Consider the following 97,708-nt stretch of genomic DNA (forward strand, 5'->3'; position numbering starts at 1 on the left):
GCCCCCGCCAGCCCCGAGCCGCCCGCCGCCGAGCCCTCCCCCGCGCCCACCGAGGCCGACCGCCGCCGCTGGTCCGTCTCCCTGTACCGCCTGCACGGCGCCAGCGGCCGCCCCATCGGCGTCGCGGCCCTCGCCGCCGATGTGACGGGCCGGCGGCGCGCCGAGCGGGAGGCCGCCAGCGCCCGCCGCAACCTGGCCCTGCTCAACGAGGCCGGTGCCCGTATCGGCAATTCCCTGGACCTGGAGACCACCGCCCGCACGCTGCTGGACGTGGCCGTGCCGCAGTTCTGCGACCTGGCCTCGGTGGACCTCTACCAGGGGTTGCTGGCCGGTGACGAGGCGCCGCCGGGGATGGCCGACGGCAGCGCCGAGCTGCGCCGGGTCGCCTTCGCCAGCGCCGTCTCGGATGCACCGCTGGCCACCACGGCCTGTGGCGTCCCCGAGGGGGAGTGCGGACCGGTCGAGGTCGGTGCCGTCCACCGCTACCCGTTCAACTCCCCGTGCGCGGGCGCGCTCCGTACCGCCCAGGCGCAGATCATCCCGGGCCGGGAGGGCGAGGAGCGGGCCGAGCTGGGCGCGGTGGTGCACTCGACGCTCGCGGTGCCGATGGTCGCCCGGGACACGGTCGTCGGGCTGGTGCAGTTCTCCCGTACGAAGGGCAGCGAGCCGTTCGGCGAACGGGACACCGCCCTCGCCGTCGAGCTGGCCGCGCGCGCCGCGGTCTGTATCGACAACGCCCGGCTGTACCGCCGGGAGCACGAGCGCGCGCTGATCCTCCAGCGCAGCCTGCTGCCCCCGGGCGACCCGGAGGCGGCAGGTCTGGACATCGCCTGCCGCTATCTGCCGGGGACCACCGCGACCGAGGTCGGCGGCGACTGGTTCGACGTCATCGAGCTGCCCGGCCACCGCACGGCACTGGTCGTCGGCGACGTGATGGGGCGCGGGCTGCGCGCCGCCGTCGCGATGGGCGAACTGCGTACGGCCGTACGCACCCTGGCGCTGCTCGACATGGAACCGGCCGAGGTGCTCTCCGCGCTCGACGAGATCGCGCGCGGGCTCGGGGCCACCGGAGGCGGCGCCCGTACGGCCGCGCGCGCCCCCCGCAGCCGTACCGCGGCCTCCGCCGAGGCATCCGCTGACTGCTCGGCCGAGACGCCCAGGCCGGGCCCCGGCACCGCCGACCTGTCCGAGGTCTACCTCGCCACCTGCGTCTACGCCGTGTACGACCCGGTCACCCGGCGCTGTACGTTCGCCAACGCCGGCCACCTGCCGCCCATCCTGGTCGAGGAGGGCGAGGACGCGCTGCTGCTGGACGTGCCGCCCGGCATGCCGCTCGGCGTCGGCGGCGAGCCGTTCGAGGAGACCGAGGTCGAACTGCCCGACGGCGCGCTGCTCGCCCTCTACACGGACGGCCTGGTCGAATCCCGCGAACACCCGCTGGACGAGGGCCTGAGCGCCTTCCGTACGGCCCTGTCGGAGACCGGGCGCCCCCTGGAGGACGTCTGCGACCACGTACTGAACGCGCTGGACACCCGGCACGGCGAGGACGACATCGCCCTGCTGATGGCGCGGGTGCACGGTCTGCCCAAGGACTCCGTCGGCGACTGGAACCTCGCCCCCGAGGCCCGCTCGGTCTCCCGCGCCCGTGAGCTGGCCCGCGACCAGCTCACGGACTGGGGCCTGGAGGCCCTGGTGGACACCACGGAACTCCTCGTCAGCGAACTGGTCACCAACGCGCTGCGGCACGGCCACGGCGAGATCCGGCTGCGGCTGCTGCTGGACCGCACGCTGGTGTGCGAGGTCTGGGACGCGGACCTGGCGCAGCCCCGCCGCCGCCGGGCCCGGGACACCGACGAGGGCGGGCGCGGCCTGCAACTCGTCGGTCTCCTCAGCGCCGGGTGGGGCAGCCGCCGCACGCCCCGCGGCAAGACCGTCTGGTTCGAGCTGGCGCTGCCCGACGGGGACACCGCCATCCCCGATCCGGCGGACGCCCTGCTGAGCCTGTTCTGAGCGGGGGCCGGAGCCGTACGGGCCAGGACCTCAGTCCGTACGGTTCCGCCGCCGGATCTTGCTGCCCAGCCAGACCAGCGGGTCGTACTTGCGGTCGACCGACCGTTCCTTCAGCGGGATCAGGGCGTTGTCGGTGATCCGGATGTGCTCGGGGCAGACCTCGGTGCAGCATTTGGTGATGTTGCAGTGGCCCAGGCCGTGGTCCTCCTGGGCGGTGCGTTTGCGGTCGAGGCCGGTCTCCGGGGCGGCGTCCAGCGGGTGCATGTCGAGTTCCGCGATGCGCATCAGGAAGCGCGGCCCCGCGAAGGCGGACTTGTTCTCCTCGTGATCGCGCACGACGTGGCAGGTGTCCTGGCACAGGAAGCACTCGATGCACTTGCGGAACTCCTGCGAGCGGCCCACGTCCTCCTGCCGCATGCGGTACTCGCCCGGCTCCAGGCCGGGCGGCGGGACGAAGCTGGGGATCTCGCGGGCCTTGGCGTAGTTGAAGGAGACGTCCGTGACCAGGTCGCGGACGACCGGGAAGGTCCGCATCGGGGTGACGGTGACCGTCTCGTCGCGCTCGAAGACCGACATCCGGGTCATGCACATCAGCTTCGGCCGCCCGTTGATCTCCGCGCTGCACGAGCCGCACTTGCCCGCCTTGCAGTTCCAGCGCACGGCCAGGTCGGGCACCTGGGTGGCCTGGAGCCGGTGGATGATGTCCAGGACCACCTCGCCGTCGTTGACCTCGACGCGGAAGTCCTCCAGGCCGCCGCCGTCCGCGTCGCCCCGCCAGATCCTGAAGTGCGCCTTGTAGGCGTCGGACTGCGCGCTCACCGGCTCGTCTCCTCGTCGTCCGTCGTTCCGGCGGCCGGTGCCGCCGGTCCGGAAGGCGCGGCCTCGGCCGCCAGTTCCTCTTCCGCCAGGTACTTCGCCAGCTCGTCCCGCTCGAACAGCTCCAGCAGGTCGGGCCGGATCGGCGGGGTCTCGCGGCGGACGAGGCGGATCTGCCCGGTGGCCGGGTCCTGCGGCGGGGAGTCCGGGCCGCCGTCGGCCAGTTCGCAGACCAGGTTGACCCGGCGCCAGCGCCGGTCCATCTCCGGGTAGTCGTCCCGGGTGTGCCCGCCGCGGGACTCCGTACGCTCCAGGGCCGCCCGCGCCACGCACTCGCTGACCAGCAGCATGTTGCGCAGGTCGATGGCCAGGTGCCAGCCGGGGTTGTACTGCCGGTGGCCCTCGACACCGGCCCGGCGGGCCCGTACCCGCAGGTCGGCGAGGCGTTCCAGGGCCTCTTCCATCTCGCCCTGCTTGCGGATGATGCCCACCAGGTCGTTCATCGACTGCTGGAGTTCCTGGTGGAGGGTGTACGGGTTCTCGGCGGGGCGCCCCGCGTGGTCGGCGTCCGGCCCCTCGGCGCTGAACGGACGCAGTGCCTCCGCCTCCGCCGCGTCGAGCTGGAGCGGGTCGGCGGCGGGGCGCGCGGAGCGGGACCGCGCGTACTCGGCCGCGTACAGGCCCGCCCGGCGGCCGAAGACCAGCAGGTCGGACAGGGAGTTGCCGCCGAGCCGGTTGGAGCCGTGCATACCGCCGGCCACCTCGCCCGCGGCGAACAGGCCCGGCACGCCGGTGGCCGCCGCGGTGTCCGGGTCGACCTCGACGCCGCCCATCACGTAGTGGCAGGTCGGCCCGACCTCCATCGCCTCGGCGGTGATGTCCACGTCCGCCAGCTCCTTGAACTGGTGGTGCATGGACGGCAGCCGCCGCCGGATCACCTCGGCCGGCATCCGGGTGGACACGTCCAGGAAGACGCCGCCGTGCGGGGAGCCGCGGCCGGCCTTGACCTCGGCGTTGATGGCCCGCGCGACCTCGTCGCGGGGGAGCAGCTCGGGCGGGCGGCGGTTGTGGTCCGGGTCGTCGTACCAGCGGTCGCCCTCGGCCTCGGACTGTGCGTACTTCTCCTTGAACACATCCGGGATGTAGTCGAACATGAAGCGCTTGCCGTCGCTGTTGCGCAGCACCCCGCCGTCGCCGCGGACCGACTCGGTGACGAGGATGCCCTTGACGGACGGCGGCCAGACCATGCCCGTCGGGTGGAACTGGACGAACTCCATGTTGATCAGCGGGGCCCCGGCGAGCAGCGCGAGCGCGTGCCCGTCACCGGTGTACTCCCAGGAGTTGGACGTCACCTTGAAGGACTTGCCGATGCCGCCGGTGGCCAGCACCACGGACGGCGCCTGGAGGACGAAGAAGCGGCCGGACTCGCGCTCGTAGCAGAACGCGCCGGCCACCCGGTCCCCGTCCTTCAGGACGCGGGTGACGGTGCACTCCTGGAACACCTTCAACCGGGCGTCGTACGCGCCCAGTTCGCGTTCGTCCTCCTGCTGGAGGGAGACGATCTTCTGCTGGAGGGTGCGGATCAGCTCCAGGCCCGTACGGTCGCCGACGTGCGCCAGGCGCGGGTACTCGTGGCCGCCGAAGTTGCGCTGCGAGATCCGGCCGTCCGGGGTGCGGTCGAACAGCGCGCCCCAGGTCTCCAGCTCCCAGACCCGCTGCGGCGCCTCGCGGGCGTGCAGCTCCGCCATCCGCCAGTGGTTGAGGAACTTGCCGCCCCGCATGGTGTCGCGGAAGTGCACCCGCCAGTTGTCGCCCTCGTTGACGTTGCCCATGCTGGCCGCGATGCCGCCCTCGGCCATCACCGTATGCGCCTTGCCGAACAGCGACTTGCAGATCACGGCCGTCCGCATGCCCTGTTCCCGGGCCTCGATGGCGGCGCGCAGCCCGGCGCCGCCCGCGCCCACCACGACGACGTCCCACTCCTGCCGGTCCAGCTGCGTCATCACCAGGCACCCTTCCTAGAAGAACCGCGGGTCGTCGAAGACCCCGGTGGCGAGCAGGAAGACGTAGAAGTCGGCGGCGGCCACGCTGATCAGCGAGGCCCAGGCGAGCGCCGCGTGCCGTGCGTTGAGCTTGCCGACCCAGCCCCACAGGCGGTAGCGCACCGGGTGTTTGGAAAAGTGCCGCAGCCGGCCGCCGATGATGTGCCGGCAGGAGTGGCAGGAGATCGTGTACGCCCAGATCAGCGCGATGTTGACGAGGAAGACCAGGGTGCCGAGCCCCATGTGGCCCCACTCGTAGTCCGCGTTCCTGAAGGTGAGCGCCGTGTCGTAGGTGAGGATGCCCGCCACGAGCACCGCGAAGTAGAAGAAGTAGCGGTGGATGTTCTGGAGGATCAGCGGGAAGCGGGTCTCACCGGTGTACTTCTTGTGCGGCTCGGCGACCGCGCAGGCCGGCGGCGAGGCCCAGAAGCCGCGGTAGTACGCCTTGCGGTAGTAGTAGCAGGTCAGCCGGAAGCCCAGCGGGAAGATCAGGATCAGCAGCGCGGGGGACAGGCCCCACCAGGCGCCGAAGATCTCCCAGTTGGGGCCGCCGCGCATCGGGTGGCAGTTCTCCGCCAGGCACGGCGAGTAGAACGGCGAGACGTAGGGCGCGGAGTAGTAGTCCGCGTTCGCGAACGCCCGCCAGGTCGAGTAGACGACGAAGGCGAACAGGCCCGCCGCGGTCGTGGCGGGGTACAGCCACCAGCGGTCGGTGCGCAGGTGGCGGGCGGAAATCGCGGCGCGCGAAGGGGCGCGCACTCCGGCGCTGTACGGGCCGGCCGCGCCGTTCGCGCCGCGTGCGTCGGTATGCGGTTGGGGTTCGGTGCCAGTGGCCAACGTCGGTCTCCGTGGACGGCTGTCTGGGGGGTGGGACGGGTGGCGCTCGGTGGCGGTACGGGCGTGTGCCCTACGGCGCCCGGCGGCCGAGCGCGCCGAGGCCCTCGTCCTCCGCGCCGGCCCACAGGGCGGTGTCGTACGGCGTGTCCGGGATGGTCACCATCTCGGGGCCCGGTGCGGGGGCGGACCCGCCGCCTGCCGGACGCGCGCGGGACGGTCCGGCGGCGCCCTCCCGCAGCAGTTGCAGGCTTTCGCGCAAATGATCCGTGTCGCTGCGCACGCGGCGTATGTCCAGGCCGCCGCCGACCCGTCGCTCCAGCTGGCCGACCGACCGTTCCAGATCGTCCAGGTTGCGCTGAACAGCCGTCAGGTCGTCCTGAAGTGACATGACTTGCCTCACCTCCGCGGGTGTGGTCGGCACCGTTCCGCGCGGCCCCGGACACCGGCCCGGGTGCAGCGGCGTGCGCCTGCGAGTGTCGCGCGTCACAGTCGCGATTGGGAAGGGATCTGCCGCGATTGCGGAACCGGACCGGCGTGTTTCGGCAGGTGTGCGCCGTCGGTCCGTACCGCGGGGCGTGCGTTTGTACGGCGGCGCGTACGCCAGCGGGCGCGGGCCCGTACGCTCTCCCCGCGCGCGGCCCGGACGGCCGGGGCCGGACGGTCTCGCGTACGAGGTCCCGCGCGCACCGGGACCACCGGCACAGCGCGCGCGGTTGGGCCGGGCGGGTGGCCTTCCCGGCCGTGGCCGACGTGTCGCCCGCCCGCACGGGGGCCGGTCGCCTTCAGTGGTGGAGCCATAGATGTGATGAGCCGCAAAGTCGGCCGAACGTGATCCGTGGCCCCGCGGCCCGCCGCGGTGGTCCGGCGCGGGCGAGCCCCGGAGGTAACCGTGATGACCCACCCCGTCAGGCCAGGCGGTACGGCCTGCCGCAGGCGCCGCCGCGCCGCGCTCCTCGCCGCGGGAGTGCTGCTGCCGCTGCCGGTGCTGACCGGCTGCGGCGGGGGCGACGACGCCGAGGAGGCCGCCCCCGGCGCCCAGGACATCGCCGCCACCGCCCGCGACCGGGTGCGCCAGGGCGGCACGCTGCGCTGGGCGGTGGACGCCGTGCCCGGCACCCTGAACGCCTTCCAGCCGCGCGCGGACGCCGCCACGCGGCGCGTCACCGAGGCCGTACTGCCCCGGCTGTTCACCCTGGACCAGCGCGGCCGTCCGCAGCGCAACCCGGACTACCTGGCCGCCGCCGACGTCACCGACCGCGAACCCCGCCAGACCGTCGTCTACAAGATCAACCCGAAGGCCCGGTGGAGCGACGGACGCGCCGTCGGACCCGAGGACTTCGCCGCCCAGTGGAACGCGCTGCGCGGCAAGGACAACGCGTACTGGAGCGCGCGCAACGCCGGGTACGACCGGATCGAGAAGGTCGAGCAGGGCGGCAGCGCACGCGAGGTCAAGGTCACCTTCGCCAAGCCGTACGCCGACTGGAAGTCGCTGTTCACACCGCTGTACCCGAAGAGCGTGATGGGCGACGCGCGCGCCTTCAACGACGGCGCGCGCGAACAGCTGAAGGAGACGGCCGGGCCGTTCGCGGTGCAGGGCCGTGACGAGCAGGCGGGCACCCTCACCCTCGCGCGCGACCCGAAGTGGTGGGGCGCGCCCGCCAAGCTGGATAAGGTGGTGCTGACGGCGGTGCCGCGCGAGAAGCGGGCCGCCGCGCTGGCCGCCGGGACGCTCGACCTGGCCGAGGTGGACCCGGAGGACGCCCGCAAGATCACCGCGGCGGGCCGGCCCGCGCCGTCCGCCCCGGCGGGCAGCGCGTCGGGGGAGGCCGGGTCGCCGGGCACCGGTTCGTCCGGCGCCGGCTCGCCCCACGCGGGCTCACCGAGCGCCGGGGCGCCCGACGCGGCTTCACAAGCCGGGCGCGCGGAGGGCGCGGAGAACGACGCCGAGCGCTCCCCGGCCCCGGGCGGCGACGACGTACCGCCGCACCGCGCGGCCACCGCCGAGCAGCAGGCGCTGCGCGCCTACACCGTCCGCAAAGCCCTGGAACCCGCCTACACCCAGCTCGCCCTCAACGGCAGCACCAACCCGCTCAGCGACGAACGGGTACGCCGCGCAGTGGCCCGCGCCATCGACCGGCAGAAGCTGGCCGACAGCGTGCTCAAGCCCCTCGGCCTGCCGAACCGCCCGCTCGGCAGCCACCTGCTGATGGCGGGCCAGCCCGGCTACGCGGACCACAGCGGCGCTCTCGGCGGACCGGACACCGGGGCCGCGCGGGCGATGCTGGCCGACGCGGGCTGGCGGGCGCCCGGCGGTGCGGCCCAGCCGCAGCAGTCGGACAAGAAGGTGGACGCCGGGCACGACGACAAGGGGGGCGACGTGGTCCGGGTCGGCACCGTACCCACGACGCCGCTGTCCTCGGCCGGCGTACGGGCCGCCGACCTCCAGCGCTCCACGCTGCTGCGGCAGAGCGCCGTCTTCTACAAGACCGCCGCCGCCGACCGGCGCACCACCGCCGAGGGCAACACGGCCACCGCTGCATACGCGGACTACCGGCGCTACGAGATGCTGGCGGCCAACGCGCTGAGCGCCGCCGAGATGATCGAGGTGGCCCCGGCGCCCGGCGGCGTACGGACCCCGGACGGGCCGGGCCGGGCGGCCGACGGCAAGCCGGTCGGCGCGGACGTCCTGGCGCTGGCCGGCCCGGCCGATCCCGCCGCGGGCGGCCCGGCCGCCGTGAAGAAGGACGGCAAGCCGCTCGCGCTGCGCTTCGTGCTGCCGGACGGCCCCGGCTCCGAGCGGCTGCGCACGGTGGCCGACCGGATCTCCGCGATGCTCGCCCGGATCGGGGTGCAGACCGTCGTACGGAAGGTGCCGGACAAGAGCTACTTCGAGGATCACATCGCCGCCGGCGACTTCGACCTGGCGCTCTACACCTGGCCCGGCTCCGCCTACCCGGCCACCGACGGCCGCCCGATCTACGCCAAGCCGCAGCCCGCCGCCGACGGCAGCCTGACCGTCGAACAGAACTACACCCGGGTCGGCACCGACCACATCGACCAGCTCTTCGACCAGGCGGCGGCCGAGCTGGACGAGGACGCCTCCCGCGAGCTGGTCGAGCGCGCCGACGCCCGGATCTGGGCGGCGGCCGGCTCGGTACCGCTCTATCAGCGCCCCGAGGTCGTCGCGGCGAAGAAGAACCTGGTCAACGCGGGTGCGTTCGGCTTCTCGACGCCGCGCTACCAGGACATCGGCTTCAAGAAGAGCTGACAACGGGCTCCACACGGCGGGACGGCCGCCCCGGACGATCACCGGGGCGGCCGTCCCGCTGCCGTACGGACCGGTGACGCGCACCCGTCGGCCACCCGGCCGGGCGGGGGACGACAGGTGCCCAACCGGTGCACGATTCCCGTTCGGATTTGCATCGCCGCAGGTCAGAGGCGGTCCGTGCGACCTGGGGCGGCCGAGTCCGCCCCGGCCACGTACGATGAGGTGAGGCCGTGGCGTCTTCATGCCCGGCAGGCACACGTACCGGACCGTACGTGCAGCCATCCACGATCCGGGAGAAGCGCCGCAGTATGCCCACGCGCCACGACATTCGTAACGTCGCCATCGTCGCCCACGTCGACCACGGCAAGACGACCCTCGTCGACGCCATGCTCAAGCAGGCCGGCTCGTTCGCCGCGCACGCCGCGGAGAACCTCGACGAGCGCATGATGGACTCGAACGACCTGGAGCGTGAGAAAGGCATCACGATCCTCGCCAAGAACACGGCGGTGAAGTATCACCCCAAGGACGGCGGGGACCCGATCACCATCAACATCATCGACACACCCGGCCACGCCGACTTCGGCGGCGAGGTCGAGCGCGGTCTGTCGATGGTGGACGCGGTCGTGCTGCTGGTGGACGCCTCCGAGGGCCCGCTGCCGCAGACCCGCTTCGTGCTGCGCAAGGCACTGGCCGCGAAGATGCCGGTCATCCTGTGCATCAACAAGACCGACCGCCCGGACTCGCGCATCGCCGAGGTCGTCGACGAGACCTACGACCTGTTCCTGGACCTGGACGCGGACGAGGACCAGATCGAGTTCCCGATCGTCTACGCCTGCGCCCGTGACGGCGTCGCCTCGCTGACCAAGCCCGAGGACGGCACCGTCCCGCAGGACAGCGACAACCTGGAGCCGTTCTTCTCCACGCTGCTGGAGACCGTCCCGGCCCCCGAGTACGACGAGTCGGCCCCCCTCCAGGCGCACGTCACCAACCTGGACGCGGACAACTTCCTCGGCCGTATCGCGCTGCTCCGCGTCGAGCAGGGCGAGCTGCGCAAGGGCCAGACCGTGGCGTGGATGAAGCGCGACGGGTCCGTCCAGAACGTCCGCATCACCGAGCTGATGATGACCGAGGCGCTGACCCGCAAGCCGGCCGAGGTGGCGGGCCCGGGCGACATCTGCGCCGTCGCCGGCATCCCCGACATCATGATCGGTGAGACGCTGGCCGACCCGGAGAACCCGGTCGCGCTGCCGCTGATCACGGTCGACGAGCCCGCGATCTCGATGACCATCGGCACCAACACCTCCCCGCTGGTCGGCCGCGGCGGCACCGGCAAGGGCGCGGACGCCAAGGCCGCGGTCAAGGACCGCAAGGTGACCGCCCGCCAGGTCAAGGACCGCCTGGAGCGCGAGCTGATCGGCAACGTCTCGCTGCGCGTGCTGGACACCGAGCGCCCGGACGCCTGGGAGGTGCAGGGCCGCGGTGAGCTGGCGCTGGCCATCCTGGTCGAGCAGATGCGCCGCGAGGGCTTCGAGATGACCATCGGCAAGCCGCAGGTGGTCACCAAGGAGGTCGACGGCAAGACCTACGAGCCGGTCGAGCGCATGACGATCGATGTGCCCGAGGAGCACATGGGCGCGGTCACCCAGCTCATGGGCGTGCGCAAGGGCCGGATGGACAACATGTCCAACCACGGCTCGGGCTGGGTCCGCATGGAGTTCGTCGTGCCGTCCCGCGGCCTGATCGGCTTCCGTACGGAGTTCCTGACCAACACCCGCGGTACCGGCATCGCGCACTCCATCCACGAGGGCCACGAGCCCTGGTTCGGCACCCTGACCACCCGTAACAACGGTTCGCTGGTCGCCGACCGGGCGGGCGCGGTCACCGCTTTCGCGATGACCAACCTCCAGGAGCGCGGCGTGCTCTTCGTGGAGCCGGGCACCGAGGTGTACGAGGGCATGATCGTCGGTGAGAACTCGCGCTCCGACGACATGGACGTGAACATCACCAAGGAGAAGAAGCTCACGAACATGCGCTCCTCCACGGCCGATGTCGCGGAGTCGATCGTGCCGCCGCGCAAGCTCTCTCTGGAGCAGTCGCTGGAGTTCTGCCGCGACGACGAGTGCGTCGAGGTCACCCCGGAGGCGGTCCGTATCCGCAAGGTCGTCCTGGACGCCCGCGAGCGGGCCCGGACGGCGTCGCGCGCCAAGCGCTGATCCGTCACGCCGGGTGATCCCCGGCGTACGAGCGGCGATTACGCTCCGAGAGCGCCCCACCGGATTCTCCGTCCGGTGGGGCGCTTTCCGTTTCCCGCCATGGCGCAGCCGATATCGCAGATGAACGCAATGAGTCAACAAGATTTCGATTGCGATCCGGCCATGGTGAGTCCGAATTGCGGACGAAGATCGCGATGTGGTGCGCCGACAGTCCGTTTCGTTACCGTCTGGATGGTTTGGTTTGTCCGGATTCCGAACTTCCGGAAAACGGATGTGACCAAACCGAGACCCCTTACACGTGGTTTATGGGGCGAAGGTGACTGAGACTGGGGGGCATTGAGCTCGGGTCAATGGGTCACGCGCTGTGGGGAGCGCCGACTCACGAGCAGCAGGGGCTGGTCGCTGGCTGTCAGGGGTGTCAGCTGCGGGCAGCTCCTTTCCATGAAGTGAATGGACTCATGAGGAGGCAGTCCCATGCGCGGTGCCAAGAGCGCCACCTGGATCGCAGGGGCGATAGCCATCGCCCTGTCGGCGACGGCGTGCGGTGGAAGCAGCGGTAGTTCGGGTGCCGAGGCCGGCTTCGTCCGGGCCAACTGGGGTGACCCGCAGAACCCGTTGGAGCCCGCGAACACCAATGAGGTGCTCGGCGGCAAGGTGCTGGACCAGATCTTCATGAATCTGAAGGAGTACGACCCGAAGACCGGCGAGGCGAAGAACGCCGCCGCCGAGTCGATCGAGACGTCGGACGCCCAGAACTTCACCATCAAGATCAAGAAGGGTCTGAAGTTCTCCAACGGCGAGGCGATCACCGCCAAGTCGTTCGTGGACGCCTGGAACTACGCGGCGCTGGCCACCAACAAGCAGAAGAACGCCTACTTCTTCTCCGACATCGAGGGCTACGACAAGACCTCGCCGGAGGAGGGCAAGCCGACCGCCCAGACGCTGTCCGGCCTGAAGGTCGTGGACGACACCACCTTCACCGTCAAGCTGAGCAAGAAGTTCGGCACCTGGCCGGTCCGCCTGGGCTACAAGGCGTTCGCGCCGCTGCCCAAGCTGTTCTTCGACAAGCACGAGGAATACCTGAAGAAGCCGGTCGGCAACGGCCCCTACGCCGTCGAGTCGTACGAGCGGGGCAAGCTGATGAAGCTCGTCCCGAACAAGTACTACGCCGGTGAGCACAAGCCGCAGAACAAGGGCGTGCTGCTCCAGGTCTTCACCGACTCCAACGCCGCGTACGCCGCCCTCCAGGCCGGCAACCTCGATGTCGACGACGACATCCCGGCGGAGCAGATCAAGAACGCCAAGAACGACCTCAAGGGCAACTACTTCACCCAGCCCGCCGGTATCTACCAGGCCGTCACCTTCCCGTTCTACAAGCCGGAGTGGAACAAGCCGGGCATGGAGAAGGTCCGTAAGGGCATCTCCATGGCGATCGACCGCAAGAGCATCACGGAGAAGATCTACAACGGCACCCGTACGCCGATGGTCGACCTCACCGCCCCGGTGCTCGGCGAGGCCAACGGCTACGACAAGAACATGTGCGGCGACGTCTGCACCTACAACCCGACCGAGGCCAAGAAGCTCATCCAGGAGGGCGGCGGCATCCCCGGCGGCAAGCTGACCATCAGCTACAACGCCGACAAGGACTCCCACAAGCAGTGGGCGGACGCGGCCTGCAACAGCATCAACCAGGTCCTCGGCGACGACAAGGCGTGCGTCGGCAACCCGGTCGGTACCTTCGGTGACTTCCGCAACCAGATCACCAAGGGCGAGATGAACGGGCCGTTCCGTGCCGGCTGGCAGATGGACTACCCGCACATCGAGAACTTCCTCACCCCGCTGTACAAGACGGGGTCCAGCTCCAACGACGGCAAGTGGAGCAACAAGGAATTCGACAAGCTGATGGACGAGGCCGCCGCCGAGACGGACATCAAGAAGGCCACCGACATCTACAAGCAGGCCGAGAAGATCGTCATCCAGGACGCGGTGAACATCCCGCTCTTCTACCAGAACGGCACCGTCGGCTGGTCGGAGAACGTCTCCGACGTCGCGCTCAACCCCTTCAGCGTCCCCGTCTTCAGCAACATCAAGGTCAAGGGCTGATCCGACGCAGCCGCCCCTGAGCGGGGCGCGAAGAACATAACCGCTTACGGCGGCAGGGGGCAGTCGGAACCCGTGCGAGACGGGTCCGGCTGCTCCCGCGTCGGCGCTTTCCTGGAGGACACATGGGGCGCTACGTCATACGACGACTGCTCCAGATGGTGCCCGTCTTCATCGGCACCACTTTCCTGATCTTCGTCATGGTCTACGCGATCGGCGATCCCATCGCCGCCATGTTCGGAGACCGGACACCGGACCCGGCCACCGCCGCGGCGATCCGGGAGTCCCTGCACCTCAACGACCCGTTGTGGAGCCAGTACCTGCAATACATGGCCGGGATCTTCCAGGGCGACTTCGGTACGTCCTTCAACGGCACCCCGGTCGTGGAACTGATGGGCAACGCCTTCCCGAACACCATCAAGCTGACGCTGGTGGCGTTCGCCATCGAGCTGGTGGTCGGCCTGACCCTCGGCGTCATCGCGGGCCTGCGCCGCGGCCGGTTCGTGGACACCGGCGTGCTGGTCTTCACGCTGCTGGTGATCTCGATCCCGACGTTCGTCACCGGCTACGTGCTGCAGTACTTCATCGGCGTGAAGCTCGGCTGGGCCGCCCCGGCGGTCTCCATCGACGTCACCCTCGACCAGCTGCTGCTGCCCGGCATCGTGCTGGCGGGTGTCTCGCTGGCCTACGTCTCCCGGCTCACCCGTACCTCGATCGCGGAGAACCTGCGCTCGGACTACATCCGCACCGCGACGGCCAAGGGCCTGCCGCGCCGCCGGGTGGTCACCGTCCACCTGATGCGCAACTCGCTGATCCCCGTCGTCACCTTCCTCGGCACCGACATCGGCGGCCTGATGGCCGGCGCCGTCGTCACCGAGCGGATCTTCAACATCCAGGGCGTCGGCTACCAGCTCTACCAGGGCATCCTGCGGCAGAACTCACCGACCGTGGTGGGCTTCGTGACCATCCTCGTGGTCGTCTTCCTCGCCGCCAACCTGCTCGTCGACCTGCTCTACGCGGTCCTGGACCCGAGGATCCGTTATGCCTGAGACTGACACCTCCTTGAACACCCAGGCTTCCGTGGCCGCGGCCGAGATCGTCAACGTGGAGCTGAAGGCGGACAAGCCCCGCAGCCTGTGGGGCGACGCCTGGCGCGACCTGCGGCGGAACCCGATCTTCTACATCTCCGCGGTGCTGATCCTCTTCCTGATCGTCGTCTCGATCTGGCCGAGCCTGCTGACCAGCACCAGCCCGTACGCCTGTGACATCACCAAGTCCAAGCAGGGCGCGACCGACGGCCACCCCTTCGGCTTCAACACCCAGGGCTGCGACGTCTACGCCCGCACCGTCTACGGTGCCCGGGCCTCGGTCGTCGTCGGTGTGTGCACCACCCTCCTCGCCGCCGTCTTCGGCTGCTTCATGGGCGGTCTGGCCGGCTTCTTCGGCGGCTGGTGGGACTCGATCCTCTCCCGGGTCGGCGACATCTTCTTCGGCATCCCGATCCTGCTCGGCGGCATCGTCTTCCTGTCCGTCATCAAGGGCGGCTCGATCTTCACGGTCGTGCTGCTGATGGCGATCCTGGGCTGGCCGCAGATCGCCCGTATCGCCCGCGGTTCGGTGATCACCGCCAAGCAGCAGGACTACGTGCAGGCCGCGCGCGCCCTGGGCGCGAGCACCTCGCGGATGCTGCTGCGGCACATCACGCCCAACGCTCTGGCGCCCGTCATCGTCGTGGCGACCATCGCGCTCGGTACGTATGTCTCCCTGGAGGCGACGCTGTCGTTCCTGGGCGTCGGCCTGAAGCCGCCGACGGTCTCCTGGGGCATCGACATCTCCACCGCCGCCACGGACGTGCGCAACGCGCCGCACATGCTGCTCTATCCGGCGGGCGCCCTCAGCATCACCGTGCTGGCGTTCATCATGCTCGGCGACGCGGTGCGCGACGCCCTCGACCCCAAGCTGCGCTGAGGGAGGCGTACGTGACCACCATCTCCAAGCCGGCGGACGTTCCCGCGCAGCGGGCCGGGGACAAGAGCGAGGGCACCCTCCTCGAAGTCCGCGATCTGCACGTGGAATTCCACACCCGGGACGGCGTCGTCAAGGCCGTCAACGGCGTCAACTACAGCGTCAGCGCGGGCGAGACGCTCGCCGTGCTCGGTGAGTCCGGGTCCGGCAAGTCCGTCACCGCGCAGGCCATCATGGGCATCCTCGACATGCCGCCGGCCAAGATCCCGCAGGGGGAGATCCTCTTCCGCGGGCAGGACATGCTGAAGATGTCCGGCGAGCAGCGCCGCAAGATCCGCGGCGCCAAGATCGCCATGATCTTCCAGGACGCACTGTCCTCCCTGAACCCGGTGCTCAGCGTGGGCTACCAGCTCAGCGAGATGTTCCGGGTCCACCAGGGCCTCGGCAAGAAGGCGGCCAAGGCCAAGTCGGTCGAACTGATGGACCGGGTGAAGATCCCGGCCGCCTCGAAGCGGGTGGACGACTACCCGCACCAGTTCTCCGGCGGTATGCGCCAGCGCATCATGATCGCGATGGCGCTGGCCCTGGAACCGGACCTGATCATCGCGGACGAGCCCACCACCGCCCTCGACGTGACCGTCCAGGCGCAGGTCATGGACCTGCTCGCGGACCTCCAGCGCGAGTTCAACATGGGCCTGATCCTGATCACCCACGACCTGGGCGTGGTCGCGGACGTCGCCGACAAGATCGCGGTGATGTACGCGGGCCGGATCGTCGAGCACGCTCCCGTGCACGAGCTGTACAAGACCCCCGCCCACCCGTACACCCGCGGTCTGCTCGACTCCATCCCGCGCCTGGACCAGAAGGGCCAGGAGCTGTACGCGATCAAGGGCCTGCCGCCCAACCTGCTCAACATTCCGCCGGGCTGCGCGTTCAACCCGCGCTGCCCGAAGGCGCAGGACATCTGCCGTACGGAGGTGCCGGCGCTGCACACCGTCGCCGACGCCCGCGGCAGCGCGTGCCACTTCTGGGAGGAGACGATCAATGGCTGAGCCGAAGAACGACGCGCGGCGCGAGCCGATCCTCGAAGTCCGCAACCTGGTCAAGCACTTCCCGCTCACCCAGGGCATCCTGTTCAAGAAGCAGGTCGGCGCGGTCAAGGCCGTGGACGGCATCTCCTTCGAGCTGTACCAGGGCGAGACGCTGGGCATCGTCGGCGAGTCCGGCTGTGGCAAGTCCACCGTCGCCAAGCTGCTGATGAACCTGGAGCGGGCGACCTCCGGCGAGGTCTTCTACAAGGGCCAGGACATCACCAAGCTGTCGGGGCGCGCGCTGAAGGCCGTACGGCGCAACATCCAGATGGTGTTCCAGGACCCGTACACCTCGCTCAACCCGCGGATGACGGTCGGCGACATCATCGGTGAGCCCTTCGACATCCACCCCGAGGTGGCCCCGAAGGGCGACCGTCGCCGCAAGGTGCAGGATCTGCTGGACGTCGTCGGCCTCAACCCCGAGTACGTCAACCGCTATCCGCACCAGTTCTCCGGCGGCCAGCGCCAGCGCATCGGCATCGCCCGCGGCCTCGCGCTCAACCCGGAGATCATCATCTGCGACGAGCCGGTCTCGGCGCTGGACGTGTCCGTCCAGGCGCAGGTCATCAACCTGATGGAGAAGCTCCAGGACGAGTTCAACCTCTCCTACCTCTTCATCGCGCACGACCTGTCCATCGTCCGGCACATCTCCGACCGGGTCGGGGTCATGTACCTCGGCAAGATGGCCGAGATCGGCACGGACGAGCAGATCTACGACCACCCGACGCACCCCTACACCCAGGCGCTGCTCTCGGCCGTCCCCGTCCCGGACCCCGACGCGCGCGAGGGCCGCGAGCGCATCATCCTGACCGGCGACGTCCCGTCCCCGGCCAACCCGCCGTCCGGCTGCCGCTTCCGCACCCGCTGCTGGAAGGCCCAGGACAAGTGCGCCGAGGAACTCCCGCTGCTGGCGATCCCCGAGCGCTTCGCCGGCTCGGACTCCCTGGCCGCCCACGAGTCGGCCTGCCACTTCGCCGAGGAGAAGGACGTGGTGGGGGCGGCGTAGGGCCGTCTCCCTCCTGAGTGCGCGGGCGCCCGGACCGGATCGGTCCGGGCGCCTTCGCGTTCGGGTACGGGTACGGATTCGCGGTGTGGGGCGGACCGGATATCCGTCGATGAGGCGAGCTCAGGAAGGCGGAGTACGGTGATCCGCCGGCCGCAGCATTGCCGCAACGGCGGCATCACCCGCCGCCCGCTGCGGCCCGCACACTGCGCCTCACCCCCAGTCCCCGAACGCCCCCGTCGGCTTCCGCTGCGCCAGCGTGAACCACACCGCCTTGCCGTTCGGATAGTCCCGCACTCCCCAGCTGTCCGCACAGGCGTCCACGATCCCCAGCCCCCGCCCGTACTCCTCGTCCACCGCCGCCTTCTGCTGCTCCGGCACGCCGGGTCCGGTGTCCCATACGGCGATGGTCAGGTCGAACGGCGAACGGTCCACGCTCACGTACGCGTCGGTCCTGCCGTACTGGTACGAGTTGGTCACCAGCTCCGACACCATCAGCTCCGCCGTCTCGACCAGGCAGTTCAGCCCGGCCCCGGTCAGGATGTGCCGCAGTGCGGCTCTGACGACACCGACCGCCCGGGGGTCGTGCGGAATGAACAAGCCGTAGGACCAGGTCTCGCTGGGCGTGCTCATGAGGCAGCCTCCAGGTGAGTGCAGTCTGTGACTGGCGCCATACGTAAGGTAAGGGGGTGTGGCGTATACGTGCAACCGGCTCGGGGAAATGGCGAGTTGGGCCATACTGCCGATGGGAGAACTGGGAGGGATGCATGGGCCTGAGGGCGAACCCCACGTACCGGCAGCGGCGTTTCGGGGCCGAGGTCCGCAGGCTGCGCGAACGGGCCGGCCTGACCGTCAGCGAGGCCGCGGACGTGATGGGCATGCGGCAATCGCACGTCAGCAACGTCGAAGCCGGCCGTACGTCGCTGGCCCCGGCGAGGCTGCGCGAATTGGCCCAGACCGCGAGTGGTACACGTTCCACCTATCTTGAAGCGCTGATCGAGATGGGGGAGGCCCGGGGGAAGGGATGGTGGAGTACTTACAGAAGCGCTGTCCGGCCATCGCTCCTCGATCTCGCCGAATTGGAGTCCGGAGCTCGACGTCTGCTCGGTTACGAACCGATGTTCATTCCGGGGCTGTTGCAGACGCGCGAGTACGCAGCAGCCATCCACCACGGTGGCTACACGCGGGAGGCGAGGCGCGAACGGGACCGCGCGATCGAGTTCCGAATGAGGCGTCAGCAGGTGTTGCACGGCAACGGGGCGCCGCAGACGCACTTGATCGTCCACGAGGCGGCTCTCCACGTCTCCTTGGGGCAACGCCATGTCATGCGTGATCAGTTGATCCAGTTGATCGAGATCGCACGGCTCCCGCACGTGACCGTTCAAGTGCTGCCGTTTGCCGGACCGGTTCCCTTCGGCACGTCCTTCACGGTGTTGGAGCCACAGGTCGAGGAATTGGGCACTGTCGTCGTGTCCCACGTCGAGAAGTCCCTGTACCTGGGCGACCCGGATGCCCTTGCCAGGTATCACGCCACGTTCGCTAGGCTCAGTGAAGTGGCGTTGCCTCCGGTTGACGCTGCTGTTCTGCCGGAGTCGCACGCGGTCAAGGACTCGCTGGGGATCATCCAGCGTGTCCTGTATCCCTTGCTCTAGGAAGGCGTGCATGTCTCAGCTCGCGTGGCAGAAGTCCAGCTTCAGCGAAGGCGGCGCCGACACGTGCGTCGAAATGGCGCTGGACCCGACCGGGGCCGCACACCTCCGTGAGAGCGCCGCTCCCGCGGCGACGGTAAGAGCCGGCTGCGCTGCGGTTCGATGCTTCGTGCAGGTGGTGAAAGCGGGGGCGTTCGACGGCCCATAGAGCAGCGGGTGCTGGAGATGGGGCGAGCGGTGCGCGAAACGTGGCAGAAATCCAGCTTCAGCGAGGGGCACACCGAAGCGTGTGTCGAGGTGGCGGCAGGGCCCGGCGCCATTCGGTGGGTGCGGGAGAGCGCGGAGCCCGAGGTGGTGATGGGAGTTTCCGTGGGGGCTCTGGGAGGGCTGGTGCGGGTGGTCAAGGGCGGGGTGTTCGGGCGGGGCGGCGGGTGATCCACGGGCGGTGAGCTTGTGGGCGGCGCAGACTGGGGGCGTAGGGACGTTTCGCCTGTGGGGTGAGACCGATGCGGCGTTGCTGCGTGATGACGGGGGCCGCCTTGCTGGGGGCCGTTCTGGCCGGGTGTGGTTCATCCGGCGGCGACGGGACGGGGACGACGGTTACGAGTACTCGTACGGTCACCGAGGCGCCCTCGCCTTCCGGTACGGGGACGGGTGCCCCCAGTGCCGCACCGGAGGGGTCGGCTGCGTCGCGGGACGCCGCATCCGTTGTCGAGGATTACTACGCGGCCATCAATGAGCGTGACTTCCGTCGGGCCTGGGACCTCGGCGGCAAGCATCTCGGGGGCTCCTATGACGCCTTCGTGGCGGGTTTCGCGGACACCGCGCACGACAGCGTTCACGTCACCGGCGTACGGGGGGACACGGTCTCGGTCGCGCTGGACGCGGAGCAGCGGGACGGGTCCGTGCGGTCCTTCGCCGGTACGTACACCGTCCGGGACGGGGTGATCGTCGCCGCGGACATCCGTGCGGTGGCGGGTCCGACGCCGAGTGGCGGGGGTACCGGTTCGCCTTCGCCGGGGCCGTCGTCGGACGGGCCGCCCGACATCGACTGTTCGGATCTTCCCGGGCCGACGTCGGTCGGGCCCTCCGATCCGTACCACCTCGACCGTGACGGCGACGGCATCGGCTGCGAGCCCTACGACAAGTGACGCCACGAGCGGCCGGCGTCGCTCATACGGGCGGTTCTGGCCCGTGTTCAGCCCGGGCAACGGGTTCCGGCGGGTCCGGGATGTCAGGTTGGGGCTGATAGGCCGGGTGGGTGCGGGCGCCCGGGCCGCAGCTCTGAGGAGGCAGCTCGTTGCGCGGAGCCTCGCGTGTCGGTTCGGCGTTCTTCGCGGCCGCCGCGGTCGCCCTGGCGGGCGCCGGGTGCGGCGGGGGCGGGCAGGACCCCAGCGTCGTACGGGCGTCCTGGGGCGACCCGCAGAACCCGGTGGAGCCGGCGAACACCACCGACGTACAGGGCGGCAAGGTGCTCGACCTGGCCTTCCGGGGACTGAAGCGGTACAACCCGCGCACGGCCGTGGCCGAGAACATGGTGGCCGAGTCGGTCGAATCGCCGGACGCGCGGAACTTCACGGTGAAGCTCAAGCCGGGGTGGTCCTTCAGCAATGGGGAGAAGGTGACGGCCCGGTCTTTCGTCGACGCCTGGAATTACGGGGCGCTGGTCGGCAATCGACAGCTCGGGGCGCCATTCTTCAGCTATGTGGAGGGGTACGAGGAGGTCCACCCGGAAGGGGAGGGCGCGAAGCCGACCGCGCGGACGATGCGCGGGCTGAAGGTCAAGGACGAGCTGACGTTCACGGTGCGGCTGAACCAGAAATTCGGGCTGTGGCCGGAGATGCTGGGCTACACCGCCTTTCTGCCGCTGCCCCGGTCGTTCTTCACCGACCACGACGCCTGGCTGGCGAAGCCGGTCGGCAACGGGCCGTACGCCGTGCAGTCGTACGCCAAGGGCGGGATCATGCGGTTGCGGACCCGGAAGGATTATCCGGGGCCCGACAAGGCGAAGAACGGTGGAGTTGATCTTCAGGTCTATACGGACAACGACACCGCCTATACCGACTTGATGGCGGGAAATCTCGACCTCGTGGACGATGTGCCGGCCTCGCAGCTGAAGCATGTGCAGAAGGATCTGCAAGGGCGGTACATCAACCAGCCCGCCGGGATCATTCAGACGCTGTCGTTTCCGATGTATGACAAGGGCTGGGCCAAGCCGGGGACGGAGAAAGTCCGCCGCGGCATCTCCATGGCCATCAACCGCCCGGCGATCACCCGGCAGATCTTCCGGGGGACGCGTACGCCGGCCACCGACTGGACCGCCATGGCCCTCGGCGAGCACGGCGGCTACCAGGCGGGACTGTGCGGCGCGGCGTGCACGTACGACCCGGCGGCGGCCCGGAAGCTGGTCGACGAGGGGGGCGGGCTTCCCGGCGGGTCGATGAAGGTGACGTACAACGCGGACACCGGATCGCACAAACTGTGGGTGGACGCCCTGTGCAACAGCGTGAACCGGGCGCTGGGACGCCATGTGTGCGACGGGAGCCCGATGGGCACCTTCGCCGATTACCGGTCCAAGGTCAGCGCGAAGAAGATGAGCGGCCCCTTCCGCGCCGGCTGGCAGATGGACTATCCGCTGATCCAGACCTTCCTGCAGAGCCAGTATTTCACCGGCGCCTCGTCCAACGACTCGGGCTGGAGCAACAAGGAATTCGACCAGCTGGTGAGCCGCGCCAACGCGGAGAGCGACGTGGGCCGGGTCAACGCCACGTATCACCGGGCCGAGCGCATTCTCGCCCGGGAAATGCCCGCGATCCCGCTGTGGTACCAGAACGGCAGCGGCGGCTACACGGACCGGGTCGAACATGTCGTCCTGAACCCCTTCAGCGTTCCGGTGTACGACCAGATCACGATCAAGGACTGAGGGCGGGCGGACGGCCATGGTGCGTTATGTGATCCGGCGGCTGCTGCAGATGGTGCCGGTCTTCATCGGTGCCACCTTCCTGATTTTCGTGATGGTGTACGCGCTCGGCGACCCGGTCGCCGCGCTTTCCGGCGACCGCGCCCCGGACCCCGCGACCGCCGCGCAGATCCGCCGCGAACTCCATTTGGACGAGCCGCTGTGGCAGCAGTACCTGCAGTACATGGGGCAGATCTTCACCGGGAATTTCGGCACGACGTTCGACGGCCTGCAGGTGCTGGACAAGATGGGCACCGCTTTTCCCGTCACCCTGCGGCTGACCGCCGTCGCCATCGTCGCCGAGATCGTCGTCGGGGTGACGCTGGGCGTGCTCAGCGGGCTGCGGCGCGGGCGGCTGCTGGACACCGGGGTGCTGGTGCTGACGCTGGTCGTGGTGTCCGTGCCGACGTTCGTCAGCGGCTACGTCCTCCAGTACCTGCTGGGCGTGAAGTGGGGCTGGGTCACCCCGGCCGTCCCGATCGGCGCGCCTCTGGACGCGCTGCTGCTGCCCGGCTGTGTGCTGGCGCTGGTGTCGCTGGCGTACGTCACCCGGCTCACCCGCACGTCGATCGCGGAGAACGCCCGCGCCGACTACGTCCGTACGGCCGTCGCCAAGGGCCTGCCCCGGCGGCGGATCGTGGTGCGGCACCTGCTGCGCAACTCGCTCATCCCGGTGGTCACCTTCATCGGCGCCGACATCGGCTCCCTGATGGGCGGCGCGGTGGTCACCGAGCGGATCTTCAATGTGCACGGCGTCGGCTACGAGCTGTACCAGGGCATCGTCCGCCAGAACTCCCCGACCGTCGTCGGCTTCGTGACCGTCCTGGTCATCGTCTTCCTGCTGGCGAACCTGATCGTCGACCTCCTGTACGCCGTGCTCGACCCGAGGATCCGCTATGCATGAACCCGAGCGCCACGAGCCGTTCCAGACGGCGGGCAGCGGGACGCCGCTGCCCGCCGTCGAGGCGGAGACCATGGGCGGGCTCGCCGGACCGCCCGAGGTGCCCGGCGCCCCGGGAGCGCCGCAGGGCACCGGCGTGCAGCCCGCCGCCGGACGGGCCCGCAGCCTGTGGTCGGACGCCTGGCACGACCTGCGCCGCAACCCGGTCTTCCTGGTCTCCGGACTGCTGATCGTCTTCTTCGTGCTGATCGCCGTCCGGCCGTCCCTGCTGACCGGCACCGACCCGCTGGACTGCGACATCACCCTGTCCCAGGAGGGCTCGCGGGCCGGCCACCCCTTCGGCTTCGACACCCAGGGCTGTGACGTCTTCGCGCGGACGGTGTACGGGGCCCGCGCGTCGGTGACGGTCGGCGTCTGCGCGACGGCCGGGGCCGCCCTGCTCGGCGGGGTGCTGGGCGGCCTCGCCGGGTTCTTCGGCGGCTGGTGGGACGCGCTGCTCTCCCGTATCGCGGACATGTTCTTCGCGATCCCGATGCTGCTGGGCGGCCTGGTGTTCCTGTCCGTGGTGCCGTCCGGGTCGGTGTGGCCGGTCGTCGGGTTCATCGTGCTGCTGGGCTGGCCGCAGCTCGCGCGGATCGCGCGCGGTTCCGTACTGACCGTCAAACAGGCCGACTTCGTGCAGGCCGCGCGGGCGCTGGGCGCCGGGAACACCCGGCTGCTGCTGCGGCACCTGGCGCCCAACGCGGTCGCGCCGGTGATCGTCGTGGCGACCATCGCGCTCGGTACGTACATCGCGCTGGAGGCGACGCTGTCCTACCTGGGCGTCGGCCTGAAACCGCCGACCGTCTCCTGGGGCATCGACATCTCCGAGGCGTCCAAACAGATCCGCAACGCGCCGCACATGCTGCTGTGGCCGGCGGGCGCGCTCAGCCTGACCGTGCTGGCGTTCATCATGCTCGGCGACGCGGTGCGCGACGCCCTCGACCCCAAGCTGCGCTGAGGAGACGGTGGATGACGGTGGAGGGCAGGTCCCCGGGCACGGAGGCGGACGGCGGCGCGCTGCTGGACGTACGCGGCTTGCAGGTCGAGTTCCGTACGCGGGACGGGATCGCGCACGCGGTCAACGGCGTCAGCTACACGGTCGCGGCGGGCGAGACGCTGGCCGTGCTGGGCGAGTCGGGGTCGGGCAAGTCGGTGACCGCGCAGGCGGTGCTGGGCATCCTCGACACCCCGCCCGGCCACGTCACCGGCGGCGAGATCCTCTTCCACGGCCGGGACCTGCTGCGGATGGGCGCCGAGGAGCGGCGCCGTATCCGCGGCACCAAGCTGGCGATGATCTTCCAGGACGCACTGTCGGCGCTCAACCCGGTGCTGAGCGTGGGCGCGCAGCTCGGGGAGATGTTCGAGGTGCACCGCGGCGCCTCGCGCAAGGAGGCCCGCGACCGGGCCGCCGAGCTGATGGACCGGGTGCGCATCCCGGCCGCCCGCAGCCGGGTGGGCGACTACCCGCACCAGTTCAGCGGCGGTATGCGCCAGCGCATCATGATCGCGATGGCGCTGGCCCTGGAGCCCGACCTGATCATCGCGGACGAGCCCACCACCGCCCTCGACGTGACCGTCCAGGCGCAGGTCATGGATCTGCTGGCGGAGCTGCGCCGGGAGTACGCCATGGGCCTCGTCCTGATCACCCACGACCTGGGCGTGGTGGCGGACGTGGCCGACCGGATCGCCGTCATGTACGCGGGCCGGATCGTGGAGAGAGCCCCCGTCCACGACCTCTACCGGGCGCCGGCCCACCCGTACACCCGCGGTCTGCTGGACTCCATCCCGCGCCTGGACCGGAAGGGCCGGGAACTGTACGCGATCAAGGGCCTGCCGCCCAGCCTGACCGCGATCCCGCCGGGCTGCCCCTTCCACCCGCGCTGCCCCAAGGCGCAGGACATCTGCCGTACGGACCGGCCGCCGCTCTACGACGTGGCGCCGGGCCGGGCCAGCGCGTGCCACTTCTGGGAGGAGACCGTCAGTGAGCAGGGAGAGCGCCCATGAGCGCTGAGGCCGGAACGGGCGCGGGGGAACCCGTCCTCGACGTACGGGAGCTGGCCAAGCTCTACCCGCTGACCCGCGGCATCGTGCTGCGCAAGCAGATCGGCTCCGTCAGGGCGGTGGACACCGTCTCCTTCACGCTGCGCAAGGGGGAGACGCTGGGCATCGTCGGCGAATCCGGGTGCGGCAAGTCGACGGTCGCCAAGATGCTGGTGGGGCTGGAGAAGCCGACCGGCGGCCAGATCCTGTACCGGGGCGAGGACATCACCAAGCTGTCGGGGCGCGCGCTGAAGGCCGTGCGCCGCAACATCCAGATGGTGTTCCAGGACCCGTACACCTCGCTCAACCCGCGGATGACCGTCGGCGACATCATCGGCGAGCCGTACGACATCCACCCCGAGGTGGCCCCGAAGGGCGACCGACGCAGAAAAGTGCAGGACCTGCTGGACGTCGTCGGCCTCAACCCCGAATACATCAACCGCTATCCGCACCAGTTCTCCGGCGGCCAGCGCCAGCGCATCGGCATCGCGCGCGGTCTGGCGCTGCGCCCGGAGATCATCGTGGCGGACGAGCCGGTCTCCGCGCTGGACGTGTCCGTCCAGGCGCAGGTCGTCAACCTGCTGGAACGCCTCCAGGACGAGTTCGACCTGTCGTACGTCTTCATCGCGCACGACCTGTCGGTCGTGCGGCACATCTCCGACCGGGTCGCCGTGATGTACCTCGGCCGCTTCGCCGAGACCGGTACGGAGGAGGAGATCTACGGCCATCCGACGCACCCGTACACCCAGGCCCTGCTGTCCGCCGTACCCGTACCGGACCCCGGGGCACGCACCCGCCGCGAACGCATCCTGCTGACCGGGGACGTGCCCTCGCCCGCCGACCCGCCGTCCGGGTGCCGCTTTCGCACCCGCTGCTGGAAGGCGCGGGAGCGCTGCGCACTGGAGGTGCCGGCGCTGGCCGTACCGGAAGGGTTCGAGCAGGTGACGGGGCCCGCCCGGCACGCCTCGGCGTGCCACTTCGCGGAGGAGCGGCAGGTGGTGCCGGGCGGCTGACGGGCTGCCCGGCACCACCGACGGCCGGGACGTCAGCTTCCGAAGGGGATGTCGCGGGTCGTCGCCATCCGCCGCTCGGCCGGGTGCGCGGCGACGTAACCGGTGACCGAGGACAGCGCCCTCTTGACGGAGGACTCGTCGGTGCCGCAGCCGCCGCGCCACGTTGACGTGCCGTCCGGGTAACAGGCGGCGCGCTTCCCGTAGATGAGGCCGTCGGCACCGGCTCCGCCGGACGCGTACGGCGCCAGCAGCCCGGCGGCGTTCTTCGCGTCTCCCGTACCGACCGTCCAGCCTGCCGTCGAGGCGAGGGCCCCGCGGTCCCGGGCCTTCGAACCGGCGCGGAGTTCGGAGGTGATGGCGCGGGCGTTGAGCGAGAGGCTGAAGAGGCCCTTGTCCATGACGCGTTGCCTGGCGGGAATGCGGGAGCCGTGGGCCGCGAAGGACTTCGCCACGTCCTCGGCGTTGCCGCTGAGCCCGACCCCTTCGAGGGGGCGCAGACGGGATGTGACGTCCTTCCAGCCGGTGCCGCCCTCGGTGCCGTAGAACCCGTAGAGCACGCGGACGCCCTGCTTCTCGACGGTGCGGCGGGCCATGTCGCGCAGTGCCGCCACCGAACAGTGCCGCCGCTTCGCGTCATCGCTGCGGCAGTGGTCCGGGTTCTTGATGTCCAGCCACACGAAAGTGACGTTCCTGCCCTCGGCGCGCCGCTGCGCGATGCGCTTGAGCATGGTCTCCATCGGGTCGCCGGCACTGGTGAGGGTGCCGTCGTGGTCCGCCCACCAGCCCTTCTTCCAGGCGGTGGCGTCGATCTCCACGGCGTTGGCGCCGTGCCGCAGCGCCGTGTCCACGCCGTCGGCGGTCAGCACCCGGTGGGCGATGGCGTAAGTGGGGCGCGGCGCGGGCCGCTGCGGGCCGGTGGCGGCAGCGGCCGGGGTGCTCGCGCAGAGGAGTGCCAGAACTCCGGTGGTGGCCAGGAGCGGCACACGGGTGCGTATCCGGGCCGGGGGGCTTTGAGCCATGCTTTTTCCTCTGTCTTCTTGTGAATGCGTTGCCTCCTCGGCTTCGCCCGCCCGGAGAACGGGGCATGGATGCGCCGTCGCGATGTCCGCGTACGGGGAGAGCCGGAAGCGGGCGCCGCGGCCCCGCGACGGGCCGTGCGCCTGCTCCGGTTCGCGCCTGCCCCGGACTGCTGAGGTGACACCGGTGAATGCGTGGTGCGAAGCCCCCGGTCAGTCCGCCCTGCCGCCGGGGGTTCCCGGACCGGCCCCCGCCGCCTCCGGACCGGGCGCCGCGTCCTCGATCGCCGCCAGCGCCGGGTCCAGCACGATGTCCTCGTCCCGCGCCGCCGTCGTCGGCTCCTCCGGGAAGTGGCAGGCCGTCAGGTGGCCCGAGATGTTGCCGGTGATCTGCACCAAGGGCGGTTCCTCGGCGGCGCACTTGTCGCGCGCCTTCCAGCAGCGGGTACGGAACCGGCAGCCGGACGGCGGGTCGATCGGCGACGGCACGTCCCCGGCCAGCCGGATGCGCTCGCGGTCGTCCGGCTCCTCCTGCGCGTCCAGCAGCCGGGCCTCCGGTACTGCGGAGAGCAGCGCGTGGGTGTACGGGTGGCGCGGCCGGTGGTAGATCGAGTCCCGGTCGCCGACCTCGACGATCTTTCCCAGGTACATCACCGCGACCCGCTGGCTGAAGTGCCGCACGATCGCCAGGTCGTGCGCGATGAACAGGAACGCGATGTTCAGCTCGCGCTGCAACTCCTGGAGCAGGTTGACCACTTGGGCCTGGATGGAGACGTCCAGCGCGGAGACCGGCTCGTCCGCGACGATCAGCTTGGGCTCCAGCGCGAGCGCCCGGGCCACACCGATGCGCTGGCGCTGGCCGCCGGAGAACTCGTGCGGAAAGCGGTTGTAGTGCTCCGGGTTGAGGCCGACGGTCTCCAGCAGCTCGCGGACCCGCTGCTCCCGGCCGCCCGGCGGATCGATGCCGTTGATCTCCATCGGCCCGCCGATGATGGTGCCGACGGTCTGCCGGGGGTTCAGCGACGAGTACGGGTCCTGGAAGATCATCTGGATCTCGGAGCGGACCGGCGCCAGCTCCTTGCGCCCGGCATGGGTGATGTCCCGGCCCCGGTACGTGATCGACCCCGCGGTCGGCTCCAGCAGCCGGGTCAGCAGCCGCCCGGTGGTGGACTTCCCGCAGCCCGACTCGCCGACCAGGCCGAACGTCTCACCGGTGTGCACGGTCAGGTCGATACCGTCGACCGCCTGCACCGCGCCGATCCGGCGCTTGAACGGAAACCCGGCCATGATCGGAAAGTGCTTGGCCAGCCCCTCGGCGGTCAGCAGCACCTCCCCGGCACCGGCGGCGGCCGGACGGGGGGCGGGGACGATGACGTCTTCGGGTGCGCTCATGGTCGTCGCTCCTAGCCCAGCCGGGGCTTGATCTTCTCGGTGAACAGGGTGTGTTTCTGCTCGGGGCTCAGATGGCAGGCCGCGGCGCGCCCGGGGGCCAGCAGGGGGCGTTCGTCCTGGCAGCGGGAGCCGCCGACCTCGGCAGGGAAGGCGCAGCGCGGGTGGAAGGGGCAGCCCGAGGGGGGCGCGAGCAGGCTCGGCGGGGTGCCGGGGATCGGGGTCAGCGGCTCCTCGACGCTCGACGACAGCCGCGGCATCGAGCCCAGCAGGCCCCAGGTGTACGGGTGTTGCGGCTCGGTGAGGATCTCCTTGACGGTGCCGCGCTCCACCGCCCGCCCGGCGTACATCACCAGCAGCTCGTCGGCGGTGTTGGCGACCACGCCCAGGTCGTGGGTGATCAGGATGATGGCGGAGCCGAACTCCTGCTGGAGGTCCTTCAGCAGGTCCAGGATCTGCGCCTGTACGGTCACGTCCAGCGCGGTGGTCGGCTCGTCGGCGATCAGCAGGGACGGGTTGCACACCAGCGCCATGGCGATCATGGCGCGCTGCCGCATTCCGCCGGAGAACTGGTGCGGATAGTCGTCCACCCGCAGCGTCGGCTGCGGGATGCCCACCTTGGCCAGCATCTCGATGGCCCGCCGCCGGCCCTCGCGCTTGCTCGCGCCGGTGTGCTTGACGAACGGCTCGGCGATCTGCCGCCCCACCGTGTAGTACGGCGACAGCGAGGTCAGCGGGTCCTGGAAGATCATCGCCATCTTGTTGCCGCGCAGCTTCTCCAGGTCCTTCTCCCGGGCCCCGGTCAGCTCGTCGCCGTCCAGCAGGATCTCCCCGGCGATCTTCGTGTAGTTGGGGCTGTGCAGGCCCAGGATCGCCAGGTTGGTCACCGACTTGCCGGAGCCGGACTCGCCGACGATGCCGAGGGTGCGGCCGCGCTCCAGGTCGAAGGAGAGGTTGTCGACCGCCTGGACCACGCCGTCCTCGGTGCCGAAGCGTACGTACAGGTCCCGTACGGACAGGAAGGGTGCGGCGGGTGCGGGCGTGGCCGGGCCCGGCGCGGCCGCGGGCTGGGTGGGTGTGGACACGGGGTCTCTCCTAGGACAGCCGCACGCGCGGGTCGATGAACGCGTAGCAGGCGTCCACCACGATGTTGAACAGGATGATGAAGGTCGCGGCGAACAGCATCACGCCCATGGTCATCGGCAGGTCGGTGTTCTGCACCGACTTCACGGCGAGGGTGCCCAGGCCCGGCAGCGCGAAGGTGTATTCGGTGATCATCGCGCCGCCGAAGAGGGACCCCAGGTCGATGCCGAAAATGGTGACGATCGGAATGAGCGAGCCGCGCCAGGCATAGCGGAAGAAGACCCTGCGGGAGGTCATTCCCTTGGCCCGCGCGGTCCGTACATGGTCCTCCTGCAACTGTTCGATCATCGACGAGCGCGACATCCGGGTGTACTGCGCGGTGAAGATGATGGACAGCACGCACCAGGGAATGATCAGCCCCAGGAACCATCCCATGGGGTCGTCGAAGAACGGCACGTACTTCGGCTGTCCGAACCAGCCTAGGTTGTAGACCAGCACGGCCAGCACGATCGGCCCGACGAAATAGATCTGCATCGAGGAGAGCACCAGCGAGGCCGAGCTGAAGAGTTTGTCGATCAGCTTGCCCTGTTTCCAGGCCGCGATCATTCCGGTGCCGACGCCCACCGTCAGGAAGACCGCGGCGGCGCCGATGGTCAGCGAGACGGTGGTCGGGAAACGGTCCACGATCGTGTCCCAGACGGGGTCGCCGTTGGCGAAGGAATATCCGAAGCACGGGGCCGGGCAGGGGCCTTGGGCGAAATCCCGTCCGGTGACGATGCCGGACATGAATTCCCAGTACTGGACCGGAACCGGCTTGTCGAGCCCGAGATTCTTGTGGATCAATGCGATGGCGTCGGGCGTGCAGTTCTTTCCGCAGGCCAGCAGCGCGGGATCCCGGGGGGCGGCGAAGAAGAGGAAGAACGTGAACGCGCTGATGATCAACAGGATCACGATCGCGCCGAGGGACCGGCGGAAGAGGAATCGCAGCATGGCAGTCGCAGCTCTCGTGGGCAGCCGGAGGGGCGGGGGTGCGCCGGGCCGGTGTGCCCGTCCGGGACGACGGGCACACCGGGCGCGGGCGGCGCGCGGACGCCTGGGGCGCCGGCTCCGCTACTTCTTCACGTACAGCTTGGTCGGGTCGACGGAGCTGATGATGTCGTTGTTGACGACCCCGCCGACCTTGGAGCCGTGCAGCTGGATCTGCTTGTAGTAGAAGGTCGGCAGCTGCGGCAGATCCTCCTTGAGGATCTTCTCGCCGAGCGCGAACCAGTCGTGCGCGGCCTTCGTCTGGTCCGTCAGCTGGGAGATCCGGTCGATCTCCTTGTTGACCGCGGGGTTGTTGTAGTGCGAGTAGTTCGGCGCGTTGTCCTGGATCTGCCGGCCGTCGTAGACCGGCGGGATCACGGTCAGCGCGCTGGGCCAGTCGGCGCCCCACGCGGAGGGGTAGATGTCGAACTGGTTGTCGACCTTGCCGATGATGTCGTAGTAGGTGTCCGACGGCAGGTCCTTGTTCTGCACGTCGAACCCGGCCTTGCGCAGGTTGTCGGCGACCGCGACCGAGTACTTCTGCGGCTCCGGCGCGTTGGTGTACGCGAAGGTCAGCTTCATGCCGACCTTGCCGGCCTCCTTGAGCAGCTGCTTGGCCTTCTCCACGTCGCCCATCGGCTTCTTGAGCTTGCCGTAGGGGTCGATGTCCTTGTGTCCGGTGAGCGTCGGGCTGATGTAGCTGCCCGCCAGCTCGCCGCCGCCCGGCACGCCGTACGCGTCCAGGATGGCCTGGATGGGCAGCGCGTAGGCGATGGCCTCGCGGACCTTCTTGTCCTTCAGGCGCTTCATGTTGAAGTTCATGACGCCGACGTAGGGCTGGTAGCCGGAGGTGGAGCGCTTCTTGATGTCCGGGTCGCCCGCCACCTGCTGGAGGCTGGCGGCGTCGACCTGGTTGTTGAAGCTGATGGCTGCCTTGTTGTCGGCGCTGTCGGACATCAGCCGCTGCGTGGAGTCGGGGAAGGAGACCCCGAACTGGATGTCGAACCGGTCGACGTACTGGTGCCGGGTGATGTCCGTGTCCGGGTCCCAGTTGGGGTTGCGGACCAGCTGCATGCCCTTGCCGGACTTGAACGACCCCGGCTGGATCTTGTACGGGCCGGAGGCGATCGGGGCCTTGTCGTACTTCTCCTTGGTGTCGCCCTTCTCCGGCACGATGCCGTAGCCCGCCATGGCCAGCGCGTACGGCAGGTCACCGACCGGCTTCTTGAAGTGGAAGCGGATGGTGTTCTCGTCCGGCGTCTCCAGCACGCTGTCGGGCAGGTGCTTGCCCTTGTACGGGCCGTCCGGCAGCAGCTTGCGGTACTCGTTGCCCTCCGCGTCGGCCAGCCAGCGCTGCACGTAGGTCGGCCCGTTGGAGATGAAGCTCGCGAACTGCCGCTCGAAGGTGTGCCGCAGGTCCTTCGAGGTGATCGGCTGACCGTTCTCGAACTTCACGCCCTTCTTCAGCGTGTACGTCCACGTCCGGCCGCCGTCGGAGGACTTGCCGCTGTCCGTCGCCAGGTCGCCGACCACCGTGTACTTGCCCTTGTTGTCCAGGTGGTACGAGGTCAGCCGGCGAAACAGCAGCGTGGACATGGTGCCCTCGTCGCTGACGTAGATCTGGGCCGGGTCCAGGTGGTCGTAGGTGTCGCGCTGGTAGACCTTGAGGGTGCCGCCGGACGTGGCGCCCGGCACCGCCTCGGCCGGTCCGGTGGACGCCTTGGCGTCCCCGAAGGTGATCTGGGCGCGCTGGCTCTCCGCCTTCTTGCGGCCCTCGTCGTCCTCCGCCCCCTTGCCGGCCCCGCTGCTGCAGGCGGTCAGGACCAGTGCCCCCGCGGACAGCGCCACGACCGTGGCGCGCGCTCTGTGCGTACGGACTGTCTTCATGGTGGTGGATGCACCTGCCTGTCGTAGTTCCGTAGCCGCTGCCTGACGTGTGCGGTGCTGGGGTGGCAGCACCCCCCGTGGAACACGTTTCACCGGGCGCGTTTCGGGTCGAAGGCGTCCCGGACGGAATCCCCGAGGAGGTTGAACGCCACGATGAAGATCACCATCGCGACGCCGGGGAAGAACAAGTACGTGATGTCGTTGCGGTAGTAGTCGGTGGCGTTGGCGAACATCCGGCCCCAGTCGGGCGTGGGCTCGACCAGGCCGACGCCCAGGAAGGACAGGCCGGCGATGGCGGTGACGAAGTTGGGGAGCATGTACGTCGTCTGCACCAGGATGGGCGTCATCACGTTCGGCAGCAGCTCGCGCCGGATGATGCGGGCCGGGGAGGCCCCGCTGACCTTGGCCGCGTCGATGAACTCCCGTTCGCGCAGCGACAGGACGGTGCCGCGCAGCAGCCGGGCCAGGCTCATCCAGCCCAGGAACCACAGCACCAGGATCAGGATGAGACAGCGCATCCAGGTCGCCATCGCGTCCTCGGGAGCCACGAAGATCGCGCCGACCACGGGGACGAACGCGACGAAGAACAGCTGGTTGGGAAAGGCCATCAGCAGGTCGATGATCCGGCCGATGAAGTAGTCGACCCGGCCGCCGAAGTACCCTGCCGCCACACCCATGACGATGGCGGTCAGCACCGATACGAGGGTGATCGCGACGGAGAGATAGAGCGTCGTGCGGATGCCGTAGATCAATTGCATGAACACATCGCGCCCGAGTCCCGGTTCGATTCCGAACCAGAATTCACTGGAGACTCCGCCGTTCGGCTGAGCGGGATATCCGTTGACGAGCAGGCCCGGGGTGATCTGTCCGTAGCGGGTGTACGGATCTTTTCCGTACAGCTTGGAGATCACCGGGGCCAGCAGGCCGATCAAGAAGAACGCCAGCACGACACAACCGCTGATCACTCCGGCCCGGTCGCGCCGGAATCTGATCCACATCAATTGGCCGGGGGAACGGCCGACCAGTTCCCCGTTCTTGCTGCCCTTGATTTTCCCGGTGCCCTCGGGGCCGAGTCCCAAGGGATCGGTCTGCGTCACCGCGGTCTGGGACGGACTGGTCATCGCGAAGTTCCCCCGCACGGTTCACTTGGAAGAAGCCGAGCTGATAGGCACCGCTGGATGAGCGGACTTTCGCAAGTGATTTATGTCGCAGTCAAGAGGACGGTGAGGGCTCGACCGGGCGGTGTCCGCTTCTTGAGCGAAGGGTACGCAGATCGACGCCACGGCGTGCTTGACAGACGTACGCGGTGTACGGCATGGGTGACATATCGTGCCCAACGTCTTTAACGTGAAGGCAACTTGACCGACGCGACGCCGATATACGGACGCGCCATCCTCGAAAGCGTACGGCCGTGCGGGTGCCGTGAACCGGCCGGGGCGGGCCCGTACCCGCCCCGGCCGGGAGTGTGCCGGCCTGCCGCCGCCGTCTGCTGCCGCACTGTTGTCCCGGTGCGGCGACTGGAGTAGACCTGTCCGTGCGGGGGCAGGGGGTGGGCCACGTCATGGGGCGGAGAAGAGCTCGCGCGCGCGGCGCCGGGGGATTCGCCGTACTGCTGTGCGCGTTACTGGCCCTGCCGTGTGCCGGATGGATCGCCCGTGACGTGTGGGTCGCCGAACGCGCCGCGGATATCTGGTGGTTGTGGGCGGGGGAGCCGGTCCGGCCACAGGAATCGCCGGTCTGGGCGACCACGCTGCTCGACCCGCTGCTGGGGCTCGGCTACCTCTGCACGGCGGCGGCCGTACTGCGCCGCTCGCCCTCCGCCAACTGTGCGCTGACCGCGATGGCGGCCGCGACGCTGCTGTTCCGCCTGCCGCTGCTGCGCACCCTCGGCGCCGATCGGCTGTCCGGCCCGGAGCCGGGCGTCAGGCAATGGGCGCTGGTCACGGCCGGCGTCGCGCTTCTGCTGAGCGTGCTCCTGCTGATCACCGCCTCGGCCGGCCGGGACCGCACCGGCCGCCCGCCCGGCCGCCTGCGCCTCGGGCCCGCTGCGCTGGCAGCCCTGCTGCTGGGCGCCGCCGGTCTGGCGCTGGCGGCCTGGCAGGCGTACTGGATATGGGAGATGGGGTGGCCGCTGTACCGCGACAGTGTCATCGGAAGCACCGGCGTCTTCCGTGCTCTGTTGCAGCCGCCACCCAACTGGTACCTGCTGTCGCTCGTACTGCCGGCCCTGGTGTCGGCGGTCGGTGTCGCTCAACGCACCGTATCCATGCGCCCGTTAGGCATGCTGACCGCTGCGCTGCTGCTGACTCACGGCGCAGCGAGACTGACGGCCGAGCAGCGCGCGGGACTGCTCGGCCGTTTCTCCGACCTGCCAACGTCCCGCCAACTGGACGTCGTCACCTGGACGTTCGTCGCGGTGGCCGGGCTGGTGGCGCTGTTCGCGCTGACCCGCCCGGCGGACAGTGCCCGCCCCCGCGGCTCCGAGGCGGGGCAGATGCCGCCGGGGTTCACGCCACCGGCCCCGCCATCGAAGCTGCCGCCGAATTGGTGATGCTGTTACGGACGGCCCGCCCCGCTCACCGGACGCCCAGTGACCGCTTCAAGAAGTCCACTTGCAGCAGCAGGAGGTTTTCGGCCACCTGTTCCTGCGGGGTCATGTGGGTGACGCCCGACAGGGGCAGCACTTCGTGCGGGCGGCCGGCGGCCAGCAGGGCCGAGGAGAGGCGCAGGGAGTGCGCCACGACCACGTTGTCGTCGGCCAGGCCGTGCACGATCATCATCGGGCGGTGCGGCTCCGCCGCGTCCACCAGGCCGTCGTCGCCGACCAGCGAGTTGGCGGTGTAGCGGGCCGGGTCCTCGCCCGGGTGCCCCAGGTAGCGCTCCGTGTAGTGGGTGTCGTACAGCCGCTGGTCGGTGACCGGGGCGCCCACGACGGCGGCGTGGAACACGTCGGGGCGGCGCAGCACCGCCAGCCCCGCCAGGTAGCCGCCGAACGACCAGCCCCGGATCGCCACCCGTTCCAGGTCCAGCGGGAAGCGGCCGGCCAGCCCGTGCAGCGCGTCGATCTGGTCCTGGAGGACCACCGCGGCGAGGTCGTGGTGGACGGCCTTCTCCCAGTCGGGGGAGCGGCCCGGGGTGCCGCGCCCGTCCGCGACGACCACCGCGAACCCCTGGTCGGCGAACCACTGCGACGTCAGGTGGGCGTTGTGCGCGGCCACCACCCGCTGCGCGTGCGGACCGCCGTACGGGTCCATGAGCACCGGCAGCGGACCGTCGCCCTCCTCGTATCCGGTCGGCAGCACCACCGCGCACGGGATGCGCCGCTCGCCCGACAGGGCGAAGCGCGGGCTGGTGGCGAGCACCGGGACCTCGGCGTACGAGCCGACCGCGGCCAGCCAGGTCTCGCCGCCGTCCGCCTCCAGGCGCACCACCTCCGTCTGCGCCCCCGGCCGTTCCAGACAGACGTGCGAGAGCACCGCGACGGGGCCGCCGCGCACCGCGGAGGACACCGACGGGTACGGGCGCTGCCCGACCCGCTCCCAGCCGCCCTGGTCGCCGCTGCCCCGGTACCAGGCGCGGTAGACGCCGATGTCGTGCAGGTCCTCGGCGCTCGCCGTGAACAGCACGTCGTCCTCGCCGATGTCCAGGACCGCGCGGACGTGCAGCGGCGCGGCGGTCAGCGCCCGGTCACCGACGAACAGGCGGCGCGCGCCGCCCTCGTCCGCGATGCGCACCAGGCGCCCGTCGGGCGTCCAGGCGGGCGATCCGGCGGCCAGCTCGACCCAGCGCGGGTCCTCGTCGGCGTGCAGCGTGCTGGTGGCGCCGGTCTTGGTGTCGATGGTCAGACAGCGCTGCGCGCGCTGGTCGCGGGACTGGACGAGCAGGAGGGGCGGACCGGCCGCCGACCAGTGCACCCGCGCCAGGTACGGGTAGCGCTCCTGGTCCCACGTCACGTCCGTGCGCGAGCCGTCCAGGCCGAGCAGCGCGAGACCCACCGAGGCGTTGGGGGTGCCGGCCGCCGGGTAGGCGACCGGCACCGGTTCCCGGTCCGGGTGCGCGGGGTCGGCGATCCACCAGCGCTGTACGGGGGAGTCGTCCACCCGCGCGGCCAGCACGCGGTCGCTGTCCGGCGACCACCAGAAGCCGCGGTGCCGGTCCATCTCCTCGGCCGCGATGAACTCCGCCAGGCCCCAGGTGACGCCCGGGCCGTCCGGCTCGGCGAGCGAGCGGTCGCCCGCGCCGTCCTCGGTGCGCTCCGGCCCTTCGGCCGGTACGACGCGCAGCCGGCCCTGCGACACGTACGCGATGTGCCGCCCGTCGGGCGACGGGCGGGGGTCCACCACCGGGCCCGGTACGGGCAGTTCACGGGCCGTGCCGGCGCGCAGCTCGGCGGTGAACAGGCGGCCCGAGAGCGTGAAGGCGGCGAGTTCCACGGCGGCGTCCACGGCGTACCCCACCACGCCGGACGACCCCTCGCGCGTGCGTTCGCGGCGCGCCCGCTCCTCGGCGGACAGTTCCTCGTCCGCGCCGGCGAGCAGCGTTTGCGGGTCGGCGGCGGCGTACTCCCGCCCGTCGTCAAGATCCAGCACCCACAGCAGATTCGCTCGATCGGTGCCCGTACGGGAACGGAGGAAGGCGACGCGCGAGCCGTCCGGCGCGACCGCGAAGCCGCGTGGCGCGCCCAGCGAGAAGCGTTGGGTGCGGGCGTGTTGCCGGGGGAAGGAGAGCTGTCCGGTCATGCGGACGAGCCTACGGGGCGGCGCGCGGGCGCGGCGGTACTCGCGATGATCGCGTGCGCCCCCGTTCTGCTCCCGTGCACCGACATATGCGCGAGCATGGAAAGTTATGATCCCTTCCGCGGAGTGGGTATGGGAGTGGAGCGTGACTTCCCCGTGCCCGCGGGGCCGTCGGCCGTCGGTCCCGCACCGTCCCAACGCTGTCCGGACCGTGCGTACTTGGAGGTGAGCCGCCGTGGCACTGACGATTTCGGCGGTGGTGCTGCTGGCGATCATCGTCTTCCTGCTCGTCAAGAAGTCCGGGCTGAAGACGGGGCATGCGCTGGTGTGCATGCTGCTCGGGTTCTATCTGGCCAGCTCGTCGATCGGCCCGACCATCAAGCAGATGACGACGAACATCGCGGGCATGCTCAACGGCATCAAGTTCTAGCCACCGCCTCCGTGCGTTCCGGCCACCCCCTCGCACCCTTCGCCGCAGCCCCCGCTCACGGGTGGTGAACGGGGGCTCCTGCCGGGGGACGGGCCGGGCGGGCCGGATCGGATGCTGAGTCCCGGCCACCCGGCTCGTACGCTGGTCCCATGACCGACCTTCCCGCCCGCCGGCTGCTGCTCGTGCACGCGCACCCGGACGACGAGTCCATCAACAATGGCGCCACGATGGCCAAGTACGCGGACGAGGGTGCCCTGGTCACGCTCGTGACCTGCACCCGGGGCGAGGAGGGCGAGGTCATCCCGCCGGAGCTGGCCCACCTGGCGCCGGACCGCGACGACACCCTGGGCCCGTACCGGGCCGAGGAGCTGGCCGCCGCCATGGCGGCGCTCGGCGTCACCGACCACCGCTTCCTGGGCGGCGCGGGCCGCTACCGCGACTCCGGGATGATGGGCGCCCCGCAGAACGGCCGCCCGGGCGCCTTCTGGGGCGCCGACCTGGACGAGGCCGCCGGTCACCTGGTCGCCGTGGTCCGCGAGGTACGGCCGCAGGTGCTGGTCACCTACGACGACAACGGCGGATACGGCCACCCCGACCACATCAAGGCGCACCGCGTCGCCATGCGCGCCGCCGACCTCGCCGCCGACCCGGCCTTCCGCCCGGAGCTGGGCGCGCCGCACCGCATCGCCAAGATCTACTGGAACCGCAACCCGCGCTCGGCGGTCGAGGCGGGTTTCGCGCGGCTGCGCGCGGCGGGCCTGTCCTTCCCCGGCGTCGCCGGGGTGGACGATGTGCCGGGGGTCGTGGACGACGCCGTGGTGACCGCCTCGATCACCGGCGGTGAGCGGTACGGGGCCGCCAAGTCGGCGGCGATGCGGGCGCACGCCACGCAGATCGCCGTCGAGGGCCCCTTCTTCGCGCTCTCCAACGACCTGGGGCAGCCGCTGTTCGCCACGGAGCACTACCAGCTGGTACGAGGTACGTCCGGCGCCGCCGAAGGGGAACGTGAGGACGATCTCTTCGCGGGCGTACCGGACGACGAGGGGGACGAGGAGCGCAACGCGGACGAGAGGGAGAAGGCGGTATGAGCGGCGCGAAGAAGCGGACGAGGGCCACGACGGGCGGCAAGGGGCCGAAGCAGGGCGCTCCGGCCGCCGCCGCGGGTGGCCGGAATGCGACGGCGGACGGCGGCACGGCGGGCAGGGCGCCCGGCACCGGGCTCGCCGCGCCGCTGAGCCCCGGCCGGGTGGCCGGGTACGTCCTGCTGCTCGTCCTCGGCGCGGTGGTGGCCATCGCGGGCGGGCTCGTCCAGGCAGCGTGGTTCCCCGGCGGGCTGCTGCTGGCGCTGGCGGGCGCCGGCGGCCTCTTCTACGGGGGCGCGCGGGCCCTCGGCCGGACGGGTGGCGTGCTGGCACCCGGCGCGGGCTGGCTGGTGACGGTGATCCTGCTCAGCGACTCCCGTCCCGAGGGCGACTTCCTCTTCGGGGCCGGCCCGGGCACGTATGTCTTCCTCGTCGGCGGCATCGCGCTGGCTGTGATCTGTGCCACCGGTGCGCAGATGCGGGCCAACGGTGCGCAAGCGGCCCGACTTGGCAGGTAAGTGCCGGTCAGGTAGATCATTTTCGGAACCGCGCGGCGGTCCGGGGGTGGGGCGTTGGGCCGCTCCCCGGGTACCCGCCCACGGCGGACAGTATGGTGGTGCGCGCCGCCGAGCCGCCCAAGCACCTTACTGACGAGCGGCGGAGCCAACCGGGAGAACCTGCTTTGAGTCGTGAATCTGACAGTTCGTCCTCCGGCGCCCAGGGGCGCGGCGGTGCCGCGTATCCGTCGGGGACACCGCCGTACGGCACGCCTCGCGAGGCGGACGACGTAGCGGCGGCCGACGCCGCGGCGAAGCCGGAGGAGCCGAAGACCGAGACCACGCTGACCACGCGGATCAAGATCAACATTCCGGGGTCCCGCCCCATTCCGCCGGTCGTCGTGCGCAAGCCCGTCGGCGAGGAGCCCGGCGCGAACGGATCGGCCGGGTCCGGATCGTCCGGTGCCTCCGGTACGCCCGGTACGTCCGGTGCTTCCGCCGGGGGCGTGTCCGACGGCGGGTCCGCGGGTGCCGAACGTACGGGCAGCACGCGCAAGCCCGAGGCGGCCGGTTCCGGCGGCGCCAAGAGCGCCCCGGCCGAGAAGACCAGTGACTGGTTCTCGCCCCGTAAGCCCACGACGGCCTCCGCCGGTTCCCCGTCCGCGCCGCCCGCCTCGCCGGACCGCCCGGGCACGACCCCGCCGAAGACCCCGGCCGGCGGTGGGCAGCAGCGCCCGGACCTGCCGTTCTTCTCCGACGCGCCCGCGCACGGCGGCGACTCGCCGTTCGACGCGGCCCCGACGTCGCCGTTCGACGCGCCCGCCAACCCGTTCGACGGGCCCGCGGGCCAGGGCGGGGCGAGCCCGTTCGACGCCCCCGGCGGCTCCGGCGGTACGGACGGCCGCGGCGTCCCCACCGGGCCCGCCGGCCCCAGCGGCCCGACGACCGGCCCGGCCGGCGGCGACGTGTCCTTCGACCGGCCGTCCGGGTTCCAGACCCCGGGGACGCCCGGCGGGCCCGCCGGGACCGACGACACGGCCGTCCTCACCCCGCAGCCCCCGGCCCCGCCCGCCGGAGCCGGCAGCGGCCTCGGCGTCACCGGCGGCATCGCGGGCGGTGTGCCGGGCGGCGGCACGGGCGGCTTTTCCGGCGGCGCCCCCGCCGGTACCGACCGCTCCGGCGGCCGTGGCAGCGGCGACCACCTCTCCAGCGACACCCTGGTCGGCGGCATCCCGGCGGTGCCCGCCGACGCCGCGGCGCCGTCCGGTCCGTCCTTCCCGCCCGGACCGGGCGCGGGCCAGGACACCCCGGCCCCGCCGCGTCCGAAGATCCCCGAGCCGATCAACGCGAAGAAGAAGGGCCGCAACAAGATCGTCCTGCTGGGCGCCGCGGTCGTCGTGCTCGCGGGCGTCGCGTACGGCGCAGGGCTGCTGCTCGACCACGCCGACGTGCCCAACGGAACCACCGCGCTGGGCGTGGACATCGGCGGTGCCACCAAGGAAGAGGCCGTCAAGAAGCTCGACGCGGCCGTCCAGAAGGCCCGTACCGAGCCGCTGAAGCTGACCGTGGACGGCAAGGAGCAGACGCTCGTGCCCGCCAAGGCCGGGCTGAACATCGACACCCAGGCCACGGTCCGGGACGCCTCGGGCCGCGACTACAACCCGGTCTCCGTCATCGGCTCGCTGTTCGGCGGTACGCGTACCGCCAAGCCCGCGATGATCACCGACGACGAGAAGCTGGACAACGCGCTCAAGGCCATCGCCGGTCCGGCGGGCGCCGCCAAGGACGGCGGCATCACCTTCGAGAACGGCAAGGCCGTCCCGCACTACGGCACGCCCTACAAGGCGGTCGACGTGAAGGCGTCCAAGAGCAAGATCGAGCAGGCGTATCTGGACCGCGCCACCACCGGCAAGAACAGCCCGGTCGTGCTGGCCGCCGTCGAACAGCGGCCGAAGGCGGACAAGGCGGCGGTCGACCGCGCGATGAAGGAGGTGGCCGAGCCGGCGGTCTCCGGCTGGGTCTACCTGTCCGCGGGCGGCGTCGAGGTGCCGTTCAGCCAGCGCTCCATCGGCGAACTGCTGTCCTTCACCGTCACCCCGGACGGCAAGCTCCAGCCGGTCATCGACCTGGCCAAGCTGGAGGAGAAGTACGGCCACGCCTTCGACAACGTGTCGATCGACGGCGGCTCCGGCAAGGTCAAGATGACCCCGAAGCACGCCGCCCACGCGCTCGACCAGGCGCTGCGGAAGCCCGCGCCGCCCGCGCCGCAGAAGCGCGTCGCGAAGGTGGAGGGCGCGATCACGGGGTGATACGCCACCGGAGCGTCGCTCCGGGGATGTCGCGTCGAGCCGGTTCCGTATCGTCGTACGGGGGCGGATCGATGTCGTACCGCATACGGTCGGGTCCGGCGGACGCCATCCGAACTCGACCAGGCGCTGCGGAAGCCCGCGCCGCCCGCGCCGCCCGCGCCGCAGAAGCGCGTCGCGAAGGTGGAGGGCGCGATCACGGGGTGATACGCCACCGGAGCGTCGCTCCGGGGGCGTCGCGTCGAGCCGGTTCCGTATCGTCGTACGGGGCCGGCTCGATGTCGTACTGCACACGGCCGGGCCCGGCCGGACGCCATCCGAAGGTGAGGCGGCGGACCTTACTTTCGTCGCTACTGCGCGGTACCCGGCGCGCCATAGCGTCCCGGCCATGCCTTTCGAAAACAGCCGTCTGAGCAGCACCACCCGCGCCACCGCCCTCGCCCTGGCGCTCACCGCCGTCCTGGCCACCGGGCCCGCCGCCGCGGCCACGGTCCCCGACCACCGTTCGGACGGCAACCGTGCAGACGGCCCGCGTCCGGACGACCACCGGGCCACGCAGGACGCGTTGCGCGCCGTGGTCGAGCAGGGCGGTCTGCCCGGGGTGGCCGCCGAGGCCCGGGACGGACGGGGCCGGTGGTTCGGCTCGGCCGGTTACGCGGACACCGGGACGCGGCGGGAACGCACCCGTGCCGAGCACTTCCGCGCCGCCAGCATCACGAAGACCTTCATCGCCACCGTCCTCCTCCAGCTGGAAGAGGAGGGCGCCCTGAGCCTGGACGACACTGTGGAGAAGTGGCTGCCGGGCGTGGTGCGCGGCAACGGTAACGACGGCCGCGCCATCAGCCTGCGCCAGTTGCTGAACCACACCAGCGGCCTCTTCAACTACACATCCGACCCCGAGTTCGCGCGCCGCACCTCCGGCCCCGAATTCCCCGGCCACCGCTACACCACCTACCGCCCCGCCGACCTGGTCGCCCTCGCGATGAAGCGGCCGCCGCGCGCCGCGTCGGGCACGGCCTCGTACAGCAACACCAACTACGTCCTCGCCGGGATGGTCATCGAGAAGGTGACGGGCCACTCGTACGCCCGCGAGGTGCAGCGGCGCATCCTGACACCGCTGAAGCTGCGCGAGACCTCCTTCCCGGGCCTGCGCCCCCGGATGCCGCTGCCGCACCCCACCGCCTACTCACGGCTCCACCAGCGGCGGCCCGACGCGCCCGTCGTGGACGCCACCGCACAGAACATGTCGTGGCTCGGCGCCGCGGGCGAGATCATCTCCACCACCGGCGACCTGAACACATTCTTCCGGGCCCTGACGCGGGGTCAGCTGCTCGGCCCGGAGGCCACCCGGAAGATATTCACCACCGTGCCTGCCGACACCGGCGGCTGGCGCTACGGTCTCGGCATCGAGTCCGTCACCCTCTCGTGCGGCGTGACGGTGGTGGGCAAGACGGGCCGCGCCAACGGCTCGGTGTCCGGGGTCGTCGGGACGACGGACGGCCGCCACCAGCTGACGTTCAACATCAACGGCGACTGGCTGGGCGACGCCGCCTCGTACGTGGGCGTGGTGGAGGCCGAGTTCTGCGGGGCGCGGAACGGCTAGGCAGGCGCCTTTGGGCGGCCCCTAGGGGACCCCACCCATGACATCTGTCATCCCGGAGTCACGACACCCGACACTGCCGGACGGCCCCGCGCCACCGGCAAGCTGGTGCACATGACGAGCACAGCCACCACCCCACCACCTGCCACCGGGCGCCGCACGGGGGCGGCGCCCGTTGTCAGCTTCCGTGAAGTCAGCAAGAACTACGGTTCCGTGAAGGCGGTGGCCGACCTCGACCTGGAGCTGTACCCGGGCGAGACCGTCGCCCTGCTCGGCCCCAACGGCGCCGGCAAGTCCTCCACCCTCGACCTGCTCCTGGGCCTGCGCAACGCCGACACCGGCTCCGTGTCGCTCTTCGGCACGACCCCGCAGCGCGCCATCGAGCAGGGCAGGGTCGGCGCGATGCTGCAGAGCGGCGGCCTGATGGGCGGCGTCAAGGTCCGCGAGCTGGTCCGGCTCGCCGCCGACCTGCACCCGCACGCCTACCCGGTCGACCGGATCCTGGAGACCGCCGGCATCGCCGAGATCGCCGACCGGATGGTCGACAAGCTCTCCGGCGGCCAGGAGCAGCGGGTGCGGTTCGCGCTCGCCACGGCCGGCGCCAACGACCTGATCGTGCTGGACGAGCCGACGACCGGCATGGACGTCTCCTCCCGCCAGACCTTCTGGGGCACCATGCGCGCCCAGGCCCAGCAGGGCCGTACGGTGCTGTTCGCCACCCACTACCTGGAAGAGGCGGACGAGATCGCGGACCGCGTGATCGTGCTGCACCGCGGCCGGGTGCTGGCCGACGGCACCTCCGCCGAGATCAAGGCGCGGGCCGGCGCCCGCCGTGTCACCTTCGACCTGGACGGCCCGGCCGACCGCGAGGTGCTGCGCGGCCTGCCGTGCCTGACCTCCCTGGAGGTCTCCGGGCGCACCGTGCGCATCCAGTCCCAGGACGCGGACGCGACGGTGCACGCCGTCTACGGCCTCGGGCTGTACCCGCGCAACCTGGAAGTGGCCGGACTCGGCCTGGAGCAGGCGTTCATCGCCATCACCGACGCAGCGACCGCCGAGGAGGCGGCACGATGACCACCCTGATCAAGCTGGAGATCGTCCGCGCTCTGCGGAACAAGAAGTTCATGTTCTTCTCGGTGATCTACCCGCCGGTGCTCTACCTGATCATCGCGGGCGGCGCCGACAGCAGCCCGATACCGGGCATGAAGCTGAACATGGGGCTGTACTACATGGTCGCCATGTCCGCGTTCGGCGCGATGACCGCCGTGCTCATCGGCAACAGCGAGGCGATAGCCAAGGAGCGCGAGAAGGGCTGGGTGCGCCAGCTGCGGCTGACCGCGCTGCCCGGACGTGGCTATGTCGCCGCCAAGATGGCCTCCGCCGCGACGATCAGCCTGCCGTCGATCCTGCTCGTCCTGCTCGCCGGCGCCACGGTCAAGGGCGTACGCCTGGAGACCTGGCAGTGGATCGCCATCCCCGTCGGCACCTGGCTCGGCAGCTTCGTCTTCGCCGCGCTCGGCGTGGCCATCGGCTACCTGGCCAATGGCGACGCGGTCCGTCCCATTGCGATGATGGTGTACTTCGTGCTGGCGTTCCTCGGCGGGCTGTGGATGCCGCTGACGATCCTGCCGCAGTGGGTGCAGAACATCGCGGAGTGGCTGCCTACCCACGCGTACGCCGCACTCGGCACCGCCGTCGAGGCCGGGGGCGCCCCGCACCTGAAGGACGTCGCCATCCTCGCCGGCTACCTGATCATCTTCGCCGGGGGCGCGGCCTGGCTCTATCGGAAGGACACGCGTACGGCATGAAGGATCGGGAGACCGACTGCGGCCCGGGGTTGATGGGGGCGCCTCCCCGCAACCGCAAGCAGCTGCTGGTGAAGTCCTTCTGGATCGTCATCTGGTTCTTCTACCTGGCGGGACCGGTAGGGAACCTGGTCGAGGGCGACATGTCCCCGGCGCACGAGGTCCTGGGCTGGTCCGGTCTCCTGACGTTCGTCGTCCTGTACTTCACGCTGGTCTTCCGGCGCATGGCCCACCGCCCGACGCCGGACCGCGTGGCCCGGACGGTGGTGGTCTCCATCACGGCCCTCGCCATCGTGCTGTCCCTGGTGCTCGGCCCGAACTGGCTGGTGCTCTTCACGTTCGTGGGCGTGGCGGTGGGCGTCACCGAGCCCCTGCGCGTCTCGCGGTGGACCATCCCCGCGCTGACCGTTCTGCTCCTGCTGATCGGCTCGCGCTACCCGGACGTACGGGCCTACCTCTTCGGATACGCCATTCCCTGCCTGCTCGCCGGGTTCTCGATGACCGGCGTGCAGTACCTGATCCGTACGACGCAGGAACTGCGCGCCGCCCGCGAGGAGGTCGCCCGCCTCGCCGCCAACGAGGAGCGGCTGCGCCTCGCCCGTGACCTGCACGACCTCCTCGGCCACTCGCTCTCCCTGATCACGCTCAAGAGCGAGCTGGCCGGGCGGATGCTGCCCGGCACCCCGGAAGCCGCCGCCCAGCAGGTCGCCGACATCGAGCGGGTCAGCCGCCAGGCCCTCGTCGACGTCCGCGAGGCCGTCACCGGCTACCGGCGCCCCCGGCTCGCCGTCGAGCTGGCCGGGGTCCGCGCCGCGCTGCGCACCGCCGCGATCAGGGCGGACATCGACCCGGCGCTGGAGCAGGAGCACCGGGGCCTGACGGCGGAGGGGGAGGGCGCGCTGGCCTGGGCGCTGCGGGAAGCCGTCACCAACGTCGTACGGCACAGCGGCGCCGACCGCTGCGAGGTGCTGCTCACCGAGGAGTGGGAGGCCGACGAGCGGCGCTATCTGTGCCTGTCCGTCATCGACGACGGCGCCGGTCCGCCGCGCGGCGGCGGTCACGACGGCAACGGCCTCAGCGGCCTGCGCGAGCGCCTCGCCCTGGCCGACGGCCGCCTGGAGACGGGCACCGCACGGAGCGGCGGCTTCGCCCTGCGCGCGTACGTCCCGCTCGGCGCCCCGCCGCTGACCGGCACCGCCGCCCACGGCACGGACCACAGCCCGGTCCCGGATCACAGCCCGTCCGGCGCCTGAAGCCGGTGTCCGCCCCGCCCGACCGCGCCTGACCAGCGCAACCACCCGCTGACTAGATTGGCCACATGACTGACCCCTGCGACGACCAGCCCACGCGGAAAGTGCGCCTCCTCCTTGCCGAGGACCAGTCGATGGTCCGCGAAGCGCTGGCGGCGCTCCTGGGGCTGGAACCCGATCTGGAGGTCGTGGCGCAGGCCGCGCGGGGCGACGAGGTCGTCGCCGCGGCGCGTGACCAGCCCGTGGACGTGGCGCTGCTGGACATCGAGATGCCCGGTATCAGCGGGCTGGACGCCGCCGCCCTGCTGCGCGCCGAGTTCCCGAAGGTGAAGGTCGTCATCCTCACCACGTTCGGGCGGCCCGGCTATCTGCGCCGCGCGATGGAGTGCGGCGCCGACGCGTTCCTGGTCAAGGACGCCCCGGCCGCGCAACTGGCGGACGCCGTGCGGCGGGTGCTGCGCGGCGAGCGGGTCATCGACCCGGCGCTCGCGGCGGCGGCCCTCGCCGACGGGGCGAACCCGCTGACCGACCGCGAGTGCGATGTGCTGCGCGCGGCGGCCGACGGCTCCACCAACGCCGAGATCGCCGCCGCCCTGCAACTCTCCCAGGGCACCGTGCGCAACTACCTGTCCACCGCCATCCAGAAGACGGGCGCCCGCAATCGCGCCGAGGCCGTCCGCACGGCGGGCGACAAGGGCTGGCTGTAGCTTCACCGCGGCCCCACCGGCCCCGTAAAGGCCCGGCCGCTGTAAGGAGCCTCACCCGCGCCACGGCTCCCACCAGGACTTTCGGCCCTGGGCCGACCGGTCGGCCGGGCGCACGCTGGAGGAGTGACGACTATCCAGCGATCCCCGGCGCGTGACCGCGGTGTGGCGCTGCTGCTGGTCACCGGGACCCTGGCCATCACGCTGGCGGACGCGGTGTCCGGCCCGCAGCTGCACTTCGCCCTGTTCATGGGCATCGCGCCGCTGATCGCCGCACTGCGCTGCGCCTACCGGTGGACCGCCGCGGTGGCCGCCGTGTACGTCCTGTGCCAGGCGTACATCCACGCCCGCCTGGTGCCCGACTGGTCCCTGGCCAGCAAGGCCGTCGGGATCTTCGGGGTGGTGCTGGTCGCCGTCTTCGCGCTGGTGCTGTGCCGGACGCGGCTGGAGCGGGAGGCGCTGTACGCCCGTACGAGCATGGTCGCCGACGCCGTGCAGCGGGAGATGCTGCGCGAGCTGCCGCTGACCGCCGGACCCCTGGAGGCTTACGGGTTCTACGTCTCCGCACAGGAGGGCGCCCGGGTCGGCGGGGACATCTACGAGGCCGTGCAGACGCCGCACGGGCTGCGGCTGGTGATCGGCGACGTCCAGGGCAAGGGCATGCCCGCGATCGGCGCCGGACACGAGGTGCTGGCCTCCTTCCGGGAGGCGGCCCACTACAAGGACACCCTCGAAGCCGTCGCCGAGCGCATGGAACAGGCGCTGTCCCGCTACAACGCCCGCTCCGCCGAGCGCGGCGGCCAGGAGCGCTTCGTCACCGCCCTGCTGCTGGAGGTGCGCGGGGAGGACGCCACGAAGGTGCTCTCCTGCGGTCACATTCCGTACTACCTCGTACGGGACGGACAGGTCATCGAGCGCACCGACGGCGAGGGCGGCCTGCCGCTCGGCCTGGGGTGGCTGACCGGCGAGGCACGGCAGAGTGTGGCCGTCGAACCGGTGGGGGACGACTGGATCGTGCTGTGCACCGACGGGGTCACCGAGGCGCGCGGCGCGGACGGCGCGTTCTACCCGCTGGCCGACCGCCTGGCCCGCTGGACGCACCTGGAGCCGGACGAGCTGGCGCGTACGCTCCGCGCCGACCTGGAGCGGTTCACCGGCGGGCAGCTGAAGGACGACGCGACCGTACTGATCGTGCGCCGCGGTCCGCACGCCGTACCGCGCACGGCAGCGGAGGCCGCCGCGGAGCAGGCCGCGCCGGATCAGTTGAGCATGGCGCGGGCCGCCGCGGCCTGACGGCGCATCGCCGCCGCCGCGGCCGGATCGACCGCCCCGACCACCTTCGCGTACTCCTCCAGCTCGGCCGCGCCGCCCAGAAAGTCGCCGCGCTGGACGAGCAGTTGCGCGTGGTCGTGGCGCAGCCGCGCCGGATGGCTGGGCAGCAGCAGGGACAGCTCGACCGCCCACAGCTGTACGGCGCTGTGCTCCGGCCGGGCCGCCGCCCACGCCCGGATGTTGTTCAGGATGCGCAGCACGATCTCCAGCGGCTCGGCCGGCGTGAGCATCTGCTCGGTCAGCGGCGCCCCGGTCGCGCCCGCGACCAGCACCCCCGCGTCCTCGTCGGTCAGCAGCCGCCCGCCGTCGAAGGGGTCGGCGAGGACGTGCGCGCCGTACGGGTCGCCGAAGCCGACGACGAAGTGGCCCGGCAGCGCCACCCCGTACACCGGCGCCCCGGCCCGCCGCGCGACCTCCATCCACACCACCGACAGCAGGATCGGCAGGCCCCGCCGGCGTCGCAGCACCTCGTGCAGCAGCGACGACTCCAGGCGCCGGTAGTCGGCGGGCGTGCCGCGGAAGCCGAGGCGCGCGCCGAGCAGTTCGGCGACGTTGCGGGCCCAGGGGCGCGGGCCGCCCGCCGGGGCGAACGGCAGCCGCCCGGCCAGCGCGTCCAGTTCGATCTGGGCCGCGTCCATGCCCGCCTCGTCGAGCGCGGGATCGGCCTCCGCCGCGATCAGCAGACACAGCCGGGCCAGGTCGGGACGCTCGTCGCGGGCGGCCTCGGCGAACTGCCGCCGCCGCTCGGCGGACGCGCCGTCCCCGTCCGGTCCAGGGTGCCCGCGGGGCTCGTACCCGTTCAGCTGGGGCCTCCCTGGGTGGCGCGCCAGTGGTGGTAGTGGTGGTGGGTGACGAAGCCCAGCCCGTCGTACAGCGCGCGGGCGTCCTGGTTGTCCGTCTCCACCTGGAGGTACGCGGCCGAAGCGCCCTCGTCCAGGGCCTTGCGGGCCAGCGCCGCCATCACGGCGGAGGCCAGCCCGCGCCGCCGGTGCTCCGGGGCCACCTCGACGGCCGCGAACCCGGCCCACCGCCCGTCCACCACGCACCGCCCGATCGCGATCACCTCGCCCGTCTCGTCCGGCACGGCCGCGAACCACACGGACGGCCCGCCGTGCAGCACCTTGAGCACCTCGGGGCCGGGGTCGGCCGACCGCTGGTAGCGGCGCAGCCACCGGGCGTCCACCTCCCGGGTGAGCGTCACCCGGGACACGTCCGCGTCCAGGTCGCCGACCGGGGCCAGCGCCGCGATCCGCAGCTCCGCCGTCACCTCGCGCGTCCAGCCGCGGCTGTCCAGACCGGCCGCCAGCTGCTCCTGGGTGCCCGGGGCGCCCGTACCGACCTGTATGTAGGCGGGCAGACCGCGCTCCGCGTACCAGGCGCGCACCCGCTCCAGCGCGGTGTCCAGCGGCAGCCCCGGATCGCCCAGGGCCGCCACCGAGTTGGCCCGCCGGGTGAAGCCGCCGCTCGCCCGCAGCTGCCACTCGCCCAGCCACGCGCTCTCGACCGGCGGCCAGCCGCGGGCGGCCACCCGCGCCAGCTCGGGCGCGCTCGCCGCGGGGGAGCGGCGGCGGGCCGGAGCCGGGGGCACCGTCTTGCCCGCGACCAGCGTGCCCTCGGAAATCCGGACGGTCTCTCCGTTCCGGCGTGTGATGCTCAGCACACCGCCGTCCCAGGATGTGAGAACGCCAACCGTGTCGGTGAACTTCGAAGGCCCCTCGCCGGTGCCGTCCAGGCGCCGGACAGATACCCTTTTGCCCACGTCAGCACGGGTGATGTGGACCTCCAGCCGTCCGCCGGTAGTGAATTCCACGGCTCTACCCGCCCCTCTTGTTCGTCTCGTGCCCGGGAACGGAGATACTAGGTGCGGGCATCGACGACGCCGCGCTCCCGCGCGCCCCGCGGCGGAACTGCCAATCGGTCCGCCAGCCCTACCGAGGAGGAACGACAGCGTGACCTACGTCATCGCGCAGCCTTGTGTCGACGTCAAGGACAAGGCATGCATCGAGGAGTGCCCCGTCGACTGCATCTACGAGGGCTCCCGGTCCTTGTACATCCACCCGGACGAATGCGTCGACTGCGGCGCCTGCGAGCCGGTCTGCCCGGTCGAGGCGATCTTCTACGAGGACGACACCCCGGAGGAGTGGAAGGACTACTACAAGGCGAATGTGGAGTTCTTCGACGAGCTCGGTTCGCCCGGTGGTGCCAGCAAGCTGGGCCTGATCGAGCGCGACCACCCCTTCATCGCAGCGCTGCCGCCGCAGAACGGCTGAGCGGCCGCATGGCGCCGCCCCGGTCCCGTACGGCCGGCCGCCCCCTCGCGCAGCACACGCGGCGGGGTGCCGATCGCCGCACGGGGCCGAGGCGTTTTCGGCCCTGTGCGTCCCGAGGAACGTGAGGAAAGAGAGCAACGTGGGCACCGTATCGTCCCGTCTTCCGGTCTTCCCCTGGGACCGGCTGGAGCCCTACAAGGCCACGGCGGCCGCGCATGCCGACGGCATCGTGGACCTGTCCGTGGGCACTCCGGTCGATCCCGTGCCCGCGCTGGTCCAAAAGGCCCTCACGGACGCCGCCGACAGCCCCGGCTATCCGACGGTCTGGGGCACCGCCGCGCTGCGCGACGCGCTCACCGGCTGGGCCGAGCGGCGCCTGGGCGCCACCGGCCTGGCCCACACCAACGTGCTGCCGGTCGTCGGCTCCAAGGAACTCGTCGCCTGGCTGCCGACCCAGCTCGGCCTGGGCGCCGGCGACCGCGTCGCCTACCCGCGCCTGGCCTACCCGACGTACGAGGTCGGCGCGCGCCTGGCCGGCGCCGAGCCCGTCGTCTACGACGACCCCTGGGAGCTGGACCCGGCCGGCCTCAAGCTGCTGTGGCTCAACTCGCCGTCCAACCCGACCGGCCGCGTGCTCAGCGCCGACGAACTGCGCCGCACCGTCGCCTGGGCGCGCGAGCACGGCGTCCTGCTCTTCAGCGACGAGTGCTACATCGAGCTGGGCTGGGAGGCCGACCCGGTCTCCGTCCTGCACCCGGACGTCTGCGGCGGCTCGTACGACGGCATCGTCTCCGTCCACTCGCTGTCCAAGCGCTCCAACCTGGCCGGCTACCGCGCCGCCTTCCTCGCGGGCGACGCCGCCGTCCTCGGCGAGCTGCTCCAGATCCGCAAGCACGGCGGCATGATGATCCCCGCGCCGGTGCAGGCCGCCACGATCGCGGCGCTCGGCGACACCGAGCACGTCGGCGAGCAGCGCGAGCGCTACGCCCGCCGCCGTACGGCCCTGCGCGAGGCCCTGGAGGCCGCCGGCTTCCGCATCGAGCACAGCCAGGCGTCGCTCTACCTGTGGGCGACGCGCGACGAGTCGTGCTGGGACACCGTCGCCGACCTCGCCAAGCGCGGCGTCCTGGTCGCGCCCGGCGACTTCTACGGCACGGCGGGGGAGCGGTTCGTACGGGTCGCCTTCACCGCCACCGACGAGCGGGTGGACGCGGCCGTACGGCGCCTGGCGCAGTAACCGCGTACACCGGAGCCCGGCGCATACGAAAGCCCGGCGCGTACGCCGTCGTACGGCGTACGCGCCGGGCTTTGTGCGCCCCGGCGCGTCAGCTGATCGGCAGCCCGTTGGTGGGCAGCAGGTCCGAGGCCAGGCCGGAGTCGCCGACCGCCTGGGCGAGGCCGTCGGTGGACAGCGAGTCGGTCAGACCGTCGGTGGACAGGCCGTCGCCGGGCAGCGTCTCGGTCAGGCCGTCGGTCGGCAGGCCGTCCTCGGTGGCCGTGTGCAGGGTGTCGGTGAGGATGTCCCCCGCGCTGTCCGCGGTGTCGCCGGCGGCGTTGCTCGCGGCCTCCTTCGCGGCCGGGGCGGTCTCCTTGAGCGTCTTGCCGGTGGTCTTGCCGGCCGACTTGCTCAGCGACGGGACGGCCTTGCGGACGACCTTGCTGCCGGCCTCGGTGGCGTTCCCGCCGGTCTCGCCGGCGAGGTCACCGGCACCCTGCACCGCGCCGTCCGCGGTGTCGGCGAGGCTCGCGGTGTCCAACGCGGTCAGACCGCCCAGGTCGGTGGTCTTCGGCAGTTCCACGGCGCCCGCGGAGCCTGCCGCACCGACCACGGGGGCTGCGCCGGCGGCGACCAGCAGCGCGGCTCGGGCGATCCGGCGAAGGGGGAGGGACATGGTGCTCCTTGTCGGAGAGGGACTGGTTCTTCTGACAGACGTGCCGTGTCGCCGGGCGGGGCGCGGAGGCTGCCGGGCGCACGACGTGACTACCGCGCCAGGTCCGGGAAGGTTGCGGCGCCGCCGGTAAAGAATCGGTGGGGTGTCACATAATCTGCTCCGGAGGAAACCGGGCAAAGTGCGCCGTACGCAGTACGGTGCGGAAACGTCACGCCCCTGTGTTCAGGCGGCTTCCACGCCGTTCGGGTGACCCCGTCGGCGGCGATGTCGTACCCCCGCGCCGGATTGACCGCGTTAACGCGAACGAGCGACCCGCCGGACGGCTGCTCGGTGACGCCGGGGCTGACGGCGTGACGGCCGTCCGGGTTACCGGCGCGGCGTACGGCGACGGCTCCGGCAGCCGCCGGACGGCCACGTCACGGCCGCGTTCGGGGCCCCGGCGACAGGCGTACGGCCCTGCCCCGGACCCCGGCGGCTACCGCGCCGCCGCACCTCACCGCCCGGTGACGATCCGTACGTCCGTACCCGAAGCACGCGCCGCCGCGCCGGTCGCCTGCTGCCAGCCCTTCCCGGAATCGGCCGCGGACCACATCTTCCCGGCGTAGGAAATCTGCTCGATGCCCAATTCGCCGGAGTGGGCCATCGCCCAGGTGGCCAGCTCCCAGCCGCGGCGCTCGCTGCCGGCGCCGTCCGCGCCCGAGGCCGCCCCGCCGGCCTGTCCCGCGCCCGGCGTACGGCGCGTCACCGCGTCCTCGTCGCCGTCGCCGCCGGAGGGGTCCGGCAGCGCGGGCACCGTCAGCACCCGGCCGCCGTCCTTGCCGTCCTTGCCGCCGGGCGCGGTCCCGTCCGTGTGCGGCAGCACGTCAGGACCGAACTCGCGCACCAGCCTCTCGCGCACCCGGGCCGTGCCGCCCGGGTGCTTCTCGTCCGCCGGGCGGTTCACCGAGCAGGTCATCGCGGCCCCGTCGCGCCCGGTGAGCGCGCCGGTCAGCAGCGCGGCGTTCGGCTCGTGCTTGGCGTACGCCTGCGGGTAGCCGCTGCGCTGCACCTTCTGCGCGGCCACCGTCAGCGGCAGCCGCGAATAGCCCGGCACCTTGACCAGGTGGGTGTAGAACTCCCCGGCCGAGTAGACCGGGTCCATGATCTGCTTGACGGTGCCCCAGTCCTGCGAGGGACGCTGCTGGAAGAGGCCCACCGAATCCCGGTCGCCGAAGCCGATGTTGCGCAGCCCGGACTCCTGCATCGCGGTCGCCAGCGCGATCGTCACGGCCCGCTCCGGCAGCTTCCGCGAGGAGCCGACGGCCGCGATGGTCGCGGCGTTCGCGGCCTGCTCCGGCGAGATCTCGTACGGGGCGCCGCCGTCCGCGGTCCGTACCGCACAGCGGGGCGCCCCCGGGCCGCCGGTGACGTACTGGACGACGAGGTACACGGCCAGTCCGACGAGCACGGCGAAGGCCGCGCCGATACGCAGGAGGCGCTTGCTGCGGGCGGGAGCGGTGGGCTGGGGGGACACGCAGCCAACGGTACTGGAGGGCCGCCGGTAGGGTCGCAACCATGCAGCCCGCTACGCAGACCCCCGCACTGGACCTCTCCCTCGACGCGGCCGAGCTGACCGCGCAGCTCGTCGACATCCCGTCGGTCAGCCAGGACGAGAAGGCCCTCGCGGACGCCGTCGAGAACGCCCTGCGCGCGCTCCCGCACCTGACGGTGGAGCGGGACGGCAACTGCGTGGTCGCCCGCACGCACCAGGGCCACGCCGAACGGGTCGTGCTGGCGGGCCACCTGGACACCGTGCCGATCGCGGGCAACGTGCCCTCGCGGCTCGACGAGGACGGCGTCCTGTGGGGCTGCGGCACCACCGACATGAAGTCCGGCGTCGCCGTGCAGCTGCGCATCGCCGCCACCGTCCCCGCGCCCAACCGCGACCTGACCTTCGTCTTCTACGACGCCGAGGAGATCGCCGCCGAGTTCAACGGGCTCGGGCGGCTGGCCGAGGAGCACCCGGACTGGCTGGCGGGCGACTTCGCCGTCCTGCTGGAGCCCTCGGACACCGAGGTCGAGGGCGGCTGCCAGGGCACGCTGCGGGTGCTGCTGCGCACCGCGGGCGAGCGGGCCCACTCGGCGCGCAGCTGGATGGGCAGCAACGCCATCCACGCGGCGGCACCGATCCTGGCCCGGCTGGCCGCGTACGAGCCGCGGCGCGCGGTGATCGACGGGCTCGAATACCGCGAGGGCCTGAACGCGGTGGGGATCGAGGGCGGCGTGGCCGGCAACGTCATCCCCGACGCCTGTACGGTCACCGTCAACTTCCGCTACGCGCCGGATCGCTCCGAACAGGACGCGCTCGACCACGTCCGCGAGGTCTTCGCGGACTGCGGTGTCACCGAGATGGTCGTCGACGACCACTCGCCGGGCGCGCTGCCGGGCCTGTCGCACCCCGCGGCCGTCGCGTTCATGGCGGCGGTCGGCGGCACCGCGAAGCCCAAGTTCGGCTGGACGGACGTCTCGCGCTTCAGCGCGCTGGGCGTGCCCGCCGTCAATTACGGCCCGGGGGACGCGCTGCTGGCGCACAAGAAGGACGAAAGGGTCGCCACCGACCGTATCCGGCACTGCGAGGAGCGTCTGCGGGCCTGGCTCACCGCCTGATCCCCCCGGCACGCCTGCCGCGGTGGTTTCCCGGCATCCGGAATTGCTCTGCCCGTCACCTGCGCCGATCTACCCTTGCCGGACACCGACCGGCAGCGGAGGGAGCACGATATGGCCATCCCCGAGGAAGAGCGGGCGTGGGAGGAACAGCGGCTGGGACCGGTGGTGCGCCGGCGCGATCAGGTGCAGCGGGGGACGACGGACCAGCGGCTGCTGGACACCGCCGAGGGCGACACGGACTGGGTGCACACCGACCCCTGGCGGGTCATGCGCATCCAGTCGGAATTCGTGGAGGGCTTCGGCGCGCTGGCCGAACTCCCGAGCGCCATCAGCGTCTTCGGGTCGGCCCGTACACCCGTCGGCTCGCCCGAGTACGAGACGGGCGTGGCCCTCGGCCGGGCGCTGGTGGAGGCCGGCTTCGCGGTGATCACCGGCGGCGGGCCCGGCGTGATGGAGGCCGCGAACCGGGGCGCCAGGGAGGCCAAGGGCGTCTCCGTCGGCCTGGGCATCGAGCTGCCCTTCGAGCAGGGGATGAACCCGCACGTCGACATCGGCGTGAACTTCCGCTACTTCTTCGTCCGCAAGACGATGTTCGTGAAGTACGCGCAAGGGTTCGTCGTGCTGCCCGGCGGCATGGGCACCCTCGACGAGCTGTTCGAGGCGCTGACCCTCGTCCAGACGCGGAAGGTGACCCGCTTCCCGATCGTGCTCTTCGGTACGGAGTACTGGAGCGGCCTGGTCGACTGGCTGCGCGAGACGGTCGTCGCCCAGGGCAAGGCGTCCGAGCACGACCTGCTGCTCTTCCACGTCACCGACGACGTGGACGAGGCGGTCGCGCTGGTTTCCAAGGAGACCGGGAAGTAGCCGGCGGCCGGCACACCCGAACGGGCTACGCGAGCCCCCGGCGGGCGACCGCCGGGGGCCGGTGGCCGGCGATCGAGGCCACCATCTCCAGCACCTGCCGGGTCTCGGCGACCTCGTGGACGCGGTAGACCTGCGCGCCCAGCCACGCCGACACCGCGGTCGTCGCCAGCGTCCCGAGCAGCCGCTCCTTGACCGGCTTGTCCAGCGTCTCGCCGACGAAGTCCTTGTTCGACAGCGAGACCAGCACCGGGAACGGGGTGTTGCCCGCCCGGTCGAAGCCGAGGTCGCCGGGCACGGCGGCGGTCATCTCGCCGAGCCGGCGCGTCGCCTCCAGGCTGTGCCGGGTGTTCTTCCCGAAGTCGTGTCCCGGGTCGATCATGATCGCGTCCCGGCGTACGCCCAGCTCCACCGCCCGCTCGGCCAGGCCCAGCGTCACCCGCAGGATGTCCGCCATCACGTCCTCGTACGCCACCCGGTGCGGACGGGTCCGCGGCTCCACACCACCCGCATGGGTGCACACCAGACCGGCGCCGTAGCGGGCCGCGACCTCGGCGAGCTTCGGGTCCACCCCGCCCCAGGCGTCGTTCAGCACATCGGCGCCGGCCTCGCAGACCGCCTCGGCCACGTCGTGCCGCCAGGTGTCCACGCTGATCACCACGTCCGGGTGGCGACGGCGCACCTCGGCGACGAAGCCGACCGTGCGCCGGGCCTCCTCCTCGGCGCTGACCTCCTCGCCCGGACCCGCCTTGACCCCGCCGATGTCGATGATCGCCGCGCCCTCGGCCACCGCCTGCTCCACCCGGGCGAGCGCGGGCTCGTCGCCGAAGGTGGCTCCCCGGTCGTAGAAGGAGTCCGGGGTCCTGTTCACGATCGCCATGATCACCGGCTCGTGCGCAGTGAATTCCCGTTGGCCCAGCCGCAGCATCGCTTCTCCCTCTTCGTGGTCCGGCAGCGACCCTAACCGTCACACCCGCATGGCACGATCAGGGGCAACACATAGCTCGGGGAGATGGTCGTGTTCTGGTTCTTGCTGATCGCGATGGTCGTGGTGGTCGCCGCGGTCACGCTCGCCGTGGTGGGCGGCGGCGGGGCGGGCGGCCTCGGCGAGGCCGCGCCGGACCGGCTGTACGACCCGCTGCCCGCCGACCGGCCCGTCTCCCGCGCCGATGTGGAGGCGCTGCGCCTGCCGGTGTGCGTGCGCGGCTACCGCATGAACGACGTCGACGACGTCCTGGACCGGCTCGGCGCCGAGCTGGCCGAGCGGGACGCGCGGATCGCCGAGCTGGAGTCCGCCCTCGCGGGGGCGCACGCCGCGGCGATGGGCGCGCCCGGCCTGATCGAGGACGGGCCCGCCGACCGGGCCGGGGAACGGCCGGCCGAGGGGGAGGCCCCGGCGTCCGGCGGCGAGGAAGAGGGGAAGACCGCCCGATGACGTCAGTGATCACGGCCCCGGACGGGGTGCCGCGCTGCCCCTGGGGCATGGAGTCGGAGAAAATGGCCGACTATCGCACGTACCACGACACCGAGTGGGGCCTGCCGGTCCACGGCGACGACGCGCTGTTCGAGCGGATGAGCCTGGAGGCGTTCCAGTCCGGGCTGTCCTGGATCACGATCCTGCGCCGCCGCGAGGGCTTCCGGGCCGCGTTCGCGGACTTCCGGATCGAGGCGGTCGCCCGGTTCACCGACGAGGACGCCGAGCGGCTGCTCACCGACGCCCGCATCGTCCGCAACCGCGCCAAGATCCACGCGGTGATCAACAACGCCCGGGTGGCGGCTGCCCTGGAGCCGGGCGAGCTGGACCGGCTGATCTGGTCGTACGCCCCCGAGCGCGCCGTCCGTCCCGCGCCGCGCACCCTCGCCGACGTGGCGCCGGTCACCCCGGAGTCCACGGCGCTGGCCAAGGACCTGAAGAAGCGCGGTTTCCGCTTCGTCGGCCCCACGACGGCGTACGCGACGATGCAGGCGTGCGGCCTGGTCAACGACCACCTCGCGGACTGCCACGTACGGGACGCGGTGGAGGCGGCGGCGGAGCGCTAGGAGCCCGGCCGGCCGCCCGGCCGGGCCGCTGACCCGGCTAGCGCCCCAGGAAGCGCGGCTTCTCCTTCTTCACGAAGGCTTCCACCGCGATGTGGTGATCCTCCGAGGCGCCCGCCCGCGTCTGGAGCTCCTCCTCCTTGGCGAGCGTCTCGGTGAGGGTGTGCCCGGCCCCGAACGCCAGGGATTCCTTGATCGCGGCGTATGCGGCGGTGGGCCCGGCGGCCAGCGTGCGGGCCACCGCCGCCGCCTCGGCCGCCAAGTCCGCCGCCGGTACGACCTTGTTGGCGATGCCCAGGTCGTACGCCTCCTGGGCGGTGATGCTGCGCGGGAAGAGCAGCAGGTCGGCGGCGCGGCCCTGGCCGACCAGGCGGGGCAGCGTCCAGGAGATCCCGGAGTCGGCGGTGAGCGCCACGCCCGCGAAGGAGGTGTTGAAGGAGGCGGTGTCGGCGACCACCCGGAAGTCGGCGGCCAGCGCGAAGCCGGCGCCCGCGCCCGCCGCGACCCCGTTCACCCCCGCCACCACCGGCTTCGGCATCCCGGCGAGCGCCGTGACGATGGGGTTGTAGTGCTCGCGCACCGTGCTCATGGTCTGCCCGGAGCCGGTCGCGCGGTCCTCGGCCAGCAGTCCGATGTGCTCCTTGAGGTCCTGTCCCACGCAGAAGGCCCGGCCGGTGGCGGTCAGCAGGACGGCCCGTACGGCCGGGTCGGCGGCGGCCTCCCGCAGCGTGTCCCGCAGGGCGGCCTTGGCCTCCGTGTTCATCGCGTTCATCGCTTCGGGACGGTTGAGGGTGATCGTCCCGACGCCGTCGGTGACGTCGTAGAGCACGGTGTCGGCCATGGTGAGGGGTCCCTCCGTCGCGGCTCGGGCTGCCCGGCTGTGGCAGCCGTCGCTCAGGATGCCGGAGATCATCGGCGCCCGTCATGTGACGTACGTCAAAGAACCGGCCGGGACCGGACGCCGGTGGATGGCGAAGTATCGCAGCCCACTCCCCGAATTGGGTGGTTTTGCGAGAGCGCGTTGCCGAAGGGATGCTCCCCGATGTTGGTCATCGGGTCGTGCGATGCGGGATAATGGCCTGGAAGCAATGTGTTCGATGCCGGTGACACCTGGGTTGTCGGCTGCGTGAGCTGGTTTCAGGAAGGGGAACGAGCATGGCGGCCATGAAGCCGCGGACGGGCGACGGCCCGCTCGAGGTGACCAAGGAGGGGCGGGGCATCGTCATGCGCGTTCCGCTCGAAGGCGGCGGTCGACTCGTCGTCGAGCTGACTCCCGACGAAGCCAAGGCCCTGGGCGAGGCCCTGGAGAAGGTCACCGTCTGACAGGGCAGTCGCCCTGATGCTGCGGTTTCCCGGGGCTGGCCCCTGGACCCCCAGCCGAATACCCGGGCCCCGGCCGGTGCTCGCGCATGCGCGCGACGCCTGCCGGGGCCGCGTTCGTTCCCGGGCGGCGCCCGCCCGGCTCCCAGCTGTGATCACCCGCGCTTGACGGCGCACAGCAGTCCGTCGCCCACCGGCAGCAGGGACGAGATCAGCGCGTCGCTCTCGCGCAGCGTGCGCAGCAGCTCCCGCAGGCGCAGCACCTCCGCGGGCTGCGCCGCCGAGTCGACGGTCCGGCCGTCGGCGAAGACGCCCTCGAAGCAGACCAGGCCGCCGGGGCGCAGCAGCCGCAACGATTCAGCGAGGTAGTCGAGGCACTCCATGCGGTCGCCGTCGCAGAAGACGAGGTCGTAGCCGCCGTCCGCGAGCCGGGGCAGGACGTCCAGGGCGCGGCCGGGGATGAAGCGCGCGCGGTTGCCGGCGAAGCCCGCCTCCCGGAACGCCTGCTTCGCGAACTGCTGCCGCTCCGGTTCCAGGTCGACCGTCGTCAGGACGCCGTCCGGCCGCATACCGTGCAAAAGGTAGATCCCCGACACCCCCGTGCCGGTGCCGATCTCGGCGACCGCCTTGGCGTCCGCCGTCGCGGCGAGCAGGCGCAAGGCGGTGCCGGTGCCCGTGGAGACCGCGCGGATGCCCGCCTCCCGCGCCCGCTCACGGGACCAGTGCAGGGCGGCGTCGGCCTTGTCGTCGATGGTCCCGGCGCCGTACGCCTCGGCGAATGCCAAGCTCGTCTGCCGGTTGCCGGTAATGGCCCTCTCCTGTCCCCGTAGTTGACGCAACCGTGACTGTATCCGCTGCGTGCGGGAACCCGCAGATGGGACCGGGCGTTGAAGCACTGCAGGGGGGATGCGCCGGTGAAGACCCAGCGAGATGTGCGTGATGACACGAAGCCAGACCAAAAGCAGGTCAAATCTGCTTATCCGGAGCTAACGGGCGAGGTGGATATGGTAGGGGCTCTACTGGACACCACCAGAGCCACCAGGGGAGGTGCGGCTGCGGCGGGTGACCGATGGGCGCGCAGGCGCTTCAGGCGGTCGGTCGTCGAGCCGAAATCCGTGACAGACACTGCTGACCGTTCCCGCTCCCACGGCCTCAAGGGCAGGGGAGGGACCTCCGACACCGCTACGACAGCGACCTTCGCCGCCGAAGCGGACGCGCAGGTCTGGTCCCCGCCCAGCTGGGAGGAGATCGTCAGCACCCACAGCACACGGGTCTACCGCCTCGCCTACCGCCTCACGGGCAACCAGCACGACGCCGAGGACCTGACGCAGGAGGTGTTCGTCCGCGTCTTCCGCTCGCTGTCGACGTACACCCCCGGCACCTTCGAGGGCTGGCTGCACCGCATCACGACCAACCTCTTCCTGGACATGGTCCGCCGCCGCCAGCGCATCCGCTTCGACGCGCTCGGCGACGACGCGGCCGAGCGGCTCCCCAGCCGCGAGCCCTCCCCGCAGCAGCACTTCAACGACACCCACTTCGACGCCGACGTGCAGCAGGCGCTGGACACCCTCGCGCCCGAGTTCCGCGCCGCCGTCGTGCTCTGCGACATCGAGGGCCTGTCGTACGAGGAGATCGCCGCCACCCTCGGCGTCAAGCTGGGCACGGTCCGCAGCCGCATCCACCGCGGCCGCTCCCACCTGCGCAAGGCGCTCAAGCACCGCTCCCCGGCCGCCCGCGCCGAGAAGCGCGAGCGCGAACAGCGGACGCTCACTTCGCTCACTACAGGGGAGGTCGGAATCGCGTGAGCGGTACAGGCGGTCCGTCCCCCGCCGAGCATCATCTCGGCGACCGCCTCGCGGCTCTGGTCGACGGGGAGTTGGGGCATGACGCGCGCGAGCGGGTGCTCGCGCATCTCGCTACGTGTGGAAAGTGCAAGGCGGAGGCCGACGACCAGCGACAGCTGAAGAACGTCTTCGCGGAAACCGCGCCCCCCGGACCCTCCGAGGGGCTGCTCGCGCGTCTCCAGGGCCTGCCCGGAGGTGATGCCGACGGTTATGGAAGGCGGCTGGGCCGCGGCGGCCTCGGCGGCGGCGCGTTCGGCGGTGACCTGGCCGGAGGCGGCGACTTCGAGGCGCGCGGCGGCTCGATCCGCTACGCCCCGTCCGGCGCCCATGCCATCGGCGCGGTGCCGCGGCAGCCGCGCTCGCGGGGGTTCCGTATCCACGAGACGGAGCGTTCCGCGCCGCAGCGCCGCCGGTTCGCCGCCGCGGCGGCCGGCGCAGTCTCGCTGGCCGCGTTCGCGCTCGGCGGCGCGCTGCCCCTGGAAGCGGCGGTCGACGGCCCCGGCAGCCGTACGGACGGTACGGGCAGCCAGATGACGCCGCTCAGCGCCACCCCGGGCCCTTACGGACGGCCCGGCCTGAGCCATGGCGTGCCCATGTCCGCGACCGGCAGCCCCTGGTCCCGCTCGCTCCCGGCCGCGGGCGCCACCGCGCAGCCGGCGCCCAGCTCGCTGGGCCTGACCGGACCGTCGGCGGCCGCGCGTCCCGCCCCGCCCCTGTCCCTCTCCCTGGTCGGATGGCCGTCCGACGGCCGCTCCGCGCTGATGGTGCCGACCGGTCAGGGCCTGCCGTACCACCTCGCACCGGCCGTCGCGTCCCCGCTGTCCGGCGCCCGTACCGAGGGCCCGCCGCTGCCGTCGGCGGACTCCGGGCGTCCCCTGGCCGGGGCCTTCGGACCGCCCGCCCCCGCCTCCCGGGAGACGCTGACCGCCCACCGCCCCGCCCAGCGCTGACCGGGCCCTGCGCGAGGCCGCGCGGACCTGGTTGAATCGCTGTCCGGGCGGCGCTGTGTGCCGGGCTCCTGACGGGCCGCGCCGCCGGTGAGGTGGCGATGCCCGTGTGTCACGGCGGGCGAATCGGTGGGGAGATCATGGACGAGGGGACGGCCGCCGGGCCGAAGCGGAACTGGTGGAGCCGGCCGGGGCAGCGGCCCGCGCCTCCGGCGGCGGACTCCGCGGCGGAGCCCGGCGCCACGGCGCCGGGCGCGGAAGGGGACGCCGCGACGCGGGAGTTCCCGGCGGCGGGCGCGGGGGGAAGTGGCGAGGTGCCCGGGGCGTCGGGTGGTGCCGTGACGGCGGGAGATGTGTCCGCATCGGGCGGTACATCCAGTCCTGCCCCTGACGCGGCGTCACCCCAGGCAGCCTCCGGCGCGCCCTCCGACGTACCGCCGTCGGCCGACCAGATCCCCGCGCCGCCCGCCGCCCCGCCGCAGCAGCAGCCGTTGCACCCACAGGACCCGTACGGCACGCCTCCGTACGGCGACCCCGGACCTTGGGCGCCCGCGCCGCCGGTGCAGCGCCCGATGGCCACCCCGGCCCACGGCACCGGCGTCCCGCCGCAGGGCACGGCCGCCGTGCCGCCGCCCGGCCAGCAGCCCGCTTACGGCACCGGCGCGCCCGTACCGCCCCAGCAGCCGTACCCGGCCCAGCCGCAGCCCCCCGCTGCCCCGGCCGCGGCCCAGCCCCAGCCGTACGCCGACTCCACCCGTACGCCGATGCCCCAGGCCGAGCCCCCGGCCGCGCCCGACCGTCCCGCGCACGCCCCGGCCGCACCGCACGACCCCCCGGCCACCCCGTCCTCCGGCACGGACACCACCGTGCTCACCAAGGGCGACGGCGCGCGGCTGCCCGCCGTGGCGCACGACGCGTCCGGCGCCCCGCTCCCGCCCGAGGCGCACGGTGCGCCCCACCCGGGACCGCCGCCCGTACCGCAGCCTGGGGGCCATCAGCCGGGCGAGGCGACGGGCCACTGGCAGCAGTACGACCCCTGGCGCACGCCGCAGCACGGCGGGGCGATGCCGCTGGGCACGCCGCCTCCGCCCCCGGCGCCCCGGCGCAGCCGCCGCGGCGCGCTGGCCGCCGGTGCGGTCGCGCTGGCGCTGCTGGCGGGTGGTATCGGCGGCGGTGTCGGCGCGTACATCGAGCGCAACGGCGGTCTGGGCTCCATCGAGCTGCCGCAGGACACCGGTGACGGGGGCGGCCGCAAGCCGGACAGCGTCGCCGGGATCGCGCAGGCGGCCCTGCCGAGCGTGGTCACCCTGCATGTCCGCGGCAACTCCGAGCAGGGCACCGGCACCGGCTTCGTCCTCGACAAGCAGGGCCACATCCTCACCAACAATCACGTCGTCGAGCCGGCCGGCACCGGCGGCGAGATATCGGTCTCCTTCAGCGGCGGCGAGACCGCCAAGGCCAAGGTCATCGGCCGGGACGGCGGCTACGACCTGGCCGTCGTGCAGGTCCAGGGCGTCTCCGGGCTGCGCCCGCTGGCGCTCGGCGACTCCGACTCCGTACGGGTCGGCGACCCCGTCGTGGCGATCGGCGCCCCGTACGACCTCGCCAACACGGTGACCGCGGGCATCATCAGCGCCAAGCAGCGCCCCATCACCGCGGGCGGCAAGAAGGGCGACGGCAGCGACGTCTCGTACGTGGACGCCCTGCAGACCGACGCCCCGATCAACCCCGGGAACTCCGGCGGCCCGCTGGTCGACTCCCGGGCGCGGGTGATCGGCATCAACAGCGCCATCCGCGCGGCCGACAGCTCCGGCGGCGGCCTGGAGGGCGGCGGCCAGGGCGGCAGCATAGGTCTGGGCTTCGCCATCCCGATCAACCAGGGCAAGTGGGTGGCCGAGCAGCTGATCAACAAGGGCAAGGTCCTGCACCCGGTGATCGGCGTCACGCTGGAGATGGAGTACGCGGGCGACGGCGCCCGGGTCAGCTCGAAGAGCAAGGACGGCGGCGCCCCGGTCACCCCCGGCGGCCCGGGGGCCAAGGCGGGCATCAAGCCGCGCGATGTGATCACCAAGGTGGACGGGCAGCCCGTGCACAGCGGCGAGGAGCTGATCATCAAGATCCGCAGCCACCGGCCGGGCGACCGGCTCACCCTGACCCTGCGCCGGGACGACAGGGAGCAGACCGCGCAGCTCACGCTGGGGGCCTCCAGCCAGGAGTGAGCGCCGGACCCGGGCATCCTTCATGAGCGTTTGCACGGTGTTGGGGCGGGCGACTCCCGTCGGACGGCCGGGGCCAGGTACCGTGATAGGCGGCCTGGCCCATAGGCCGGACAGGTCCCCCTCGACCCCCTAGGTCCCGGTAGGCCGCGGATCACCCTCAAGGAGCTGCAAGGTGTTCTTCGACATAGGACCCCTAGAGCTGGTCGCGCTCGTGATCCTTGCGGTTCTGATCTTCGGGCCGGACAAGCTGCCCAAGGTGATCTCGGATGTCATGGGGTTCGTGCGCAAGGTGCGGGCGTTCTCGGACAACGCCAAGGAGGACATCCGCAGCGAGCTGGGGCCGGAGTTCAAGGACTTCGAGTTCGAGGACCTCAAGCCGCGCAACTTCGTGCGCAAGCACGTGCTGGAGAACGACCAGTACGGCCTCCAGGAGATCCGTAACGGCTTCGACCTGAAGAAGGAGATGGCCGAGGTCACGGACGCGGTGCACGGCACCGACAGCGCCTCCTCCGCCGACCGGGGGTCCGCGTCCCGGGTGAGCTTCGCCAAGGACACCACGGACCCGGGCACCGGCTCCGGCTCCGCGGCACCCGACATGTTCAAGAAGGGCGCGAAGCCGTCGCAGGGCGAGCGCCCGCCGTTCGACCCTGATGCCACCTGACTCGTCTTATGCAAGCCTTATGCCCGCTGGTGCCGACCGGGTTGACTATGCTCCCCGTGTCCGGGGTGAGGTCGCCTGAGGGGGGCGGGCCGCCCACGACATTGGGCAACTAGGAGGCTCCGCGCAGATGGAGACGACGGGACGGGCAGGAGTGCGGGCGGTCACCGCCGACGCCGCGCGCAAGGTGGACGGCTACCTGATGGCCGCTTTCCCGTGGTACGGACTCGACGAGGCGTTCACCGGCCCCCGCTGGCTGATGCAGGTCGGCGCGGCGGCGGACGGCACGGTCGAGCACGGCGCCACCGGCCACGGCCAGGAGCCCACCATAAGGGTGGAGACCGCGCCGGACGCGGAGCGCTTCGCGGTCGTGGTGACCGTCGCCAGCCGGCCGGTGCGGCGCAGCGCCGACGGCACGGGAGTCCTGGAGGCCACCTCCGTCGCCACGGCGGCCTGGCTCGCCGGGTCGGGCCTGCTCTCCCGCACGTGGCCGACGCAGATGGACCGCTCGCTGCGCCAGGACTGGCTGGACCAGCAGACGATGCTCGCCTGGGAGCTGGCCGACGACCTCGCCGGCGAGGGCTGGAGCGCGCTGACGCTGCCGGTGGACGGCGTGCCGACGCCGTTCCGCTACCGCGAGTCGGAGTACGGCTGGGTGCTGGCCGGCTCGGCCGGTGAGGGCCCCGGGGGTGTGCACATCGGGGCGTACGGGCGCGGGATGAGCGCGTACGGGCTGGGCTTCGCCGTGGTCAAGGACCTGAGCGTGTACGAGCACGGGAGGCGCGGCGCGGCCAGGGAGGACGCGCGGGCGGACGACGTGCCCGCGGAGGGCGTGACCGCGGACTGACGGGCGGGCCGCAGGCCACCCCGTACGAGCCGGACGGCATCCCGGACGCTCCGAGCGGGCCGGCGAGCGCCCCGGACGTCCCGAGCGGGCCGGACCGGCACATCAAGAAGGGGCGAGCCCATCGGGCCCGCCCCTCCGCACGTTTCGGCCACCGTCCGGACGGCGGCCGGAACGGCTCAGAACTTGTTGCGCGGCGTGATGCCCAGCGACATGCCCGCCAGGCCGCGCTGCCGGCCGCCCAGCTTGCCCGCGATGGCGCGGATCGCCGCGCCGGCGGGGGACTCCGGATCGGTCAGCACCACCGGCCTGCCCTCGTCGCCGCCCTCGCGCAGCCGTACGTCGATCGGGATGGCGCCCAGCACCGGCACCTGGGTGCCGGTCGTCTTCGTCAGGCCCTCGGCGACCCGCTCGCCGCCGCCGGTGCCGAACACGTCCACCATCTCGTCGCAGTGCGGGCAGGGCAGCCCGGACATGTTCTCCACCACGCCGACGATCTTCTGGTGGGTCTGTACGGCGATGGAGCCGGCCCGCTCGGCGACCTCGGCCGCGGCCTGCTGCGGGGTCGTGACCACCAGGATCTCGGCGTTCGGGACGAGCTGCGCCACCGAGATGGCGATGTCGCCGGTGCCCGGGGGCAGGTCGAGCAGCAGGACGTCCAGGTCACCCCAGTACACATCGGCCAGGAACTGCTGGAGCGCGCGGTGCAGCATCGGGCCGCGCCAGACCACCGGGGCGTTGCCCGGGGTGAACATGCCGATGGAGATCACCTTCACGCCGTTGGCCGACGGCGGCATGATCATGTTCTCGACCTGGGTGGGACGGCCGTCCGCGCCCAGCATCCGGGGCACCGAGTGGCCGTAGATGTCGGCGTCCACCACGCCGACCTTCAGACCGTCGGCCGCCATCGCCGCCGCCAGGTTGACCGTCACCGAGGACTTGCCGACACCGCCCTTGCCGGAGGCGACCGCGTACACCCGGGTCAGCGAGCCGGGCTTGGCGAACGGCACCTCGCGCTCGGCGGTGCCGCCGCGCAGCGAGGAGGCCAGCTCCTTGCGCTGCTCGTCGCTCATCACGTCCAGCTCGACGGCGACCCCGGTGACGCCCTCGACACGCGACACGGCGTCCCGGACGTTCGCGGTGATCGTCTCGCGCATCGGGCAGCCCGCGACCGTCAGATAGACCGCCACCGCGACCGTGCCGTCCGCCGCGATCTCCACCGATTTGACCATGCCGAGGTCGGTGATGGGGCGGTGGATCTCGGGGTCGTTCACCGTGGCGAGCGCGGCGCGGACCGCGTCCTCGCTGGGCGCTGCGCCTTGGGGCGTGTCGGTAGCCATACCGAAATACTACGGCCGCGCGAAGCGCGTCCTAAAGGGGCGGTGGTCGGGCGACGGGTGGGCGTACGGCGACCGAGGGGGCCTCCGGAAAGGCCGGTCGGCGGTCGTGTTCGTCACTCCGGCGCGGGCCGGCTCCCGCCCTGCCGTACGCGACCCGGCCCTACTCCCGCCGCCGGTACTCCCCGTCGCTCTCCGCGTCCATCAGCTGACGCAGCTCCAGCTCTTTGAGCACATCTTGGAGTTCGGAGCGGATCCAGTCGCGGGTGGCCACCTCGCCCAGGCCCAGCCGGAGCGCCGCCACCTCACGGGTCAGGTACTCGGTGTCGGCGATGGCGCGCTCGTTCTGCTTGCGGTCCTGTTCGCGGGTGACCCGGTCCCGGTCGTCCTGCCGGTTCTGCGCGAGCAGGATCAGCGGGGCCGCGTAGGACGCCTGGAGCGAGAGCATCAGCGTCAGGAAGATGAACGGGTACTTGTCGAAGCGCAGATGGTCGGGCGCGGCGACGTTCCAGATGATCCACACCACGATGATCACCGTCATCCAGACGATGAAGCGGCCGGTCCCCAGGAAGCGGGCGATCTTCTCCGACAGCCGCCCGAACGCCTCCGGGTCGTACTCCGGCAGCAGGCTGCGGCGCGGCGTGCGGGGCTGGTCCAGGCGCACGCGGGGGCGCCCGCCGCCCACTCCGGACCCGGGCGTCGCACTCAGCGCCCGCGCGCGCTCCTTGACACCGTCCCGTTCCTCAGCGCCCATCGTCCGGCTCTCCCTCCCGGTCCGCCGCCGCGCCGGGCGGGCCGTGCATCTCCGCCTCGCGCCAGTCCTCGGGCAGCAGATGGTCCAGTACGTCGTCGACGGTCACCGCGCCCAGCAGCGAGCCGCTCTCGTCCACGACCGGCGCCGCGACCATGTTGTACGTGGCCAGATAGCTGGTCACCTCGTTCAGCGGGGTGTCCGGCGGGAGCGGCGGCAGATCGGTGTCGGCGATGGAGCTGACGAGCGTGAACGGCGGGTCGCGCAGCAGCCGCTGGAAGTGCACCAGGCCCAGGTACTTGCCGGTCGGCGTCTCGTCCGGCGGCCGGCACACGTACACCTGCGCGGCCAGTGAGGGCGAGAGGTCCGGGTCGCGCACCCGGGCCAGCGCGTCCGCGATCGTCGCGTCCGGCCGCAGCACGATCGGCTCGGTCGTCATCAGGCCGCCCGCGGTGCGCTCCTCGTACGCCATCAGGCGCCGTACGTCCGCCGCGTCGTCCGGCCGCATCAGACCGAGCAGCCGTTCCTTCTCCTCCTCCGGCAGCTCGGAGAGCAGGTCGGCGGCGTCGTCCGGGTCCATCGCCTCCAGGACGTCGGCGGCCCGCTCCTCCGCGAGCTTGCCCATGATCTCGACCCGGTCGTCCTCCGGCAGCTCCTCCAGGACGTCCGCCAGCCGGTCGTCGTCCAGCGCGGCGGCCACCTCGCCGCGCCGCTTGGGCGTCAGGTGGTGCAGGGCGCTGGCCAGGTCGGCCGGGCGCAGCTGGTCGAAGGTGGCGAGCAGGTTCTCCGCGCCCTGCCCGTGCTCCTCCAGCGAGAACCCGGTGACGGCCGACCACTCGACCGTCAGTGTTTCTCCCTTACGACGAAGGGCCCCGCCCTTCCCCTTCCGCACGAAGACCTTCTCGATCTCCCAGTCGCGGCGGGCCGGCAGCTGGGTGATGCCGATGTCGAGGACGGTGGCCTCCTCGTCCGTCTCGACCAGCCGCACCCGGCGGTCCAGCAGCTCGCCGAGGACCAGCGTCTCCGAGGCGCGCTGTTCGAAGCGCCGCATGTTGACCACGCCGGTGGTGATGACCTGGCCGGACTCCACGCCCGTCACCCGGGTCATCGGCAGGAAGATCCGGCGGCGGCTGATCACCTCGACGACCAGGCCCAGCAGCCGGGGCGGCCGGCCGCCGACCCGCAGCAGCGCCACCAGGTCGCGCACCCGGCCGACCTGGTCGCCGTTGGGGTCGAAGACGGCGACGCCCGAGAGATGCGAGACGAACACCCGGGGGGTGACCACCGCCATGCCGAGTGCCTCCGCTTCCGTTCCGCCGCCGCCGGGTCCCGGCCGCCGCGTCGCCACGGCCGCGCCCGTTCCTGCCTCGCGTTACGTGTTGCCGCTCCTCCGCAGGTGAAGCGTCCCGCGGAGCCTTGATCCGAATTCAGGCTAACGTGCACCGGCCGGTGCCGCCCGGGTGGGAAGGGCCGTACGGTGTCCACCACGTACTCCGCCGTACGGCGTGCCCGGCCCCGGGTACGCTGCCGTACTGCCGCCGAGGTCATCCGTATCAGGAAGCAGAGCCGTCGTGACCACATATCCCTCGGCAGGCCCCGTCCGGGCCTGCTCCCGCCGCCCGGCCGCATCGCACCGCAGGCGCGGGGCGGCGCTGACGGCGGCGGTGTGCGCGGTGCTCGCCGGAGCGCTGGCGGGCTGCGCGGCCGAGGACCCGGACGCCGGTACGAACGGGGTCGGCAAGCTGCCCGCCGACCAGATCCAGACCAAGGCGCAGACGGCCGCCCGCGGTGCCGGAACGGTACGGCTGGCCGGCAACCTGGTGAGCCAGGGCCGTACGTACAAGCTCGACATGCGGCTCGGGCAGAACGGCGCCCAGGGCCAGCTGTCCACCAAGGCCGCCACCTTCCAGCTGCTGCGGGTCGGCGACGCGCTGTACCTGAAGGCGGACGCCGGCTTCTGGGAGCGCGAGAAGGGCGCCGCCCCTTCGAAGAACGACGGGACGGCCGCCTCCAAGCTCATCGGCAAGTACGTGAAGGTGCCCGCCTCCGACCCGGTCTACCAGCGCTTCAGCGGCTTCACCGACAAGAGCACGCTGCTGAGCAGCCTGCTCGGCCTGCACGGCAAGCTGACCGCCGGCGAACGCGGCGCCGTGGACGGCACCCGCACCATCCGCATAGCCGCCGCCCAGGGCAGCGGCGGCACGCTCGACGTCTCCCTCGAAGGCAAGCCGTACCCGCTGCGGCTGCGCCGCGCGGGCGGCGCCGGGGAGGTGCGGCTCACCGACTGGGGCAAGCCGGTGGACCTGCGGGCGCCGGCGGCGGACCAGGTGATCGACTACGGGAAGTCGATCACGATCGGGGACTAGATCAACGGCTGGACCGGCGGGCGGGGCGTATCCATCGGATCGGCCAGGCGCCGCAAGTCCCGGTCCGGGACCCCGCCGCCCCTCACCCCTTCCGCTTCCTCCGCAGGAGCTTCGGGAGGGCCGCCGGCATCGGCCGGCGGGTGGTGGCCGGGGTGGGGAGGGGCACGGCAGCCTGGGAGGAGTCGTCGAAGTCCGTGTGGGCCGCGGCCTCCGTGACCGGGGCCAGCTTCAGGACGCGGCATTCGCGCGCCCAGCGCCGCGGCATCGTCTCCGCGTCCGGCGCGTTCAGCCGCTTGCCCTTGAGGTCCTCCACGGCGGCCTGCCACGCCTCGCCGTCCGGTGCCAGCTCGCTGACCCGGGCCTGCCAGCTGACCAGCCGGCCGCCCTTGTCCTTGCTGCGTACGGTGACGGTCGCGGTGCCGCCGTCCACCAGGCCGAGGTCGTGCAGCGGCTGCTCGTCGGCGGGTCCGGCGGCCCGGCCCGTACCGTCGCCGTCCGTGCCGACCACGCACGCGGCGCCGTCGTGCCAGACGTGCCACAGGGCCCGCGCCGGGCCGGTGGCACCCCGTACCCAGATGAGGCCGGACTTCTTCGTGGCCTCTTCGATGAGCGCGCGGTCCAGCAGCGCCTGCGACACGGTCTCCGTCATGGGATCAGCCTAATGGGGTCCGGGCGGGCCGCCCGGACCGCCGGGCGTCACAGCCAGCCGTTGCGCTTGAAGCCGCGGTGGATGCCGAAGCAAATGGCGACCGTGACCAGCAGGACCAGCGGGTAGCCGTACTTCCACTTCAGCTCGGGCATGTACTCGAAGTTCATGCCGTAGATCCCGGCGATCATCGTGGGCACCGCGAAGATAGCCGCCCACGAGGTGATCTTGCGCATGTCCTCGTTCTGCGCCACCGTCGCCTGCGCCAGATTGGCCTGGAGGATCGAGTTGAGCAGGTCGTCGAAGGAGAGCACCTGCTCGGTGACCCGGGCCAGGTGGTCGGCCACGTCCCGGAAGTACTTCTGGATGTCGGTGTCGATCAGCCGCATCGGCCGCTCGCTGAGCACCTGCATCGGCCGCAGCAGCGGCGACACGGCCCGCTTGAACTCCAGTACCTCGCGCTTGAGTTGGTAGATCCGCCCGGCGTCGCCGCCCTTCGCCGAGCCCTTGCCGCCCGCGCCCTTGCCGTCGGAGCCGGAGCTGAAGACGTCGATCTCCACCTCGTCGATGTCGTCCTGCATCGCCCCGGCCACCGCGATGTAGCCGTCCACGACCTGGTCGGCGATGGCGTGCAGCACCGCGGAGGGGCCCTTGCCCAGCAGCTCGGGGTCGTCCTGGAGGCGGTGGCGCAGCGCGCGCAGCGAGCCCTGGCCGCCGTGCCGCACGGTCACGATGAAGTCCCGGCCGGTGAAGCACATCACCTCGCCGGTCTCCACCACCTCGCTGGTGGCGGTCAGCTCCGCGTGCTCCACGTAGTGGACCGTCTTGAAGACGGTGAACAGGGTGTCGTCGTAGCGCTCCAGCTTGGGCCGCTGGTGGGCGTGGACGGCGTCCTCCACCGCCAGCGGGTGCAACCCGAACTCCCGTGCGATCTCGGCGAATTCCGCCTCGGTGGGCTCGTGCAGCCCGATCCAGGCGAAGCCGCCGTCGGCCCGCACGCCCGCCATCGCCTGGGACGGCGTGACGTGGTCGCTGACGCGCCGGCCGTCGCGGTAGACGCCGCAGTCCACGATGGCGCTGTTGGTGTGGGCGGACGCGCGGAGGTCGCTGTCGTACTTGTACGGGGAGTCCTCGCGCCGCCGGGACGGGCGGACGGCGGCACGCAGGTCGCGGATCATCGACATGGGCAGGCTCCTTCACGGGCCGGCCGCCAGCCGCGGGCGCGCGGCGTAACGCTGCCCGGAACGTGGACGTACGCGTCGGCGCTGGCCATACGTCCGCAAAGCGGGCGGCGCTCCGTGCGCAGGTCTGACGGCAGTTCGCAGAAAACACGGAAACGAGAGTCGAAGGCGCTCTTCCGTCATCTGCTTCCGGCGCAAAGGAATGTCGCGGGTTTCACCGCGGGCGGCGGGGGTACGGAAGCCCCTGGATCAAGAAAGCCGCTGGGCGCGCGGGGAGATGACGGGAGAACTGTCGGTACTGCACGGTCGACTTGGATCCACCGCAGCCCCACCTCCTCCGGCCGGTCCCCGCTGGGGGACGAACGTCATTCCCTGACCAGACGGCAAGGCTATCAGCCGCCGGAACCGATCCGGCGCGCCTTTGCCCGTTCCATACGATCGCCTCACGCATGCCCCTGCGCCGCCCCGTGCCCGGCCGCCGGGCGGCGGCGGCCGGGCCCGCGCCCCGGCCTATGCTCGCGGCATGTCTGACGTTCTTGAGCTGGTCGAAGCCCGTTTGCGTACGACCCTGGGCGAGCCGGACGCGCGCGCCGCCGTCACCTTTCTCGGCACCGACCGGATCGAGGTGCTGCGCTTCCTCGGCGGCGGCCCGGACGGCGATCTCGTGCGCTATGTCACCCTCGGAATGTCGGACCGGCCGATGACCGACCCCACGGCGGTGCTGGCCGACCCCGTGCGCGGCCCGCGCGCCGAACTGGTGCTCTCGGTGCGTGCCGGGCGCGCCGACACCGACAAGGCCCTTCGCGCACTCGCCGTGCTCGCCGCGTCCCCGCAGGTCGAGGGTGTGATCGTGGCGCCGGGCGCGTCGCTGGACGTGGGGGAGCCGCTGTGGCCCGGCGCGCCGTTCACCTCCGTACTGGTCGCGGAGTCCGGCGGTCTGATCGAGGACCTGGAGCTGGACGCGCCGCTGGACCCGGTCCGCTTCCTGCCGCTGTTGCCGATGACGCCCAACGAGGCCGCCTGGAAGCGGGTGCACGGCGCTGAGGCGCTCCAGGAGCGGTGGCTCAAGGGCGGGACGGACCTGCGCGATCCGCTGCGTACGGGGGTGTCGCTGGCGTAGGGCGGCGGGTGCGCGGGGACCGGCGCCGGCGTACGGGCGGGCGTGACGGCGTACGGCGCGCCGCCCGGGCTGGGTGGCGCGCCGCACCGTGGCACTGAGGGCCCGTCAGTTGGCGAAGGCGGACACGCCGTCCTCCGCGGCGTGCCGCGGCTCCAGCTCGTGCGCCCGCAGGGTCAGCGCCCGGCGCCGTACGGCCACGATGCCCGCGCCGACCAGCGCCGCCAGCGCCGCGACCACGAACGGGATGTGCGCGTCGGTCCACTCCTCGATCTTCGGCGCCAGGAACGGCGCCGCCGCGGCGGCGAACCAGCGCACGAAGTTGTAGCCCGCGCTCGCCACCGGGCGCGGCGCGTCGGAGACGCCGAGGGCCAGTTCGGTGAAGACGGTGTTGTTCAGGCCGATGAAGGCGCCGGACAGGATCGTGCAGACGACGGCGGTGGTGTGGTTGCCGTACCCGAGCACCAGCAGGTCCGCGGCGAGCAGCACCAGCGAGCCGCCCAGCACCCTCAGCGACCCGAAGCGCTCCTGGACGCGCGGCGCCACCAGCACGGAGAAGACGGCGAGCAGCACACCCCAGGCGAAGAACACACCGCCGGACTTGTACGGGCTCATGTCCAGCACGAACGGCGTGAAGGCCAGCACCGTGAAGAACGCGTAGTTGTAGAAGAACGCGGAGACGGCGGCGGAGGCCAGACCGCCGTGGCCGAGCGCCTTGAGCGGGTCCAGTACGGACGTCTTGCGGGCCGGGCGGGGCTGCTCCTTCAGGAACACGGTGATCGCGATGAAGCCGATGGCCATCAGAACGGCGGTGCCGAAGAAGGGATAGCGCCACTTCATGTCGCCGAGGACCGCGCCGAGCAGCGGCCCGCAGGCCATGCCGAGGCCGAGCGCCGATTCGTACAGCAGGATCGCCGCGGCGCTGCCCCCGGCCGCCGCACTGACGATCACGGCGAGCGAGGTGGAGACGAACAGCGCGTTGCCGAGCCCCCAGCCGGCCCGGAAGCCGACCAGCTCGCCCACCGAGGAGGACGTGCCGGACAGCGCCGCGAAGACCACCACCAGCGCCAGCCCGGCCAGCAGCGTCTTGCGACCGCCGATCCGGCTGGAGACGAAGCCGGTGACCAGCATGGCGACCGCGGTGATCAGGAAGTAGGAGGTGAACAGCAGGGAGACCTGGCTGTTGGAGGCGTGGAGCCCCTTGGCGATCGAGGGGAGGATCGGGTCGACGAGGCCGATGCCCATGAAGGCCACGACCGAGGCGCCGGTCGTGGCCCACACGGCCATCGGCTGGCGCAGGATGCTGGTGCCGCCCTCGTCGAACGGATCCTCACCGCCGCCGCTGTCGCTTGCCCGCATGCCGCTGTCCCTTCCTGCTCGTCGGTTTCCGCCCCAGCGGAACGTTGCTGTATACATACAATAAGTTAGCCTCCCTAAAGAGTGCAAGCTACAACTACTACTGGTCCATGCCCGGCCGGGGCTCCGGATGGGTGATCGTCCTTGACGCGGCGCCCGGCCCGGAGGACCGTGGGGCTCTATGAGGGGCGAACCCAGTTGCCCGAAGTGCGGTGGCCGGGTGCGGGCGCCCGGTCTCTTTGCCGACTCCTGGCAGTGCGGCGTGCACGGCACCGTGCACCCGCTGCAACCGGTCGTCCCGCCCAGCGTCGAAGCACTGGCCGTGGTGGTGCGCCGCGCCTGCGTACCGGTGTGGATGCCGTGGCCGCTGCCCGTCGGCTGGCTGTTCACGGGCGTGGCCTGCGCGGGCGACGACCGCAGCGGCGGCCGCGCCACCGCCGTGGCCTGCTCGGGGCCCGGTCCGCTCGGCGGCCCCGGCGAACTGCTGCTGATCGCCGAGGAACTGGGCGTCGGCCTCGGCGCACGCTACGCGGGCATCGACGGCCCCGACCCCGGCCCCCACATGTGCGTGAACAAACCGCCCCATGTGAAAGTGCTGGCCGCCGGACGCCCGACCCCGCTGTGGCACGTCGAGGGAGCTCCCGAGGACCGCGCGGTCTTCGCCGGGGAGGCGCGCGGCCTGTGGCTGTGGGCCGTGGTCTGGCCCGCCGAGTCCGGCCTGCTGCTCTACGACGAGCTGGTCCTCACCGACCTGCGGGACGCGGGCGCCGAGGTGGATCTGCTGCCTTGTGGGGCGCTCTCACCGCGGTTGCTTGCTTGAGAGGGCGCCCGGTCTCCGGGTTCTTCTGCGGACGCCGATTCTCCGTTGCCTTTACGGGCTCCTGCTCTCCCTGTCTACGGGCGGCTGCCTGCTCGACCTGCCTACGGGCGGCTGCCTGGGCGGCGACGAGTCCCAGCGGCTCGCGACGGCCTGCCGTGAGGTGCCGCCCGGGCCGTACGGCGCCATGCGGACAGCCTCCCGCGCCCGGAGTTCCGGGCAGGGGCCGACCACCAGGCCGGCGGCTTTCCGCGCGGTGTGTGACGGAGCCCGCGCGTGCGTGCGTTCGAGGGGGCGGTGGGCGGCCGGTATTCTTCTGACGTCCCCCTGGCCCGCCCCGTAGCAGTCTGGAGTTCCGCGTCGTGCGCATCGACCTGCACACCCACTCCACTGCTTCCGACGGTACGGACACCCCCGCCGAGCTGGTGCGCAACGCCGCCGCGGCCGGGCTGGACGTCGTCGCGCTGACTGATCACGACTCCGTGGGCGGGTACGCCGAGGCCAGGGCCGCGCTGCCGGCCGGGCTCACGCTGGTCACCGGCGCCGAGCTGTCCTGCCGCGTCGGCGGCGTGAGCATGCACATGCTGGCGTACCTCTTCGATCCCGACGAGCCCGAACTCGCCCGCGAGCGGGAGCTGGTCCGCGACGACCGGGTGCCGCGCGCCCAGGGCATGGTCGCCAAGCTCCGGGAGCTGGGCGTCCCGGTCACCTGGGAGCAGGTGGCGCGGATCGCCGGGGACGGCGCGGTGGGCCGTCCGCACGTCGCCGCCGCGATGGTGGAACTGGGCGTCGTCGAGACCGTCTCCGACGCCTTCACCCCGCAGTGGCTCGCCAACGACGGACGGGCCTACGTCGACAAGCACGAGCTGGACCCGTTCGATGCGATCCGCCTGGTCAAGGCCGCCGGCGGGGTCACCGTCTTCGCGCACCCGCTGGCGGTCAAGCGGGGGCGGACCATCCCCGAGAGCGTCATCGCCGAGCTGGCGGCGGCCGGGCTGGACGGTATCGAGGTGGACCACATGGAACACGACGACGCCGCGCGGGCGCGCCTGCGCGGCCTCGCCGCCGACCTCGGCCTGCTGACCACCGGCTCCAGCGACTACCACGGCAGCCGCAAGACCGTCGCGCTCGGCGAGTACACCACCGACCCCGAGATCTACGGAGAGATCGTGCGCCGCGCGTTCGGCGCCTTCCCCGTGCCCGGCGCGGGCGGCTGACCCGTACCGCGTTCCGGCCGACCGGTCCGTACCCGCGCTCCGCGCCCGGCAGGTGATCACCTCGCCGCGCCCTGCCCGGGCCGCGCCGCGGCCGGGAAGTGGTTGCCGGGACACGTCTGCCGGGGCGCGCCTGCCGGCTCGTACGCCCGGCGCGTGCTTGTCCGTGCGCTCGCTTGAGCTTCCCCGCTCCCCCTGGCGCGCCTTCCCGTCATCCCTCCTCGCTACCTCCGCTCGCTACGCCCTTCGTCCTGCCCGCCGCCCTCCACCCGCTTTTCCCGCTCTCCCGTACCACCTCCCGCAAGGCCATCACCGTGTTCGACTTCGCTGTCTTCAGCACCCTTTTCGTCACCCTGTTCGTGATCATGGACCCGCCGGGGATCATCCCGATCTTCCTCGCCCTCAGCTCCGGCCGCCCCGCCAAGGTCCAGCGCAAGATGGCCTGGCAGGCCGCCACCGTCGCGTTCTGCGTCATCGCCGTCTTCGGGCTCTTCGGCGAGCAGATCCTCGGCCGGCTGCACATCACGCCGCCCGCGCTGATGATCGCGGGCGGGCTGCTGCTCCTGCTGGTCGCGCTCAGCCTGCTGACCGGCAAGTCGGAGCAGCCGACGCAGACCAAGGACGTCAACGTGGCGCTGGTGCCGCTGGGCATGCCGCTGCTGGCCGGGCCGGGCGCGATCGTCTCGGTGATCCTGGCGGTGCAGCACGCGGACGGGTTCAGCGGCGAGGTGTCCGTATGGGCGGCGATCGTCGCCATCCACGTGGTGCTCTATCTCGTGATGCGCTTCTCGCTGGTGATCATCCGGGTGATCAAGGACGGCGGTGTGGTGCTGGTGACCCGGCTCGCCGGCATGATGCTCTCCGCGCTCGCGGTGCAGCAGATCATCAACGGCGTCATGCAGGTGGTGCACGGCGGCTGACGGCCGCAGGCCCGTACCGCTTACCAGGGCCCGCACACGCGAAGCGCCCCGCGCGAAGTGATTCGTGCGGGGCGCTCCGTGCGCCGGTCATGACGCGTTACCTCACGCGTCCATGAGTGACGCGGTGTGGGTCATCGGGCGGCGGTATCGGCTGGGCGGATGTAGATGCGCTGGCCGACTGCGGCGGCCTGCTGCACGATCCGGTTGACGGAGGCGGCGTCCACGACGGTGCTGTCCACGGCGGTGCCGTCGACATCGTCCAGGCGCATGATCTCGAAGCGCATAACGGCTTCTCCCTTCGTCTGATCCTCCTGAGGAGAACTTTTGCTGTTGTACGGGGTACGCGTGAGGCGTCGCTGCCTGGCGTGCCCAGTGGGTACAACGACATGCTGCCTGCAATCATTCCCTACGCTAAAGAAAATTTTCGGCCGTCTAAATACTGGTGGGTAGTGAGAGCGGTTGTGCGCGCTGAGTGACCGGCCGGACAATGGGCCCGTATGAACGACGACGTGCGGCCCACCGGCCCCCCACCCGACCTCACCGCCGTGCTCGCGGGCATCGAGCGGACGAACGAGCTGCTCACACGGGTGCTCGCGGAGGTCGCCACCACCCCGTCCACCCACGCCGCCTTCGTCGACGCGGGCTATGTGTACGCCGCCGCCGGGCGGCTGGTCGCCGGGACGGAGGACCGGCGGGCCTTCGAACTGGACGCCGAGGGCCTGATCGAGGCGTTCATCGACAAGGCCCGCACGATCTTCCCGGACAGCCGGCTGCTGCGCGTCTACTGGTACGACGGCGCCCGGCGCCGCATCCACACCGCGGAACAGCAGCGCGTCGCCGAGCTGCCCGACGTCAAGGTCCGGCTCGGCAACCTGAACGCGAACAACCAGCAGAAGGGCGTCGACTCGCTGATCCGCTCCGACCTGGAGTCACTGGCCCGGCACCGCGCGATCAGCGACGCGGTGCTCATCGGCGGCGACGAGGACCTGGTCTCGGCGGTGGAGGCGGCGCAGGGGTACGGCGCCCGGGTGCACCTGTGGGGCATCGAGGCGGTCGGCGGGCGCAACCAGGCCGAGCCGCTGCTGTGGGAGGTGGACAGTCAGCGCACCTTCGACCTGGAGTTCTGCAAGCCTTACGTGACCCGGCGGGCCGTCGCGTTCGAGGGCGGGGACCCGGTGGCCGACGGCAGCGGCGGCCTGCCGCCCACCCGCGACGAGGTGCGTTTCGTCGGCGCGCAGGTCGCCGCCCGCTGGCTCGCCGAGCGCGGCGCCCCCTGGGTCACCGAGCTGCTGCCCGGCCACCCGTACCTGCCCGGTGCCGTCGACCAGGAGCTGCTGACCACTGCCGAGGCCCTGCTCGGGCACTCGCTGCGCGGGCACGCGGACCTGCGCCGGGCGCTGCGGGACGGCTTTTGGGAGCACGTACGGGCGCAGGGATAGGGGCGTGCGCGCGGGAGTGGTGTGGGGGTGTACGCGCGGGGGTGCGGCCGGAGGCCGGTTGTCCGGCTAGCGGTCCGTCGCGCGGTCCGTTGTCCGGCTAGCGGTCTGTCGCGCGGTCCGCGTCGTGCCAGAACGCGGCGAGTGCCGCGGCCGTCTCGGCCGGGCGCTGTGCGTTGGGGGAGTGCTCCGCGCCCTCGACCACCGTACGGCGGGCCCCCAGCCGCTCGGCCATCGAGTCCATCTCCGACACCGGCCAGACGTAGTCCGCCGTGCCCGACACGACGTGCTTGGGCAGCGGTACGGCGGCCAGCTCCGCCACCCGGTCCGGCTCCGCGATCATCTGCCGTCCGGTGGCGGCCAGCTGCCGCGGCGCGGTGTTCATCCAGCGCCGGTGCAGGAACGCGCCGATCTCGGGCGGGGTGGCGGCGTCCTCCGCCTCCGGCGGGTCGAGGTCGCGCATGGCCAGCCAGACCGACTGCATGTCCATCCGCCCGAGGGCGTCGATGAGCATCCGTACCCGGGCCTGCTGGGCCTCGACGATGGCGCCCGGACCGGAGCTCATGACGGTCAGGGAACGGAACGGCGCGGCGTCGCGCAGGACGGCGGTACGGGACACGAGTCCGCCGAAGGAGTGGCCCAGGAGGTGCACCGGGCCGGCGTCCAGGGCGCGGGCCTGGGCGTGTATGTCCTGCGCCAACTCGCTCAGCGCGTAAGCGGATTCGTCGTCCGGGCCGGGTGTCTCGTGCTGTCCCCGGCCGTCCACGGCCACCACCCGGAATCCCGCGGCGGCCAGCGGTTCCAGAAGGCCGATGAAGTCCTCCTTGCTGCCGGTGAAGCCCGGCACGAGGAGCGCGGTCCCGGCCGGTGTCCCGTCGGGACGGGCGTCGTGCACAGCGAACTCGCCGCGCTCGGTGACGAGTCGGCGTGCGCGGGCGCACGCGGGCAAGGTGAGGGTGGGCGGCTTGCTCATGGGACGAGGCTATCGGGGGGCGCGCGGGGGCCGCCGGGCGCGGGCGCGCACGCCGACGGCCCGGCCCCGCGCGCTGCGGGAAACCGAGCCGTCGGCGTGTGCGGGATCAGCCCTCGGCAGGGGCCTCCGCGGTGACCTTCTTGGCCGCCGTCTTACGGGTGCGCCGGGGCTTGGCCGGCGCCTCGTCCGCGGCCGGGGCCGCCTCGGCCTTCGCCGCGGTGGCCTTGCGGGTGCGCCGGGGCTTCGCCGGAGCCTCCTCCGCCGACGGCTCGGCAGCTTCGGCAGTGGCCTCGGCCTTTTTGGCGGCGGTCTTGCGGGTGCGGCGCGGCTTGGCCGGGGCCTCTTCCGCGACCGCCTCAGCGGCCTCGGCGGTGTCGACCGCGGCTTCCGCCTTCTTGGCGGCCGTCTTACGGGTACGCCGCGACTTGGCAGCCGCCTCGTCCGCGACCGTCTCCGCCACCGCCTGCGTGCCTTCGGCGGCATCGACGGCCGCCTCGGCCTTCTGGGCCGCCGTCTTGCGGGTGCGACGCGGCTTCGCAGGCGCGTCCTCCGCGACGGGCTCGGCGGCCTCGGCAGCCGTCTCGGTCTTCTTGGCGGCCGTCTTACGGGTGCGGCGCGGCTTGGCCGGAGCCTCCTCCGCAGCCGTCTCCGCGACGGCCTCCGTGCCCTCGGCGGTCTCGACCGCGGCCTCGGCCTTCTTGGCCGCCGTCTTGCGCGTACGGCGCGGCTTGGCCGGGGCCTCTTCCGCGACCGCCTCAGCGGCCTCGGCGGTGTCGACCGCGGCTTCCGCCTCCTTGGCGGCGGCCGTCTTGCGGGTGCGGCGCGGCTTCGCCTGCGCTTCCTCCGCGACCGTCTCCGCCGCGGATTCAACGGCTTCGGCAGCCGTCTCGGTCTTCTTGGCAGCGGTCTTACGGGTACGGCGGGGCTTGGCCGGGGCCTCGTCCGCGACCGTCTCCGTAACGGCCTCCGGGGCAGCCGCCACGCTCTCCGCCGTCTCCACGGCGGTCTCCGCCGCGGGCTTGGCGCTGCGCGTACGGCGGCGCGGCTTCGCGGGGGCCTCGGCCTCGGCGGGCTCGGTGACGGCGGGCGCCTCCGTGATGACCGTGGTCTCGGCGGTGGCCTGGGCCGGGACCTTCACGGTCGCGGCGGGATCCTCGGCCGTGTCCACGGCGACGGCGGCCGTCGTACCGGCGGCCTCCGCCTTGGCGGCGCCGTTCGCGCCACCTCGCGTACGGCGGCGGCGCGGCTTGGACGGCGCCGCGGTGGCGTCGGCCTGCGCGGCCTCGGACGCGATGCCCTCGGCGGCCGGTGCCGCCTCGTCGCGGGCCGGGGTCACGGCGGCGGACGACGCGCCACCGGAACCGCCGCGCGTACGACGGCGGCGGCGCGGCTGGCGCGGCCCGTCCGCGGCGGCGCTGCCGCCCTCGGCCGTACCGGAAGCGGCGGGCGTGCCGGACTCGTCCACCGGCGCTCCGCCGCGCGTGCGCCGGCGCTGGCGCGGCGTACGGGTGCGGCGCGGGCGCTCCTCCTCGACGGCGGGCGCGCCCCGGCGCGGACCGCGGCCACGGCCGCCCGTCTCGCCCAGGTCCTCGACCTCTTCGGCCGCCAGCCCGGCCCGCGTACGCTCCGCGCGCGGCAGGATGCCCTTGGTGCCTTCGGGGATCTCCAGCAGCTCGTAGAGGTGCGGGGAGGTGGAGTACGTCTCCTCCGGCTCGTCGAACGGCAGGTCCAGCGCCTTGTTGATCAGCTTCCAGCGCGGGATGTCGTCCCAGTCGACCAGCGTGACCGCGGTGCCCTTGGCGCCCGCGCGGCCGGTCCGGCCGATGCGGTGCAGATAGGTCTTCTCGTCCTCGGGGGTCTGGTAGTTGATGACGTGCGTCACACCCTCGACGTCGATGCCGCGGGCGGCGACGTCGGTGCACACCAGCACGTCGACCTTGCCGTTGCGGAACGCGCGCAGCGCCTGCTCGCGCGCCCCCTGGCCGAGGTCGCCGTGCACCGCGCCGGCCGCGAAGCCGCGGCGGGTGAGCTGCTCGGCGATGTCGGCGGCGGTCCGCTTCGTACGGCAGAAGATCATCGCCAGGCCGCGGCCGTCCGCCTGGAGGATGCGGGCGACCATCTCCGGCTTGTCCATCGAGTGGGCACGGAAGACGTGCTGCTTGATGTTGGCGACGGTCTTGCCCTCGTCGTCCGGCGCGGCGGCGCGGATGTGCGTGGGCTGCGACATGTAGCGGCGGGCCAGGCCGATGACCGCGCCCGGCATGGTCGCGGAGAACAGCATGGTCTGGCGGCGCACCGGCAGCATGTTGATGATGCGCTCGACATCGGGCAGGAAGCCCAGGTCCAGCATCTCGTCGGCCTCGTCCAGGACGAGCGCCTTGACGTGCGAAAGGTTCAGCTTCTTCTGGCCCGCCAGGTCCAGCAGCCGGCCCGGGGTGCCGACGACCACGTCGACGCCCTTCTTCAGGGCCTCGACCTGCGGCTCGTACGCGCGGCCGCCGTAGATCGACAGCACCCGTACGTTACGGACCTTGCCGGCGGTCAGCAGGTCGTTGGTGACCTGCTGGCACAGCTCGCGGGTGGGAACCACCACGAGGGCCTGCGGGGCCTCCGTCAGCTGCTCGGGCTCGGCCCGGCCCGCCTCGACGTCCGCGGGGACGGTGACGCGCTCCAGCAGGGGGAGACCGAAGCCCAGGGTCTTGCCGGTGCCGGTCTTGGCCTGGCCGATGACGTCGGAGCCCGACAGGGCCACCGGAAGCGTCATCTCCTGGATGGGGAAGGGGGACGTGATGCCGACGGCTTCCAGGGCCTCGGCGGTCTCGGGGAGAATCCCGAGCTCTCGGAACGTAGACAGAATCTTGCCTCTTCTGTGAGACGCGGCACGAGGCGGCCAAGGGGGTCGTACCGCGCCTCGCACGGTTTCGTACGGGGCCGGCCTCGATCGGCCGGGACGGCGCGGGACCACTGCCTTCGCGCAAGCACTCGAACCGCGAGCGGTGTCCCTCCCGCTGTGCGTACGTCGCGTACGCGCCGCGAAAGAGGGCGGTCGGGTTGGAGCCGATCGGGCCACCGACCGGGCATCCGCATGCGTGGAACAACCCACCGATACTCGGCGGGCGCATTACCACCATACCCCGGATGGCCACACGTGTGTCCGGGCAATCGTTCGGTCGGGTGGGACGGGAGTGGCTGACCAGCCACTTCCCCCCGTTGCGGGGCGGGCTATTGTGCGCTTCATGGAGACGCCTGACAACGCCAAGCAGACCGCCGACGACGCGCAAGAACACACCGGGATCGCCGCCCAGGACTGGGCCGCGGCCTCCGAGGAACCGCAGTACCGGGCCGCCGTCATCGACCTGCTCGGAGCGCTCGCCTACGGGGAGCTGTCCGCCTTCGAGCGGCTCGCGGAGGACGCGAAGCTGGCGCCGACGATGGACGACAAGGCGGAGCTGGCCAAGATGGCGTCGGCCGAATTCCATCACTTCGAGCGGCTGCGGGACCGGCTCGCGGAGATCCAGGCCGAGCCGAACGAGGCCATGGAGCCGTTCGCCGCGGCGCTGGACGAGTTCCACCGGCAGACCGCGCCGTCCGACTGGCTGGAGGGCCTGGTCAAGGCGTACGTCGGCGACTCGATCGCCAGCGACTTCTACCGGGAGGTGGCGGCCCGGCTGGACTCCGACACCCGCGACCTGGTCCTCGGCGTCCTCGACGACACCGGGCACGCGACGTTCGCGGTCGAGAAGGTACGGGCCGCCATCGAGGCCGAGCCGCGCGTCGGCGGGCGGCTGGCGCTGTGGGCGCGGCGGCTGATGGGCGAGGCGCTGTCCCAGGCGCAGCGGGTCGTCGCCGAGCGGGACTCGCTGTCGACCATGCTGGTCGGCGGCGTCGCCGACGGGTTCGACCTGGCCGAGGTCGGGCGGATGTTCTCGCGGATCACGGAGGCGCACACGAAGCGGATGGCTGCGCTGGGCTTGGCCGCGTAACGGCCGCGCAGCGGCCGGGGGGTCGGTTTTGTGGTGGCCGGCCCCCTCCTGGTGCGGGGGTGTCGCCTGCGGCGGGCGTCCTCAAGCGCCGGACGGGCTGATTTTGCTTGGCTCGTCCTCAAGCGCCGGACGGGCTGGATTTGCTTGGCTCGTCCTCAGGCGCCGGACGGGCTGGGTTCGCTTGGCTCGTCCTCAAGCGCCGGACGGGCTGGGTTCGCTTGGCTCGTCCTCAAGCGCCGGACGGGCTGGGTTCGCTTGGCTCGTCCTCAAGCGCCGGACGGGCTGGATTTGCTTGGCTCGTCCTCAAGCGCCGGACGGGCTGGTTTCGCTTCGCTCGTCCTCAAGCGCCGGACCGGCTGGGTTCGCTTCGCTCGTCCTCAAGCGCCGGACGGGCTGATTTCGCTTCGCTCGTCCTCAAGCGCCGGACCGGCTCGATTCGCTTGGCTCGTCCTCAGGCGCCGGGCGAGCTGGTTTGCCTTCGCTCGTTCTCAAGGGCCGGGCGGGCCGGTTCCGCTTGGCCCGTCCTCAGGCGCCGGGCGAGCTGGTTCGGCCGCGCCCGCCCTCAAGCGCCCGGCGGACAGCCCCGCCGCGCCCGCCCTCAGGCACCCGGCGGCCCGTCCCCGTCTCGCCCGCTCTCAGGCGCCGGGCCGGATCGATCTTCCTCCGCCCCTTCTCAAACGCCGGACAAGCTCCGCTCCGCCACCCCTCGCACCAGTCGGCCGCGTGGCCGTACCAGCAGCGACAGCATCGCCGCGCCGAGGCCGGCGGCGGCCAGCAGTGTGTGGATGGAGTGGCCGGGGCCGAGGATGGAGTGGGCGAGGAAGGCGCCGAGGAGGGCTGCGGCGGGGCCGGTTGCCAGGGTCAGGACGCGGGTGGGGAAGCGGCCGGGCAGCCAGTGGGTGGCGGCGAGTGCGATGACGAGTCCGACGAGCACGGAACCGAGAGCTTCCCAGACCATGGTTTATCCCTCCCGCGGTAGCGACCGGTTGGACGACACAAATCGGTCGTAGGCCGTCGTACCCAGCAGGAATGCGCGGCAACCCTCGTCGGCGCACCCGGTCGGCGAAGGGTCTCGTACGACGAGCGGCGGCCCGGAGACGATCTCCCCGGGCCGCCGCTCGTGACGCGTGCGCGCGGGCCTTCCAGGGGCCCGCGGCCGACTACAGCGTGCCGAAACCGACCTTGCGCGTGGTCTGCTCGCCGATTTCCACGTAGGCCAGCCGGTCCGCCGGCACCAGGACCTTGCGGCCGTGCTCGTCCACGAGGCTCAGCAGTTCCGTCTTGCCGCCCAGTGCGTCCGCCACCGCTCGCTCGACGTCCTCGGCGGTCTGCCCGCTCTCCAGAACGATCTCGCGGGGCGCGTGCTGCACGCCGATCTTGACCTCCACGGCTTTGTCCCTCCGACGGTCTCGGTCCCCTTGGCCGGGCCATGGGGCAGGTGCGCGGTGATCCGCGCCGTACCCAGCACACATTAGCCCGGTACGCGGACGGACAGTGACGCCGCGGAGCACGCCCGCAGCGAACACCCGGCGGGCGCGGCGGCCACCGGAGGCTGCCTCGGGTTCCGTCCGGCTCACCGGCCGACGGCGCTCACCGGCCCGTGGCGGAATTCACCGGCCGGCGGCGGAGCTCACCGGCCGGCGGCGGAGCTCACCGGCCCGTGGCGGGGTTCGCCGGCCCACGGCGGCGCTCACCCGCTCGCCGCGGCGCTCACTGCCCGTCGGCGCCGTGCAGCGGGAAGCCCGCGATGCCCTTCCAGGCGAGCGAGGTCAGCAGCTGGACGGCGGTCTCGCGCGGCACGGTGCTCTCCGAGGAGAGCCAGTAGCGCGCGACCACCTGGGAGACGCCGCCCAGCCCGACGGCCAGCAGCATCGACTCGTCCTTGGACAGGCCGGTGTCCTCGGCGATGACCTCGCTGATCGCCTCGGCGCACTCCAGGGAGACCTTGTCCACCCGCTCGCGCACGGCGGGCTCGTTGGTCAGGTCGGACTCGAAGACGAGGCGGAAGGCGCCGCCCGGGTCCTCGACGTACGCGAAGTAGGCGTCCATCGTCGCGGCGACGCGCTGCTTGTTGTCGGTCGTCGAGGCCAGCGCGCTGCGCACGGACTGCAGCAGCGCCTCGCAGTGCTGGTCCAGGAGGGCCAGGTAGAGGTCGAGCTTGCCCGGGAAGTGCTGGTAGAGCACGGGCTTGCTGACGCCGGCGCGCTCGGCGATGTCGTCCATCGCGGCCGCGTGGTAGCCCTGCGCCACGAAGACCTCCTGGGCCGCGCCCAAGAGCTGGTTGCGCCGGGCTCGGCGTGGCAGGCGCGTGCCCCGCGGGCGTGCCGCCTCGGTCTGCTCGATGGCGCTCACGCTGCCTCCCAGGTGTTGTTCCGTCCGCGGCGTACGCACGCGCCGCGCCCGCCATCGTACTTTTGGGTAACCCGGCCGCGCGCGGTCGCGGTCGAGAAAATCTGCCGTCGAACGCTGTGGGAAGCCGACATATGGCCCCAGGTCATCGGTAATCGTCTTCGTCGAGATCCACGACACGGGCCTGCTCGGCGATGTCCGCCTCGTTCGCGGCGGCCGGGTCGATGCCGGTCAGCGGGTCGTCCTGCGCGTGGCCGACGTCGGTGTGCTGTTCGGCGGCGTCCGCCTCCGGCGCCTCGACGTCGAATTCGGCGGCTTCCGTCTCGTCCTCGAAGGTGTCCGGGTCGGTCGGGTCGACGGGCATGGTGGCTCCCTTTCTCTCACGTACTACGGAGGCCAGGGCGAGTGCCCGCACGCGAGCGCTCATCACACGGGTGCCCTTCACGCCCGAGCCTAAGAGAGCGGGTTCCGAAATGCGATGTGGTGTGTGAGCGCGAACACACGATCGGCGGCGTGATCGTCTCGTAACATCGACGCATGTCTTCGACGGAGTCGACCGGATCGCCGGACACCCGCGCCGTGCTCCCGGTGCCCCCGGCGGGCCGTCCCTCGCGGGTCGGCGCGGGGGAGACGGTGCGTTCCGTGAGCCTGCCCGGCCTGACGCTGAGCGTGCGGGGGGTGCCCGGCAAGCGCGCCGGGCTGCCGCCCGCGCTGTACGTCCACGGCCTCGGCGGCTCCTCCCAGAACTGGTCCGCGCTGATGCCGCTGCTCGCCGACCGGGTCGACGGCGAGGCGCTGGACCTCCCCGGCTTCGGCGACGCGCCGCCGCCGGACGACGGCGACTACTCGGTCTCCGCGCAGGCGCGGGCGGTCATCCGCTACCTGGACGCGAGCGGCCGCGGTCCCGTCCACCTGGTGGGCAACTCGATGGGCGGCGCGGCGGTCACCCGCGTGGCGGCGGTCCGCCCGGACCTGGTGCGGACCCTGACACTGATCTCGCCCGCGCTGCCCGAGCTGCGGCCGCAGCTGTCCGCGGTGCCGACCGGGCTGCTCGCGGTGCCGGGCGTGACCCGGCTGTTCAGCAGGCTGACGCGGGACTGGACGCCGGAGCGGCGCACCCGCGAGGTGCTCGCCCTGTGTTACGGCGATCCGGCGCTGGTGACCCCGGACGGCTTCACCGCCGCCGCCGAGGAATACGCACGGCGTCTCGAACTCCCGTACTTCTGGGAGGTGATGACCCGTTCGGCGCGGGGCATCGTCAATGCGTACACGCTCGGCGGGCAGCACAATCTGTGGCGGCAGGCGCAGCGGGTGCTCGCGCCCACGCTTCTCGTCTACGGTGGGCGCGATCGCCTGGTCTCCTTCCGTATGGCACGCCGGGCGGCCGCCGCTTTCCGCGGCTCCCGGCTGCTGACGCTGCCGGAGGCGGGGCACGTGGCGATGATGGAGTGCCCGGAAACGGTGGCGCGGGCCTTCCGCGAGCTGTTGGACGACGAAGCGGCCGCGCGGGGCGCGGCCGGGCCGGACGGGAGCGCCGGGGCGGTACGGTCCGCCGCCGGGGCCGTGTCCGGCGACGTGGGTAGGAGCTGACAGACCGAGTGGGACGTCACAGCCGCCGGGGCCCGGCCGCAACCGCCGGTGACACCTCCGGAATAGCTGAGGTGGACGGCGCGAGCGGGCCCGGCGCGGCTGGTGGCGCCGTACCCGCTCCCGGACCGGGCACGGGCCGCCGGCGCCGCCGCGCGGAAGCCGGAACGGACACGCGTACGGATGCGCGTACGGGTACGGAAACCGGCGCCGGGGCCGACGGCGGTACGTCCGCCGAGGCGGGCGCCGTCCCGGGCGCGCCCCGGGGCGCGTTCGCGCACGGAGCGTTCCGGCCGATGCCGCAGCAGCGCGCGCCCGAGCACGGGCCCGCGCAGGGCGCACTCCGGTACGGATTCGGGCACCCCGCGCCCGGGCACGGACCGGCGCGCACGTCGGCACGCAACCCGGTTCCGGGAACGCCACAGGCCACCCCGCAGCCCCCTCAGGGCCCACCGCGTGTGCCGCGCCCGCGCGGCGGCCCCCCAACGACGCCCTCCGCTCCCTCCGGCTCGGCCACCCCGGCACACGGATTCACCCCCTTCGGCAACGACACCGGCGAGGGCGCCGCGGCCCGGCCCGCCCCCGAACCGGCCGCCGGCGGCGCAGCACCGAGCGGCCCGTCCGCAGCCCCCAGCAGCCCATCGGCTCCCCACGGCCCCACCACCACGGGCGCCGGACCGCTCGGAGCGCCGCTCGCCGCCCAGGGCCGCATCCCGGCGCCACGCCAGGACTACGTGGACGCCTTCGACCGGATGCCGGCCGGACAGCGGCCCGACGGTCTTGAGGACGTGGACGACGATGTGTTCGCGGCCGGCGCCCCGGGACGCGGACCGGTGCGTCCCGCCGGGCGGCCGGGGGCCTTCGGGCACGCGGCCGACGGGGCGCACGGCGAACCGTACGAGCCGTACGAGGACATGGACCTGGGCGAACTCGACGCCGAGGGGCGCCGGTCCGACCCCGGCAAGAAGGGCGCCAAGGGCCGTACGTTCACCGGCGTCGCCGCGGCGGCCGTGACGACCGTGCTCGCGGTCGTGGTGGCCGGGCAGGTCGCCGAGCAGCAGCAGGACGACGGCAAGCCGCAGGCGCTGGGCGAGGGGGACCGTGCGGCCGACGGCGCCGGGGCCTCGCGCTCGCAGGCGCGGCCGACGCAGCAGGCGGCCCCCGCCACGTACGACCAGAAGATGGCGCAGGTCTTCCCGCTGGACGAGAAGCTGACGGCCTCCGGGCGGTTCGAGCCGGCCGGCGGGGACGCCAAGGCGCCCGGCCACGGCCGGGTCTGGCGCTACCGGGTCGACGTCGAGGCGGGCATGGGCCTCGACGGGCAGCTGTTCGCCGACGCGGTGCACAAGACCCTCAACGACGAGCGGAGCTGGGCGCACGGCGGACAGCGCACCTTCGAGCGGGTGGGTTCCGGCCGCGCCGACTTCGTCATCACGCTGGCCAGCCCGGGCACCACCGCCAAGTGGTGCGCCAAGTCTGGTCTCGATACGACCGAGGACAATGTGTCGTGCGACTCCGCGGCGACCGAGCGCGTCATGATCAACGCGTACCGGTGGGCGCAGGGCGCCAAGACCTACGGGCCGGACAAGATGCACGCCTACCGGCAGATGCTCATCAACCACGAGGTGGGCCACCGGCTCGGGCACAACCACGAGAGCTGCACGCGGCAGGGTGCCCTGGCGCCGGTGATGATGCAGCAGACCAAGTTCCTGACCACCGACGGCGCGACCTGCCGCCCCAACGCCTGGCCGTTCCCGGACGGGCATTGAGCCCGGGGCGTTACAGGCACTGAGGGGCGAGGCATGACGGGCGCTCACCCGGGGCGCGACAGGCGCTGAGCCACGGCGCGACAGGCGGTCCCGGGCAGGCGTCGGGCCGCCCCGGGCGGGCGTCGGGCCGGGGTGAACCGGGCACCGAACCGGGCACCGAATCAGGCCCGTAAACCAGAATATGGGACGAATCGTCTCCCATTCCGGGACGCTTTTGCCAGCACCCGCCCCTTCGTGATGTCTTCATGCCCATGCCGCACCCTGCCACCGCCTACGAGCGCGCCGCCTTCGAGCTGGCGCTGATCGGCGTGTCCGTGCAGTCCGTGGCCGACATCCACTGTCGCTGAGGCCCGTCCCCGGCCGCGCGCTGGCGCGCCGCGACGGCCCGCGTTCCCCGGGTCCGTACCACCGCGGCGACGTGTGACCCCGGGCCGGGGCGTTCCCCGCGTATCCACGTATCTCACCCGAACGTGTCCGCAGGGGCGGTCCCGCGCCTCACCGCGCTTCTGCTGCCGCCTTCCTCGGGTACGTCCTGCCGCGAAAGGCACCCACCGTCATGTCCCAGACGTACCGTTTCCTCCACCTTCCTCCCGTCAGAGGCGTGGTCGCCGTTGCGGTGGGCGTCGTGCTCGCCGCCACCGCCACCGCCTGCGGCCCCAAGGACGCCGCAGCGGGCGACGGCGCGAGCGCCGCGCCGGCCAAGGGCGGCACGCTCACCGTCCTGAACTCCCAGCCGCAGACCAACTTCGACCCGGCGCGCCTTTACACCTCCGGCGGCGGCAAGGTACCGACGCTGGTCTTCCGTACGCTGACCACCCGCAACCGGGAGAACGGCGCGGCCGGCGCCAAGGCCGTACCGGACCTCGCCACCGACACCGGCCGCCCCAGCGAGAACGCCACCGTGTGGACGTACACGCTCAAGGACGGCCTCAAGTTCGAGGACGGGTCGCCGATCACCAGCGCCGACATCAAATACGGCATCGAGCGCTCCTTCGCCGCCGAACTCTCCGGCGGAGCACCGTATCTGCGGGACTGGCTGGTGGGCGGGGAAAGCTACCAGGGCCCGTACAAGGACAAGAGCGGGGACGGGCTCAAGTCCATCGGGACGCCGGACGCGAAGACCATTGTCTTCCACCTGAAGAAGCCCGAAGGCGAATTCCCGCTGCTCGCCACGCAGACGCAGTTCGCGCCGGTGCCGAAGGCGAAGGACACGGGCACGAAATACGAGGAACACCCGGTCTCCTCGGGCCCGTACAAGGTCGTGAAGAACACCGGCGACGGTGAGCACCTCGTCCTGGAACGCAATCCGCACTGGTCCGAGAAGACGGACTCCGAGCGGCACGCCTACCCCGACACCATCGACGTGAAATCGGGCCTGGATTCCGCGGTCGTCAACCAGCGGCTGGCCACCGGCGCAGGTCCGGACGCCGCCGCGGTGACCACCGACACCAATCTCGGCCCGGCCGAACTCGCGCGGATCAGCGGCGACAAGGACCTCGGCAAGCGGGTCGGCACCGGCCACTTCGGCTACACCAATTACCTCGCGTTCAACCCGAAGGTGAAGCCCTTCAACAATCCCAAGGTGCGCCAGGCCATTGCCCACGCCGTCAACCGGCAGAGCGTGGTGAACGCCGCGGGCGGCTCCGCGCTCGCCGAGCCGGCCACCACCTTCCTGCCGAACGGCACATCCTTCGGATACACCCCGTACGACCCGTTCCCGGCCGGGCGCACCGGAAATCCGGCGAAGGCCAGGGAACTGCTCAAGGAGGCCGGTTACGAGAACGGGCTGAGCATCACCCTCACCCATTCCACCGCCAAGAACTTCGCGACCAGCCCGGAAATCGCCACGGCCATCCAGGAAGCCCTGAAGAAGGCCGGGATAACCGTCAAGCTCCAGGGGCTGGAGGACAACGACTACACGGAGAAGGTGCACAGCGTCGACGACGAACCCGGCCTGTTCATCGGCAGCTGGGGAGCGGACTGGCCGTCCGGCGGCCCGTTCCTGGCGCCGGTTTTCGACGGCCGGCAGATCGTCCGGGACGCCTCGAACTTCAACCACGCGCAGCTCGACGACCCGGCGGTCAACCACGAGATCGACGAGATCAACAAGCTGACCGACCTGACGGCGGCGGCCGCCCGGTGGGGCGCGCTGGACAAGAAGATCGGCGAGCAGGCCCTGTCCGTACCGCTGTTCCACCCGGTCTACAAGCGCCTGTACGGCAAGGACATCAAGAACGTCGTCATCAGCGACTGGGACGGCGTGCTGGACATCTCGCAGGTCGCGGTCAAGTGATGTCGGCACCTGAAGAGACTCCGGCGTCGCACGTGCCGCCGGAACCCGAAATGACACCCCATCAGCGCGGCGCGGTGTGGCGGCGGCTGCGGCAGCGGCCCGCCGCCGTCGCCTCCGCCGCCGTGCTCCTCGCGCTCGTCCTGCTCGCCCTCGCCGCCCCGCTGCTCGCTGCGCTGGAGGGCCAGGACCCGACCACGTACCACGACGGCCTGATCGACTCCGCGCGCGGCGGCGTGCCGCTCGGCCCGTACGGCGGGATCAGCGGCGACCACTGGCTGGGCGTCGAACCCGGCACCGGCCGCGACCTGTTCGCGCGGCTGCTGTACGGCGCCCGGGTCTCGCTGCTCATCGCGCTCGGCGCCACGGTCCTGCAGGTCGTGATCGGCCTGGCGGTCGGCCTTGCCGCCGGCCTCGGCCACCGGCTCGCCGACCAGGTGCTCTCCCGGTTCACCGAGGTGCTGACCGCGCTGCCGACGCTCGTCATCGCGATCTCGCTGACCGCGCTCGTGCCCGCCGGCTTCCCCCGCCCGCTGCTGCTGGTGCTGGTCATCGGGCTGCTCGGCTGGTTCGGCACCTCCCGGATCGTGCGGGCCCGCACCCTCGCCCTGAAGAAGCTGGACCATGTGGCGGCGGCCCGGCTGGGCGGCTCGGGGCCGCTGCGCGTGGCGCGCCGCGAACTGCTGCCCGCGGTCGCGGCGCCGGTGATCACCTACGCGGCGGTCCTGGTGCCCGGCAACATCGTCGCGGAGGCGTCGCTGTCGTTCCTCGGCATCGGCGTCACACCGCCCACCGCGTCCTGGGGCCAGATGCTGTCCACCGCGACGACCTGGTTCCGGGCCGACCCGATGTACGTGCTGCTCCCGGCGGGCTGCCTGCTGGTGACCGTCCTGGCGTTCACCGTGCTCGGCGACGCGGTCCGTACGGCGCTCGATCCGCGCGAGCGGTCCCGGCTGCGGGTCGGCACCCGCGCGTCCCGTACGGGGCGTTCCGCGGCCACCACCGCAACCGCGGACGCCGCCCGTGAGAAGGAGGCCGTCGTATGACCGGCTACGCCCTGCGCCGGCTGGGCGGCGCGCTCGTCGTCCTCTTCCTGCTGACGGTCGCCGTCTACGCGCTCTTCTACGTGGCGCCCGGCGACCCCGCCAAACTGGCCTGCGGCCCGCGCTGCAATCCCGGCCAGATCCAGCAGGTGCGCGAACGCCTGGAGCTGGACGCGCCGCTCCTGACGCAGTACCTGCACTTCCTCCAGGGGCTGGTGGCCGGCCGCGACTTCTCGTACGGCACCGCCGTACTCCACTGCGACGCGCCCTGCCTCGGCCTCTCCTACCAGAACAGCACCCCGGTCACCGAACTGCTGGGCGACCGGCTGCCGGTCACCGCGTCCCTCGCGTTCGGCGCGATGGTGCTCTGGCTGCTGCTCGGCGTCGGCACCGGGCTGCTGTCCGCGCTGCGCCGCGGCGGCACGACGGAGCGCGTCCTGACCGGACTGACCCTCGCCGGCACCGCCACCCCGGTCTTCGTCACCGGGCTCCTGCTGCTGATGGTCTTCTGCGCGTATCTGCAATGGCTGCCGTTCCCCACCTACGTACCGCTGTCCGAGGACCCCGAGCAGTGGGCCTGGAACCTGCTGCTGCCCTGGACGGCGCTGGCGCTGCTGGAATCCGCCAAGTACGCCCGGCTGACCCGCGCCTCGACGCTGGAGACGCTGGCCGAGGACCATATCCGCACCTTCCGCGCGTACGGCGTGCGGGAACGTTCCGTCGTCACCCGGCACGCGCTGCGCGGCGCGCTGCCGCCCGTCATCGCGCTCACCGCGCTCGACCTCGGCACGATGTTCGGCGGCGCGATGCTCACCGAGACGCTCTTCGGGCTGCCGGGCATCGGGCAGCTCCTGGTGCACTCGGTGCGGGTCGTCGATCTGCCCGTGGTCGTCGGGGTGGTGCTGGGCACCGGCGCGGCCGTCGTCGTCGCCAACGTGGTGGCGGACCTCCTCTACGCACTCGCCGACCGAAGGGTGGCCCTGACATGACCTCTCCCGGCGCAACCTCCCCGGACACGCGTCCCGCCGACGCTTCCGGAGCGGCGGCGGACCTTCTGGTGGAGGTCCGGGACCTGTCGGTCGCCTTCCCCGCCGACGGCGACGGCGATTCCGCCGTACAGGCGGTGGACGGCCTCTCCTTCACGCTCGCCCCGGGCCGTGCCCTGGGCATCGTCGGCGAGTCCGGCTCCGGCAAGTCCACCGTCGCGGCCGCCCTGCTGGACCTGCACCGGGGGACCGGGGCGCGGGTCGGCGGTACGGTACGGGTCGCCGGTACGGACGTACGGGCTGCTGACGAGCGCGCGCTGCGTCGGCTGCGCGGCGGCCGGGCCGCGATGGTCTTCCAGGACCCGCTGTCCTCGCTCGACCCGTACTACGCGATCGGCGACCAGATAGCCGAGGTGTACCGGGTGCACCGGCCGGACGTCTCCCGGCGCGCGGCCCGCGCCCGCGCCGTCGAGGTGCTGGAGCGCGTCGGCATCGCGGACGCCCCCCGGCGCGCCCGCTCGCGGCCGCACGAATTCAGCGGGGGCATGCGCCAGCGCGCGTTGCTCGCCATGGCGCTCGCCTGCGAACCGCGCCTGCTGATCGCCGACGAGCCGACCACCGCGCTGGACGTCACCGTGCAGGCGCAGATCCTCGACCTGCTGCACGGGCTCCGGGCCGAGACCGGCATGGGGCTGCTCCTGGTCACCCACGACCTGGGGGTGGTCGCGGGCAGCGTGGACGAGGTGCTGGTGATGCGCGGCGGCCGGGCGGTCGAGCACGGCACCGTCGGCGAGGTGCTGCGCACGCCGCGCGAGCCGTACACGAAGGAACTGCTGGCGGCGGTGCCCCGCGTGGACACCGAACCGGCCGTACGCCGCGCACGGGCCTCCAGCGGCGAGGACGGCGTCCTGCTCGAAGCCGTCGGACTGCGGCGCGAGTTCGGCGGGTGGCGGAACCGTACGACCGCGGTCGACGAGGTCTCGCTGACCGTACGGGAAGGGGAGGCCCTCGGCCTCGTCGGCGAGTCGGGCAGCGGCAAGACGACGCTCGGGCGGATGCTCGTTCGGCTGCTGGACCCGACCGCCGGGACCCTGCGCTACCGCGGCCACGACATCGGAGCGCTCACCGACCGCCAACTCCGCCTGTTCCGCAGTGAGTTGCAGATGGTCTTCCAGGACCCGGTGGCCTCGCTCAACCCGCGGCGCAGCATCGGCGAGTCGGTCGCCGACCCGCTGCGCGCGGCCGGCGACCGGGACGACGCGCGCGTGGTGCGCCGGGCGTGCGAGCTGCTGGAGCGGGTCGGCCTGGACCCGGCGTGGTACCACCGCTACCCGCACGAGTTCAGCGGCGGCCAGCGGCAGCGCGTCGGCATCGCGCGGGCGCTCGCCCCCGGCCCCCGGCTGCTGGTCTGCGACGAGCCGGTCTCGGCGCTCGACGTCACCACCCAGGCGCAGATCATGGGACTCCTCGGCGAACTGCGGCGGGACCTCGGCCTGGCGCTGGTCTTCATCGCGCACGACCTGGCGGTGGTGCGGGCGGTCAGCGACCGGGTCGCGGTGATGCGCGGCGGCCGGATCGTGGAGGAGGGCCCCACCGACGAGGTGTACGGGCGTCCTGCGCACCCGTACACGAAGGGCCTGCTGGCGGCGGTGCCCGTACTCGACCCGGACGTGTCCGCGGCCCGCCGGGCCATGCGGGCCGCGGCGTGACGGGCACATAGCGCGCCAGAACGCCCACCGGGGTGGAAAGTTACGTCTCTTCACCCCTTCCGGTGGCGCGACGGACAACCGTCCGTCGTGTCACCGAGATCTCTGCGTAGCTTCTTCCTGCAGGTAGCGGCGGGCCTCCCAGGGGCGGCCGCCGTCGTCCGACGCCTATCAGGGAGAACGGGGGTGCACTCGTGCGCATTGCTCTGCTCACCGAGAGTGGTGCCCTGGATGCGTCCGGTGAGACGCGTCCGTGGTGCGACCGGCTCGTGCGCGGGCTCACCGGCCACGAGTTCGAGGTCTACACCCTCGCCCGCGGCCCCGAGGGCGCCCCGTACCGCGGCCGGACGGTGCGGACCGCTCCGCTGTACGGGGAACTCCCCGCCCCGCTGATGTGGCAGCCGGAAAGGCGGCGCGCGCGGGCGCGCGGGCGGCTTGCGCGCCGGCGGTTCGCGGCGTGCTTCGCCGACCTGGTGGCGGGGTTCGTCACCGTACGGGCTCCCGGTGTGCGGGCCGCTGAGGAGGCGGGTGGGGGCGCCTTCCCCAGCGCTTCGGCAGGGACCGGTGAGGAGCGTCGCGAGGATCAGGCGGACCGTTTCGTCGCCGGGCTCCACGGGCTGGCCGAGCTGGCCCGCGCGCAGGGCCGCCTGCCCGGACTCCTCCGCTCCGAACAGGCCGTACGCCTCCTGGAAGCCGCCTGCCGCACCCCCGGCGCACCGCGCGCCGCGCACGGCGCGCGCGTGGCCGACCTGCTGGCCGTGGCCGAGGAGCTGGAGCGCGCCCTGCGCCCCCTCTCCCTCGACTGGTACGGCGATGCGCCGGGCAGCGCGTACGCCTTCGGGGCCGGTGACGTGCCCGCAGGCGGCGGGCTCGCCGCGGTCGATCTCTGCCACGCCGCCACCGGCGGCCCCGCCGCCCTCCCCGGGCTGCTGGCCAAACGCTTCTTCGGCACGCCGCTTCTGCTCACCGAATACGGCGTGCGGCTGCGCGAGCACTACCTCGCGCGCGCCGGAGCACGGCTCAGCGCCCCCGTACGGGCCCTACTGGGCGCCTTCGAAGCCGCGCTGGCCGCCGAGACGTACGCCCAGGCCGCACTCGTCGTCCCGGGCACTGCCCACACCCGGCGCTGGCAGGAGCGCTGCGGCGCCGACCGGGAGCGCCTGCGCACCATCCACCCGGGCATGGACGCCGGCGGCTTCACCGCCGTCCCGGACGCCGTGGCCGACCACTCCACGACGCTGGTGTGGACCGGCACCGTCGAGCCCGCCAAGGACCTCGTCTGCCTGCTGCACGCCTTCGCGCGCGTCCACCGGGCCGAGCCCGCCGCCACCCTGCGCATCGTCGGCACGCCGGGCACCGGCCCGGAGGACGCCGCCTACCTGGCGCACTGCCGCGCGCTGGCCGCCCAGCTCTTCCCCGACGAAGCCGCCGACGCGTGCAGCGCGGGCGACAACCCGGTCTCCTTCGAGGAGATCGGCGGCCCGGAGGCGCCCCGCCCGCAGGACGCCTACGCGGCCGGTGCGGTCCTGGTCCTCTCCAGTGCTGCGGAGGGTTTCCCGCGCTCCCTGGTGGAGGCGATGCTCAGCGGCCGGGCCACGGTCTCCACCGACGTCGGCGCGGTGTGCGAGGTCATCGGCGGTACGGGCCTGGTCGTACCGCCCCGCAACCCGCGCGCGCTCGCCGACGCGTGCCTGGCGCTGCTCCGCGACCCCGGCAGGCGCGCCCGGCTGGGCGCCGCCGCGCGCGCCCGCGCACTCGAACTGTTCACGGTGGAGCAGAACGTCACGGCATTTCGTGGCATCTACCTGGAGCTGATGTCCCGTACGCCGTGCCGTCCGGCCGTCGGCGCCGCACCGGGCCAGGGCGGCGCGCCCCGCCTGTTCGCCCGACCCGCCGAAGCCCATGTGCCGGGCCGCTGGGCCGCGGTGCGCGGCACCGGACAGCCCGCGCCGCCGACCGGCCGCACCCCGAGCTGGGCCGACCCGGACCCGGACCCGGAGGGGGACGGCACGCGGCGCGCGGAGCCCCCGCCCGCCGAAAGCGAGCGCCTGCCCACCACCGGCCCCGCCCACCAGCAGCCCGCCCAAGCGGCCGCCGCTCACCCGCAGCCCGCCCAGCCTGCCGCCGCCGGAACGGCCGTCGGTGCCGACCGCCAGAGAGGAGCGCGGCCGTGACCACAGCCGAAACCGGCACCGGACCCGCCGGGCCGCCTTCGGAGCCCAGGGCCCGTCCGACCCCCCGCCCACCGGAC

General features: G+C 72.1%; 87 protein-coding genes. 55 read left to right on the plus strand and 32 right to left on the minus strand.

Translation table 11 applies throughout. From position 1 onward, the window contains the following. A partial coding sequence (locus ADK86_RS06410) for an ATP-binding SpoIIE family protein phosphatase (RefSeq protein ID WP_053695704.1) occupies nt 1-2,010 on the plus strand: 2,010 nt, incomplete at its 5' end. Between the two features lie 30 nt (nt 2,011-2,040). Here ADK86_RS06410 and ADK86_RS06415 read toward each other — a convergent pair. The 4 genes from ADK86_RS06415 to ADK86_RS06430 form a co-directional block, all read right to left on the minus strand. Next, a complete protein-coding gene (locus ADK86_RS06415) occupies nt 2,041-2,829 on the minus strand; it encodes a succinate dehydrogenase/fumarate reductase iron-sulfur subunit (protein ID WP_053695705.1) in 789 nt (262 codons plus the stop codon). Beyond that, nucleotides 2,826-4,829: a fumarate reductase/succinate dehydrogenase flavoprotein subunit gene (locus tag ADK86_RS06420; protein ID WP_053695706.1), complete on the minus strand. Its 2,004-nt coding sequence runs from the start codon at nt 4,827-4,829 to the stop codon at nt 2,826-2,828. The genes ADK86_RS06415 and ADK86_RS06420 overlap by 4 nt, the downstream gene beginning before the upstream one ends. Before the next feature lie 15 nt (nt 4,830-4,844). Further along, nucleotides 4,845-5,705 (minus strand): hypothetical protein, encoded by an 861-nt coding sequence (locus ADK86_RS06425; RefSeq protein ID WP_107088427.1) that lies wholly within the window; start codon nt 5,703-5,705, stop codon nt 4,845-4,847. Nucleotides 5,706-5,775: 70 nt separating this feature from the next. Next, nucleotides 5,776-6,093: a hypothetical protein gene (locus ADK86_RS06430; protein ID WP_053695707.1), complete on the minus strand. Its 318-nt coding sequence runs from the start codon at nt 6,091-6,093 to the stop codon at nt 5,776-5,778. 504 nt (nt 6,094-6,597) lie between these two features. On the opposite strand from ADK86_RS06430, the gene ADK86_RS06435 reads away from it, so the two are divergent. From ADK86_RS06435 to ADK86_RS06465, 7 genes are all read left to right on the plus strand, one after another. Then, entirely contained in the window at nt 6,598-8,973 is a 2,376-nt protein-coding gene (locus tag ADK86_RS06435; protein WP_053695708.1) for an ABC transporter family substrate-binding protein, read from the plus strand. A gap of 308 nt (nt 8,974-9,281) precedes the next feature. Then, nucleotides 9,282-11,186 carry a translational GTPase TypA gene (typA, locus tag ADK86_RS06440; RefSeq protein ID WP_053695709.1) on the plus strand — a complete coding sequence of 635 codons (1,905 nt, stop codon included), beginning with the start codon at nt 9,282-9,284 and terminating at the stop codon, nt 11,184-11,186. Nucleotides 11,187-11,660: 474 nt separating this feature from the next. Further along, entirely contained in the window at nt 11,661-13,289 is a 1,629-nt protein-coding gene (locus ADK86_RS06445) for a peptide ABC transporter substrate-binding protein (protein ID WP_053695710.1), read from the plus strand. Nucleotides 13,290-13,411: 122 nt separating this feature from the next. Then, nucleotides 13,412-14,335, plus strand: coding sequence for an ABC transporter permease (locus ADK86_RS06450; RefSeq protein WP_053695711.1), 924 nt, complete (start codon nt 13,412-13,414; stop codon nt 14,333-14,335). Then, entirely contained in the window at nt 14,328-15,254 is a 927-nt protein-coding gene (locus ADK86_RS06455; RefSeq protein WP_053695712.1) for an ABC transporter permease, read from the plus strand. Before ADK86_RS06450 ends, ADK86_RS06455 begins: the two co-directional genes overlap by 8 nt. An 11-nt stretch (nt 15,255-15,265) precedes the next feature. Further along, a complete protein-coding gene (locus tag ADK86_RS06460) occupies nt 15,266-16,303 on the plus strand; it encodes an ABC transporter ATP-binding protein (RefSeq protein WP_053695713.1) in 1,038 nt (345 codons plus the stop codon). Next, nucleotides 16,296-17,348 (plus strand): ABC transporter ATP-binding protein, encoded by a 1,053-nt coding sequence (locus ADK86_RS06465; protein ID WP_030641013.1) that lies wholly within the window; start codon nt 16,296-16,298, stop codon nt 17,346-17,348. The genes ADK86_RS06460 and ADK86_RS06465 overlap by 8 nt, the downstream gene beginning before the upstream one ends. A gap of 210 nt (nt 17,349-17,558) precedes the next feature. Here the strand turns inward: ADK86_RS06465 and ADK86_RS06470 are convergent, their stop codons facing one another. Next, entirely contained in the window at nt 17,559-17,978 is a 420-nt protein-coding gene (locus tag ADK86_RS06470) for an ATP-binding protein (RefSeq protein WP_053695714.1), read from the minus strand. 134 nt (nt 17,979-18,112) lie between these two features. On the opposite strand from ADK86_RS06470, the gene ADK86_RS06475 reads away from it, so the two are divergent. From ADK86_RS06475 to ADK86_RS06515, 9 genes are all read left to right on the plus strand, one after another. After that, nucleotides 18,113-18,997, plus strand: a complete 885-nt coding sequence (locus ADK86_RS06475; protein WP_078951871.1) for a helix-turn-helix domain-containing protein — start codon at nt 18,113-18,115, stop codon at nt 18,995-18,997. A 10-nt stretch (nt 18,998-19,007) separates the two neighbouring features. Beyond that, a complete protein-coding gene (locus ADK86_RS06480; RefSeq protein ID WP_053695715.1) occupies nt 19,008-19,202 on the plus strand; it encodes a DUF397 domain-containing protein in 195 nt (64 codons plus the stop codon). Nucleotides 19,203-19,219: 17 nt separating this feature from the next. Next, nucleotides 19,220-19,429, plus strand: coding sequence for a DUF397 domain-containing protein (locus tag ADK86_RS06485; protein WP_063788954.1), 210 nt, complete (start codon nt 19,220-19,222; stop codon nt 19,427-19,429). A 368-nt stretch (nt 19,430-19,797) separates the two neighbouring features. Next, nucleotides 19,798-20,145 (plus strand): excalibur calcium-binding domain-containing protein, encoded by a 348-nt coding sequence (locus ADK86_RS44270; RefSeq protein ID WP_053695717.1) that lies wholly within the window; start codon nt 19,798-19,800, stop codon nt 20,143-20,145. Between the two features lie 149 nt (nt 20,146-20,294). Beyond that, nucleotides 20,295-21,917, plus strand: coding sequence for a peptide ABC transporter substrate-binding protein (locus tag ADK86_RS06495; RefSeq protein WP_053695718.1), 1,623 nt, complete (start codon nt 20,295-20,297; stop codon nt 21,915-21,917). A 16-nt stretch (nt 21,918-21,933) separates the two neighbouring features. Further along, nucleotides 21,934-22,857, plus strand: a complete 924-nt coding sequence (locus tag ADK86_RS06500) for an ABC transporter permease (protein WP_053695719.1) — start codon at nt 21,934-21,936, stop codon at nt 22,855-22,857. Next, nucleotides 22,850-23,854, plus strand: a complete 1,005-nt coding sequence (locus tag ADK86_RS06505; protein WP_053695720.1) for an ABC transporter permease — start codon at nt 22,850-22,852, stop codon at nt 23,852-23,854. The genes ADK86_RS06500 and ADK86_RS06505 overlap by 8 nt, the downstream gene beginning before the upstream one ends. A gap of 11 nt (nt 23,855-23,865) precedes the next feature. Further along, on the plus strand, nt 23,866-24,900 hold the full coding sequence (locus tag ADK86_RS06510; RefSeq protein ID WP_053695721.1) for an ABC transporter ATP-binding protein: 1,035 nt from the start codon (nt 23,866-23,868) through the stop codon (nt 24,898-24,900). Continuing rightward, nucleotides 24,897-25,949: an ABC transporter ATP-binding protein gene (locus tag ADK86_RS06515; RefSeq protein ID WP_053695722.1), complete on the plus strand. Its 1,053-nt coding sequence runs from the start codon at nt 24,897-24,899 to the stop codon at nt 25,947-25,949. The genes ADK86_RS06510 and ADK86_RS06515 overlap by 4 nt, the downstream gene beginning before the upstream one ends. 32 nt (nt 25,950-25,981) lie before the next feature. On the opposite strand, the gene ADK86_RS06520 is transcribed toward ADK86_RS06515, so the two are convergent. The 6 genes from ADK86_RS06520 to ADK86_RS06545 form a co-directional block, all read right to left on the minus strand. Next, nucleotides 25,982-26,968 (minus strand): phospholipase, encoded by a 987-nt coding sequence (locus tag ADK86_RS06520; RefSeq protein ID WP_234345733.1) that lies wholly within the window; start codon nt 26,966-26,968, stop codon nt 25,982-25,984. Nucleotides 26,969-27,178: 210 nt separating this feature from the next. Then, a complete protein-coding gene (locus ADK86_RS06525; RefSeq protein ID WP_053695724.1) occupies nt 27,179-28,357 on the minus strand; it encodes an ABC transporter ATP-binding protein in 1,179 nt (392 codons plus the stop codon). A gap of 11 nt (nt 28,358-28,368) precedes the next feature. Then, nucleotides 28,369-29,439: an ABC transporter ATP-binding protein gene (locus tag ADK86_RS06530; RefSeq protein WP_030587126.1), complete on the minus strand. Its 1,071-nt coding sequence runs from the start codon at nt 29,437-29,439 to the stop codon at nt 28,369-28,371. Nucleotides 29,440-29,449: 10 nt separating this feature from the next. Next, nucleotides 29,450-30,427, minus strand: coding sequence for an ABC transporter permease (locus ADK86_RS06535; RefSeq protein WP_030587129.1), 978 nt, complete (start codon nt 30,425-30,427; stop codon nt 29,450-29,452). A 120-nt stretch (nt 30,428-30,547) separates the two neighbouring features. Next, nucleotides 30,548-32,350: an ABC transporter substrate-binding protein gene (locus ADK86_RS06540; protein WP_053695725.1), complete on the minus strand. Its 1,803-nt coding sequence runs from the start codon at nt 32,348-32,350 to the stop codon at nt 30,548-30,550. Between the two features lie 89 nt (nt 32,351-32,439). Beyond that, on the minus strand, nt 32,440-33,471 hold the full coding sequence (locus tag ADK86_RS06545) for an ABC transporter permease (RefSeq protein WP_030587134.1): 1,032 nt from the start codon (nt 33,469-33,471) through the stop codon (nt 32,440-32,442). A gap of 440 nt (nt 33,472-33,911) precedes the next feature. Between ADK86_RS06545 and ADK86_RS06550 the strand changes: the two genes are divergently transcribed. Further along, nucleotides 33,912-34,901 carry a hypothetical protein gene (locus ADK86_RS06550; protein ID WP_063788955.1) on the plus strand — a complete coding sequence of 330 codons (990 nt, stop codon included), beginning with the start codon at nt 33,912-33,914 and terminating at the stop codon, nt 34,899-34,901. A gap of 25 nt (nt 34,902-34,926) precedes the next feature. Here the strand turns inward: ADK86_RS06550 and ADK86_RS06555 are convergent, their stop codons facing one another. Further along, nucleotides 34,927-37,089: a S9 family peptidase gene (locus ADK86_RS06555; RefSeq protein ID WP_053695727.1), complete on the minus strand. Its 2,163-nt coding sequence runs from the start codon at nt 37,087-37,089 to the stop codon at nt 34,927-34,929. A gap of 232 nt (nt 37,090-37,321) precedes the next feature. On the opposite strand from ADK86_RS06555, the gene ADK86_RS06560 reads away from it, so the two are divergent. The 10 genes from ADK86_RS06560 to ADK86_RS06605 all read left to right on the plus strand — a co-directional run bounded on the left by ADK86_RS06560 (nt 37,322) and on the right by ADK86_RS06605 (nt 48,053). Next, on the plus strand, nt 37,322-37,516 hold the full coding sequence (locus ADK86_RS06560) for a hypothetical protein (RefSeq protein WP_003982289.1): 195 nt from the start codon (nt 37,322-37,324) through the stop codon (nt 37,514-37,516). Between the two features lie 149 nt (nt 37,517-37,665). Then, nucleotides 37,666-38,604 carry an N-acetyl-1-D-myo-inositol-2-amino-2-deoxy-alpha-D-glucopyranoside deacetylase gene (gene mshB, locus ADK86_RS06565; RefSeq protein WP_053695728.1) on the plus strand — a complete coding sequence of 313 codons (939 nt, stop codon included), beginning with the start codon at nt 37,666-37,668 and terminating at the stop codon, nt 38,602-38,604. Further along, the gene (locus ADK86_RS06570; protein ID WP_033020857.1) at nt 38,601-39,116 is read left to right on the plus strand and encodes a DUF6113 family protein; all 516 of its coding nucleotides are present in this window, start codon (nt 38,601-38,603) and stop codon (nt 39,114-39,116) included. The genes mshB and ADK86_RS06570 overlap by 4 nt, the downstream gene beginning before the upstream one ends. 164 nt (nt 39,117-39,280) lie before the next feature. Continuing rightward, nucleotides 39,281-41,404 carry a hypothetical protein gene (locus ADK86_RS06575; protein ID WP_053695729.1) on the plus strand — a complete coding sequence of 708 codons (2,124 nt, stop codon included), beginning with the start codon at nt 39,281-39,283 and terminating at the stop codon, nt 41,402-41,404. Nucleotides 41,405-41,789: 385 nt separating this feature from the next. Continuing rightward, complete coding sequence (locus tag ADK86_RS06580; RefSeq protein ID WP_053695730.1) at nt 41,790-43,004, plus strand: serine hydrolase domain-containing protein; 1,215 nt, start codon at nt 41,790-41,792, stop codon at nt 43,002-43,004. Nucleotides 43,005-43,115: 111 nt separating this feature from the next. After that, nucleotides 43,116-44,075: an ABC transporter ATP-binding protein gene (locus tag ADK86_RS06585; protein WP_053695731.1), complete on the plus strand. Its 960-nt coding sequence runs from the start codon at nt 43,116-43,118 to the stop codon at nt 44,073-44,075. Further along, a complete protein-coding gene (locus ADK86_RS06590; protein ID WP_053695732.1) occupies nt 44,072-44,809 on the plus strand; it encodes an ABC transporter permease in 738 nt (245 codons plus the stop codon). The genes ADK86_RS06585 and ADK86_RS06590 overlap by 4 nt, the downstream gene beginning before the upstream one ends. Beyond that, nucleotides 44,806-46,059, plus strand: coding sequence for a sensor histidine kinase (locus tag ADK86_RS06595; RefSeq protein WP_053695733.1), 1,254 nt, complete (start codon nt 44,806-44,808; stop codon nt 46,057-46,059). The genes ADK86_RS06590 and ADK86_RS06595 overlap by 4 nt, the downstream gene beginning before the upstream one ends. A 65-nt stretch (nt 46,060-46,124) precedes the next feature. After that, entirely contained in the window at nt 46,125-46,763 is a 639-nt protein-coding gene (locus ADK86_RS06600; protein WP_053695734.1) for a response regulator transcription factor, read from the plus strand. 123 nt (nt 46,764-46,886) lie between these two features. Continuing rightward, nucleotides 46,887-48,053, plus strand: a complete 1,167-nt coding sequence (locus ADK86_RS06605; RefSeq protein WP_234345734.1) for a PP2C family protein-serine/threonine phosphatase — start codon at nt 46,887-46,889, stop codon at nt 48,051-48,053. On the opposite strand, the gene ADK86_RS06610 is transcribed toward ADK86_RS06605, so the two are convergent. Further along, nucleotides 48,020-48,895 (minus strand): transglutaminase-like domain-containing protein, encoded by an 876-nt coding sequence (locus tag ADK86_RS06610; protein WP_030587178.1) that lies wholly within the window; start codon nt 48,893-48,895, stop codon nt 48,020-48,022. The genes ADK86_RS06605 and ADK86_RS06610 overlap by 34 nt on opposite strands. After that, the gene (locus tag ADK86_RS06615) at nt 48,892-49,902 is read right to left on the minus strand and encodes a GNAT family N-acetyltransferase (RefSeq protein WP_053695736.1); all 1,011 of its coding nucleotides are present in this window, start codon (nt 49,900-49,902) and stop codon (nt 48,892-48,894) included. Before ADK86_RS06615 ends, ADK86_RS06610 begins: the two co-directional genes overlap by 4 nt. A 139-nt stretch (nt 49,903-50,041) precedes the next feature. Between ADK86_RS06615 and fdxA the strand changes: the two genes are divergently transcribed. Both fdxA and dapC read left to right on the plus strand, forming a co-directional pair. Then, the gene (fdxA, locus tag ADK86_RS06620) at nt 50,042-50,362 is read left to right on the plus strand and encodes a ferredoxin (RefSeq protein ID WP_003985062.1); all 321 of its coding nucleotides are present in this window, start codon (nt 50,042-50,044) and stop codon (nt 50,360-50,362) included. A 139-nt stretch (nt 50,363-50,501) separates the two neighbouring features. Further along, a complete protein-coding gene (dapC, locus tag ADK86_RS06625) occupies nt 50,502-51,599 on the plus strand; it encodes a succinyldiaminopimelate transaminase (RefSeq protein WP_053695737.1) in 1,098 nt (365 codons plus the stop codon). Between the two features lie 88 nt (nt 51,600-51,687). Here dapC and ADK86_RS06630 read toward each other — a convergent pair whose 3' ends face one another. Together ADK86_RS06630 and ADK86_RS06635 are read right to left on the minus strand one after the other, a co-directional pair. Then, entirely contained in the window at nt 51,688-52,254 is a 567-nt protein-coding gene (locus tag ADK86_RS06630) for a hypothetical protein (protein WP_030370669.1), read from the minus strand. Between the two features lie 493 nt (nt 52,255-52,747). Beyond that, nucleotides 52,748-53,767, minus strand: a complete 1,020-nt coding sequence (locus tag ADK86_RS06635) for a hypothetical protein (protein ID WP_053695738.1) — start codon at nt 53,765-53,767, stop codon at nt 52,748-52,750. Between the two features lie 41 nt (nt 53,768-53,808). Here ADK86_RS06635 and dapE point away from each other — a divergent pair, with 41 nt between their 5' ends. Both dapE and ADK86_RS06645 read left to right on the plus strand, forming a co-directional pair. Then, complete coding sequence (gene dapE / locus ADK86_RS06640; protein ID WP_053695739.1) at nt 53,809-54,900, plus strand: succinyl-diaminopimelate desuccinylase; 1,092 nt, start codon at nt 53,809-53,811, stop codon at nt 54,898-54,900. Nucleotides 54,901-55,011: 111 nt separating this feature from the next. Continuing rightward, the gene (locus ADK86_RS06645; protein ID WP_053695740.1) at nt 55,012-55,764 is read left to right on the plus strand and encodes a TIGR00730 family Rossman fold protein; all 753 of its coding nucleotides are present in this window, start codon (nt 55,012-55,014) and stop codon (nt 55,762-55,764) included. A gap of 25 nt (nt 55,765-55,789) precedes the next feature. Here ADK86_RS06645 and folP read toward each other — a convergent pair whose 3' ends face one another. Next, nucleotides 55,790-56,689 carry a dihydropteroate synthase gene (gene folP, locus ADK86_RS06650; RefSeq protein ID WP_053695741.1) on the minus strand — a complete coding sequence of 300 codons (900 nt, stop codon included), beginning with the start codon at nt 56,687-56,689 and terminating at the stop codon, nt 55,790-55,792. A gap of 84 nt (nt 56,690-56,773) precedes the next feature. Here folP and ADK86_RS06655 point away from each other — a divergent pair, with 84 nt between their 5' ends. Next, entirely contained in the window at nt 56,774-57,196 is a 423-nt protein-coding gene (locus tag ADK86_RS06655; RefSeq protein ID WP_053695742.1) for a cell division protein DivIVA, read from the plus strand. Next, a complete protein-coding gene (locus tag ADK86_RS06660) occupies nt 57,193-57,801 on the plus strand; it encodes a DNA-3-methyladenine glycosylase I (RefSeq protein WP_053695743.1) in 609 nt (202 codons plus the stop codon). Before ADK86_RS06655 ends, ADK86_RS06660 begins: the two co-directional genes overlap by 4 nt. A 37-nt stretch (nt 57,802-57,838) precedes the next feature. On the opposite strand, the gene ADK86_RS06665 is transcribed toward ADK86_RS06660, so the two are convergent. Continuing rightward, complete coding sequence (locus ADK86_RS06665; protein ID WP_053695770.1) at nt 57,839-58,639, minus strand: enoyl-CoA hydratase/isomerase family protein; 801 nt, start codon at nt 58,637-58,639, stop codon at nt 57,839-57,841. A 314-nt stretch (nt 58,640-58,953) separates the two neighbouring features. Between ADK86_RS06665 and ADK86_RS40535 the strand changes: the two genes are divergently transcribed. Next, on the plus strand, nt 58,954-59,121 hold the full coding sequence (locus ADK86_RS40535) for a DUF3117 domain-containing protein (protein WP_003985072.1): 168 nt from the start codon (nt 58,954-58,956) through the stop codon (nt 59,119-59,121). A gap of 152 nt (nt 59,122-59,273) precedes the next feature. On the opposite strand, the gene ADK86_RS06670 is transcribed toward ADK86_RS40535, so the two are convergent. Continuing rightward, entirely contained in the window at nt 59,274-59,957 is a 684-nt protein-coding gene (locus ADK86_RS06670; RefSeq protein WP_030587204.1) for an O-methyltransferase, read from the minus strand. 276 nt (nt 59,958-60,233) lie between these two features. On the opposite strand from ADK86_RS06670, the gene sigE reads away from it, so the two are divergent. From sigE to ADK86_RS06695, 5 genes are all read left to right on the plus strand, one after another. Next, nucleotides 60,234-60,923 (plus strand): RNA polymerase sigma factor SigE, encoded by a 690-nt coding sequence (gene sigE / locus ADK86_RS06675; RefSeq protein WP_053695744.1) that lies wholly within the window; start codon nt 60,234-60,236, stop codon nt 60,921-60,923. Beyond that, complete coding sequence (locus ADK86_RS06680) at nt 60,920-61,912, plus strand: anti-sigma factor family protein (RefSeq protein WP_053695745.1); 993 nt, start codon at nt 60,920-60,922, stop codon at nt 61,910-61,912. The genes sigE and ADK86_RS06680 overlap by 4 nt, the downstream gene beginning before the upstream one ends. A gap of 569 nt (nt 61,913-62,481) precedes the next feature. After that, nucleotides 62,482-64,128 carry a S1C family serine protease gene (locus tag ADK86_RS06685; protein WP_420718829.1) on the plus strand — a complete coding sequence of 549 codons (1,647 nt, stop codon included), beginning with the start codon at nt 62,482-62,484 and terminating at the stop codon, nt 64,126-64,128. 172 nt (nt 64,129-64,300) lie between these two features. Beyond that, nucleotides 64,301-64,789, plus strand: coding sequence for a sec-independent translocase (locus ADK86_RS06690; protein ID WP_053695747.1), 489 nt, complete (start codon nt 64,301-64,303; stop codon nt 64,787-64,789). A gap of 127 nt (nt 64,790-64,916) precedes the next feature. Next, nucleotides 64,917-65,633, plus strand: a complete 717-nt coding sequence (locus ADK86_RS06695) for a hypothetical protein (RefSeq protein ID WP_053695748.1) — start codon at nt 64,917-64,919, stop codon at nt 65,631-65,633. A 176-nt stretch (nt 65,634-65,809) separates the two neighbouring features. Here ADK86_RS06695 and ADK86_RS06700 read toward each other — a convergent pair whose 3' ends face one another. The 3 genes from ADK86_RS06700 to ADK86_RS06710 form a co-directional block, all read right to left on the minus strand. Continuing rightward, the gene (locus ADK86_RS06700; protein WP_053695749.1) at nt 65,810-66,970 is read right to left on the minus strand and encodes an Mrp/NBP35 family ATP-binding protein; all 1,161 of its coding nucleotides are present in this window, start codon (nt 66,968-66,970) and stop codon (nt 65,810-65,812) included. Between the two features lie 160 nt (nt 66,971-67,130). Further along, entirely contained in the window at nt 67,131-67,721 is a 591-nt protein-coding gene (locus ADK86_RS06705) for a DUF1003 domain-containing protein (RefSeq protein ID WP_053695750.1), read from the minus strand. Then, nucleotides 67,711-69,009 (minus strand): magnesium transporter MgtE N-terminal domain-containing protein, encoded by a 1,299-nt coding sequence (locus tag ADK86_RS06710; RefSeq protein ID WP_053695771.1) that lies wholly within the window; start codon nt 69,007-69,009, stop codon nt 67,711-67,713. The genes ADK86_RS06705 and ADK86_RS06710 overlap by 11 nt, the downstream gene beginning before the upstream one ends. Before the next feature lie 361 nt (nt 69,010-69,370). Here ADK86_RS06710 and ADK86_RS06715 point away from each other — a divergent pair, with 361 nt between their 5' ends. Continuing rightward, nucleotides 69,371-70,084, plus strand: a complete 714-nt coding sequence (locus ADK86_RS06715; RefSeq protein ID WP_078951878.1) for a hypothetical protein — start codon at nt 69,371-69,373, stop codon at nt 70,082-70,084. An 82-nt stretch (nt 70,085-70,166) separates the two neighbouring features. On the opposite strand, the gene ADK86_RS06720 is transcribed toward ADK86_RS06715, so the two are convergent. Beyond that, nucleotides 70,167-70,733, minus strand: coding sequence for a hypothetical protein (locus ADK86_RS06720; RefSeq protein WP_053695752.1), 567 nt, complete (start codon nt 70,731-70,733; stop codon nt 70,167-70,169). Between the two features lie 47 nt (nt 70,734-70,780). Beyond that, entirely contained in the window at nt 70,781-71,914 is a 1,134-nt protein-coding gene (locus ADK86_RS06725; RefSeq protein WP_053695753.1) for a magnesium and cobalt transport protein CorA, read from the minus strand. A gap of 520 nt (nt 71,915-72,434) precedes the next feature. On the opposite strand from ADK86_RS06725, the gene ADK86_RS06730 reads away from it, so the two are divergent. Continuing rightward, nucleotides 72,435-73,031, plus strand: a complete 597-nt coding sequence (locus ADK86_RS06730; protein WP_053695754.1) for a suppressor of fused domain protein — start codon at nt 72,435-72,437, stop codon at nt 73,029-73,031. Nucleotides 73,032-73,136: 105 nt separating this feature from the next. Here the strand turns inward: ADK86_RS06730 and ADK86_RS06735 are convergent, their stop codons facing one another. Continuing rightward, nucleotides 73,137-74,387 carry an MFS transporter gene (locus tag ADK86_RS06735; RefSeq protein WP_053695755.1) on the minus strand — a complete coding sequence of 417 codons (1,251 nt, stop codon included), beginning with the start codon at nt 74,385-74,387 and terminating at the stop codon, nt 73,137-73,139. Nucleotides 74,388-74,565: 178 nt separating this feature from the next. On the opposite strand from ADK86_RS06735, the gene ADK86_RS06740 reads away from it, so the two are divergent. From ADK86_RS06740 to ADK86_RS06750, 3 genes are all read left to right on the plus strand, one after another. Beyond that, nucleotides 74,566-75,204, plus strand: coding sequence for a DUF6758 family protein (locus ADK86_RS06740; RefSeq protein ID WP_003985756.1), 639 nt, complete (start codon nt 74,566-74,568; stop codon nt 75,202-75,204). 359 nt (nt 75,205-75,563) lie between these two features. Next, nucleotides 75,564-76,418, plus strand: coding sequence for a PHP domain-containing protein (locus ADK86_RS06745; protein WP_053695756.1), 855 nt, complete (start codon nt 75,564-75,566; stop codon nt 76,416-76,418). A 311-nt stretch (nt 76,419-76,729) separates the two neighbouring features. After that, nucleotides 76,730-77,335 carry a MarC family protein gene (locus ADK86_RS06750; protein WP_053695757.1) on the plus strand — a complete coding sequence of 202 codons (606 nt, stop codon included), beginning with the start codon at nt 76,730-76,732 and terminating at the stop codon, nt 77,333-77,335. 131 nt (nt 77,336-77,466) lie between these two features. Here ADK86_RS06750 and ADK86_RS43700 read toward each other — a convergent pair whose 3' ends face one another. After that, nucleotides 77,467-77,619: a hypothetical protein gene (locus tag ADK86_RS43700; RefSeq protein WP_003985759.1), complete on the minus strand. Its 153-nt coding sequence runs from the start codon at nt 77,617-77,619 to the stop codon at nt 77,467-77,469. Nucleotides 77,620-77,832: 213 nt separating this feature from the next. Here ADK86_RS43700 and ADK86_RS06755 point away from each other — a divergent pair, with 213 nt between their 5' ends. Beyond that, entirely contained in the window at nt 77,833-78,774 is a 942-nt protein-coding gene (locus ADK86_RS06755) for an NYN domain-containing protein (protein ID WP_053695758.1), read from the plus strand. A 97-nt stretch (nt 78,775-78,871) separates the two neighbouring features. Here ADK86_RS06755 and ADK86_RS06760 read toward each other — a convergent pair whose 3' ends face one another. Both ADK86_RS06760 and ADK86_RS06765 read right to left on the minus strand, forming a co-directional pair. Continuing rightward, nucleotides 78,872-79,744: an alpha/beta fold hydrolase gene (locus tag ADK86_RS06760; RefSeq protein WP_053695759.1), complete on the minus strand. Its 873-nt coding sequence runs from the start codon at nt 79,742-79,744 to the stop codon at nt 78,872-78,874. A 106-nt stretch (nt 79,745-79,850) separates the two neighbouring features. Further along, the gene (locus ADK86_RS06765) at nt 79,851-82,508 is read right to left on the minus strand and encodes a DEAD/DEAH box helicase (protein WP_053695760.1); all 2,658 of its coding nucleotides are present in this window, start codon (nt 82,506-82,508) and stop codon (nt 79,851-79,853) included. Between the two features lie 463 nt (nt 82,509-82,971). On the opposite strand from ADK86_RS06765, the gene ADK86_RS06770 reads away from it, so the two are divergent. Further along, complete coding sequence (locus tag ADK86_RS06770; protein WP_030587257.1) at nt 82,972-83,727, plus strand: ferritin-like fold-containing protein; 756 nt, start codon at nt 82,972-82,974, stop codon at nt 83,725-83,727. A 673-nt stretch (nt 83,728-84,400) separates the two neighbouring features. On the opposite strand, the gene ADK86_RS06775 is transcribed toward ADK86_RS06770, so the two are convergent. The 4 genes from ADK86_RS06775 to ADK86_RS06790 form a co-directional block, all read right to left on the minus strand. Further along, nucleotides 84,401-84,685 (minus strand): hypothetical protein, encoded by a 285-nt coding sequence (locus ADK86_RS06775; protein WP_053695761.1) that lies wholly within the window; start codon nt 84,683-84,685, stop codon nt 84,401-84,403. A 202-nt stretch (nt 84,686-84,887) separates the two neighbouring features. Next, nucleotides 84,888-85,115 carry a DUF3107 domain-containing protein gene (locus ADK86_RS06780; protein ID WP_003987009.1) on the minus strand — a complete coding sequence of 76 codons (228 nt, stop codon included), beginning with the start codon at nt 85,113-85,115 and terminating at the stop codon, nt 84,888-84,890. Nucleotides 85,116-85,437: 322 nt separating this feature from the next. Further along, nucleotides 85,438-86,079 (minus strand): TetR/AcrR family transcriptional regulator, encoded by a 642-nt coding sequence (locus tag ADK86_RS06785; RefSeq protein ID WP_003987008.1) that lies wholly within the window; start codon nt 86,077-86,079, stop codon nt 85,438-85,440. Nucleotides 86,080-86,221: 142 nt separating this feature from the next. Further along, nucleotides 86,222-86,440 (minus strand): hypothetical protein, encoded by a 219-nt coding sequence (locus ADK86_RS06790; RefSeq protein ID WP_053695762.1) that lies wholly within the window; start codon nt 86,438-86,440, stop codon nt 86,222-86,224. Between the two features lie 173 nt (nt 86,441-86,613). Between ADK86_RS06790 and ADK86_RS06795 the strand changes: the two genes are divergently transcribed. The 8 genes from ADK86_RS06795 (at nt 86,614) to ADK86_RS06825 (ending at nt 97,631) form a co-directional block, all read left to right on the plus strand. Further along, a complete protein-coding gene (locus tag ADK86_RS06795; protein WP_053695763.1) occupies nt 86,614-87,666 on the plus strand; it encodes an alpha/beta fold hydrolase in 1,053 nt (350 codons plus the stop codon). A gap of 8 nt (nt 87,667-87,674) precedes the next feature. Then, nucleotides 87,675-89,432, plus strand: coding sequence for a DUF3152 domain-containing protein (locus ADK86_RS06800; RefSeq protein WP_078951877.1), 1,758 nt, complete (start codon nt 87,675-87,677; stop codon nt 89,430-89,432). Nucleotides 89,433-89,683: 251 nt separating this feature from the next. Then, a complete protein-coding gene (locus ADK86_RS45380) occupies nt 89,684-89,779 on the plus strand; it encodes an Ms4533A family Cys-rich leader peptide (RefSeq protein WP_324607210.1) in 96 nt (31 codons plus the stop codon). A 209-nt stretch (nt 89,780-89,988) separates the two neighbouring features. Beyond that, the gene (locus ADK86_RS06805; RefSeq protein WP_053695764.1) at nt 89,989-91,725 is read left to right on the plus strand and encodes an ABC transporter substrate-binding protein; all 1,737 of its coding nucleotides are present in this window, start codon (nt 89,989-89,991) and stop codon (nt 91,723-91,725) included. A gap of 50 nt (nt 91,726-91,775) precedes the next feature. Next, nucleotides 91,776-92,768 carry an ABC transporter permease gene (locus ADK86_RS06810; RefSeq protein ID WP_053695765.1) on the plus strand — a complete coding sequence of 331 codons (993 nt, stop codon included), beginning with the start codon at nt 91,776-91,778 and terminating at the stop codon, nt 92,766-92,768. Continuing rightward, nucleotides 92,765-93,754, plus strand: a complete 990-nt coding sequence (locus tag ADK86_RS06815) for an ABC transporter permease (protein ID WP_053695766.1) — start codon at nt 92,765-92,767, stop codon at nt 93,752-93,754. The genes ADK86_RS06810 and ADK86_RS06815 overlap by 4 nt, the downstream gene beginning before the upstream one ends. Continuing rightward, nucleotides 93,751-95,460, plus strand: coding sequence for a dipeptide ABC transporter ATP-binding protein (locus ADK86_RS06820; protein ID WP_053695767.1), 1,710 nt, complete (start codon nt 93,751-93,753; stop codon nt 95,458-95,460). Before ADK86_RS06815 ends, ADK86_RS06820 begins: the two co-directional genes overlap by 4 nt. Before the next feature lie 191 nt (nt 95,461-95,651). After that, nucleotides 95,652-97,631: a glycosyltransferase gene (locus ADK86_RS06825; protein ID WP_063788953.1), complete on the plus strand. Its 1,980-nt coding sequence runs from the start codon at nt 95,652-95,654 to the stop codon at nt 97,629-97,631. Nucleotides 97,632-97,708: the final 77 nt, after the last annotated feature.

The sequence above is a fragment of the Streptomyces sp. NRRL F-5755 genome, from assembly GCF_001279365.1.
In the GTDB taxonomy this organism is placed as follows: domain Bacteria; phylum Actinomycetota; class Actinomycetes; order Streptomycetales; family Streptomycetaceae; genus Streptomyces; species Streptomyces rimosus.

Excerpts from the sequence above, each read along its gene's own strand:
- ADK86_RS06760 (WP_053695759.1), bottom strand. The coding sequence starts at position 79,744 with ATGAGCAAGCCGCCCACCCTCACCTTGCCCGCGTGCGCCCGCGCACGC.
- ADK86_RS06685 (WP_420718829.1), top strand. The coding sequence starts at position 62,482 with ATGGCCACCCCGGCCCACGGCACCGGCGTCCCGCCGCAGGGCACGGCC.
- ADK86_RS06660 (WP_053695743.1), top strand. The coding sequence starts at position 57,193 with ATGACGTCAGTGATCACGGCCCCGGACGGGGTGCCGCGCTGCCCCTGG.
- ADK86_RS06725 (WP_053695753.1), bottom strand. The coding sequence starts at position 71,914 with ATGTCGATGATCCGCGACCTGCGTGCCGCCGTCCGCCCGTCCCGGCGG.
- ADK86_RS06505 (WP_053695720.1), top strand. The coding sequence starts at position 22,850 with ATGCATGAACCCGAGCGCCACGAGCCGTTCCAGACGGCGGGCAGCGGG.
- ADK86_RS06815 (WP_053695766.1), top strand. The coding sequence starts at position 92,765 with ATGACCGGCTACGCCCTGCGCCGGCTGGGCGGCGCGCTCGTCGTCCTC.
- ADK86_RS06700 (WP_053695749.1), bottom strand. The coding sequence starts at position 66,970 with ATGGCTACCGACACGCCCCAAGGCGCAGCGCCCAGCGAGGACGCGGTC.
- ADK86_RS06600 (WP_053695734.1), top strand. The coding sequence starts at position 46,125 with ATGACTGACCCCTGCGACGACCAGCCCACGCGGAAAGTGCGCCTCCTC.
- ADK86_RS06515 (WP_053695722.1), top strand. The coding sequence starts at position 24,897 with ATGAGCGCTGAGGCCGGAACGGGCGCGGGGGAACCCGTCCTCGACGTA.
- ADK86_RS06795 (WP_053695763.1), top strand. The coding sequence starts at position 86,614 with ATGTCTTCGACGGAGTCGACCGGATCGCCGGACACCCGCGCCGTGCTC.
- ADK86_RS06485 (WP_063788954.1), top strand. The coding sequence starts at position 19,220 with ATGGGGCGAGCGGTGCGCGAAACGTGGCAGAAATCCAGCTTCAGCGAG.
- ADK86_RS06665 (WP_053695770.1), bottom strand. The coding sequence starts at position 58,639 with ATGGCCGACACCGTGCTCTACGACGTCACCGACGGCGTCGGGACGATC.
- ADK86_RS06805 (WP_053695764.1), top strand. The coding sequence starts at position 89,989 with ATGTCCCAGACGTACCGTTTCCTCCACCTTCCTCCCGTCAGAGGCGTG.
- ADK86_RS06595 (WP_053695733.1), top strand. The coding sequence starts at position 44,806 with ATGAAGGATCGGGAGACCGACTGCGGCCCGGGGTTGATGGGGGCGCCT.
- typA (WP_053695709.1), top strand. The coding sequence starts at position 9,282 with ATGCCCACGCGCCACGACATTCGTAACGTCGCCATCGTCGCCCACGTC.
- ADK86_RS06765 (WP_053695760.1), bottom strand. The coding sequence starts at position 82,508 with ATGACGCTTCCGGTGGCCCTGTCGGGCTCCGACGTCATCGGCCAGGCC.
- ADK86_RS06655 (WP_053695742.1), top strand. The coding sequence starts at position 56,774 with ATGGTCGTGTTCTGGTTCTTGCTGATCGCGATGGTCGTGGTGGTCGCC.
- ADK86_RS40535 (WP_003985072.1), top strand. The coding sequence starts at position 58,954 with ATGGCGGCCATGAAGCCGCGGACGGGCGACGGCCCGCTCGAGGTGACC.
- ADK86_RS06730 (WP_053695754.1), top strand. The coding sequence starts at position 72,435 with ATGTCTGACGTTCTTGAGCTGGTCGAAGCCCGTTTGCGTACGACCCTG.
- ADK86_RS06445 (WP_053695710.1), top strand. The coding sequence starts at position 11,661 with ATGCGCGGTGCCAAGAGCGCCACCTGGATCGCAGGGGCGATAGCCATC.
- ADK86_RS43700 (WP_003985759.1), bottom strand. The coding sequence starts at position 77,619 with ATGCGCTTCGAGATCATGCGCCTGGACGATGTCGACGGCACCGCCGTG.
- ADK86_RS06580 (WP_053695730.1), top strand. The coding sequence starts at position 41,790 with ATGCCTTTCGAAAACAGCCGTCTGAGCAGCACCACCCGCGCCACCGCC.
- ADK86_RS06480 (WP_053695715.1), top strand. The coding sequence starts at position 19,008 with ATGTCTCAGCTCGCGTGGCAGAAGTCCAGCTTCAGCGAAGGCGGCGCC.
- ADK86_RS06740 (WP_003985756.1), top strand. The coding sequence starts at position 74,566 with ATGAGGGGCGAACCCAGTTGCCCGAAGTGCGGTGGCCGGGTGCGGGCG.
- ADK86_RS06720 (WP_053695752.1), bottom strand. The coding sequence starts at position 70,733 with ATGACGGAGACCGTGTCGCAGGCGCTGCTGGACCGCGCGCTCATCGAA.
- ADK86_RS06735 (WP_053695755.1), bottom strand. The coding sequence starts at position 74,387 with ATGCGGGCAAGCGACAGCGGCGGCGGTGAGGATCCGTTCGACGAGGGC.
- ADK86_RS06470 (WP_053695714.1), bottom strand. The coding sequence starts at position 17,978 with ATGAGCACGCCCAGCGAGACCTGGTCCTACGGCTTGTTCATTCCGCAC.
- ADK86_RS06820 (WP_053695767.1), top strand. The coding sequence starts at position 93,751 with ATGACCTCTCCCGGCGCAACCTCCCCGGACACGCGTCCCGCCGACGCT.
- ADK86_RS06695 (WP_053695748.1), top strand. The coding sequence starts at position 64,917 with ATGGAGACGACGGGACGGGCAGGAGTGCGGGCGGTCACCGCCGACGCC.
- ADK86_RS06510 (WP_053695721.1), top strand. The coding sequence starts at position 23,866 with ATGACGGTGGAGGGCAGGTCCCCGGGCACGGAGGCGGACGGCGGCGCG.
- ADK86_RS06630 (WP_030370669.1), bottom strand. The coding sequence starts at position 52,254 with ATGTCCCTCCCCCTTCGCCGGATCGCCCGAGCCGCGCTGCTGGTCGCC.
- ADK86_RS06590 (WP_053695732.1), top strand. The coding sequence starts at position 44,072 with ATGACCACCCTGATCAAGCTGGAGATCGTCCGCGCTCTGCGGAACAAG.
- ADK86_RS06540 (WP_053695725.1), bottom strand. The coding sequence starts at position 32,350 with ATGAAGACAGTCCGTACGCACAGAGCGCGCGCCACGGTCGTGGCGCTG.
- dapE (WP_053695739.1), top strand. The coding sequence starts at position 53,809 with ATGCAGCCCGCTACGCAGACCCCCGCACTGGACCTCTCCCTCGACGCG.
- ADK86_RS06555 (WP_053695727.1), bottom strand. The coding sequence starts at position 37,089 with ATGACCGGACAGCTCTCCTTCCCCCGGCAACACGCCCGCACCCAACGC.
- ADK86_RS06705 (WP_053695750.1), bottom strand. The coding sequence starts at position 67,721 with ATGGGCGCTGAGGAACGGGACGGTGTCAAGGAGCGCGCGCGGGCGCTG.
- ADK86_RS06435 (WP_053695708.1), top strand. The coding sequence starts at position 6,598 with ATGACCCACCCCGTCAGGCCAGGCGGTACGGCCTGCCGCAGGCGCCGC.
- ADK86_RS06710 (WP_053695771.1), bottom strand. The coding sequence starts at position 69,009 with ATGGCGGTGGTCACCCCCCGGGTGTTCGTCTCGCATCTCTCGGGCGTC.
- ADK86_RS06525 (WP_053695724.1), bottom strand. The coding sequence starts at position 28,357 with ATGAGCGCACCCGAAGACGTCATCGTCCCCGCCCCCCGTCCGGCCGCC.
- mshB (WP_053695728.1), top strand. The coding sequence starts at position 37,666 with ATGACCGACCTTCCCGCCCGCCGGCTGCTGCTCGTGCACGCGCACCCG.
- ADK86_RS06645 (WP_053695740.1), top strand. The coding sequence starts at position 55,012 with ATGGCCATCCCCGAGGAAGAGCGGGCGTGGGAGGAACAGCGGCTGGGA.
- ADK86_RS06585 (WP_053695731.1), top strand. The coding sequence starts at position 43,116 with ATGACGAGCACAGCCACCACCCCACCACCTGCCACCGGGCGCCGCACG.
- ADK86_RS06550 (WP_063788955.1), top strand. The coding sequence starts at position 33,912 with ATGGGGCGGAGAAGAGCTCGCGCGCGCGGCGCCGGGGGATTCGCCGTA.
- ADK86_RS06465 (WP_030641013.1), top strand. The coding sequence starts at position 16,296 with ATGGCTGAGCCGAAGAACGACGCGCGGCGCGAGCCGATCCTCGAAGTC.
- ADK86_RS06755 (WP_053695758.1), top strand. The coding sequence starts at position 77,833 with ATGAACGACGACGTGCGGCCCACCGGCCCCCCACCCGACCTCACCGCC.
- ADK86_RS06450 (WP_053695711.1), top strand. The coding sequence starts at position 13,412 with ATGGGGCGCTACGTCATACGACGACTGCTCCAGATGGTGCCCGTCTTC.
- ADK86_RS06500 (WP_053695719.1), top strand. The coding sequence starts at position 21,934 with ATGGTGCGTTATGTGATCCGGCGGCTGCTGCAGATGGTGCCGGTCTTC.
- ADK86_RS06420 (WP_053695706.1), bottom strand. The coding sequence starts at position 4,829 with ATGACGCAGCTGGACCGGCAGGAGTGGGACGTCGTCGTGGTGGGCGCG.
- ADK86_RS06535 (WP_030587129.1), bottom strand. The coding sequence starts at position 30,427 with ATGCTGCGATTCCTCTTCCGCCGGTCCCTCGGCGCGATCGTGATCCTG.
- ADK86_RS06455 (WP_053695712.1), top strand. The coding sequence starts at position 14,328 with ATGCCTGAGACTGACACCTCCTTGAACACCCAGGCTTCCGTGGCCGCG.
- ADK86_RS06570 (WP_033020857.1), top strand. The coding sequence starts at position 38,601 with ATGAGCGGCGCGAAGAAGCGGACGAGGGCCACGACGGGCGGCAAGGGG.
- ADK86_RS06430 (WP_053695707.1), bottom strand. The coding sequence starts at position 6,093 with ATGTCACTTCAGGACGACCTGACGGCTGTTCAGCGCAACCTGGACGAT.
- ADK86_RS06810 (WP_053695765.1), top strand. The coding sequence starts at position 91,776 with ATGACACCCCATCAGCGCGGCGCGGTGTGGCGGCGGCTGCGGCAGCGG.
- folP (WP_053695741.1), bottom strand. The coding sequence starts at position 56,689 with ATGCTGCGGCTGGGCCAACGGGAATTCACTGCGCACGAGCCGGTGATC.
- ADK86_RS06520 (WP_234345733.1), bottom strand. The coding sequence starts at position 26,968 with ATGGCTCAAAGCCCCCCGGCCCGGATACGCACCCGTGTGCCGCTCCTG.
- ADK86_RS06775 (WP_053695761.1), bottom strand. The coding sequence starts at position 84,685 with ATGGTCTGGGAAGCTCTCGGTTCCGTGCTCGTCGGACTCGTCATCGCA.
- ADK86_RS06475 (WP_078951871.1), top strand. The coding sequence starts at position 18,113 with ATGGGCCTGAGGGCGAACCCCACGTACCGGCAGCGGCGTTTCGGGGCC.
- ADK86_RS06545 (WP_030587134.1), bottom strand. The coding sequence starts at position 33,471 with ATGACCAGTCCGTCCCAGACCGCGGTGACGCAGACCGATCCCTTGGGA.
- ADK86_RS06790 (WP_053695762.1), bottom strand. The coding sequence starts at position 86,440 with ATGCCCGTCGACCCGACCGACCCGGACACCTTCGAGGACGAGACGGAA.
- ADK86_RS45380 (WP_324607210.1), top strand. The coding sequence starts at position 89,684 with ATGCCGCACCCTGCCACCGCCTACGAGCGCGCCGCCTTCGAGCTGGCG.